This window comes from Neorhizobium sp. PAMB6716 (assembly GCF_058242805.1).
Genome location: NZ_CM177835.1, coordinates 2501 through 115881 on the forward strand (window position 1 = coordinate 2501; position 113381 = coordinate 115881).

101 protein-coding genes, 1 tRNA gene, 2 rRNA genes and 1 pseudogene (1 of these 105 cut by a window edge) are annotated in these 113381 nt (G+C 61.1%); 47 read left to right on the forward strand and 58 right to left on the reverse strand.

Going from position 1 to position 113381, the window contains the following annotated elements; translation table 11 throughout:
- The first annotated feature begins 179 nt into the window (after positions 1-179).
- The 4 genes and pseudogenes from AC4CWH_RS00020 to AC4CWH_RS00035 all read left to right on the forward strand — a co-directional run.
- Positions 180-3062: ribosomal RNA gene (locus tag AC4CWH_RS00020) — 23S ribosomal RNA — on the forward strand.
- Between the two features lie 238 nt (positions 3063-3300).
- Positions 3301-3415: ribosomal RNA gene (rrf, locus tag AC4CWH_RS00025) — 5S ribosomal RNA — on the forward strand.
- Between the two features lie 227 nt (positions 3416-3642).
- Positions 3643-3719, forward strand: a tRNA-Met gene (locus tag AC4CWH_RS00030).
- Between the two features lie 256 nt (positions 3720-3975).
- Positions 3976-4152 (forward strand): annotated as a pseudogene (locus AC4CWH_RS00035) (integrase core domain-containing protein); the annotation flags it as partial.
- 104 nt (positions 4153-4256) lie between these two features.
- Here the strand turns inward: AC4CWH_RS00035 and AC4CWH_RS00040 are convergent.
- The gene (locus AC4CWH_RS00040) at positions 4257-5054 is read right to left on the reverse strand and encodes a GntR family transcriptional regulator (RefSeq protein ID WP_491283583.1); all 798 of its coding nucleotides are present in this window, start codon (positions 5052-5054) and stop codon (positions 4257-4259) included.
- 157 nt (positions 5055-5211) lie between these two features.
- Here AC4CWH_RS00040 and AC4CWH_RS00045 point away from each other — a divergent pair, with 157 nt between their 5' ends.
- From AC4CWH_RS00045 to AC4CWH_RS00105, 13 genes are all read left to right on the forward strand, one after another.
- Complete coding sequence (locus AC4CWH_RS00045; protein WP_491319866.1) at positions 5212-6468, forward strand: ABC transporter substrate-binding protein; 1257 nt, start codon at positions 5212-5214, stop codon at positions 6466-6468.
- A 106-nt stretch (positions 6469-6574) separates the two neighbouring features.
- Positions 6575-7684 (forward strand): ABC transporter ATP-binding protein, encoded by a 1110-nt coding sequence (locus tag AC4CWH_RS00050; RefSeq protein ID WP_491319867.1) that lies wholly within the window; start codon positions 6575-6577, stop codon positions 7682-7684.
- Positions 7681-8571 (forward strand): carbohydrate ABC transporter permease, encoded by an 891-nt coding sequence (locus AC4CWH_RS00055; RefSeq protein ID WP_491319868.1) that lies wholly within the window; start codon positions 7681-7683, stop codon positions 8569-8571. Before AC4CWH_RS00050 ends, AC4CWH_RS00055 begins: the two co-directional genes overlap by 4 nt.
- Before the next feature lie 3 nt (positions 8572-8574).
- Positions 8575-9453 (forward strand): carbohydrate ABC transporter permease, encoded by an 879-nt coding sequence (locus AC4CWH_RS00060; protein ID WP_491319869.1) that lies wholly within the window; start codon positions 8575-8577, stop codon positions 9451-9453.
- Positions 9454-9473: 20 nt separating this feature from the next.
- Positions 9474-9968, forward strand: a complete 495-nt coding sequence (locus tag AC4CWH_RS00065) for a GNAT family N-acetyltransferase (RefSeq protein WP_491319870.1) — start codon at positions 9474-9476, stop codon at positions 9966-9968.
- 554 nt (positions 9969-10522) lie between these two features.
- Entirely contained in the window at positions 10523-11791 is a 1269-nt protein-coding gene (locus AC4CWH_RS00070) for an MHYT domain-containing protein (protein WP_491319871.1), read from the forward strand.
- Between the two features lie 173 nt (positions 11792-11964).
- Positions 11965-12831, forward strand: coding sequence for an FAD binding domain-containing protein (locus AC4CWH_RS00075; protein ID WP_491319872.1), 867 nt, complete (start codon positions 11965-11967; stop codon positions 12829-12831).
- Between the two features lie 10 nt (positions 12832-12841).
- A complete protein-coding gene (locus AC4CWH_RS00080) occupies positions 12842-13342 on the forward strand; it encodes a (2Fe-2S)-binding protein (protein WP_491283591.1) in 501 nt (166 codons plus the stop codon).
- A complete protein-coding gene (locus tag AC4CWH_RS00085) occupies positions 13339-15768 on the forward strand; it encodes an aerobic carbon-monoxide dehydrogenase large subunit (RefSeq protein ID WP_491319873.1) in 2430 nt (809 codons plus the stop codon). The genes AC4CWH_RS00080 and AC4CWH_RS00085 overlap by 4 nt, the downstream gene beginning before the upstream one ends.
- A 14-nt stretch (positions 15769-15782) precedes the next feature.
- Positions 15783-16664, forward strand: coding sequence for an AAA family ATPase (locus AC4CWH_RS00090; RefSeq protein ID WP_491319874.1), 882 nt, complete (start codon positions 15783-15785; stop codon positions 16662-16664).
- 1 nt (position 16665) lies between these two features.
- Entirely contained in the window at positions 16666-17853 is a 1188-nt protein-coding gene (locus AC4CWH_RS00095) for a vWA domain-containing protein (protein WP_491319875.1), read from the forward strand.
- Between the two features lie 2 nt (positions 17854-17855).
- Positions 17856-18674, forward strand: coding sequence for an XdhC family protein (locus AC4CWH_RS00100; protein WP_491319876.1), 819 nt, complete (start codon positions 17856-17858; stop codon positions 18672-18674).
- 13 nt (positions 18675-18687) lie between these two features.
- A complete protein-coding gene (locus AC4CWH_RS00105; RefSeq protein ID WP_491319877.1) occupies positions 18688-19332 on the forward strand; it encodes an SRPBCC family protein in 645 nt (214 codons plus the stop codon).
- A 294-nt stretch (positions 19333-19626) separates the two neighbouring features.
- Here AC4CWH_RS00105 and AC4CWH_RS00110 read toward each other — a convergent pair whose 3' ends face one another.
- The 9 genes from AC4CWH_RS00110 to AC4CWH_RS00150 are packed head-to-tail and all read right to left on the reverse strand — an operon-like array spanning position 19627 to position 30237.
- Positions 19627-20787 carry a M20 family metallopeptidase gene (locus AC4CWH_RS00110; RefSeq protein ID WP_491319878.1) on the reverse strand — a complete coding sequence of 387 codons (1161 nt, stop codon included), beginning with the start codon at positions 20785-20787 and terminating at the stop codon, positions 19627-19629.
- A gap of 7 nt (positions 20788-20794) precedes the next feature.
- Positions 20795-23161, reverse strand: coding sequence for a penicillin acylase family protein (locus AC4CWH_RS00115; protein ID WP_491319879.1), 2367 nt, complete (start codon positions 23159-23161; stop codon positions 20795-20797).
- 11 nt (positions 23162-23172) lie between these two features.
- A complete protein-coding gene (locus AC4CWH_RS00120) occupies positions 23173-24153 on the reverse strand; it encodes an ABC transporter ATP-binding protein (protein WP_491319880.1) in 981 nt (326 codons plus the stop codon).
- Positions 24150-25145, reverse strand: a complete 996-nt coding sequence (locus AC4CWH_RS00125; RefSeq protein WP_491319881.1) for an ABC transporter ATP-binding protein — start codon at positions 25143-25145, stop codon at positions 24150-24152. The genes AC4CWH_RS00120 and AC4CWH_RS00125 overlap by 4 nt, the downstream gene beginning before the upstream one ends.
- Before the next feature lie 11 nt (positions 25146-25156).
- A complete protein-coding gene (locus AC4CWH_RS00130) occupies positions 25157-25945 on the reverse strand; it encodes an SDR family NAD(P)-dependent oxidoreductase (protein ID WP_491319882.1) in 789 nt (262 codons plus the stop codon).
- Between the two features lie 10 nt (positions 25946-25955).
- Entirely contained in the window at positions 25956-26825 is an 870-nt protein-coding gene (locus AC4CWH_RS00135; protein WP_491283602.1) for an ABC transporter permease, read from the reverse strand.
- A gap of 4 nt (positions 26826-26829) precedes the next feature.
- Positions 26830-27750 carry an ABC transporter permease gene (locus AC4CWH_RS00140; RefSeq protein ID WP_491319883.1) on the reverse strand — a complete coding sequence of 307 codons (921 nt, stop codon included), beginning with the start codon at positions 27748-27750 and terminating at the stop codon, positions 26830-26832.
- Between the two features lie 15 nt (positions 27751-27765).
- Complete coding sequence (locus AC4CWH_RS00145) at positions 27766-29259, reverse strand: ABC transporter substrate-binding protein (RefSeq protein WP_491319884.1); 1494 nt, start codon at positions 29257-29259, stop codon at positions 27766-27768.
- 45 nt (positions 29260-29304) lie between these two features.
- Positions 29305-30237 (reverse strand): polysaccharide deacetylase family protein, encoded by a 933-nt coding sequence (locus tag AC4CWH_RS00150; RefSeq protein WP_491319885.1) that lies wholly within the window; start codon positions 30235-30237, stop codon positions 29305-29307.
- 104 nt (positions 30238-30341) lie between these two features.
- On the opposite strand from AC4CWH_RS00150, the gene AC4CWH_RS00155 reads away from it, so the two are divergent.
- On the forward strand, positions 30342-31097 hold the full coding sequence (locus AC4CWH_RS00155) for an IclR family transcriptional regulator (RefSeq protein ID WP_491319886.1): 756 nt from the start codon (positions 30342-30344) through the stop codon (positions 31095-31097).
- Here AC4CWH_RS00155 and AC4CWH_RS00160 read toward each other — a convergent pair.
- The 9 genes from AC4CWH_RS00160 to AC4CWH_RS00200 all read right to left on the reverse strand — a co-directional run bounded on the left by AC4CWH_RS00160 (position 31094) and on the right by AC4CWH_RS00200 (position 40116).
- A complete protein-coding gene (locus tag AC4CWH_RS00160; protein WP_491319887.1) occupies positions 31094-31882 on the reverse strand; it encodes an ABC transporter permease in 789 nt (262 codons plus the stop codon). The genes AC4CWH_RS00155 and AC4CWH_RS00160 overlap by 4 nt on opposite strands.
- Complete coding sequence (locus AC4CWH_RS00165) at positions 31879-32817, reverse strand: ABC transporter ATP-binding protein (protein ID WP_491319888.1); 939 nt, start codon at positions 32815-32817, stop codon at positions 31879-31881. The genes AC4CWH_RS00160 and AC4CWH_RS00165 overlap by 4 nt, the downstream gene beginning before the upstream one ends.
- Entirely contained in the window at positions 32814-33980 is a 1167-nt protein-coding gene (locus AC4CWH_RS00170) for an ABC transporter permease (protein WP_491319889.1), read from the reverse strand. The genes AC4CWH_RS00165 and AC4CWH_RS00170 overlap by 4 nt, the downstream gene beginning before the upstream one ends.
- A gap of 66 nt (positions 33981-34046) precedes the next feature.
- The gene (gene osmF / locus AC4CWH_RS00175; RefSeq protein WP_491321313.1) at positions 34047-34913 is read right to left on the reverse strand and encodes a glycine betaine ABC transporter substrate-binding protein OsmF; all 867 of its coding nucleotides are present in this window, start codon (positions 34911-34913) and stop codon (positions 34047-34049) included.
- Between the two features lie 313 nt (positions 34914-35226).
- Positions 35227-36693, reverse strand: a complete 1467-nt coding sequence (locus AC4CWH_RS00180; RefSeq protein WP_491319890.1) for an aldo/keto reductase — start codon at positions 36691-36693, stop codon at positions 35227-35229.
- A gap of 3 nt (positions 36694-36696) precedes the next feature.
- Positions 36697-37668, reverse strand: coding sequence for a branched-chain amino acid ABC transporter permease (locus AC4CWH_RS00185; protein ID WP_491319891.1), 972 nt, complete (start codon positions 37666-37668; stop codon positions 36697-36699).
- Positions 37665-38576, reverse strand: coding sequence for a branched-chain amino acid ABC transporter permease (locus tag AC4CWH_RS00190; protein ID WP_491319892.1), 912 nt, complete (start codon positions 38574-38576; stop codon positions 37665-37667). Before AC4CWH_RS00190 ends, AC4CWH_RS00185 begins: the two co-directional genes overlap by 4 nt.
- Positions 38573-39316 carry an ABC transporter ATP-binding protein gene (locus AC4CWH_RS00195; protein WP_491319893.1) on the reverse strand — a complete coding sequence of 248 codons (744 nt, stop codon included), beginning with the start codon at positions 39314-39316 and terminating at the stop codon, positions 38573-38575. Before AC4CWH_RS00195 ends, AC4CWH_RS00190 begins: the two co-directional genes overlap by 4 nt.
- A complete protein-coding gene (locus tag AC4CWH_RS00200; RefSeq protein WP_491319894.1) occupies positions 39313-40116 on the reverse strand; it encodes an ABC transporter ATP-binding protein in 804 nt (267 codons plus the stop codon). The genes AC4CWH_RS00195 and AC4CWH_RS00200 overlap by 4 nt, the downstream gene beginning before the upstream one ends.
- A gap of 96 nt (positions 40117-40212) precedes the next feature.
- On the opposite strand from AC4CWH_RS00200, the gene AC4CWH_RS00205 reads away from it, so the two are divergent.
- The 5 genes from AC4CWH_RS00205 (at position 40213) to AC4CWH_RS00225 (ending at position 43937) form a co-directional block, all read left to right on the forward strand.
- Complete coding sequence (locus tag AC4CWH_RS00205) at positions 40213-40926, forward strand: GntR family transcriptional regulator (protein WP_491319895.1); 714 nt, start codon at positions 40213-40215, stop codon at positions 40924-40926.
- Positions 40927-40935: 9 nt separating this feature from the next.
- Positions 40936-41280: a TIGR04076 family protein gene (locus tag AC4CWH_RS00210; protein ID WP_491319896.1), complete on the forward strand. Its 345-nt coding sequence runs from the start codon at positions 40936-40938 to the stop codon at positions 41278-41280.
- 4 nt (positions 41281-41284) lie between these two features.
- Positions 41285-42331 carry an aldo/keto reductase gene (locus tag AC4CWH_RS00215; protein WP_491319897.1) on the forward strand — a complete coding sequence of 349 codons (1047 nt, stop codon included), beginning with the start codon at positions 41285-41287 and terminating at the stop codon, positions 42329-42331.
- Position 42332: 1 nt separating this feature from the next.
- Positions 42333-43598: an ABC transporter substrate-binding protein gene (locus AC4CWH_RS00220; protein WP_491319898.1), complete on the forward strand. Its 1266-nt coding sequence runs from the start codon at positions 42333-42335 to the stop codon at positions 43596-43598.
- Between the two features lie 189 nt (positions 43599-43787).
- Positions 43788-43937: a hypothetical protein gene (locus AC4CWH_RS00225; protein WP_491319899.1), complete on the forward strand. Its 150-nt coding sequence runs from the start codon at positions 43788-43790 to the stop codon at positions 43935-43937.
- A 108-nt stretch (positions 43938-44045) separates the two neighbouring features.
- Here AC4CWH_RS00225 and AC4CWH_RS00230 read toward each other — a convergent pair whose 3' ends face one another.
- The 5 genes from AC4CWH_RS00230 to AC4CWH_RS00250 all read right to left on the reverse strand — a co-directional run bounded on the left by AC4CWH_RS00230 (position 44046) and on the right by AC4CWH_RS00250 (position 48805).
- Positions 44046-44744 (reverse strand): ABC transporter ATP-binding protein, encoded by a 699-nt coding sequence (locus AC4CWH_RS00230; RefSeq protein WP_491319900.1) that lies wholly within the window; start codon positions 44742-44744, stop codon positions 44046-44048.
- Positions 44741-45487 (reverse strand): ABC transporter ATP-binding protein, encoded by a 747-nt coding sequence (locus AC4CWH_RS00235; RefSeq protein ID WP_491283621.1) that lies wholly within the window; start codon positions 45485-45487, stop codon positions 44741-44743. The genes AC4CWH_RS00230 and AC4CWH_RS00235 overlap by 4 nt, the downstream gene beginning before the upstream one ends.
- Entirely contained in the window at positions 45484-46515 is a 1032-nt protein-coding gene (locus tag AC4CWH_RS00240; protein ID WP_491319901.1) for a branched-chain amino acid ABC transporter permease, read from the reverse strand. The genes AC4CWH_RS00235 and AC4CWH_RS00240 overlap by 4 nt, the downstream gene beginning before the upstream one ends.
- Entirely contained in the window at positions 46512-47372 is an 861-nt protein-coding gene (locus AC4CWH_RS00245) for a branched-chain amino acid ABC transporter permease (protein WP_491319902.1), read from the reverse strand. Before AC4CWH_RS00245 ends, AC4CWH_RS00240 begins: the two co-directional genes overlap by 4 nt.
- 263 nt (positions 47373-47635) lie before the next feature.
- Positions 47636-48805 carry an ABC transporter substrate-binding protein gene (locus tag AC4CWH_RS00250; protein WP_491319903.1) on the reverse strand — a complete coding sequence of 390 codons (1170 nt, stop codon included), beginning with the start codon at positions 48803-48805 and terminating at the stop codon, positions 47636-47638.
- Positions 48806-49078: 273 nt separating this feature from the next.
- Between AC4CWH_RS00250 and AC4CWH_RS00255 the strand changes: the two genes are divergently transcribed.
- The gene (locus tag AC4CWH_RS00255) at positions 49079-49465 is read left to right on the forward strand and encodes a diacylglycerol kinase (protein WP_491319904.1); all 387 of its coding nucleotides are present in this window, start codon (positions 49079-49081) and stop codon (positions 49463-49465) included.
- A gap of 94 nt (positions 49466-49559) precedes the next feature.
- On the opposite strand, the gene AC4CWH_RS00260 is transcribed toward AC4CWH_RS00255, so the two are convergent.
- From AC4CWH_RS00260 to AC4CWH_RS00345, 18 genes are all read right to left on the reverse strand, one after another.
- Entirely contained in the window at positions 49560-49961 is a 402-nt protein-coding gene (locus AC4CWH_RS00260; RefSeq protein WP_491319905.1) for a four-helix bundle copper-binding protein, read from the reverse strand.
- 75 nt (positions 49962-50036) lie between these two features.
- Positions 50037-51245 carry an osmoprotectant NAGGN system M42 family peptidase gene (locus AC4CWH_RS00265; RefSeq protein ID WP_491319906.1) on the reverse strand — a complete coding sequence of 403 codons (1209 nt, stop codon included), beginning with the start codon at positions 51243-51245 and terminating at the stop codon, positions 50037-50039.
- A gap of 4 nt (positions 51246-51249) precedes the next feature.
- Positions 51250-53058 carry an N-acetylglutaminylglutamine synthetase gene (gene ngg / locus AC4CWH_RS00270; protein ID WP_491319907.1) on the reverse strand — a complete coding sequence of 603 codons (1809 nt, stop codon included), beginning with the start codon at positions 53056-53058 and terminating at the stop codon, positions 51250-51252.
- A gap of 3 nt (positions 53059-53061) precedes the next feature.
- Complete coding sequence (locus AC4CWH_RS00275) at positions 53062-54837, reverse strand: N-acetylglutaminylglutamine amidotransferase (protein ID WP_491319908.1); 1776 nt, start codon at positions 54835-54837, stop codon at positions 53062-53064.
- 160 nt (positions 54838-54997) lie between these two features.
- Positions 54998-55660, reverse strand: coding sequence for a TetR/AcrR family transcriptional regulator (locus tag AC4CWH_RS00280; protein ID WP_491319909.1), 663 nt, complete (start codon positions 55658-55660; stop codon positions 54998-55000).
- A 226-nt stretch (positions 55661-55886) separates the two neighbouring features.
- Positions 55887-56240 (reverse strand): hypothetical protein, encoded by a 354-nt coding sequence (locus AC4CWH_RS00285; protein ID WP_491319910.1) that lies wholly within the window; start codon positions 56238-56240, stop codon positions 55887-55889.
- Positions 56241-56376: 136 nt separating this feature from the next.
- A complete protein-coding gene (locus AC4CWH_RS00290) occupies positions 56377-58338 on the reverse strand; it encodes a MacB family efflux pump subunit (RefSeq protein ID WP_491319911.1) in 1962 nt (653 codons plus the stop codon).
- A 4-nt stretch (positions 58339-58342) separates the two neighbouring features.
- A complete protein-coding gene (locus AC4CWH_RS00295) occupies positions 58343-59545 on the reverse strand; it encodes an efflux RND transporter periplasmic adaptor subunit (protein ID WP_491319912.1) in 1203 nt (400 codons plus the stop codon).
- A gap of 111 nt (positions 59546-59656) precedes the next feature.
- Positions 59657-60985 carry an L-fuconate dehydratase gene (locus AC4CWH_RS00300; RefSeq protein WP_491319913.1) on the reverse strand — a complete coding sequence of 443 codons (1329 nt, stop codon included), beginning with the start codon at positions 60983-60985 and terminating at the stop codon, positions 59657-59659.
- A gap of 46 nt (positions 60986-61031) precedes the next feature.
- Positions 61032-61877, reverse strand: coding sequence for a fumarylacetoacetate hydrolase family protein (locus AC4CWH_RS00305; protein WP_491319914.1), 846 nt, complete (start codon positions 61875-61877; stop codon positions 61032-61034).
- 26 nt (positions 61878-61903) lie between these two features.
- Positions 61904-62635 (reverse strand): SDR family oxidoreductase, encoded by a 732-nt coding sequence (locus tag AC4CWH_RS00310; RefSeq protein ID WP_491319915.1) that lies wholly within the window; start codon positions 62633-62635, stop codon positions 61904-61906.
- 47 nt (positions 62636-62682) lie between these two features.
- A complete protein-coding gene (locus AC4CWH_RS00315) occupies positions 62683-63813 on the reverse strand; it encodes a mannitol dehydrogenase family protein (protein ID WP_491319916.1) in 1131 nt (376 codons plus the stop codon).
- Entirely contained in the window at positions 63810-64820 is a 1011-nt protein-coding gene (locus AC4CWH_RS00320) for a zinc-binding alcohol dehydrogenase family protein (protein WP_491319917.1), read from the reverse strand. The genes AC4CWH_RS00315 and AC4CWH_RS00320 overlap by 4 nt, the downstream gene beginning before the upstream one ends.
- 4 nt (positions 64821-64824) lie before the next feature.
- Complete coding sequence (locus AC4CWH_RS00325; protein WP_491319918.1) at positions 64825-65643, reverse strand: amidohydrolase family protein; 819 nt, start codon at positions 65641-65643, stop codon at positions 64825-64827.
- A gap of 4 nt (positions 65644-65647) precedes the next feature.
- Positions 65648-66661 (reverse strand): aldo/keto reductase, encoded by a 1014-nt coding sequence (locus AC4CWH_RS00330; RefSeq protein ID WP_491319919.1) that lies wholly within the window; start codon positions 66659-66661, stop codon positions 65648-65650.
- A 70-nt stretch (positions 66662-66731) separates the two neighbouring features.
- Entirely contained in the window at positions 66732-67673 is a 942-nt protein-coding gene (locus AC4CWH_RS00335) for an ABC transporter substrate-binding protein (protein ID WP_491283641.1), read from the reverse strand.
- Between the two features lie 91 nt (positions 67674-67764).
- Positions 67765-68784 (reverse strand): ABC transporter permease, encoded by a 1020-nt coding sequence (locus AC4CWH_RS00340; protein ID WP_491319920.1) that lies wholly within the window; start codon positions 68782-68784, stop codon positions 67765-67767.
- 8 nt (positions 68785-68792) lie between these two features.
- A complete protein-coding gene (locus tag AC4CWH_RS00345) occupies positions 68793-70391 on the reverse strand; it encodes a sugar ABC transporter ATP-binding protein (RefSeq protein WP_491319921.1) in 1599 nt (532 codons plus the stop codon).
- Positions 70392-70610: 219 nt separating this feature from the next.
- Between AC4CWH_RS00345 and AC4CWH_RS00350 the strand changes: the two genes are divergently transcribed.
- The 3 genes from AC4CWH_RS00350 to AC4CWH_RS00360 all read left to right on the forward strand — a co-directional run bounded on the left by AC4CWH_RS00350 (position 70611) and on the right by AC4CWH_RS00360 (position 73384).
- Positions 70611-71306 carry a FadR/GntR family transcriptional regulator gene (locus AC4CWH_RS00350; RefSeq protein ID WP_491321314.1) on the forward strand — a complete coding sequence of 232 codons (696 nt, stop codon included), beginning with the start codon at positions 70611-70613 and terminating at the stop codon, positions 71304-71306.
- Between the two features lie 46 nt (positions 71307-71352).
- Complete coding sequence (locus tag AC4CWH_RS00355; protein WP_491321315.1) at positions 71353-72885, forward strand: UxaA family hydrolase; 1533 nt, start codon at positions 71353-71355, stop codon at positions 72883-72885.
- A gap of 85 nt (positions 72886-72970) precedes the next feature.
- Positions 72971-73384, forward strand: coding sequence for a DUF4112 domain-containing protein (locus AC4CWH_RS00360; RefSeq protein ID WP_491319922.1), 414 nt, complete (start codon positions 72971-72973; stop codon positions 73382-73384).
- Between the two features lie 28 nt (positions 73385-73412).
- On the opposite strand, the gene AC4CWH_RS00365 is transcribed toward AC4CWH_RS00360, so the two are convergent.
- From AC4CWH_RS00365 to AC4CWH_RS00380, 4 genes are all read right to left on the reverse strand, one after another.
- Positions 73413-74426, reverse strand: coding sequence for an acyltransferase family protein (locus AC4CWH_RS00365; protein ID WP_491283644.1), 1014 nt, complete (start codon positions 74424-74426; stop codon positions 73413-73415).
- Positions 74427-74467: 41 nt separating this feature from the next.
- Entirely contained in the window at positions 74468-75739 is a 1272-nt protein-coding gene (locus tag AC4CWH_RS00370; protein ID WP_491319923.1) for an O-antigen ligase family protein, read from the reverse strand.
- Between the two features lie 6 nt (positions 75740-75745).
- On the reverse strand, positions 75746-77011 hold the full coding sequence (locus AC4CWH_RS00375; protein WP_491319924.1) for a polysaccharide biosynthesis/export family protein: 1266 nt from the start codon (positions 77009-77011) through the stop codon (positions 75746-75748).
- Between the two features lie 130 nt (positions 77012-77141).
- Entirely contained in the window at positions 77142-77822 is a 681-nt protein-coding gene (locus AC4CWH_RS00380) for a sugar transferase (RefSeq protein ID WP_491285176.1), read from the reverse strand.
- A gap of 671 nt (positions 77823-78493) precedes the next feature.
- Here AC4CWH_RS00380 and AC4CWH_RS00385 point away from each other — a divergent pair.
- Positions 78494-78781 (forward strand): exopolysaccharide production repressor protein, encoded by a 288-nt coding sequence (locus AC4CWH_RS00385; RefSeq protein WP_491283647.1) that lies wholly within the window; start codon positions 78494-78496, stop codon positions 78779-78781.
- A 98-nt stretch (positions 78782-78879) separates the two neighbouring features.
- Positions 78880-79896, forward strand: coding sequence for a glycosyltransferase family 2 protein (locus AC4CWH_RS00390; RefSeq protein ID WP_491319925.1), 1017 nt, complete (start codon positions 78880-78882; stop codon positions 79894-79896).
- Between the two features lie 54 nt (positions 79897-79950).
- Here the strand turns inward: AC4CWH_RS00390 and AC4CWH_RS00395 are convergent, their stop codons facing one another.
- Together AC4CWH_RS00395 and AC4CWH_RS00400 are read right to left on the reverse strand one after the other, a co-directional pair.
- A complete protein-coding gene (locus AC4CWH_RS00395) occupies positions 79951-80922 on the reverse strand; it encodes a polysaccharide pyruvyl transferase family protein (protein ID WP_491319926.1) in 972 nt (323 codons plus the stop codon).
- Between the two features lie 46 nt (positions 80923-80968).
- The gene (locus AC4CWH_RS00400; protein ID WP_491319927.1) at positions 80969-81934 is read right to left on the reverse strand and encodes a glycosyltransferase family 2 protein; all 966 of its coding nucleotides are present in this window, start codon (positions 81932-81934) and stop codon (positions 80969-80971) included.
- Between the two features lie 682 nt (positions 81935-82616).
- Here AC4CWH_RS00400 and AC4CWH_RS00405 point away from each other — a divergent pair.
- From AC4CWH_RS00405 to AC4CWH_RS00435, 7 genes are all read left to right on the forward strand, one after another.
- The gene (locus tag AC4CWH_RS00405; protein ID WP_491319928.1) at positions 82617-83762 is read left to right on the forward strand and encodes an acyltransferase family protein; all 1146 of its coding nucleotides are present in this window, start codon (positions 82617-82619) and stop codon (positions 83760-83762) included.
- Between the two features lie 3 nt (positions 83763-83765).
- A complete protein-coding gene (gene exoK / locus AC4CWH_RS00410) occupies positions 83766-84554 on the forward strand; it encodes an endo-1,3-1,4-beta-glycanase ExoK (RefSeq protein ID WP_491319929.1) in 789 nt (262 codons plus the stop codon).
- A gap of 65 nt (positions 84555-84619) precedes the next feature.
- Positions 84620-85819 (forward strand): glycosyltransferase, encoded by a 1200-nt coding sequence (locus AC4CWH_RS00415; RefSeq protein ID WP_491319930.1) that lies wholly within the window; start codon positions 84620-84622, stop codon positions 85817-85819.
- 2 nt (positions 85820-85821) lie between these two features.
- Entirely contained in the window at positions 85822-86820 is a 999-nt protein-coding gene (locus tag AC4CWH_RS00420) for a glycosyltransferase family 2 protein (protein ID WP_491319931.1), read from the forward strand.
- Positions 86817-87752 (forward strand): glycosyltransferase family 2 protein, encoded by a 936-nt coding sequence (locus tag AC4CWH_RS00425; protein ID WP_491319932.1) that lies wholly within the window; start codon positions 86817-86819, stop codon positions 87750-87752. The genes AC4CWH_RS00420 and AC4CWH_RS00425 overlap by 4 nt, the downstream gene beginning before the upstream one ends.
- Complete coding sequence (locus tag AC4CWH_RS00430) at positions 87749-88729, forward strand: glycosyltransferase family 2 protein (RefSeq protein ID WP_491319933.1); 981 nt, start codon at positions 87749-87751, stop codon at positions 88727-88729. Before AC4CWH_RS00425 ends, AC4CWH_RS00430 begins: the two co-directional genes overlap by 4 nt.
- A gap of 40 nt (positions 88730-88769) precedes the next feature.
- On the forward strand, positions 88770-91127 hold the full coding sequence (locus AC4CWH_RS00435) for a Wzz/FepE/Etk N-terminal domain-containing protein (protein ID WP_491319934.1): 2358 nt from the start codon (positions 88770-88772) through the stop codon (positions 91125-91127).
- Positions 91128-91142: 15 nt separating this feature from the next.
- On the opposite strand, the gene AC4CWH_RS00440 is transcribed toward AC4CWH_RS00435, so the two are convergent.
- From AC4CWH_RS00440 to cyoA, 6 genes are all read right to left on the reverse strand, one after another.
- Positions 91143-91319, reverse strand: a complete 177-nt coding sequence (locus tag AC4CWH_RS00440; RefSeq protein ID WP_491283658.1) for a hypothetical protein — start codon at positions 91317-91319, stop codon at positions 91143-91145.
- Between the two features lie 133 nt (positions 91320-91452).
- A complete protein-coding gene (locus AC4CWH_RS00445; protein ID WP_491319935.1) occupies positions 91453-92187 on the reverse strand; it encodes an SURF1 family protein in 735 nt (244 codons plus the stop codon).
- Between the two features lie 53 nt (positions 92188-92240).
- The gene (cyoD, locus tag AC4CWH_RS00450; protein WP_491283660.1) at positions 92241-92648 is read right to left on the reverse strand and encodes a cytochrome o ubiquinol oxidase subunit IV; all 408 of its coding nucleotides are present in this window, start codon (positions 92646-92648) and stop codon (positions 92241-92243) included.
- The gene (cyoC, locus tag AC4CWH_RS00455) at positions 92645-93268 is read right to left on the reverse strand and encodes a cytochrome o ubiquinol oxidase subunit III (RefSeq protein ID WP_491283661.1); all 624 of its coding nucleotides are present in this window, start codon (positions 93266-93268) and stop codon (positions 92645-92647) included. Before cyoC ends, cyoD begins: the two co-directional genes overlap by 4 nt.
- Positions 93269-93273: 5 nt before the next feature.
- Positions 93274-95280 carry a cytochrome o ubiquinol oxidase subunit I gene (gene cyoB, locus AC4CWH_RS00460; protein WP_491283662.1) on the reverse strand — a complete coding sequence of 669 codons (2007 nt, stop codon included), beginning with the start codon at positions 95278-95280 and terminating at the stop codon, positions 93274-93276.
- 30 nt (positions 95281-95310) lie between these two features.
- The gene (gene cyoA, locus AC4CWH_RS00465) at positions 95311-96486 is read right to left on the reverse strand and encodes a ubiquinol oxidase subunit II (RefSeq protein WP_491319936.1); all 1176 of its coding nucleotides are present in this window, start codon (positions 96484-96486) and stop codon (positions 95311-95313) included.
- 335 nt (positions 96487-96821) lie between these two features.
- On the opposite strand from cyoA, the gene AC4CWH_RS00470 reads away from it, so the two are divergent.
- Positions 96822-98168: an MFS transporter gene (locus tag AC4CWH_RS00470; protein ID WP_491283664.1), complete on the forward strand. Its 1347-nt coding sequence runs from the start codon at positions 96822-96824 to the stop codon at positions 98166-98168.
- A gap of 159 nt (positions 98169-98327) precedes the next feature.
- Complete coding sequence (locus tag AC4CWH_RS00475) at positions 98328-99080, forward strand: hypothetical protein (protein ID WP_491319937.1); 753 nt, start codon at positions 98328-98330, stop codon at positions 99078-99080.
- An 84-nt stretch (positions 99081-99164) separates the two neighbouring features.
- Here AC4CWH_RS00475 and AC4CWH_RS00480 read toward each other — a convergent pair whose 3' ends face one another.
- Positions 99165-99908, reverse strand: coding sequence for an AAA family ATPase (locus AC4CWH_RS00480; protein ID WP_491319938.1), 744 nt, complete (start codon positions 99906-99908; stop codon positions 99165-99167).
- Positions 99909-100232: 324 nt separating this feature from the next.
- Here AC4CWH_RS00480 and treZ point away from each other — a divergent pair, with 324 nt between their 5' ends.
- On the forward strand, positions 100233-102002 hold the full coding sequence (treZ, locus tag AC4CWH_RS00485; RefSeq protein ID WP_491319939.1) for a malto-oligosyltrehalose trehalohydrolase: 1770 nt from the start codon (positions 100233-100235) through the stop codon (positions 102000-102002).
- A gap of 25 nt (positions 102003-102027) precedes the next feature.
- Positions 102028-103866, forward strand: coding sequence for a 4-alpha-glucanotransferase (malQ, locus tag AC4CWH_RS00490; protein ID WP_491321316.1), 1839 nt, complete (start codon positions 102028-102030; stop codon positions 103864-103866).
- Positions 103867-103975: 109 nt separating this feature from the next.
- Here malQ and cysG read toward each other — a convergent pair whose 3' ends face one another.
- Positions 103976-105481, reverse strand: coding sequence for a siroheme synthase CysG (gene cysG, locus AC4CWH_RS00495; protein WP_491319940.1), 1506 nt, complete (start codon positions 105479-105481; stop codon positions 103976-103978).
- Between the two features lie 111 nt (positions 105482-105592).
- Complete coding sequence (locus tag AC4CWH_RS00500; RefSeq protein ID WP_491321481.1) at positions 105593-105772, reverse strand: hypothetical protein; 180 nt, start codon at positions 105770-105772, stop codon at positions 105593-105595.
- Between AC4CWH_RS00500 and AC4CWH_RS00505 the strand changes: the two genes are divergently transcribed.
- The 5 genes from AC4CWH_RS00505 to AC4CWH_RS00525 all read left to right on the forward strand — a co-directional run bounded on the left by AC4CWH_RS00505 (position 105744) and on the right by AC4CWH_RS00525 (position 110367).
- Positions 105744-106793, forward strand: coding sequence for a LacI family DNA-binding transcriptional regulator (locus AC4CWH_RS00505; RefSeq protein WP_491319941.1), 1050 nt, complete (start codon positions 105744-105746; stop codon positions 106791-106793). The genes AC4CWH_RS00500 and AC4CWH_RS00505 overlap by 29 nt on opposite strands.
- Complete coding sequence (locus AC4CWH_RS00510) at positions 106790-107131, forward strand: hypothetical protein (protein WP_491319942.1); 342 nt, start codon at positions 106790-106792, stop codon at positions 107129-107131. Before AC4CWH_RS00505 ends, AC4CWH_RS00510 begins: the two co-directional genes overlap by 4 nt.
- A complete protein-coding gene (locus AC4CWH_RS00515; protein ID WP_491319943.1) occupies positions 107131-108066 on the forward strand; it encodes a nucleoside hydrolase in 936 nt (311 codons plus the stop codon). Before AC4CWH_RS00510 ends, AC4CWH_RS00515 begins: the two co-directional genes overlap by 1 nt.
- Positions 108063-109844 carry an adenine deaminase gene (locus tag AC4CWH_RS00520; protein ID WP_491319944.1) on the forward strand — a complete coding sequence of 594 codons (1782 nt, stop codon included), beginning with the start codon at positions 108063-108065 and terminating at the stop codon, positions 109842-109844. The genes AC4CWH_RS00515 and AC4CWH_RS00520 overlap by 4 nt, the downstream gene beginning before the upstream one ends.
- A 157-nt stretch (positions 109845-110001) precedes the next feature.
- The gene (locus AC4CWH_RS00525; protein ID WP_491319945.1) at positions 110002-110367 is read left to right on the forward strand and encodes a hypothetical protein; all 366 of its coding nucleotides are present in this window, start codon (positions 110002-110004) and stop codon (positions 110365-110367) included.
- Positions 110368-110382: 15 nt separating this feature from the next.
- Here the strand turns inward: AC4CWH_RS00525 and AC4CWH_RS00530 are convergent, their stop codons facing one another.
- Positions 110383-111114, reverse strand: coding sequence for a response regulator (locus tag AC4CWH_RS00530; protein ID WP_491283675.1), 732 nt, complete (start codon positions 111112-111114; stop codon positions 110383-110385).
- 125 nt (positions 111115-111239) lie between these two features.
- Between AC4CWH_RS00530 and AC4CWH_RS00535 the strand changes: the two genes are divergently transcribed.
- Together AC4CWH_RS00535 and AC4CWH_RS00540 are read left to right on the forward strand one after the other, a co-directional pair.
- Positions 111240-111992 (forward strand): Crp/Fnr family transcriptional regulator, encoded by a 753-nt coding sequence (locus AC4CWH_RS00535; protein ID WP_491319946.1) that lies wholly within the window; start codon positions 111240-111242, stop codon positions 111990-111992.
- A gap of 40 nt (positions 111993-112032) precedes the next feature.
- On the forward strand, positions 112033-113381 hold the 5' portion of the coding sequence (locus AC4CWH_RS00540; protein WP_491319947.1) for a hybrid sensor histidine kinase/response regulator. The gene runs 562 nt beyond the window's last position; the window shows 1349 of its 1911 coding nt (coding positions 1-1349); the start codon lies at positions 112033-112035; its stop codon lies off the right edge, out of view.

Here is a 113381-nt window from a genome sequence, read left to right on the forward strand (position 1 = left end):
GCTCCAATAAAGCAGACTTGTCGAACACGTCGATGGCATCTGAAATAGCCCGGTTGTAAAAGGTAACTGGGTTTGGTGAGGCAGTAGGAATTGGGCAGTAGGCAGTGGGGTTTAGATCCTATTGGCTAATGCCTATTGGCTATTGGCTTTCCATATGGATGAGCATTGGCAATGAGAACGATTAAGTGTCGTAAGGGCATTTGGTGGATGCCTTGGCATGCACAGGCGAAGAAGGACGTGATACGCTGCGAAAAGCCGTGGGGAGCTGCGAATGAGCTTTGATCCATGGATCTCCGAATGGGGCAACCCACCTTAAATGCTTGGGAAATCTGGTGCGCCGATGGCGCACAAGGCAGTAGGAATTAGGCAATAGGCAGTAGGGTTTAGATCCTATTGGCTACTGCCTATTGGCTATTGCCTGCGTCGAAGACGCTCCAGGTTTCCAAGCATTGTGATAAGGTATCTAACTCTGAATACATAGGGGTTAGAAGCGAACGCAGGGAACTGAAACATCTAAGTACCTGCAGGAAAGGACATCAACCGAGACTCCGTAAGTAGTGGCGAGCGAACGCGGACCAGGCCAGTGGCAATGTGAGCTAAAGTGGAACGATCTGGAAAGTTCGGCCGTAGCGGGTGATAGCCCCGTACACGTAAAATACGCATTGTCCTAGAGTAGGGCGGGACACGAGAAATCCTGTCTGAACATGGGGAGACCACTCTCCAAGCCTAAGTACTCGTGCATGACCGATAGCGAACAAGTACCGTGAGGGAAAGGTGAAAAGCACCCCGACAAGGGGAGTGAAATAGAACCTGAAACCGGATGCCTACAAACAGTAGGAGGGCGAAAGCCTGACTGCGTACCTTTTGTATAATGGGTCAACGACTTAGTGTATCTAGCAAGCTTAAGCCGGTAGGTGTAGGCGCAGCGAAAGCGAGTGTTAATAGCGCGTTCAGTTAGATGCATTAGACCCGAAACCGAGTGATCTAGCCATGAGCAGGCTGAAGGTTGGGTAACACCAACTGGAGGGCCGAACCCGCATCTGTTGCAATAGATTGGGATGACTTGTGGCTAGGGGTGAAAGGCCAATCAAACTCGGAAATAGCTGGTTCTCCGCGAAAACTATTTAGGTAGTGCGTCGATCGAATACCCCGGGGGGTAGAGCACTGGATGGGCTATGGGGACTCACCGTCTTACTGATCCTAACCAAACTCCGAATACCCGGGAGTACTAATCGGCAGACACACGGCGGGTGCTAACGTCCGTCGTGAAGAGGGCAACAACCCTGACCTCCAGCTAAGGTCCCCAAGTCATGGCTAAGTGGGAAAGGATGTGAGGATCCCAAAACAACCAGGATGTTGGCTTAGAAGCAGCCATCATTTAAAGAAAGCGTAACAGCTCACTGGTCTAAATAAGGGTCTTTGCGCCGAAAATGTAACGGGGCTAAAGCCATGCACCGAAGCTGAGGATGTGCAGTTTACTGCACGTGGTAGCGGAGCGTTCCGTAAGCCTGCGAAGGAGGACCCGTGAGGGCCTCTGGAGGTATCGGAAGTGCGAATGTTGACATGAGTAACGATAAAGGGGGTGAGAGACCCCCTCGCCGAAAGACCAAGGGTTCCTGCTTAAAGTTAATCTGAGCAGGGTTAGCCGGCCCCTAAGGCGAGGCAGAAATGCGTAGTCGATGGGAACCACGTTAATATTCGTGGGCCTGGTGGTAGTGACGGATTGCGTAACTTGTTCATTCTTATTGGATTGGATGGGCGAGGAAGCGGTTCCAGGAAATAGCTCCATCATTATAGACCGTACCCGAAACCGACACAGGTGGTCAGGTAGAGTATACCAAGGCGCTTGAGAGAACTATGTTGAAGGAACTCGGCAAATTGCACGCGTAACTTCGGAAGAAGCGTGACCCTGCTGTACGCAAGTATGTCAGGGTGGCACAGACCAGGGGGTAGCGACTGTTTATCAAAAACACAGGGCTCTGCGAAGTCGCAAGACGACGTATAGGGTCTGACGCCTGCCCGGTGCTGGAAGGTTAAGAGGAGAGGTGCAAGCTTTGAATCGAAGCCCCAGTAAACGGCGGCCGTAACTATAACGGTCCTAAGGTAGCGAAATTCCTTGTCGGGTAAGTTCCGACCTGCACGAATGGCGTAACGACTTCCCCGCTGTCTCCAACATAGACTCAGTGAAATTGAATTCCCCGTGAAGATGCGGGGTTCCTGCGGTCAGACGGAAAGACCCCGTGCACCTTTACTATAGCTTTACACTGGCATTCGTGTCGGCATGTGTAGGATAGGTGGTAGGCTTTGAAGCGGGGACGCCAGTTCTCGTGGAGCCATCCTTGAAATACCACCCTTATCGTCATGGATGTCTAACCGCGGTCCGTCATCCGGATCCGGGACAGTGTATGGTGGGTAGTTTGACTGGGGCGGTCGCCTCCGAAAGAGTAACGGAGGCGCGCGATGGTGGGCTCAGACCGGTCGGAAATCGGTCGTCGAGTGCAATGGCATAAGCCCGCCTGACTGCGAGACTGACAAGTCGAGCAGAGACGAAAGTCGGTCATAGTGATCCGGTGGTCCCGTGTGGAAGGGCCATCGCTCAACGGATAAAAGGTACGCCGGGGATAACAGGCTGATGACCCCCAAGAGTCCATATCGACGGGGTTGTTTGGCACCTCGATGTCGGCTCATCGCATCCTGGGGCTGGAGCAGGTCCCAAGGGTTTGGCTGTTCGCCAATTAAAGCGGTACGTGAGCTGGGTTCAGAACGTCGTGAGACAGTTCGGTCCCTATCTGCCGTGGGTGTAGGAATATTGACAGGATCTGTCCCTAGTACGAGAGGACCGGGATGGACATATCTCTGGTGGACCTGTTGTCCTGCCAAGGGCATAGCAGGGTAGCTATATATGGAAGGGATAACCGCTGAAGGCATCTAAGCGGGAAACCCACCTGAAAACGAGTATTCCCTATCAGAGCCGTGGAAGACGACCACGTTGATAGGACGGGTGTGGACGTGCAGTAATGCATGAAGCTTACCGTTACTAATAGCTCGATTGGCTTGATCGTTCTCATTGATAATGCTCATCGAAGATGAGCCATCTCTTTCAGTCTTCACGCTGTCGCATCCTTCGGATGCTACGCTGCAGACGGCGCGCCAAACGATTGGCGACGGCCAAAGGCCTGTATGGGTGACCTGCTCATACGGCCGCATGAAAGAAAAAAGACGTGTTCAAAAAAAACTATTGGCTACTGCCTATTGGCTAAGCCCTAGTTACCAGCTTCTCAACACATTGCCCTTAGCTGACCTGGTGGTCATGGCGGGGCGGCTGCACCCGTTCCCATTCCGAACACGGCCGTGAAACGCCCCTGCGCCAATGGTACTTCGTCTCAAGACGCGGGAGAGTAGGTCGCTGCCAGGTCTGCTAAAGGCAATGTTGTCACGGTTTGCACTTGCAAATCCGTCGGGTTTTGCGAAAGCAAATACCCAGGTTTTGCACTCGCAAATACCTCGCGGTTTGAACTTTGCAAATCCGCCAATCTTCTCGTCACAAACACTAACGGCCCAGCCGATAACAAAAGGGTCGCTCAAAGCGGCCTTTTTGCTGTAAGTCTCTAAAGCGTCGCAACTATCAGTGCACGCTCTTGGCGCGGGGTGGAGCAGCCCGGTAGCTCGTCAGGCTCATAACCTGAAGGCCGCAGGTTCAAATCCTGCCCCCGCAACCAAATATTCCACAAATCCCGTAGCACAAGACGCTGCGGGATTTTTGCGTTTCTGGCCTACGTCGTCGGCGGCGCAAGACGTTTTAGGGTAGCAGGTGGTGACCGCGCCCACAGTAGGCAGCAGGTGACAGGGCAAATGCCGGACCTCGCTCCAGCGTGTCGATTGCCACCTTCGACGGAGGGACTCGTGATGTCGCCCCGGAACTACCAGGCGATGACTAGGCGGGTATAATGAGACATCTGCGCGGGCATGTCTCATAAGCCGCAACAGAATGCCTATGTCGAGCGCTACAACCGAACGGTCCGGCATGAATGGCTCGATCAGAGCATCATCGAAAGTATCGAGGAGGCACAGGAGTTCGCCACGCAGTGGCTCTGGACCTACAACAATGAACGCCCCGATATGGGCATCGGTGCCATAACGCCGGCACAGTAACTGAAAATGGCCGCGTGAATTCTACGATCGAGCCCGTTAAAATGGGGGGATTACCATGCAACGGGTCTGCTGCTCCACCCCCCGCGTCGCAACCGAGGCCCTTGTCAATACTGGGTGAAATCACCGGTTTCCGATTGCAGCAGTGTCAGGGGATAGCGCAGAGGATGATGCGCCAGCGCCGTCATGTTGACCGGCCGGTTCCGGTCATCGAAGGCGATCTGATCGACGGTGAGCACGGCGGCAGGGGGCGATAGCTGTAGGAGGCGGGCCTCATTGTCGCTTGCCAGCCGGGCGCTGAGCGTCGTTTGCCCTCGCTTAGGGAAGATCTGATAGCGTTGGCGCAGTTCCTCATAAAGTGAGCGGTTGGCAACACCCCAGTCGAGGTCCAGCAGTCCAGGCACCCGCGCGGCGGGGATCCAGTCCGTCTGGATGACCGCCGGAATGTTGTCGAGCAGTCGCAGGCGCGACAAAACCACCACTTCCGCACCCGGCCCGAGAAACAGGGGGCGACTGACCTCCAGAGGCGCGCGCACAAGGCTGGCTTCGATCAACTGGTGGCCGGGATTTCTGCCATTGGCCAGCGCAATGCTGGTAAAGCTTTTGAGAACCTGCAGCTCAAAGCTTCCACCACGCTCCGTGACATAAAGCCCTTTGCCCGGCTGGCTATGCACCACACCCTGCTGGATCAGTTCGCGGATCGCATGGCGTATGGTGATGCGGCTGACGGCGTAAAGATCCACGAGTTCCCGCTCTGAAGGGAGCTTGCCCCGCAAGGGCAGCCTGCCATCGCTGATTGCCGCCAGCAACGCCTCATAAACCTGCTTGTGCAGCGGGCGTGGATCGCCACGATCAACCGCACCCTGTGTTGAAACCAATACATCGTCAGCCCCACGCGTCTTCAAATCCGGCTTTCCCCCTTGGCCTTACGTCCGCCCAGCATTCTCTCGCGAAAATCCTCCGCATCCTATGTTGACATGACTGGTCATAACCAGTCCTATTATCGCAGGGAACCGGAGAGTTCCGAAGATGTCAGATCTATCACAATCAAGGGAACTATTCATGTTTAAGAAGAGCCTTGCCGCCCTGGCGCTGTCCGCAGCTCTCTGGAGCGGAACCTCGCATGCCGAGACGATTTCCGTGTTCTGCGCGCCGACGGAGTTCGAACTTTGCACAAGCGTCGCCGATGCCTGGAAGGAAAAGACGGGCAACGAAGCAAAGATCAACAAGATGCCCGCCCTTCTGGATGACGCGATCCCGATTTATCAGCAGCTGCTGGCGGCAAAATCGACCGACATCGACGTGCTGTTTCTCGATGTCATCTGGCTCGGCATGTTCAAGAACGGTCTGCTCGACCTGAAGACGACGATCCCGCAAGCCGATCAGGACAAACACTTTGCCTCCACCCTTGCTGCCGCAAAGCTTGACGGACATCTGGTGGCAATGCCGGCCTATATGGACGTCGGGCTGATGTTCTACCGCAAGGATCTTCTGGAGAAATACGGCAAGCCGCAGCCCAAGACATGGGATGAGCTGGCCGCAACGGCCAAGGAAATCCAGGACAAGGAACGTGCTGCCGGCAAAAGCGAGATGTGGGGCTACGCCTGGCAGGCCAAGAGCTACGAAGGCCTGACCTGCGATGCCATCGAACTGATTGCATCGAACGGCGGCGGCACGATCATTTCCGACGACGGCAAGGTGACGATCGACAATCCGAAGGCGGCCGAAGCCATCGAAAAGGCCAAAGGCTGGATCGGGTCGATCAGCCCGGAGGGAACGCTGAACTACGACGAGGAAGCCTCGCGCGCCGTGTTTGAATCCGGCAATGCCGTGTTCCACCGCAACTGGCCCTATGTCTGGGGCACGTCTCACAAGGAAGGCAGCGCTGTCATCGACAAGGTTGGCGTAATGCCGCTGCCGGTCGGCAGTGCCGGCCAGAAATCCAGCGGTTGCCTCGGCCCGATGTATTACGGTGTTTCCAAATATAGCGCCAAGCCGGGCGTTGCCGCTGATTTCGTCAACTTCATCACCGGCCCAGACATGCAGAAGAAGCGCGCCCTGAAGGATGCCGTCAATCCGTCGATCCCGGCGCTCTACAGCGACCCCGAAGTGCTGGCGACCATCCCCTTCCTCAAGGATAACCAGCAGGCCTTTGCCGATAGCGCCGTGCGTCCCTCCGGCTATACCGGCACCAGCTATAACCGCGTGTCGCAGGCCTTCTATCGGACCGTCCACGACATGTTGTCAGGAAACGGCGATGTGAAATCGGGGCTGAAGACCTTGGCAGCGCGTCTGGAAAAACTGAAGGAAAGCCGCTGAACCTGGCTTGAATGCGAGAGGCGGTCTTGAAGGACCGGCTCTCGCCCTCTGTGTCGCCGCCCTGATCATGGCGCGCGCCTTCTGTTTTGACGAGCCCAGGTGAAAAATGGCATCGGTTTCCCTTCACTCCGTGTCGAAAAGTTTCGGCACCCACGCGGTTATTCAAGGTGTCGAACTGCAGATCGACGACGGTGAGTTCGTGGTTTTTGTAGGCCCTTCGGGATGCGGAAAATCGACACTTCTGCGTATCGTGGCGGGCCTTGTCGCGCCCACTGACGGCGTTGTTGCAATCGGCGGAGACGACGTGACCGACGTTCCGGCCTCGCGCCGCGGCGTTGCCTTCGTCTTTCAATCCTATGCGCTCTATCCGCATATGAGCGTTGCCCGCAATATCGGCTTTGCACTGGAAACGCTCGGCATGGCGAAAGAGGCCGTCAGCCAGAAGGTTTTGAGCGTAGCGCGCATGCTGAAGGTCGATCACCTCATGGATCGCCGGCCACGGGAATTGTCCGGCGGCCAGCGGCAGCGTGTCGCCATCGGCAGGGCGCTGGTGCGCCAGCCGGAAATTTTTCTCTTCGACGAGCCGTTGTCCAACCTCGATTCGGACCTGCGCATGGAGATGCGGCTGGAAATTGCAAGGCTTCACAACGACTTGAAGACGACGATGATCTATGTGACGCATGACCAGTCGGAAGCCATGACGCTGGCAGACCGCATCGTCGTGCTCAACCACGGTCGCATTGAGCAGGTCGGAACCCCGCAGCAGCTCTATCACGCGCCGGACAACCGTTTCGTGGCAGGCTTCATCGGCAGTCCGCGCATGAATTTCATGGGCGTATCGTCGCAAGCGAGTGACGGCCGGATTGTTGGCGCCGGTAATCTCTCGCTGGCATTGGCAAGCAGTGATCTTGAAAATCCCATTACCGAAATCGGCATTCGCCCGGAAGGCTTGCGTCTGGTTGCAGAAGGTGATGGCCGGATGGTCTGCGTCCTCGAGCGTGTCGAGGATCTCGGGCATGAGCATTTCGGTTATTGCCGCATCAGCGACGATACCGTCTGGGTGATCCGGTTGCCGGAGGCGCCTTCGCCGGACAGAATCGGGAAACCTGTGGGGCTGGATTTTGCCGATGCGGCCGTTTTTGCCTTTGCAGGCGACGGCCGGCGTATTCCACTCGCCGGCCTGCAGAAATTGGCGGAGGAGGCCCCTCTGCCATGAGCGCCAGACTTGCACGCCGCGACCACAGGGCCGCCTGGCTTTTTCTCCTTCCCGTCATCGCCGTCATCCTGCTGGTTGCCGTCTGGCCGCTCGCCCGCACCTTCTTCTTCTCCTTCACCGACGCCTATCTCGACGAGCCCTCGGTATATTCCATGGTCGGCTTCGATAATTTCATCGAGATCCTGCAGGATCGCAGCTGGTGGATTGCCGTCAAGAATACGCTGATTTTCGCCGCGATTTCGGTTGCAATCGAGACGGTGCTTGGGCTGGCGATCGCGCTGCTGCTCAACTCGGCCATTCCCGGCCGCGGGCTCGCGCGGGCTGCCATTCTGGTGCCCTGGGCCATTCCCGTTGTGGTTGCCACGAAGATGTGGGAATGGATGCTCAACGACCAGTTCGGCGTCATCAACAAGGTGCTCACCGGCCTCGGCCTCGTCGACCACGGCATTGCCTGGACTGCCAGCAGCTCGCTGATCATGGGCGTCGTGATCTTCGTCGATGTCTGGATGACGACACCGTTCATGGTGCTGCTGATCCTTGCCGGGCTGCAGCTGATTTCGCCTGAAATATTTGAAGCCGCCGACGTGGATGGCATCCCGGCGTGGAAACGCTTCTGGTCGATCACGCTGCCCATGCTGCGACCGGCCATCGGGGTTGCCGTGCTGTTTCGGGTTCTCGACGCCCTGCGCATGTTCGATCTGGCCTATGTGCTGGCAGCCAGCAACGAGAACGTCATGACCGTGTCGATCTATGCGCGCGACCGGCTGATCAGTTTTCAGGAACTCGGCGTCGGCTCTGCTGCATCGACCTGGGTCTTCTTGCTTGTCGCTTTCGTTGCAATCATCATCATCGGGGTCTTGCGCCTCGACAAGGCGGCGGGGACCTGATCCATGCAAAACACAATCGCCCAACGAACGCCCCGCAAGCCCGCTTCCTATTACCGGCTGAAACGCCAGGTCGTGCGCGGCCTGCAGATTTTTGCGCTGCTGCTCGTGCTCATCTATACGCTCTTCCCCTATTACTGGGCCTTCGTGTCCTCCACCAAACAAGGCGCCGCACTTTATCGTTCGGCGCTATTGCCGGCGCTTGATTTCACCTATTACCGGCAGCTGATCGACAATCCCATCTTCATGGGCTCGCTGGTCAACTCGGCCTATGTCGCGGTTTCCACCACTTTGCTGTCCCTCATCATCGGCATCTCGGCAGCGTATGCCCTTGGCCGGATCGATTTTCCGCAGCGGCGTGCGATGCTGATGATCGTCCTGATGATCTCGATCTTTCCGCAGGTCGTCGTCCTGTCGGGCCTCTTCGAGCTGATCAACTGGCTGGGCCTCTTCAACCGCCCAAGCGCCCTGATCCTGACCTATCTTCTCTCGACCGTGCCGTTCACCACCTGGATCCTCACCACCTTCATCCGTGAGTTTCCGCGAGAGCTGGAAGAGGCCGCCATCATCGACGGCTGCTCGCATTTCCGAATCCTGATGAAGATCCTGCTGCCCTTGATGGGTCCATCGCTTGCCAGCACCGGCATTCTTGCCTTCATTCTCGCCTGGAACGAATTCCTGTTCGCGTTGACCTTCACGCTCACGGATGAAAATCGCACCGTGCCAGTCGCCATCGGGCTGATTGCCGGCACCAGCCGTTATGAATACCCCTTCGGGCAGATCATGGCGGCCTCCGTTACCGTAACCTTGCCGCTGATTGCCGTGGTACTCGTTTTCCAGCGGCGCATCGTGGCCGGCCTCACGGCCGGTGCGGTCAAAGGCTGATATTTTTAAGGAACAGATCCATGGATATGCTCGTCAAACTGTACGAACTGAAACGCGACGCCGCCCTCGATGCCCGCATGGCAGAACTAGGGGTGGTCATCCGGCGCGTTCTGGTGCCGGAACTGCCGGCATTGACCGCGTGGATAGAGCCGCGGTTCGGGGCGGGATGGGCGGCAGAAGCGACCGTTGCGACCATGCGCCAGCCGACCACCTGCTTTATCGCGATCAAAAACGACGAGCTTCTGGGCTTTGCCTGCCACGAGGCGACCACCAAAGGCTTCTTCGGCCCGACAGGCGTTGATCAGGCAGGTCGCGGACAAGGCATCGGCCACGCGCTTCTCTTGGAAACGCTTCTCGATATGTATGCCCAGGGTTACGCCTATGGCGTGATCGGAGGGGCAGGACCGATGGAATTTTATCGCCGAAGCGTTGGCGCCATTCCGATCGAAGGATCCGTCCCCGGCATCTATCGCGGCATGCTGCCGCTGGCACATCCAACCGAGGTGTCCGGCTAAGCGACAGCACGCGCATATGGCTGCCTGCGTAGCTGCGACCGCGCAGCTGGGCAGAAATGTCGCGGCCTTCTTCCTGCGACACAAATTGCCCCCCCGCAACCAGTTCAGGCATAACTCGCTCTTTACGCTTAACCGATGTCTCCGCTTGAGGTGTTTTAGGAAATCGAGGGGTGGGCGTCTGCTTCTTTGTCGGAAGGCATTGTGTCTTGATCGTTGTGACTGAAATTTTGGATCGCGCTCATTGCGTCGTCCAAGCTTCGGTCAGCGCCCGCAAGGGAGATGTCGATTTTTACCCCTTAAAATCAAACCATCAAGCCTGCCCAATTTACCTATCGAGCGACATCATCGGAAGCGCTGTGGTTGTTTCCGAACCGTATGGATCGTCTCGATCAATCGATCCATCTGGCTCGACAAATCCTCCCGAAAGTCGATACAGTCATACGCGGTCGCTGGGAGGCGCGCCGAAACCAGTACAGCAAAATCTCGCAGTATGAATCCGCACCCGGGATCACGGGAGTGGTGCCTATGCTCTTTTGAAGGTTGTAGAGAACGCCATGACGGAACTACCCACATCGTTCACCTACAGCCCGATCCTCGTTGTCCTTTCGGTGGTGGTTGCAATCCAGGCCGGATATGTCGGCATCAGCCTCGCGCTTCTCATCCCCGGCGCTTTTGCAAACCGGCGCCGCCTGTTGATCTCGGGCTCGGCCATCACGCTCGCGGTCGGCATCTGGAGCATGCATTTCATCGGTATGCTGGCTGTCAGGACCTCCGTCGCCATCGATTACGCCGTTGTGCCCACGCTCCTCTCGTTCCTGATTTGCAGTCTCGTCACCGGCGTCGCGGTTTACCTGGCGAGCCTGCGCTCGCAGCGCATGCTGGTGATCGCCGCCGTGCTCATGGGCGTTGGCATCACCACAATGCATTATGTCGGCATGATTGCCGTGCATTCTGTCCTGCATCTCACCCACGATACCGTCTATGCATTGGCCAGCATCGCAATCGCGATTGCCGCGTCCGGCCTTGCGCTGTGGCTTGCCTTTTCCGCCGAACGGCGGCCACCGCTGTTGCTCTGTGCCCTTGTGCTCGGCTGCGCTGTATCGGGCATGCATTACATGGCGATGGCAGGAACGACATTACATCTGGCCGCAGCCAAGGCCGAAAACATCAAATCCTTGATATCCGGCGACATGCTGGCAGCCGTTGTCAGCGTGGTCGCCTGTACCATCTCCGCTGTCTTCATGCTCGCGCTCATTCCCGGGGAGGCGAAGGGCGCGCATGGCGATACCGCCTGGCGCACCACCGTCCGCCAGGCGCCGGAAACCCCGCAACCTGACACCCCGCAACCGGCCGCGCTCGCACCGCACAGCCCGCAACCGAATACGCTAGACGCCATACAGCCGGCGGCCGACATGGACAGAGCGCCCGCCGATCCCGAATGCTTGGCTACGGGCGAACTCCTTTTGCCGATCGAAAAGAACGGCAAGCGCTTCCACATTGCCGCTGACGACATCGCGTCGGTTCATTCCAACGCGCATTATACCTATATCTTTAATGGTCGTGACGACCTCTTCTGTCCTTTGTCCATCTCCGACATCGCGGCACGTTTGCCTGAAGCGCTGTTTCCCCGCATCCATCGCAGCTATATCGTCAATCTCTCCTTCGTTGTCCGCATCAAGAAGGCTGGCGATTCGGGTGTAGCCGAACTCGACACGCCCGTCAGGCGCACGGTGCCTATCAGCCGGTCAAAGCTTGCAGCCTTTCGCTCCGAACTGGCTGCCTTCAAGACATCCGAAAACGCAGGCTCCTACACCGAAAGTTAGGTCAGCTCTCCTTTCGCATTTCGTGCGCAGCCCAGTGCATTTCGTGCAAATCCGGGCGTTTGGTGTCCTTGCCGTTGTCTGGCAGGAACAATCACTGCCTGCTGTTGCACAGAACGCCTGGGCCTTGAGGATGGCCCCTGTCGTTCGACACGAAGCTTTGGGAGGAGCGACGGATGATACCAGGGACCTTCGATTACCATCGGCCGACAACGGTCGAAAGCGCTGTCGCGCTGCTGCTGCAACTCGGCGAGGATGCGCGGCCGCTTGCCGGCGGTCACAGTCTGATACCGTTGATGAAGACACGGTTGGCAGCGCCCGAGCATCTGGTCGACCTTGCCGCAATCGAGGGACTGCGTCGTATCGAAGTGGTGGGCAATGATGTCATCGTCGGGGCGATGACAACGCAGCATTCGGTCATCACCAGCAGCTTGCTCGCAGACCGCGTCCCAATCCTGCGCGAGACAGCCCTCGTCATCGCCGACCCGCAAATCCGCTACAAGGGCACGATCGGCGGCAATTGTGCCAATGGTGATCCGGGCAATGACATGCCGGCGCTGATGCAGTGTCTCGGAGCCAGCTACCAACTGACCGGCGCCAGTGGCAACCGTGAGGTGCCGGCTCGGGATTTCTATGTGGGTGCCTATGAGACCGCTTTGGAGCCCGGTGAGATCCTCGCCGAGATCCGCATTCCAATCCCACCGGCCGGTCATGGTTACGGTTATGAAAAGCTCAAGCGCAAGGTGGGAGACTACGCAACGGCGGCGGCGGCGGTGGTCATCACCATGGCGGATGGCACCTGCACCAGCGCATCCATCGGCCTGACGAATGTGTCGGAAACGCCGCTCTGGGCATCCGAGGCGGCTGGCATTCTGGTTGGCAGCACGCTCGATGCCGCAACCGTCAATGCGGCAGTTGCCGCGGCCGAGGCGATCACCAACCCAGCGTCCGACATGCGCGGTCCTGCCGAATACCGCACGAAGATGGCCGGCATCATGCTGCGCCGCGCGCTTGAGCGGGCACGCGTCCGCGCCACGGTCTGAGGGGGAAACAATGACAAAGTCACATATCAAGGTCACGATCAATGGCAAGGCTGTCGAGGCTCTCGTCGAGCCGCGCACTCTTCTGATCCATTTCCTGCGCGAGCAGCAAAACCTCACGGGTGCCCATATCGGCTGCGACACCGGCCATTGCGGCGCCTGCACGGTCGACATGGACGACATGTCGGTGAAGAGCTGCATGACTTTCGCAGTCCAGGCCGATGGCGCCAGCATCACCACGATTGAAGGTGTCGCCAATGCCGACGGTACGCTCAGCGCGCTTCAGGAAGGCTTCCGCATGATGCACGGACTGCAGTGCGGATATTGTACGCCCGGCATGATCTTGCGCGCCCATCGCCTGCTGCAGGAAAACGCCAATCCCACCGAAGAGGAAATTCGCTACGGCATTGCCGGCAATCTCTGTCGTTGCACCGGCTATGTGAACATCGTCAAGGCCATCCAGTATGCGGCGGCCAAGATCAATGGAACACCGTTTCAGGAGGCCGCGGAATGAACGAGCAAGTCAAGATTGACATCGATCGCGCCGAGCGGACCGAAAAGCTGCAGGGCATGGGGTGCAAGCGCAAGCGCGTCGAGGACATCCGTTTCACGCAAGGCAAGGGCTCCTATGTCGACGACCTGAAACTGCCGGGCATGTTGTTCGGCGATTTTGTCCGCTCGCCCCATGCGCATGCGCGCATCGTCAGCATCGACACATCGCGCGCCAAAGCCCTGCCGGGGGTGATTGCGGTCCTGACGGCGGCTGATCTGAAACCGCTTGGCCTGCATTACATGCCGACGCTTGCCGGTGACGTCCAGGCAGTTCTGGCCGAGCACAAGGTGCTGTTCCAGAACCAGGAAGTGGCCTTCGTCATTGCCGAGGACCGCTACATCGCGTCTGATGCGACCGAACTCGTGGATGTCGTTTATGAGGCGCTGCCCTGCATCGTCGATCCGTTCAAGGCCATGCTGCCGGATGCGCCGATCCTGCGCGAAGACATAAAGGACAAGATGGTCGGCGCCCATGGGCCTCGCAAACATCCCAACCACATCTTCGAATGGCAGATCGGTGACAAGCAGGCAACCGACGACGTTTTTGCCAATGCCGATGTGACGATCAAGGAAATGCTGGTCGACCACCGCACCCATCCGTCGCCGTTGGAGACGTGCCAGTCGGTTGCCTCGTTCGACAAGGTCAAGGGCGAACTGACGCTCTGGGGCACGTTCCAGGCCCCGCATGTCATCCGCACGGTTGTCTCGCTGATTTCGGGCCTGCCGGAACACAAGATCCATGTGATCGCGCCCGATATCGGCGGCGGATTCGGCAATAAGGTTGGCGCCTATGCCGGTTATGTCTGCTCCGTTGTCGGATCGATCGTTCTGGGCGTGCCGGTCAAATGGGTGGAAGACCGGATGGAGAACCTCTCCACCACATCCTTTGCCCGCGACTATCATATGACCACGGAACTTGCAGCCACAAAGGAGGGCAAGATCCTCGGCATGCGCGTGCATGTGCTGGCCGATCACGGCGCCTTCGATGCCTGCGCCGACCCGTCCAAATGGCCCGCCGGTTTCATGAATATCTGCACGGGCTCTTATGACATCCCGGTCGCGCATCTTGCTGTCGATGGTGTCTACACCAATAAGGCGTCGGGCGGGGTGGCCTATCGCTGTTCGTTCCGGGTGACGGAGGCGGTGTTTGCCATCGAGCGCGCCATCGAAGTTCTGGCACAGAAACTCGGCATGGATGCGGCCGAACTGCGGATCAAGAACTTCATCAAGGCCGAGCAGTTTCCCTATCACTCGGCGCTCGGCTGGGAATATGACAGCGGCGATTATCACACCGCCATGAAGAAGGCGATGGACGCCATCGGCTATACGGCTCTGCGTGCCGAGCAGGCAAAAAAGCGCGAGGCTTTCAAGCGTGGCGAAACACGCGAGATCATGGGCATCGGTATTTCGTTCTTCACCGAAATCGTCGGTGCCGGACCGGCCAAGAATTGCGACATTCTCGGCATTGCAATGTTTGACAGCGCCGAAATCCGCATCCATCCGACCGGCTCCGTCATTGCCCGGATGGGCACCAAAAGCCAGGGGCAGGGGCACGAAACAACCTATGCGCAGATCATCGCCACGGAACTCGGCATTCCCGCCGATGACATCATGATCGAGGAGGGCAATACCGATACCGCACCCTATGGTCTCGGTACCTATGGCTCCCGTTCGACGCCGGTCGCCGGCGCTGCAACTGCTGTCGCCGCCCGCAAGATCAAGGCCAAGGCACAGATGATCGCCGCCCATATGCTGGAAGTGCATGAGGGCGACCTGGAATGGGATATCGACCGCTTCCGCGTCAAGGGCCTGCCGGAGAAGTTCAAGACGATGAAGGAGATCGCCTGGTCGGCCTACAACGCCCCGCCGCCGAACCTCGAGCCGGGTCTGGAGGCGGTCAACTATTATGAGCCACCGAACATGACCTACCCCTTTGGCGCCTATTTCTGCATCATGGATATCGATGTCGATACGGGCGTTGCCAAGACGCGGCGCTTCTACGCGTTGGACGATTGCGGCACGCGCATCAATCCGATGATTATCGAGGGGCAGGTGCATGGAGGGCTGACGGAAGCCTTCGCCTGTGCCATGGGCCAGGAGATCCGTTACGACGAGATGGGCAATGTCATGGGGGCGTCCTTCATGGATTTCTTCCTGCCAACCGCCGTCGAGACGCCGAAGTGGGAAACGGACTTTACGGTGACGCCATCGCCGCACCATCCGATCGGTGCCAAGGGCGTCGGTGAAAGCCCGCATGTCGGCGGCGTGCCGTGTTTCTCGAATGCGGTCAACGACGCCTATGCCTTCCTCGATGCCGGTCATATCCAGATGCCCCACGATGCCTGGCGGCTGTGGAAGGTCGGCGAACGTCTCGGCTTGCACGGATAAGGCTGGATCGGTCGATGGCAGTGAAACTTCCACACGAGAGAATTGCCACGCAGATGGCCGCGGTCGGGTATGTACCCGACCGCGACCTCTCGACTGCGTTATGGCTGATGGACAGCCTGTCACGACCGCTGCTTTTGGAAGGCGAGGCAGGTGTCGGCAAGACGGAGGTTGCGCGCGCCTTGGCGCTCGCACACGAGACCAAGCTGATCCGGCTGCAATGTTATGAAGGGCTGGACCAGAGTTCGGCCCTCTATGAATGGAATTACCAGCGACAGTTGCTGGCCATCAAGGCGCGCGAGGGATCGGATGCCGATGCCGTCGAGGAGCATATATTCTCGCAGAAATATCTGCTGGAAAGGCCGCTTCTGTCCGCCATACGGCAGGCAAAGGCACCGGTTCTCCTGATCGACGAGGTCGATCGGGCTGATGAGGAGTTCGAGGCCTTTCTCTTGGAGCTTCTGTCGGATTTCCAGGTGTCGATACCGGAACTCGGGACGATCACAGCGACGACCATTCCGCGGGTTATCCTGACAAGCAATGGCACCCGTGAATTGTCCGACGCGCTCAGGCGGCGGTGCCTGTATCATTATGTCGATTTTCCCGATGTCGATCGCGAAGCGCGGATCATCCTGTCACGACTGCCTGGCATCGATGCGGCGCTGGCGCTGCAGATCGCCGGCATGGTCGGCCTCATCCGCAAGGAAGATCTGCGCAAGACGCCGGGTGTTGCCGAAACGCTCGATTGGGCAGCAACGCTTGCCGGCCTGGATATCCGGCACCTGCACGATGAGCCCGAAGCGGTACACGACACGCTGATGTGCCTGATCAAGACGGCGGAGGACAAGGCGCGCATGACGCGTCAGGTCACCGAGCGGCTGCTCGGAAAGGTGGCGTGACATGAGCGCGCTGAGAAAGGCCGAGCCTGACCTGGGCGAATTGATGCGCACAAAGCTTGCTGGCTTTGCCGCCACGCTGCGCGACAATGGCTTCATCGTCGGTTTTGCAGAATATCGTGACGCGCTGACGGTGATGAGCGGGGACAGCGCAAGCCGTCCGTCGCGGCTTCGTCCGGCACTCCGATCGCTGTTTTGCAGCCGGCATTCGGACTGGACGAAGTTCGACGAGATTTTCGATGCCTTCTGGCTGAAGCGGGGGATGAAATCGGCCACGCGGATGTCGGGCGCGCCGCAAAAGGCTCCGGACGGGGTGCAGGCTGCGACATCCGCCGCGCGCGGAGAGGGCCTCCAGGACAACGCCGATCATGTGCAGCGCGGTGAGGGGGAAAACGTGGTCGAGGCGGGTGCAAGCCGGCGCGAGGGAGCATCCCGCGCCGAATTCATGGGGAAGACCGATTTCCGGCACCTGACGCATCCGGACGATCTCGCCGAGGCGCATCACTTGGCAGAGCGCCTGGCGCTTTCGATGCGTGCGCGCATCACGCGGCGCATGCGGGCACGGCGCCAAGGCCAGCGGCTCGATCTCAGACGCACGATCCACAAGAGCATTGGAAATGGTGGCACGCCGATGCAGCTGGTGTTCCGAAAGCGCCGGGAAAAGCCGTTGCGCCTGGTCGTGCTCCTCGATGGTTCCGGCTCGATGAGCCTTTATTCGGCGGTGTTCCTGCGCTTCATGCATGGCGTGCTCGACGCATTTCGGGAGGCGGAGGCCTTTCTCTTCCACACACGTCTGGTTCATATTTCGCCGGCGCTCAAGGAACGCGATCCCGAGCGCGCCGTTCAGCGCATGGCGCTGATGGGGCAGGGCACGGGCGGCGGAACCCGCATCGGCGACAGCCTTGCAACCTTCAATAAATGGCATGCGAAACGCTGCATCCATTCGCGAACCTGCGTGATGATCGTGTCGGACGGTTATGACACGGGACCAGCAGAACGACTGGGCGAGGAGATGCGGGCGCTGCGCAGGCGGTGCCGGCGGATTGCATGGCTGAATCCGATGATCGGCTGGCAGGATTATGCCCCGGAGGCGGCAGGCATGAAGGCAGCGCTTCCTTTTATCGATCTCTTCGCCCCGGCGCATAACCTTGAGAGCCTGAAGGCGCTCGAACCCTATCTGGCGAGGATCTGAGCATGCAGGAAGCTTACGACATTCTCGATCTGGTCAGTCAGACCAAGGCGCGTGGGGAGCCCTTTGCGATTGCAACGGTTGTCCGCACCGTCTCCGTCACGGCGGCCAAGGCCGGCGCCAAGGCCGTCGTTTTGGCGGACGGAAGCATGTCGGCCGGCTGGATCGGCGGCGGTTGCGCCCGTGGCGCCGTGCTGAAGGCCGCGCGCGAAGCCATTCGCGACGGTCAGCCTCGGCTGGTGAGCATCCAGCCGGAAGATCTACTCCATGTGCAGCAGGTGAAGCCCGGAGATACCAGAGACGGCGTGTTCTACGCCCGCAACATGTGCCCGAGCCAGGGCACGATGGATGTGTTTGTTGAGCCCGTCTTGCCGCGCCCGCAGCTTACCATTCTGGGCGCCTCTCCGGTAGCCGCGGCGCTTGCCGATATTGCCCGTCGCATGGGCTTCTTTGTTACGGTCTGTGCGCCGCTGGCCGATCATACGGCTTTTGGCATCGCCGACCGGATGGTCGATGGTTTCGACCTGCCGAACGACGGCTCGCCGCATGGCTTTATCGTCATTGCGACCCAGGGGCGTGGCGACGGCGCCGCGCTGAAGGCCGTACTTGACGTACCGACGCGCTACACCGGTTTTGTCGGCTCACGCAAGAAATTTGCTTCTCTGAGACGGGATCTGGAAGCGGCCGGGCTCGATGCCAGGTCGATGGATGACATGCGCTCGCCGGCAGGTCTCGATCTTGGCTCCATCACACCGGATGAAATCGCCTTCTCGATCGTGGCGGAAATGATCGAGATCAGGCGACGTGGCCAAAGAAACTCATAAAGGGAGAACAATCATGGACATGAATGGATCACAACGCATCGAGGCGTCGCGCGAAGCAGTTTACGCGGGTCTTAACGATGTCGACATCTTGCGCCAGTGCATACCCGGTTGCGAGTCGATCGAAAAGACGTCCGAAACCGAGATGGTTGCGAAGGTCACGCTGCGCATCGGTCCGGTCAAGGCAAGCTTTGCCGGAAATGTCACCTTGTCCGATCTCGATCCGCCGAACGGTTATACGATCTCCGGCGAGGGATCGGGCGGCATGGCCGGTTTTGCCAAGGGTGGAGCCAAGGTCACGCTCGAACCGGATGGCGAGGCAACGATCCTCAACTATACGGTCACTGCCGAAATCGGCGGCAAGCTGGCACAGATGGGCAGCAGGCTGATCGACAGCACTGCGAAGAAACTTGCCGGCGATTTTTTTGCGAAATTCGGTGCGGTTGTCGGCAAGCCGCCTGCCATCGAGGAACCTGTCGTCGAGGCATCTGCGGAGGAGCCGGCCAGCAAGGGCTGGATGAGCCGCATCCTCGGCACCAGTCCAACGGCCTTTGTCATCCTCGCCCTGACGCCAGGCCTGTGCTGTATCACCGGCAATCATTCCGCCATGGCGAACGACACGATGATGTTCTCGATCTGTGCGTCTGGCGCTGTGCTGTAACGCGGTTGTTTCGCCGTTCATGGACATCGTTCTGCCGTGTGGCGGTGGAATTTCTGTTTCCATCCGCCTTTTAAGGGACGTCGAGCCGCTGGTGCATGTATTCGGAGCCTCGACGCCCGCCACCTGTCTACATTGCGTTACCCGCCGGAGCGCTGTTGCTTGCGAGAAGGGCAGTTTCTGACCGTGTATCGTCCACGCCCCCGCCTGATTATCGCAGGACAATTGATCGAAACGCGGATGGTTGCGCGACTGACCAAGGCTTCTGGCTGCAACGTCATTCAAGCCCCATCCAGGTCAAGGCGCGGCGCAGTTGCTGTCCAGCAATGATATCAGGTTGGCGAGCAGGGCCGTGCGGGGCGCCAGGCTGCTGACCAGGATATGCTCGTCGTACGTATGGGCTCCGGCACCATCGGCTCCGAGCCCGTCCAGGGTCGGCACGCCGAGCGCGGCGGTAAAATTGCCGTCTGAACCACCGCCTGTCGCCATCCCCTCCAGCATGATGTCGAGTTCGGCTGCAATCCTTGCCGCCTCGTCGAAAAGCCTGGCTCCTGCTTCGCTTTGGGCAAAGGGCGGCCGGTTGAGGTCGCCCGAAATCTCGAAGGTGATGTCGGGATCAACCGGGGTCATCGCCCGGATCTTGTCCATGATCTCGACAGCTATCGCAATATCGGGAAGCCGCAGATCCAGCTGAAGCCGGCATTCGGCCGGAATGGTGTTGCGGCCCGTGCCGCCTTGAATGGTGCCGGTGGTAACCGTGATGCCGCGCGCCGGATCGTTCAGCGCTTCAAGCTCCAGAACCAGGCGGGCTGCCGCGCGGATGGCGGAACGTCCGTCGAGGGGGCGCACGCCGGCATGCGCGGCGCGGCCACGAACCGTGATGTCGAACATGGCAACGCCCTTGCGGGCGGTAACGATCTTGCCGCCATCGCGCGCCGGCTCGACAACCAGTGCATAAGCCGCATTGCGGGCAAATTCCTCGATCATCGGGCGAGAACTTTTCGAGCCCACTTCCTCGTCGGGGACGATCAGCAGGTCGACCGGCAGGGTGTGGCCCCTCTTCGTCGCAAGCTTCATCGCCTGCAACGCCATCAGAACGCCGGCCTTCATGTCGTAGATGCCGGGGCCATACAGCCGGTCGCCGTCCTGGCGAAACGGCAGTTTGCCGCTGATGGTGCCGGTCGCATGCACGGTGTCGATATGCGCAAGGACCAGAATGCTCCGGCCGTTGTAACCCTCCGGCCGCGGTGTGCGCACAGCAAGGATGTCGCCGAAGCCAAGCGTGCCGGTTGTCCGTTCGACCGAAAAGTGTGCGTCGCGGGCCAGAAATTCGACGCGATCGGCCAGACGGTTGACGGCTGCGGCATCACTGCTCGGCGTTTCAATCTCCACCCAGAGGCGAAGTTCTTCAAGGAGCGCTGCGAGATCAATGTCATCCGTCTTGATGGAAAGGGTCATCCAACTATCACTCCTTGTCTGCGGCAGGGAAAAGCCGGATCAGGTGGGTCGTCTCCGCATCCACCCTTTCACGGCTGTAAAGCAACGGCACATAGTCTCCGCGCGACCATGGCTCGGAGAGATCGGCATAGTGCGGCGAGCGCGGATCGCCGGACTGTCCGGGTGTGTTGACGCAGACGCTGTTGTCCCAGGACCCGACGTCCATGACGAGCCGCACCGAGGCCCCGGCATTTACCCCGAAATCGCTCAAGCGATAGGCTGCGTGCATGGGGGTCGAGCGGCTGCCGCCAACGGCGAGCGGCCCGACATTCCATTCGGCTTCGGCCGCAGGCTTCACCCGGCTCGCAGCATGTTCGAAGAGCGCCCGGTGCAGGTCGCCCCAGCGCCATGCGGAGGCGTCAGGACCGAGCCGGGTGGCGCAATCCTCGAAGCCTTTCGCAAGCGTTGAGAGCATCAGCGCATCCCGCTCACCCCTGCTCCAGAGGTGTTGGGGCGTCTGGAGCAGCGTGAGAAGCCGGTCGAAATCCCCGGGAAGCAGAAGCTGGCGCACGGCCTGATCAGGCGCAAAACGGGCGAGGAGGCCGGGCCGCAGGTGCTTCATCCACCAGACCTCGAAGAGTGCTGCCGCAGCACTGCCGGCTTCGAGATGAAAATCCCAGTCATCGAACAGCTGGAGGCTATGGATCTGCATGGTATCGAGTAACGCTGAGGGCGCGATTTCTTTCAAAAGAGTAACGATGACCTCGGCGGGGCGCGAATAGACATCCGTCTGCAGCGCCATGGACGCCGCCAGCGTATGGCTGCGGTCGGCACCGAGCACGGCTTTGATGCGCCTTGCCCGGCTGCCTTCGGCCCATTCATGCCCGATCGAGGGGGCTGCGGCATCCCGATCTCCGGGCAGGTTCATCTCGTTGGCAGAGGCGACGTAACCGGCGGCGGGGTTGACTTGGCGCGGCAGTTCCTCCGGCGCCAGAAAGCCGTCCCACTCATGGCTTCCGTCGCCGGGCACGGGCAGCAGACCCTGCCAGTTATGCCGCACCGGCGTGAAGCCTGCGGTGAACCAGCCGATAGTGCCCTCGACATCGGCACTGACATGATTGACCGACGGCGTGCCCCAATGGCCAAGGCTATTCGCAAAGGCCTGCGTCGAGGCGCTGCGCATATAGGACAGGCTGCCGAGATAGGCGGCCGCCCCCGGCGAATGCCAGACGGTGCGCATCGCAACGGCACGACAGCGGTTTTGATCTTCATGCAGTACCGGCCCGTGACGGGTGAACGAGAGCGTCAGCACCTGCGCGTCATGTCCCTTGACCGCAAAGGCCTGTTCGATCCGCTCGATCTTTTCCCAGCCATTGCCGTGACGATAAAAATCCGGTTCGCCTTCCCGTGTCTCGTAGACGTAGATATCTTCCTGGTCGGCGCCGAAGATCGTCAGGCCGAAAGCGGTGCGGTCGTTGTGGCCAATCGAGACGCCCGGCGCATTCGGTTCGCCAGTTCCGATGACGTTGAGATCAGGCGCTTCCAGGTGAACGAGATAGCGGAGCGAGGGCACCGCATGAGCGCGGTGCGGATCGCTGGCGAGGATCGGCCGGCCGCTTTCGGTGCGCGAGCCATGGACGGCCCAGTTGTTGGACCCTTCCTCGGCGCTACGCTGCACGATCTCACCGAGATCCGTCACCTCCGTCCATGCCCAGACATCGGCAAGGCCGGCGGCGAGCCGAGCCTTTTCAAAGGTGACCGGCGCTGTCGCAAGCTTGAACAGCCGCACCGCTTCCAGCGGCACATCCGCAAAGGACAGCCCGTCCGCCAGCTTCGGCTCCACCGGCGGGTCCAGCTCGAACCGCAGGAGATCCGTTTGCGCATCCGCCATCGCCATCACATTGGCGCGCAGGATTTCTGAGACGCCATTGCGGGTGAGGGCATGTGAACGAATCCGCACCACATCCTCCGGCTGCCAGCGGGCGGGCTGCGTGCCGAACACGGCAAATTCCGGCGGCAAGCGCTCCCGCTCGTGGTTGCAGAGCGCGATATAGGCGTTCACCCCATTGGCAAAGGCGGTGCAGATCGCCTGCGTGTCATCGGCATAGGCGAGCCATTCGGCCGCCATGTCGCCCCGATAGAGAAAGTGCCGCGCGGCATGATCTTGCGCGAGATAGCCCGGGCCGAAATCGGCAGCCAGCAGGCCAAGGCCGCGCTTGCGCCAGAGATCGAGCTGCCACAGCCGGTCGCGCGCCGCGTTGAAGCCCTGCAGGAAAAAGAGATCCGCCTCGTTCGCCGCACGGATATGCGGGATGCCCCAGCGATCGACGCGGATCTCGGCCTCGGCCTGCAGCCCGGCAAGCCGGATGGTTTCCTCGGTGGCGCTATCGGTCATGGCATCTCTCTTCAGGCATGGTGGCAGGCGACGCGGGCGCCATCGGCGCGCGGTGTCAGTTCGGGGCGCACCTGCGAGCAGATTTCTGTCGCGAGCGGACAGCGCGTGTGAAAGGCGCAGCCGGAGGGAATATTCGCCGGGCTCGGCAGTTCGCCCTGCAGGATGAAACGCTGTCTGCTCCGCTGCACCGTCGGATCGGCCTCCGGCACCGCCGACATCAGCGCGCGGGTATAGGGATGTTTGGGATCGGCAAAAAAGGTGTCGCGGTCGGCAATTTCCACAAAGCGGCCGAGATACATCACCACCACCCGGTCGCATATATGGCGCACAACGCTCAAATCGTGAGAGACGAAGAGGTAGGAGACGCCCATGCGCTGCTGCAGCGCCACGAGCAGGTTGAGGATCTGCGCGCGCACCGAAACATCAAGCGCCGAGACCGGCTCGTCGCAGATCAGCAGGTCCGGCTCCAGCGCCAAAGCCCGCGCGATCACCACGCGCTGGCGCTGGCCGCCGGAGAACTGGTGGGGATAGCGGTCGGCATGTTCGGGCCTCAGACCGACCTGCGTCAACAGGTCCGCCACGCGCTCTTTCAGCGCCTTGCCGCGTGCAATGCCGCGAACGATCAGCGGTTCGCCAATGGTGGCGCCGATGGTCGAGCGCGGATCGAGCGACAGGGCCGGATCCTGAAAGATCATCTGCACCTTGCGCCTGATGTCGTTGAGCTTGCGACGGTCGGCGCCGACGACTTCCTCGCCGCTGATCTTGACACTTCCGGACACCGGCGCCTGCAAGCCGACAATGGTGTTGGAGAGCGTCGACTTTCCACAGCCCGATTCCCCGACAAGGGCAACCGTCTCGGCCCTCCTGATCTCGAGGTCAACGCCGTTGACGGCTTTCACCACCGCACCGGACGAGCCGAACAACCCGCCGCGGCCGCCGAAATGAACGGCGACATCCCGCAGTTCCAGAACATTGTGCAGGTTTTCGGTCATGCGGCCCTCCCATGGATCTCGGCCATGCGGTCGATGTGCCAACAGGCGGAGCGGTGACCGCCGCCGCAATCGAACAGCGGCGGCTGTTCTGCTCGGCAGCGTTCGGTTGCCAGCGGACAGCGGTCTGCAAAGCGACAGCCGGCATTAAATTCGTTCGGCGTCGGCACGCGACCCTCGATCGTCGCGAGATCCGCCTTCGGCGCATCGCTGAGTTTCGGGACGCTGGCGAGCAGGAGTGCGGTATAGGGATGCCTTGGCTTTTCGAACAGGGCATGGACCGGCGCGATCTCGGCAATGCGTCCGGCATACATCACCGCCACATCGTCAGCGATATCAGCGACGACGCCCATGTCATGGGTGATGATGACGATGGCCGTGTCGCGGTCCGCCACGAGTTTCTTCATGAGGTCCAGGATCTGGGCCTGGATGGTGACGTCGAGCGCCGTCGTCGGCTCGTCGGCCACCAGCACGCGCGGGCTGCAGATCAGCGCAATCGAGATCATGATGCGCTGGCACATGCCGCCCGACAACTCGAACGGATACTGATGCAGCCGTCGGTCGGGATCGGGAATGCCGACATCTTCAAGCATCTGGCGCGCCTTGGCGTAGGCTTCTGCGCGCGACACCTTGTGATGTGTCCGGTAGGCGGCAGCGATCTGGGCTCCGACCGTCGTCAGTGGATCGAGCGATGCGCTCGGCTCCTGGAAGATGATCGAGATTTCCTTGCCGCGCGCCTTGCGGAACGCACGCTCGGACAGGGCCGTAAGCTCCCGGTCGCCGAGGTGTATGGTTCCGCCGGACCGGCGTGCTGCCGGCGGCAGCAGGCCGAGCAGGGCATAGGACGTGAGTGACTTGCCGCAGCCGGATTCACCGACCAGCGCCATCACCTTTCCCGGTGCCACGGTAAACGATATGCCGTCGACGACATTGGCGCCGCCGATCTCGATGGTCAGGTCTTCAACCGACAGCAGCGGGCGTGGGTCCGTCTCCATACGGTAATCCCTTAACCTGCGGCTGCCGGCGAGGCCGGGTCAGGTCGTTTGTAATTGCCGATGGAATTGCCACCGTCGACACTGAAGACGGCACCGGTGATGAAGGACGCCTGCTCGGAACAGAGATAGGCAATCGCGCCGGGCGCATCTTCCGGGCCGCTGGCGCGCCCGAGCGGAATGTTTTTGAGCATGTTCTTGACGTAGTCGTCGTCGAGAGCCGAGACCTCGCTGCCCGGGGCAAAGCCGGGTTCGACGATATTGACACGGATGCCATGGTGCGCAAGCTCCATGGCAAAACCCTTGGACAGACGCTCCAGCGCCGTCTTCGAGGTGCAATAGGGCACCGAATTCTGGTTCATCTTGCGCGCGGCGCCGGATGAAATATTGATGACCGACCCCTTGCGGCCATCGGCAATCATCAGCTTTGCCATCTCGCGCGTCAGCACGAAGGGTGCCCGCAGATTGACACCGAAGACGCGGTCCCAATCGGCAAATTCCATCTCCAGCAGGCTGAAACGGGTGTAGATACCGGCATTGTTGACAAGAATGTCCGGCGCCTTCCATTCCCGGCGCACCAGATCCACCAGATCGAGCATGGAGGCATCGCTCGTCAGTTCGGTGGCATGCAGGAGCGTGGTTGCCGGATCAAGGTTGAGATCTGCCGCGACCTTTTCCAGCGCCTCCATGCGGATATCGCTGAGGCAGAGCTTTGCACCGCGCTTGGCAAAATAGGCTGCGGTCCAGCCGCCGAAAATGCCGGCAGCGCCCGTGATGACCATTGTCTTGTCGTGGAAGTCCATAAATGTCACCTCAGCGGGAACGGGAGCGCGGGTCGAGCTGGTCGCGCAGCCAGTCACCGAGCACGTTGACGGAAAAGACGAGGAGGAAAAGGCAGGCGCCGGGAACGGCGACGATCCACCAGGCACGTTCGAGATATTGGCGTCCGACGCTCATGATCGAGCCCCAGCTGGCCGATGGCGGCTGTATGCCGAGCCCGAGGAAGGAAAGACCCGATTCCATCAGGATCATCAGACCGAACTCCGCCGTTGCGACGATCAGCAGCGGACCGGCAATATTGGGGAGGATGTGGTGAAGGAGGATGCGCACGGCACCGGCCCCGGCAAGCTCGGACGCCTTGATGAACGGCAGGTTCGACACCTGCAGCGTCTGGGCATAAGCAACGCGGGTGTAGCGCGGCCAGCGGGTCAGGCCAAGAACGAGGACGAGCTTCAGGAAACCAGGACCCAGCACAGCAACCGTGAGGACCGCCAGCAGGATGGCCGGGATCGACATCATGATGTCGACGAGGCGCATGATGATGGTTTCGGTCCAGCCGCGGAACCAGCCGGCCAGCATGCCGAGCGACACGCCGACAAGGGTGGAGACGACCACCGAAAGCACGGCAACACCGAGGGAAATCCTCGCGCCATAAAGGGTGCGCGACAGAAGATCGCGGCCGAGATCATCCGTGCCCATCCAGTAGGTGATGCCGCGATAGGAAAAGCCGGGCGCCTTCAGACGGGCCAAAAGCGCCTGGCTGTTCGGATCGGCTGGCGCGAAAAAGGGCGCAAAGACGGCGAGAAGGATGATCACGCAGAGGAGAATGGAGACGACGATGACCGACAGCGGAACGCGGCGGAGGCGCTGGCGCACGGCATGGGCGCTTGCAATCACGGACATATCCTCACCTCACCAGCCGGATGCGCGGATCAACGACCACATAAACGAGATCGGCCGCCACGCTGGTCAGCACATAAACGAATGAAATCAAGAGCACGATGACCTGGACGACCAGGAAGTCGCGCGACTGGATGGACTGGATGGCAAGCTGCCCGATGCCCGGCCAGGCAAAGACAGTCTCGATGATGACAGCGCCGGCAAGCAGGTTGCCAATCTCCAGTGCGGCGATGGTGATAACCGGAATGGAGGCATTGCGCAGCACGTGGCGAAAGACGATCTGACGAAGAGACAATCCACGAGCGCGCCCGGCCCGGACATAGTCCTTGCCGAGTTCGTCGATGATCGCGATCCGCGTCATGCGCGCAAAGGTCGACATCGAAAGTGCGCCGAGCGCAATCGACGGCATGATCATTGCGGACAGCTCGCCGGCCCCTGATGTCGGCAGCCAGCGCAGCGTGACGCCAAAGATGAAGATCAGCAGAATGGCCGACAGGAAGGTCGGCACGCTCTGGCCGGTGACGACGATGGCGGCAAGGATCCGCGCGATGGCGGTGTCGCGCAGGGTGGCCATGATGATGCCGGCGGGAATGCCGATGCCGATCGCCACCAGCAGGGCGCCGGCGGCAAGCTGGATCGTATAGGGCAGCCGCGAGGCAACGATATCGAGCGCGGGCACCCGCTGGACGACGGAAATACCGAAGTCCAACTGGGTCAGCCCATAGAGATAATCGAGATACTGGATATGGATCGGCCGGTCGAAGCCGAGCTGGTGGCGCAGTTGGGCGATCATTTCGGCAGAGGCATCCTGGGGGACCAGAAGCAGCGTCGGATCCCCCGAGAGATGCATGACAACGAAGACGATCGTGAGCACGCCGAAGATGGCGATAATGGCCTGTATCAACCGCTGGACGGCGTAATTCAACACGATCGCTTCCTTGCCTTACTGCTGCCAGCTCATGTCCATGACGAACATGGCTTCGTTGGCCGTCGGCTTCCACTCCAAGTTCTTGGCTGCCCCATAGAGCGCATAGACCTGGTAGAGGCCAAGACCCGGCACGTCTTCTCGCAGGATCTCGTAGGCTTGCGCATAAAGCGCCTTGCGCTTCTGCTCGTCGAGAATGGTGCGGGCCTCATCAACCAGCGCGTCGTATTTCTCGTTCTTGTATTTTGCCCAGATGCTGCCGCTGCGGAACAGCGGAAAGATGATGCCGTCGGCATCCTGGCAGGCGCAGGACCATGCGCCGAAGGCCATGCCGCCGGCATTGTCGGCACCGCCCTGGCGACGCTTCAGGAAGGTCGCCTGATCGCTCGAGGAAATCGTCACGTTGAGGCCGACCTCGTTCACCATCTGCTGAATGGCTTCGACAAGCGCACGCGGATAGGAGGGCGAGGTCAGGAATTCGACGGTTGCCCCTTCGGCGCCGGCGTCCTTGACCAGTTGAGCTGCCTTTGCCGGATCGTAGGGGTAGCCTTTCACGTCGGCGGTATAACCGAAGATCGGCTCGGCACCGACGACGTCCACCGCTTTGCCGTAGCCCTCGAGAAGGGCATCGACCAGACCCTGCTTGTCGATGGCATAGGCGATGGCCTGACGCACGCGCAGGTCCTTCGTCGGGCCTGCCTCGGCATTGATGTAGAGATAACCAACGCGCTCGGTCTCGCCCGACAGAAGCTTCGTGCCGCTGTCGTTCTCAAGCGAGGATGCCTGATCCGGAGGCACGTCGCGGATGAGGTCGGCCTTGCCGGTTTTCAGGTCGGCGATGCGGGTGGAAACATCGGGCACTGCCCGGAAGACAACCTTCTGGAAGGGCGGCTGGCCGCGCCAGTAGTTGCCGTATGCCTCGAGATTGGTTGCGATGCCCTTTTGCCATTCCACCAGCTTATAGGGTCCGCTGCCGAGCGGCTTCAGGTTGAATTCCTGGTCGCCGACCTTCTCGACATAGGCTTTGGGCACGATCGACAGTTTCACGAGCTGGGCCAGCAAAGCCGGATAGGCCGACTTGGTCGTCACCTTCACCGTGGTGGGATCGACGGCTTCTGCCGTCTTGATCTGATCGAACTGCGACAGCTGCGGGCTCTTCAGCGCCGGATTGATGATGCGGTTGATCGAGAAGACGACATCGTCGGCTGTCAGCTTGGAGCCGTCCTGAAAGGTCACGTCATCGCGGATCTTGAAGGTGAGGGTCGTGTCGTTGTCATAGGTCCAGGCGGTTGCGATCTGCGGCACGATCTTGCCGGACGTATCGCGTGTCAGGAGATTGTCGAAGATGTTGCGATAGACCGTATAGCTGTCGGTGTTCCACTGGAGGTGCGGGTCGAGCGTTGCCGCATCGTTGGGCAGATCGATCGTCAGCGTGTCCTTGGTCTGTGCGACGGCGGTCGACGCCATCAGCATCATGACGGCGGCAGCGATGGAGGCCAGTCCTGTTTTCATGTCGTTCACCCTCTTCCCTATTGATTTTTGGTTGTCGAACCGGTTTCAGCCGGCATGCCCAGCTGCGGCCAGGCCGCACTCCTCAGCACAGTATCGGGCCAGTTCCGCATGCGTACAGAACCAGACATCGCCCTTTGCCTTTGCATGGCGAATAGTTTCCTCAAGAATGAAGATTCGGGAGCGATGGCCGACGTGATGCGGATGAAGCGTCACCTGGAAGAGGCCGCCTTCGTCCCACGCGACGTCCATCTCGCGCCGCAGGATGTCCGCCACCATGGCGGGTCCTCCATAGGGGCGCGCGCCGGTCATTCGGTCCATCGCCACGTAAGGCGCATCGTCGCGGATCCATTCGACGGGGATCTCGACCATGCCTGTCGGCTCGCCGTCTTCCAGAAGCTCGTAAGGCTCGTCGTCGGCCATCAGGGAGGAATCGTAGAGGAGGCCCATCTCGCGAGCGATCGCCAGCGTATAGGGGCTGAAATCCCATGATGCGGTGCGCATGCCGACCGGATGGACGCCGGAAAGCCTTGCCAGCATGTCGGCAGCCCGCAGCGCCAGATCCCGTTCGGTCTCAAAGTCGAGACGCGAGTTGAATTCATGGATCCAGCTGTGCATGCCAAGCTCGTGGCCACCGGCAATGACGGCCTTGACCTCGTCCGCATTGATCATCGCCGAGACGGCCGGCATGAAGAAGGATGCGGGCACGCCATATTTTTCCAAGAGCGCCAGAATGCGCGGCATGCCGCGGCGGGCGCCGTACTGGCCCTGGCTCAACCGGCTGATGGATTCACCGCCGTTTCGCAGTTCGAATGTCTCGTGGTCGCTGTCAAACGAGATCGCGACAGCCATGCGCGCGCCGTTCTTCCAGGTCGCCGGTTTCAGAGACCGTCCGGCTCTCGCCTTGCCGATCTTCTGGCGCCAGATTTCCTCGTGCCACAGCCAGGGCTTCTGCCGATCATGATCTTGCGTGGCGCTCATCGGTCACCTTCATCCTGTGGCGCTTCGCAATCCGCGTTTCGCCTCTGCTTCAAAAGTGTTACAAGCCTAAGAATTAATCAGCAATCTAGGATTTGTTCACGGATATGAACTCCGAGGTCAAAAGTGCCGGGCGTATCCTCGATCTGCTCGAATACCTCTCGCAGCGTCGGGAAGCAGTATCGCTGTCGCAGATCATCCGTGACCTGGGCTTTCCCAAGTCCAGCGCCCATGGCTTGCTCCAGACCCTGACGGCCCGCGGCCATCTCACCCAGGATGAAGCCGGGCGCTATACGCTGATTGAGTCCAGCCACGGTTTTCCCTTTCGCCCGCACGAGGAGCCGCTGGTCGTTACTGCGCGCCCTCACATGGAAAAGCTGCGCGACGAATCGGGAGAAACAGTGCTGCTTTCGACCATGAACGCAAATTGCGATATCCGCAGGCTTGCCAAGTGCGTGAGCCATCATCCACTGCGCTACGACGTTAATTTGGATGCAGCGATCGCGCCCTATTGCACGGCCACCGGACGGCTTCTGCTGGCCCATGCCCGCCCAGACGTTCTGGAAAGTTATATGTCCCGGGTGCAGTTCCTCACCTACACCCGCTATACCGTCACCGACCCGGACGAATTGCGCCGGCTGCTCCTCAAGGTGCGCCGTGACGGCTATGCGCTGAACGATCAGGAATTCGTCACCGGTTCCACCGGCATCGCCGCGCCGGTTTGGAACAGCAAGGGTGAGGTGATTGCCGCGCTCAACCTGGGCACGCTGACATCCCGTTTCCTGGAAAGGCGGGAACTGCTGATCCTGATGGTGCGGGAAGCCGCCTTCCAGCTGAGCCGGGCCATGGATTGGCGGCCCTAGGACGGAGATTTCAGGGATCTCTTGTCGCCCGCCTCGTTTTTTGCCGACACCCCCCGGGAGCGCGCCAACATGTTTTCGATGGCCGTGAGGCCGTGATAGATCAGCACGGCCAGCGCGCCGACGATGAGGCCGCCCTGCAACACGAAGGCAAGGTTGTTGGATTGTAGCCCCGCGATGATCACCTCGCCCAGCGTTTTGGCCGCAACGGTGGAGCCGATGGTTGCTGTGGCAAGGCTGATCACCACCGACAACCGGATGCCCGCGACAATGACCGGCATTGCCAGCGGCAGCTCGACCTTGAACAGGCGCTGCCGCTCCGTCATGCCGGACCCACGTGCTGCTTCCATCACCGACGCGGGGACAGTGGTGAGCCCCGTCAGCGTGTTCTCGAAGATCGGCAGCAGGCCATAAAGAAACAACGCCACCAGCGTCGGTTTTTCGCCAAACCCGAGGATCGGGACGGCCAGCGCCAGCACGGCCACGGGCGGAAACGTCTGGCCGATGTTGACCAGGCTGCGCGACAGCGGCAGGAATTCTGCCCCGAAGGGCCGGGTCACCAGAATGGCGAGCGAAAGGGCAACAACGGTCGCGCCGACTGTTGCGATTGCGACCGTGCGCAGATGCATGATGGTCAATGTCAGCAGGCTGCCCTGATTGTAGATCGCGGGGGCGTTGTCCTGCACGAGCGGCTTCAACAGCGGCTCTAACCATTGGGGTGAGACCAGGAAGGTGACAAGCACCGCCAACAACAGGCCTCGCAGAAGAGAAGGGATCCACGCCCTCATTGCGGTTTCGCTGCGCGCCGGGTGAGCGTTTCCAGCGTCACCTGCCCAAGGATCGTTCCATCGGCATCGATGACCGGCAGGGCGCTGCGGCCGCTCCAGAGCATTTCCGATAGAGCCTCTCGCAGGCTCACTCCTGCTGCGACCGGTTTTCCGCTCGCCAGGCCCGGTTCGACCGCATCTCCTGCCGTCCCGATCGACAAAAGCCGGAACGGCCGTTCACTGGCGCCGATCATGGTCTGGACGAAATCCGTCGCCGGGTTTTTGACCAGTTCGGCGGGGGTGCCGTATTGAACCAGCGCTCCCTTGTCCATGACGGCAATCCGGTCGGCAAGATGGAAGGCCTCGTCCATGTCGTGGGTCACGAGAACAATCGTGGTCTTCGTCACCTTCTGAATGTCGAGCAGATCGGCCTGCGCCTTTGCCCGGATGATCGGATCGAGCGCTCCGAACGGTTCATCCATCAACAGGATGTTTGGCTCCGCCGCCAGCGCCCGCGCCACGCCGACGCGCTGCTGCTGGCCGCCGGAAAGTTCATGCGGTAACCGCTGCGCAAACACAACGGGATCGAGCTGGAAGAGGTTCAGCAGTTCCTCGACCTTGGCATCGATCCGCGGTTTATCCCAGCCGAGCAAAGCCGGCACCGTTGCGATATTCTGCGCCACCGTGCGATGCGGGAAAAGACCGTGACCCTGGATGGCGTAGCCAATGCGACGGCGCAGGACATACCCCGGCATGGCGCGATTGTCTTCACCATCGATCCGGATCACCCCTTCCGACGGTTCGACAAGCCGGTTGATCATCCGCAGGAGCGTCGTCTTGCCGGATCCCGATGTGCCCACGATGACTGTCACCGTGCGGGGCTCGATCGTCATGGTCACAGTGTTGACGACCGTGTTGCCGTCATAACGCTTGGTGATGCCGTCGATTTCGATCATGCGGTCCTGCCTCGATTGTGCGACGGAGCATTCATTTCAATGAGGGCGTCGAGAACGATGGCCGCCGTAAAGGCCAGCACCACGGTCGGTACCGCCCCAAGCAGCACCAGATCCATCGCCGTCTGGCCGATACCCTGAAACACGAAGACACCGAAACCACCGCCGCCGATCAGCGCCGCAATCGTTGCAAGGCCGATATTCTGGACGAGAACGATGCGGATGCCGGTGAGGATGACTGGCAGCGCCAGCGGCAGTTCGATGCGCAACAGCCTCTGTCGGTTCGTCATGCCGGTGCCGCGCGCCGCCTCGTTTGTTTCGCGGGGGACGCCGGCCAACCCCACCACTGTATTGGCAACGATTGGCAGCAGCGAGTAGAGAAACAGCGCAACGAAGGCGGGCGCCGCCCCGATGCCGCGGATGCCGATGGCTGCCGCTCCCGGCACATGGATCGCGATCCAGCCGAGCGGTGCGATGAGGATGCCAAACAGCGCAATCGAGGGGATTGTCTGGATCAGGTTGAGCGTGTTCAGCACACTGTCGCGAAGCGGCGCCACCCGATGACAGAGGACACCAAGCGGAAGCCCGACGACGGCCGAGGCCAGCAGAGACCCGAGCGCCAAGGCCACATGCTGGCGGGCTTCTCTCCAGAACACGTCGGCGCGGCCCGCATATTCCTTGAGGATCGACAGCCCGTCCCACTGTCCCGACATCAGGATCGCCGCCGTACCGGCGAGCGTCAGCAAAAGCAGCACGACCCGCATGATCGGCCGTGGCCCCAGCCGCGTGATCGCGTCGGCTGCGAGCAGCGCATAGGCAAACAGCAGGACCCAGAAGCCGGATGCCGGCGAGACACGGGCATAGGTGTTTTCCGGCGGCGTCAGATGCCATGCCGCCATCCCGATGAAAAGGCTGATCGAAACAAGCGCAACGGCCGACGTCACAAGCCTGATCGATGGCGGCGTCTTCAGGAGAACGATGATGGCGGCAGCAAACATCAGCCCGAGAAGAATGAGGCCGATCCCGCTCGGCAGGGCATCAAGGATCGATTTTGCGACGCCTGGAACGATGCGGTTGGCACGGACTGTCGCAAACGGTGCAACGGCCACGCCATATGCAATCAGGAGCGTGATGACGACGCCCAGCTTATCCAATCGACCCGTCAAACCCGCGTCCCTGACCGTGTTGAAAAGGCCGGCCTCCAACAGGAAACCGGCCGTCTTGCGGAAAGCTTATTTCAAAAAGCCATTCTTTTTCAGAAAGTCTTCGGCAACCGCCTTGGCAGGTTCGCCGCCGACCTGAACGCGGCCGTTGAGGTCCTGCAGCGTCACAAGGTCGAGCTTTTCGAACACGGGCTTCAGCAGCGTCTCGATTTCCGGATGTTCCTTGAGAACAGCTTCGCGGATGATTGGTGCCGGCTGGTAGACCGGCTGCACGGCCTTGTCATCTTCCAGGACGACCAGACCCGACGGCGCGATGCCGCCATCCGTGCCATAGACCATGGCGGCATTGGCGCCGTTGGTCTGGTTTGCCGCAGCGCCGATGGTCGCGGCTGTATCGCCGCCCGACAGCGTGATCAGCTGGTCCGGTTTCAGCGTAAAACCGTAGGTCGTCTGGAAGGCCGGCAAGGCGGCCGCGGAATTGACGAACTCGGAAGAAGCCGCCAGCACGACCGTGCCGCCGCCGGCCACGTATTTTCCGAAATCGCTGAATGTCTTCAGGCCCTTGGCATCGGCTAAATCCTTGCGCACGGCAACCGCCCAGGTGTTGTTGGCCGGCGACGGCGTCAGCCAGACGATCTTGTTGGCGTCGTAGTCAAGCTTTTTTGCCGCCTCGTAACCCTTGGCGGCATCCTTCCAGACGGGATCGTCGGCCTTTTCGAAGAAGAAGGCGGCATTGCCGGTATATTCCGGATAGATGTCGATCTCGCCGGCGGTGATCGCCTTGCGCACCACCGGTGTCGCGCCAAGCTGCACGCGATCCGTCGTCTCGATATTGTTGGCCTTCAGGACCGCCAGGATGATGTTGCCGAGAACGCCGCCCTCCGTGTCGATCTTCGATGAAACGGTGACTTCAGCATTGGCGGCCGCTGCCGACATCAGCGCGGCAAAGGCGCTGGCGATAAAGAGTGTGTTGATGCGCACAGTTGGGTTTTCCCTTCAAAAAGGATGCAAGTTCTCCAAGGCCGGTCGGCGTCCATCGGAGCGTAAGCATCCATATGTGGCGCTGTTCGAAGAAAAATAGCCCAGGGCTAAGACAGAATTTGCATCGCTGGACTTCACGTCCAAAAGTTGAGGGAAAGGCCACATACACTGAGCCCGCAGGTTATGGGCCACGTCGACGCGGGTATCGAGATTATACCCGCGTATTCGACGATTGCTGCACCTGATCAGAAACTGAGGGCAGCCGGTCTCATTCTTCTACAATCGCTTCCACCTCGATTTCCACCTCATAGTCACCGATCAGGTTGCCGGCCTCGATCAGTGTATTGGCCGGAAGAATTTCGCCGAACACGCGGCCATGCGCGCGCGACACCGGCTCCCACTGGGATGCGTCCTTCAGGTAGATCCGGCTGCGCACGACGTCTTCCATCTTCGCTCCGAGTGGATTGAGAGAGGCGGCGATCTTGTCGAGGATGTAGGTCGCCTGGGCGCCGGCATCGCCCGGTGCCACGCAACGGTCGGTGCCATGGGTCGCCGTCGTGCCCGATACAAGAACCCGGTTGCCGATCCGGACTGCACGGCTGTAGCCCGCAATCGGCTCCCAGATGCTTCCGGAGGAGACACGCATGCGGCCCGGTCGACCCGGCATCGGCTCGGCCTGATAGACCGACGGGATGGCGTCGAGATGATGGCTGAGGTCGCCAGACGCGGTGAGGAAAGGGGGCTTGCGGTATTCATCGCCGCAATCGCCGGGGATGGGATTTGTCTGTGCAAAGGCTGCGTCGAGCAAGGCGTGGTCTTCCGCATCGAGAGCAAAACGGAAGACATTCAGGTTGTCGTCGCGATGTTCGCTTTCGCCAAGCCGTGCCCCGATGATGGTGGCGGCCACCGCCTGATGCTCCAGCACCCAGCGGCTTGCGACATTCGACAGCGAGACGCCGTGCTTCTTTGCAATATCGGACGCCGCGCGCAAAATGGCCTGATAGGGTTCCCAGCCGCCGGCGCTATCGATGAAGCGCTTGTATTTCGAGCGGCTCCAGTCGGGAATGGAGGCGGGCTCCGGCTGCCCGAGCCATTTTTCCGAGAGGAAGCCACCGCAGAGCGTGCCATAGGCCAGCAGTTTCACGCCGCTGCGGGCGCAGAGACCCGAAAGGGCTCCGGCCGCACGGCGGTCAATGAGCGAGAAGGAGACCTGATTGCTGGCAATCTCGATGCCGTCGGCGAGCGCCAGCGCCAGATGCGCCGCATCGACATTGGTGAGGCCGAGCGCCCCGATCAGGCCTTCCGTCTTCATCGCCTGCATTTCGTGCAGGGCATCCAGCCAGGCCGGATGTTCAAACGTCCACCAGTGGAACTGGAGAAGATCGATCTTTTCCACGCCGAGGCGCTGGAGGCGGTCTTCGACGCCGCGCCGCACGATATCGCGCGTCATCGGCCCCGGTTCCGGGCACCATTTGGTGAAGGCGCGCGGCTTTGCGTTACCCTCTGGAAAACGCTTCAGAAGGCGTCCGGTGATGATTTCCGCCGATCCGTAATGGTCGGCCATGTCGAAGGTATCGAAACCGGCACGGGCATAGGCCTCCAGCGCATCGGCGCCCTGTTCGGGATCGATGGTCGTGCCATCCTTCTCGATGTCGGCCACCTGCCAGAGGCCGCAGACGAGGCGGCTGATCTCCAGATCGGGCGCGAGAAGGGTGCGTTCGGGACGGGTGTGCATGACTTATTCCTTGGATGGGGCGCGACGCAGCGACTTCAGGTGGGTCAGCGGACTGACCTCGCCGAACAGGCCACGCGGGCGCCAGAGAAGCATGAGGCAGAGGCCGACGCCGATGGCGACGATCTGCAGCGAGGCGGCACGCGCCTGCTGTTCTGCCGGGACGAAGCTGGAGACGGCAGCGGCTGACAGCGCCCAGAGCCCCCAGACGAGGACGGCGCCTGCAATTGCGCCGCGATTGTTGCCGGATCCCCCGACGATCAGCATGGCCCAGACCTGGAAGGTGAGGATCGGCATGTAATTGTCAGGCGCGATGAAGCCGATGAAATGCGCCTGTGCTGCCCCCGCAAGCCCCATGATGGCGCCGCCCAGCGTAAAGGCCTGCAGGCGAAAGCGGATCGGCCGTTTGCCCAGCGCCTGCGCTGCCATCTCATCCTCGCGGATGGCGCGCAGCACGCGCCCCCACGGGCTTTTCGCCAGATGCTCGAGCCCGAGATAAAGGGCAAGCACCACCAGCGCCATGACGCCGCAATTGGCGAGGCTGAACAGAAGCGCATTCTCCTGCAAACCGGCGAACGGCCGCGGAATGAAGCCGATGCCGAAGGCACCGCCGGTGATGGGCTGCAGGTTCAGCATGCACAGCTGCACGGTAACGGCGATGCCGAAGGTGGCGATGGCCAGATAATCCGACCTGAGCCGGATGGTGAGCGCGCCTACCGCCCAGGAGAGAAGGCCGGAGGTGATCGCCGCACCCAGCCAGCCGACGAAGATCGGCAGATCAAAACCGCCAAAACGGTCCGGGCTCGGCGGCGTGGTCAAAAGCGCCGAGGTATAGGCCCCGACCGCGACGAAGGCGGCAATGCCGACATTGAACAGGCCGGTCATCCCCCATTGCACATTGAGGCCAAGGCAGATGATCGCATAGGTCAGCGCCATCGACAGGAAAAAGGCGGCATAGGCAAGGATATCGAGGGTCATGACGCTTTCCCGAACAGGCCGCGCGGACGCACGAGGAGGACGGCGATGAGGATGACGAAGGAGACGGCGGCGCGCCATTCGGCACCGACGGCCTGAACCGCGAGCGCCTCGCAAAGGCCGATGATAAGGCCGGCCAGCATGGCCCCCGGCACGGAGCCGATGCCGCCGAGGATGGCGGCCGCAAACAGCGGCAGCAGCAGGTCATGGCCGATATAGGGGCGGATCTGGATCAAGAGACCACTCATGATGCCGGCGACGCAAGCCAAGGCGGCGCCCAAGAACCAGGTGGTGCGGATCACGCGGCGCACATCGATGCCGGCAATGCTGGCGAGCGCCGGATTTTCGCTGACCGCCCGCATGGCGCGGCCAATATCGGTGCGTGTCATCAGGAGATGCACGGTGCCGACGGAAACCAGCGTGACGCCAAGCATCAGCAATTGATCCGGCGTGGCGCGGAGCCCACCGCCGAGCTTCATGGCGATCTGCAGCGCCTTGGTGAAATAGGCCGGGCGCGAGGTGAAGAGGAATTCGAGCAGGCTGCGCAGAGCCAGCGACGCCCCGAAGCTTGCCATCACCATGATGATGATCGCGCTGCCGCGCCGGCGGAAGCTGGAAAACAGCAGCGCATCGACCGTCAGCGCCAGAAGTCCGGTAAGCCCGATCGCGATCACCGCCGACAGCGGCAGCGCCCAGCCGAAGGAGAAGGGGGCAATCGGTTTGGTCAGTCCGGTAGACAGAGTGCCGAGCGCACCGGCGACGGCAAGCGCCAGATAGGCGCCCCAGGACAGAAGTTCGCCATGGGCGAAATTGGAAAAGCGCAGGATCGAATAGGTGAGGGTGACGCCGACAGCGCCAAGACCGATGATCGCGCCGGCAATCAGGCCGTCCATGATGAATTGCGGGTTCATGCGGGCGCCTTCTGATGATCGTTCGCGGTGCCGAGATAGATCTTTCCGACCAGCGGGTCGCTTGCCAGGTCCTGTGGCAGGCCTTCATGGGCAATGCGCCCCTCGGCAAGGATGACGGCGCGGCTGGCAATGGCAAGCGCCGCTTTTACGTTCTGCTCCACCAGCAGCACCGTCACGCCGCTTGCATTGATCGCCTTCAGCATCTCAAAAACCTCGCTGACGATTTTGGGCGAAAGGCCGGCCGAGGGTTCGTCGAGGATGATGACGGGCGGATCAAGCGCTAGCGCGCGGGCGACAGCCAGCATCTGCCGCTGCCCGCCGGAGAGCGCGCCGGCAAGACGCGAGGGCCGGGCGGCCAGATCCGGGAAACGGGCAAACAGCGCCTCAATGGCTGCAGCGCGCTTTGCCTTCGCCAGATGCGCTACGGCGATCTGCAGGTTTTCCAGAATGGTCATGGTCGCAAAGACGTTTTCCGTCTGCGGCACGAAGGCAAGACCCTCCGCCACCTTGCGGTGAGGCGCGACATGGGTGATGTCGCGCCCGTTCAGCAGCATCGTGCCGGCATGGATTGGCACCAGCCCGGCGATTGCCTTGACGAAGGTGGACTTACCGGCCCCGTTCGGGCCGAGCAGCACGACGAGTTCGCCGCTTGCCACCGAAAAATCGATGCCATGGACAATGGGAAGGTCGGCTTCGTAACCGGCGACCAGTCCGCTTGTCGAAAGGATGGAGCCTGTCATGCACCGCCTCCGAGATAGGCTTCGATCACGGTCGGGTTGGAGGTCACTTCCGAAGGCGTGCCTTCTGCCAGAAGCTTGCCAAGCGCCATGGCGACCACGCGCGTGCAGAGCCGCGAGACCATGTCCATGTTGTGTTCGATCAACAGGATCGACTTGCCCTGGTTGTTCAGCGTGATGACGCGCTCGATGATGACTTCCAGCAGCGCCGGGTTAACGCCCGCAGCCGGCTCATCGAGCAGGATCACATCCGGATCGGCCATCAACACGCGCGCAAGTTCCAGAAGCTTGCGCTGCCCGCCGGACAGAACCCGCGCCGGCTGATGTTCGAGATGGGAGAGGGTGACGAAGTCGAGAAGCCCGCGCGCTTTTTCGATCAGGGCCTTTTCCTGGGCACGCACGGCAGCCGGCTTCAGGAAGTTCGCCAGCAGGCCTTCGCCTTCCTGTCGCTGTCCGCCAACCAGCAGGTTTTCCAGCACGCTCATTTCGGCAAAGGGTTTCGGGATCTGAAAGGTACGGGCGAGCCCATGGCCGATGCGCCTGTCCGGCGTCTCCCGCGATACCTCGCGGCCGGAAATCCACAATTCGCCTGATGTCGGCTGCAGGCTTCCGGCAATCAGACTGAACATCGTGGTTTTACCGGCGCCATTCGGGCCGATGAGCCCCACCATTTCCTGACGCGCCACCGTCAGCGACATTCCATCCACCGCCGTCATGCCGAAAAAACGCTTCGTCAGCCCTCTGGCCTCGATAACAGGCGGAGGCTGGGCAGGACTGTCGGAAGCTACACGTGTGATCGTCATGAAAATTGGTCTTGATTTGATGTGTGATGTTTGATCAAACTTTAAGCCTATCCGAAAATCAACCGGAAAATTAAACGGCTGATACATGAGGCAAGGATGTCGGACTTACAGATGAACAGCGTCGAGGCGCTGACGCCGGTGGGGCGGGAAACCGTGCAGGACCGTGTCTATGGCCAGCTGCGCCAGACCTTGATCAATGGCGGCTTTGCCGCCGGTGATCCGCTGCGGATCGTGGATCTTGCCGAACGGCTGCAGACCAGCACGATGCCGGTTCGCGAAGCGCTCGGGCGGCTTGTCTCCGAACAGGCGCTGGAGGCAATGGCGAACCGCACGGTGCGCGTGCCGCTGATCACCCGCCAGCGGCTCGATGATCTGGAGCGCGCCCGCGTTCTGATCGAGGGGCGGCTGGTGCAGATGGCGCTGGAGAACCTCAGCGCCGAGGACATCGCGTTCCTGAAGCAGGTCAACCACGACTGCGACCACGCCTTCGAGGAGCATGGGCAGGACATCGGTCCCGTCACCTCGCAGTTCAACCAGCGTTTCCATTTCCACATTTACCGCGCCGCCGGCTCCCATGTGCTGATCCCGATCGTTGAAAGCCTCTGGCTGCAATCGGGGCCTGTGGTGCGTGCCGCTGCCCAGATCCACGACGAACAGGGCGGCCTTGCCGCCACCGACCATCACTGGGCGATGATCGAGGCAATCGAGACGGGTGATGCGGACGCTGCCATTGAGGCGCTTGCCAACGATATCGGCCGCTCCTTCGATCTGGTCCGCGCCCGCATCGATGCCGGCGAACAGGCCGCGTGAGGAGAGCCAATGAGCAAGGATGACGGCTTTGACCTTTTTGACCTGCACGTGGAGGTCGTCGTGCCTGAAGATGGGCCGGTCTATTGTGGTGCAAGACCCGGCGATTATTTCGAGCTGAAGGGCGAGATGCTGCATCTGCCGCCGGGGCAGGGCATTTCGATCTATTCGCTCGCCTCCGTCCTGCCGCTGCTGGCCGCCAAGCAGCGCCCTTCCCATCCGCATGACTGGATGACGACGGATGCCGACATTGCCTGCCCCGATCCGAACTGCGCAACGCGGCTGCGCATTCGCCGCACGGGGCTCCGCCGTTTCAGCCATGCCGAAACCACTGCCGTTCCCTTAGAAGAAGACTGATCCCATGCAACGCATTACGCTCGCCCCTGGTTATGAAATTTCCCGCGTCATCCGCGGCGGCTGGCAGCTTGCCGGCGGGCACGGTGCTGTTGATCCCGCCGGTGCCGTGGAGGACATGGTCGCCTTTGCCGATGCTGGCATCACCACCTTCGACTGTGCCGACATCTATACCGGCGTGGAAGACCTGATCGGCCAGTTCCGCCTGCGCTATTTTGACCTGCGCGGGCAGGAGGCATTAAGCCGCATCCGCGTGCACACCAAGTTCGTGCCTGACCTCACGGTGCTGCCAACGATCAGCAAATCATATGTGGAAAGCGTTATCGACACCTCGCTGAAGCGGCTCAACCTCGAACGGCTTGATCTCGTACAGTTCCACTGGTGGGCCTATGACATCGATGGCTGGCTGGAAACGGCCGGTTGGCTGAAAGAACTTCAGCAGGCCGGCAAGATCGACAAGGTGAGCGGCACCAATTTCGACAGCGACCATATCGCGGCGATGATTGCCGCCGGCATTCCGCTCGCCTCCCTGCAGCTGCAATATTCGCTTCTCGATCGCCGGCCGGAAAAGCGCATGGTGTCGCTGGCGGCAGAGAACAGCTTTGCGCTGTTCTGCTACGGCACGGTGGCAGGCGGCTTCCTCAGCGACAAGTGGCTGGGTCTTGCGGAGCCCGCGCATCCGCTCGAAAACCGCTCGCTCACCAAATACAAGCTGATCATCGATGATATCGGCGGATGGGACCTTTTCCAGGCTTTGCTTGCCACATTGCGGCGCATCGCTGACCGGCATCAAACAGATATCGCGACCGTTGCAAGTGCTGCCATGCTGCGGCGTCCCGGTGTGGCCGCTGTTATCGTCGGCGCGCGCAACCGCGATCATCTGATATCGAACCTCGCCATATCCGACATTGCACTGTCGGCCGAGGATCTCTCCGACATCGAGGCTGTCATGGCCGAGGCGAAGGAACTGGAGGGTGACGTCTATACGCTCGAGCGCGACCGCAACGGACGTCACGGCAGCATCATGAAGTACAATCTCAACAAAGGGGAATGAGATGAAAAAACTGGTTCTTGCATCCACCATGCTGGCAGGGCTTGCCGTATCCGCCCTTCCGGCCTTTTCCGCCGATTGTGACATCACGGTCGGCGTCGTCATGGAACTCACCGGTCCTGCCGGCGAATACGGCAAGGCGGGCGCCAAATCCCTCGAAATGGCGTTCAAGGATTTCAACGATGCCGGCGGCGTCGGCGGCTGCAAGCTTGTCATGGATACCCGCGACAGCCAGAGCCAGGGCACGGTTGCTGTCGATCAGGCCACCCAGCTCGTCAACATCAAGAAGGTGCCTGTCATCATCGGTGGCATCATTTCGTCGGTTTCGATCCCTATCCTCACCTCCGTGACGGCGCCCGCCGGCGTCGTTCAGGTGTCGCCCGCCTCGTCCTCGCCGACACTGACGGTACTCGGTCGCGACGGCAAGACGAACGGTGTCTTCTTCCGCACCATCACGTCGGATGCACTGCAGGGTACGGCATCTGCGAAATACGCGCTTGATCAGGGCCTGAAGAAGATCGCCATCATCCACGTCAACAATGATTTTGGCGTCAACATGGTGAAGGAATTTACGGCTGCCTATGCCAAGCTCGGCGGAACGATCACCTCCACGACGCCCTATAACGAAAAGCAGGCGAGTTATTCGTCAGAAGCAAGTGCTGCGATGAAGGACGAGCCGGATGCGCTCTACCTCGTCAGCACGCCGGTGGATGGTGCAACGATTGCCCGCGCCTGGCTCTCCGGTGGCGGGGCCGCCAAGTTCCTGCTGAATGACGGCATGAACTCCAAGGACTTCATCGAAAGCGTCGGCGCACAATATCTGAACGATGCCTATGGCACCTCGTCCGGCACCAGCCCGACGGCGTCCACGGAGTATTTCAACGCCAATTACGAAAAATTCTCCGGCGGCATCTCGCCGGGTGCGCCTGCCGCCGACCGTTCCTATGATGCGGGGGCTATCGTAGCGCTTGCCATCGCCAAGGCCGGCAAGGCGGACAAGGCCGCCATCAAGACCGCCATTTCCGAAGTGGTCGCCGAAGGCGGCACCCCGATCCATGCCGGCAAGGCGGAATTCGAAAAGGCGCTGAAGCTGATCAAGGACGGCAAGCCGATCAAATATGAAGGCGTCATCGGTCCCGTCTCCTTCGACAAGTACGGCGACATCACCGGCCCCTTCCGCCTCTGGAAGATCAAGGATGGCGAAGTCACCACGATCGGCCAGATGGAAGCGGATGATGTGTCGAAGCTGAAGGCCTCGCTTGCCCCGTAAAAGGTCCTGAGCGGTGCCAAACCACTGAAGTGGAATCCCAGCCGAAGGTCTGGAGTGCCCCGTTCATCCGGGCGCTCCCGATCTGATGCGAGCGCGGAAGCCGCTGCGTCAACGGTGCCTGCCTTGCAGCGCAGCCCTTGCTGCTGCACAGCAGAAGATCCTGAGCGCCCGGAAAAAGAGCGCCTTCGGTTGACTGATTGTAGGAACGCAGGGCGCGCTTCGGTCGGCGCGGATGTGTTTGCCGGCGAAGCCGCAACGCTGCGTCTCTATTATGACGGTGCTTTCGGTTCGACGACCACGTCGCAGATCTTCGGCAGCAAGTTGAGCATCAAGTTCTAGGCTGACGATTGCAGTTGGACATTTCGGCACGGCGTTCTTCAGCGCCGTGCCTTTTTTATGCGCGGCATCAGGCAGATCCGGTCGTGGTGGGGGCTGAATGGCTGCGGCTCAGATCGCCAGCAGTGCGTCCATCTGGTGAGGATTGTCCAAGAGGTCTCCCGAGGCTGCGGCAAGGGCGATGCTGCCGCGGTTGAGGACGATGGCCTCGTCCGTCAGCGGCAGGATCTTGCGGGCCTTCTGTTCCACGATGATCGCTGCCAGGCCTTCTTCGGTGACGATACGGCGCAGCGCTGCCAGAAGTTCGTCCACGATGATCGGGGCCAGCCCTTCCAGGGGTTCATCGAGAAGCAGGAGTTTGGGGTTGAGCATCAGGGCGCGGCCCACGGCCAGCATCTGCTGTTCACCGCCGGAAAGCTGGTTGCCAAGGTTTCGGCGGCGCTCCTTCAAGCGTGGAAACATGGCATAGATGGTGGAAAGGTCCCAGCGGCCGGCGCGGGCGGAGGCGGTGAGGTTTTCCTCCACCGTCAGCGACCGGAAGATGTTGCGTTCCTGCGGCACCCAGCCGATGCCGAGCGCGGCGCGCTGTTCCGGGCGAAGCCGCGTGATGTCTTCGCCGTTGAGGTGAATGCGGCCGGCGTGATGAGTGGTCACCCCGACAATGCTGTTGATCAGCGTCGTCTTGCCCGCACCGTTGCGCCCGAGCAGGGCCAGCGATTGCCCTTCGCCAAGCGAAAGGTCGATGCGGTTCAGCACCTGCGCCTCGTCATAACCGCAAACCAACTGTTCGATGCGCAGCAAGTGGGTCATGCGGCATCTCCGAGATAGATGGCCTTCACGTCGGGATTGCGCGAAATGTCGGCGACGCTGCCTTCGGCAAACAGCCGGCCGGCTGCCAGAACCGAAATGCGGTCGGCAAAGGAAAACACCAGGTCCATGTCATGCTCGATCAGCACCACCGTCACATCCGTCGGCAGGTCTCGCACAATCGTCAGCACCTCGTGGCGATCCTCCTCCGGCACGCCGGCGGCCGGTTCGTCGAGGAGAAGCACCTTCGGCTTCAGCGCGATGGCAAGGGCGATTTCGAGCAGGCGTTGCTTGCCATAGGGAAGACCGCGCGTCGGCAGGCACATCACGTCGGCAAGGCGGAAGCGCTCAAGGATATCGGCAGCTTCTGCGGCCGCTTGCCTGTCAGAGGCGAGAGGTCGCCAGAAGCGGGTGCCGTGTCCCAGCCGTTCACTCACCGCCAACGCCATCGATTCCAGTGGCGTCAGGTCGTCAAACAGCTGGTTGATCTGGAAGGTGCGGGCCATACCCTTTTTCACCCGGGCAAAGGGTGTTGCATCGGTGATGTCTTCGCCGCCGATCAGGATGCGCCCGCTGCTGGGGGTGAGCGCGCCTGTGAGGAGATTGATGATCGTGGTCTTGCCGGCGCCGTTCGGGCCGATCAGCGCATGGCGGGCACCGGGGGCGACGGACAGCGAAACATCATTGGTGACGACAAGGCCGCCGAAGCGCTTGACCAATGCGCGGGTTTCGAGAGCGGGTGTCATGCCTCCTCCTTTTGATGCTGTGCGGGACTGGAGGGAGGGCGGCCGGTTCGCGCCCGGAGCCCGGCCAGAAGCCGGGCAGGGCTGATGCGATCACGCCCGACAAGCACAAGCGTCACCAGGATCAGCCCGATCCAGAACATCCAGTATTGCGGGGTGACGACCGACAGCCAGGCGCGCAGCACGGTGAAGATCACCGCCCCGATCACGCCCCCATAGAGATAACCGACGCCACCCAGCACGAGAACGAGCAGCACGTCTGCCGAGCGGTGAAAGGCCAGCACATCGGGCGAAACAAAGCTGGTTGTCTGGGTCAGAAGCGCGCCGGAAAAGCCGGCATAGAGTGCAGACAAAGTATAGATGGCAACAATCCGGCGATTGGGCGAAATGCCCAGCATCGCCGCCCGCCGGCTGTTGCGCTTGATCGCCTTCAACGACAGGCCAAAGGGCGAATTGACGATGCGGCGCGCGACGAACATCGCGGCAAACAGCACCCCCAGGCAGTAGAGATAGCCGGTGCGCCCGAAGAGATCGAATTCGAACAGGCCAACGATGGGATCGATCACGATGCCGCTCAACCCGTCGGCACCGCCTGTCAGCCAGGCGGCCTGGTTTGCCGCTTCCGCCAGAAGCATGCTGACGCCGAACGTCGTCATCAGCTTGGTGAGATCGCTGCCACGCAAGACGAGAAAGCTGGTGGCAAGACCGGCAAGGCCGGCAATCGCGCCGGACAGGATCAGCCCCGTGACCGGTTCTGCGACAGCATGCAGGCTGATAAGCCCGGCGGCATAGGCGCCGATCCCAAAGAAGGCGGCGTGACCCAGCGACAGGATGCCGGCATAACCGACGATCAGATCGAGTGACAGGGCAAAAAGCGCCAGGATGGCGATTTCGCTCAGCAGCAATTGCTGCGAGGGAAATGCAAAGGCTGCCCCAAGTGCCGTTATCCAGAAGGCAAATTCAAGTGGTTTCCAGCGGGCCTTGCGGTGAAGGAAGGCGCTGGCGAGCGCCTGTCGGGGCAGTCGGCTCATCGTCCTCCCTCCCTGGAAAACAGCCCGTTGGGGCGCAGGATCAGGAAGGTGATCATCACCGCATAGATGATGAAGGCCCCAAGCGACGGCAGGTAATATTTACCCGCCACATCGGCAATACCCAGCAGCAGGGCAGCCAGAAACGGCCCGGTAATGGAGGATGTGCCACCGATCGTCACTACGATCATGAAATAGATGAGGTATTTCAGCGGAAAATTCGGATCGAGCCCCAGCAGTTCCACCCCGAGCGCACCGCCGAGGCCGGCGAGACCAGACCCGAGTGCAAAGGTCAGAATGAAGATCAGCGAGACATTGATGCCAAGTCCGCGCGCCACCCGTCCATCGTCAACGGCGGCCCGCAGCTGGCTGCCGATACGGGTTCTGGCAAGCGTCGTTTGAAGCGCGATGGTGAGCGCCGCACAGAGGACGATGATGAACAGCCGGTAGCGGCCGATATCGACGCCCATCAGGCTGAACCGGCCCGACAGGGCGCTTGGCAGCGAAATCAGCTGCTGCTGGCCGCCCATGACATAATCCACGCCCGCCACCGCCATGAAGACGAGGCCGATGGAAAACAGCACCTGATCGAGATGCGAGGCGTTGTAGAGACGGCGATAGAGGGTGACCTCCAGCAATGCGCCCAGCGCGCCGGAGAGGAGAAATGCCGCCGGCAGGCACCAGTAGAAGGAAATGCCATAGCGGTTCATCAGCACCACGGTCACGTAACCGCCGGCCATGGCAAAGGCGCCGTGGGCAAGGTTGACGAAGTTCATCAGGCCAAGCGTCACGGCCAGCCCGCAGGCAAGAACGAAGAGCAGCATGCCATAGGCAATGCCATCGAACAGGATTGTCAGCATCGTTCCTCCCGGAGATGGCGGGACATGATAAGACGCGGATCAGGCGCAGGGTGTGTCTGCTGCCGGAACGCTGAGGCCCCGGCACGCGCTTTGATGGCTGCATCAGCGCTCCGGATGCCGGCGACTATCGCTGCATCCAGCGTCTGGCTGGCGAAGGAGGGCGGAGAAGCTGCCGAAGAGCCGTCCCGTTCCGCGCCACCAGGGATCTGATGCGGCAGATGGATGCGCCGAAAGGTTTTAGCCTTGCCGGCGCATCCTGCCCATCAGGGCGTGTTCGGATCCCGCACCTTCGGGAAGGTGGCGAACTCGACGTTGTAAAGCTCGCCATCCACCTTCTTGACCTCTCGCATGTAGATATCCTGCACGATGTCGCGGGTTTTCGCGTCGATGGTGATCGGCCCGCGCGGGCTCGTCCAGGCCATGCCCTTCATGGCGTCGACCAGCTTGGTGCCGTCGGTATCGCCATTGGTTTTTTTGAGCGCTGCATAGGCAAGCGCCATGGCGTCATAGCCGCCGACAGACATGAAGTTCGGCCGCATGTTCTTGTTGGCCTTGCGCACTTCGGCAACGAACGCCTTGTTTTCCGGGCTGTCGTGGTTTGCGGAATAGAAATGGCCGGTGATGACGCCAAGTGCCGCATCGCCCATGCCGTTCAGCAGGTCATCGTCGGTCACGTCACCGGTTGCGATCAGCTTGATACCGGCATCGCGCAGGCCGCGTTCGACGAACTGTTTCATGAAGATGGAGCCGACGCCTGACGGAACGAACACGAAGACGGCATCCGGCTTGGTATCGCGCACGCGCTGCAGGAAGGGGGCGAAATCCGGGTTCTGCAGGGGCACGCGCACCGCTTCCAGAATCTCGCCGCCGTCCTTCTTGAACTGGTCGGTAAAGCCCTTTTCAATGTCGATGCCCGGGCCATAATCGGAGACGAGTGTGACGACGCGCTTCAGCCCGTTCTTGGCCGCCCAGGTGGCAACCGGCACGGCCGATTGCGGGCCGGCCATGCTGGTGCGCACGAAATACTCGGATTTTTGGGTGATGATCGAGGTGGTGGCCGAGGTGATGATGGCGGGAACCTTGGCTTGGCTCAGCACCGGCGCAACCGATAGCGCCAGCGGTGTCAGGCCAAAGCCCATCAGCATCGAGGCGCCGTCCTTGACCACCAGTTCCTGTGCGATGCGCCGGGTCTGGTCGGCGGTGCCGGCGTCGTCGCGCAGCACCACTTCCACCTTCTTGCCCGCCACCGTGTCGCCATTCAGCGCCATATAGGCCTTGACGCCGGCTTCCACCTGACGCCCGGTCGAGGCGAAGGGGCCCGTCATCGGCAATACGAGGCCGATCTTGACGGTTTCTGCGGCTTGGGCATGCGAAAACAACAGGCTGCACAGGGCAGCGCCTGTCATGAAAAGGCGTCTCGATACGGATGCCATGTATACTCCTCCCAGAGTTCAAATCCCGCGACAGGCCCACTCCCATGAACCCGATAAATGCTATGCGCATGTTTTCGCTGCGGCATTCAAGTCTCCTCCTCGAGCCGCAGGAGGCAATGTATACACCAAATCGGCGAAGGACAAGCGGCACCTTGCGGCAAGCAAGGCAGAGACGCAAGCGCTGCGGGCTGATCGCGCGGTGCTTTGGAGCTTTGCCTTTGCGTGATGCATGCAGCCTTGTTATGTGCAGGAAATTGTGTGGGGAGCGCAAACATGTCCGAACCTCTTCGGCATCAAAGACAACGGGGCCTTGGCCATGTTCTGGCGGCTGCGCGTTATTCGCTGGGCGGTGCGCGTCGCCTGTTTGGCGAAACGGCGTTTCGGCATGAATGCGCGGTATTTCTGGCCATCAGCTGTGTCTATGCGCTGATCGGCGTTGCGTTCAGCACCTATCTCGCGGCACTTGTGCTGTTCCTGGTTCTGGTTGCGGTGGAGGCGCTGAACACGGCCATCGAAGAAATCGTTGACCGCGTCTCGCCCGAGTTTTCGCTGGCCGCTCGCCATGCAAAGGATCTCGGCTCGTTTGCCGTTTTCTGCCTGCTTCTGGCCAACGGCATCCTGTTCCTGCACACGCTTTACAACGCCGCCTTACCGGGCTGAGCAAGCCAGCCTTGGCCACCATACCTGTGTTGAGGAAAGAAGATCCGGCGGGCAGCGCCTGGGTGGCTCGTGCCCACCGAAAGGGGCCTGCTGCTCAGTGAACGTTGGGCATGGCCTCGCGGCAGGCTTTTTCGCAGCGCTCGCAGGCCTTAGCGCAGATGCGGCAATGCTCGTGCATCTCGGCATGGGTGCTGCATTCCTCTGCGCACACGCGGCAGGCTTCGGCGCAGGCCTGGATTACGGCGCGCATCACTTCAATATTCGAACCGGTGCGGCGCGAGGCGATGGCGCCTGTTGCCGCGCAGATGTCGGCACAATCGAGATTGCGGCGAATGCACTGGATCAGCATGTCATGCTGTTTTTCGCCAAGGCAGGCATCGGCGCAGCTTGTACACGTCTGGGCGCAGTCGTAGCACGCTTCGATGCAGCGCAGAAGCGCGTCCTGCGGATTGCCGGCAACGTGGGGATGGCTGGCTATCATCTCGCGAACCTGCATGGATTTTCTCCTTATGGTCTTTGTTCGGGGTTAATGCTCTTCCAACCAAACGTGCCAGCCATGGTTCCACGGTGATCAGGTCCGTTCAGGCTTTCCAGTCAAATGTGCTCCAATCGGCCGCTGGTGTTCCGGCGCGCGTCCACCTTCGGTGGCAAGCTGCACCACCTGTTCCGCCTCTTCCGTCGGTTGGGTGGTAAACCCCTTGGGGCTGGAAATTTCCTCGGCGTCGCGGTCGATATTGACGGGGCTGACGGCGAAGGCCGAGACCAGCTTTGCAACGCTTGTGAGCGCATGGGTGTGGATGCGTTCATAACCATGCGAGGCATCCACGCCGAAGGTGGCAAGTGCGGTGCGGATATCGTGGCCTGCTTCCAGCGCGGAGGCTGAATCTGAGCGGTAATGACGAAAGACATCCTTCTGATAGGGAATGTCGTTTTCGATGCAGAGATCCACCAGTTTTCGCGTCAGGTGATAATCGAAAGGCCCGGTCTGGTCGGCCATGGCAATGGTCACGCCGAATTCCGAGGAATTCTGCCCCGGTGCCGTGGTGCCGTTGTCGATGGTCAGCATCGAGGCGATTTCGGCCGTCAGTACGGATGAGGCCCCGACGCCGACTTCCTCGGCAATGGTGAACAGCCAGTGCGTATCGACGGGCGTTGAGGCCCCCGTCCGCTCCAGCGCCTCGATGGCGGCAAGGGCAATGGCCACGCCCGCCTTGTCGTCCAGATGGCGGGAATTGATGAAGCCGTTGTCGAGAAATTCGGTGCCGGTATCGATGGCCACCGTATCGCCGACATCGATTCCGAGCCCGCGTGTCTGCGCGGCGGACGCGGTGATGGCATCGATGCGCAGTTCCACATGTGCCCAGCCCACAGGCGCGGTATCCACCTCGTCGTTGAACGTGTGGCCGGACGCCTTCAGCGGCAGGATCGTGCCGCGAAAGGTGCCGTGATAGCTGTAGATTGTCACCCGCGCGCCCTCGGCAAAACGGGCAGACCAATGGCCGATGGGCACCAGTTCCAGGCGGCCATTGTCCTTGATCGCCTTCACCTGCGCGCCGAGTGTGTCGACATGGGAAACGATGGCGCGTGCACCCTTGCGCCGGCTGCCCTGGCGCACGGCACGGATCGCCCCGCGCCGCGTCAGTTCCGGCGTGAGACCCAGCCGTTCCAGCTCCTGCGAGCAGTATCGCACCACTTGGTCGGTGTATCCCGTGGGGCTGTCGATCGACAGCAGCGCCTTCAGCTGGCCAAGTAGGTAATCCTCGTCGATATCGATGGTCATGCGGTCACATTTTCCCCAGGGCGTTGCGGGCGGCGCGGTGGCCCGAAAGCGGGAAGAGCAGATCGAGAAAACGAGCAGCCGTCGGTTGCGGCTCGTGGTTGGCAAGGCCCGGTCGCTCATTCGCTTCGATGAACACGTAATCCGGCTCGGTTGGCGCCTTCACCATGAAATCAATGCCGACAACGGGAATATCGATGGCGCGGGCGGCCTTGATGGCGGCGTCCACCAGGCGTGGATGCACGATGGAGGTCACGTCATGAATGGAGCCGCCGGTGTGAAGGTTTGCCGCCTTGCGCACCACCACGTCGCGACCCTCTTCCAGCACGTCATCAAGGGTGAGGTCTGACATCTGCAGGCAACGTTCGGTTTCGCCATCGATCGGAATGGTGCTTTCGCCGCCGGTCGCGGCGGCCCTTCGCCGGGACAGGGTTTCGATCAACTGGCGCACGGTCTGGCGTCCATCGCCGATCACATGCGGCGGGCGGCGGATGGCAGCGGCCACCAGCTTGAAATCGATGACCACGAGGCGCAAGTCTTCACCCTCGAAGCAGGCCTCGATCAGCACGCGGTCGCAGACTTCACGGGCAACGCCGATGGCGGATTTGATGTCCTCGATCGTGTCGAGACCGACCGCGACACCACGGCCCTGTTCGCCGCGTGCGGGTTTCACCACCACCCGGCCATGCTTTGTCAGAAAACCGGCAAGAGCCTCCTCATTGCCATCGGCGGTCATCTGTTCCGGCACCACAAGGCCGGCCCGTTCCACCACGCGCCGCGTCACCGCCTTGTCGTCGCAGATCGACATGGCAACGCCTGATGTCATTTCAGACAGGCTTTCGCGGCAGTGGACGGAGCGCCCGCCATTCGAGAGCCGGAAGAAGCCGCCTTCCGCATCGGTGATTTCCACATGCACGCCGCGCCGGCGCGCTTCATCCACGATCAGCCGCGCATAGGGGTTCAGCGCGTCGTAAGCCTCAAGCGGGCGGGCATAAAGCCGCTCATTGATGGAGTTCTTGCGCTTGACGGAAAAGGCGGGGATGCGGCGGAAGCCAAGCTTTTCGTAAAGCGCAATGGCCTGTTCGTTGTCGTGGAGCACCGAAAGGTCCATGAAGCCCGCGCCGCGTGCCTTGAAATGTTCAGCCAACCGGCGCACCAGCGTCTCGCCAATACCGGCATGGCGGGCCTGCGGATCAACCGCCAGGCACCAGAGCGAAGAACCCTGTTCGGGATCGGCAAAGGCGCGCGTATGGTCGATGCCGGTGACGGTGCCGATCACCTCGCCGGTCGTCTCGTCTTCGGCGACCAGATAGGTGATTGCCCGGTTGTCGCGGTTCGACCAGAAGAAATCCGGGCGCACCTCCACCATTCCGCGGGCGGAATAGATGCGGTTGACGGCTCGCGCATCCGCTTCCGAAGAGAGACGGCGCACGAAAAAGCCGCGCGGCTGCCGGCGTCCCGAGCGGTAGGTCGCAAGGTCGAGGCGAAACGTGTGCGACGGGTCGAGAAAGATCTCCTGCGGCGCTTGCGCCAACAGCACATGCGGATCATGCACATAGATGGCGATATCGCGGTGTTCCGGCGCTTCTTCGCGCAATGCGGAGACGAGTTCGCCGGCGTCATCGAAGGTTTGCGCGAAAATCAGTCGGCCCCAGCCGCAATCGAGAACGGCGGATGCATCGGCAGACGCCTCATCCGGATGTCCCACGCGGCCGGTGCGATGCAGGGATTCGACGCGCTTGCGTTTCAGGCGGTGCGCGACGGCCTTGTCGCTGCGCACCCTTTGCAGGCGCTCTCCCGTCTTGTTGTTCGCCATGCCTCAGATCCCCTGCGCCTGCAGCCACATTTCCAAGAGTCCCGCCTGCCAAAGCTCCGAGCCCTGCAGCGGCGTGATGTGTTCTGACGGCTTGTCGAACAGTTTTTGCAGATAGCTGTCCTGAAAAATGCCGCGCTCTCTTGCGGCCTGCGAGGTCAGCGCATCGCGCACCATGTCGAGATAGGGTCCATCGACATATTTGAGCTGTGGCACCGGGAAATAACCCTTCTTGCGGTCGATCACCTCATGTGGCACCACAAGGCGGGCGGCATCCTTCAGTACGCCCTTGCCGCCGTCGTTCAGCTTGAACTCCGGCGGGATTTTTGCCGCAAGCTCCACCAGTTCATGGTCGAGGAAGGGAACGCGCGCCTCAAGGCCCCAGGCCATGGTCATGTTGTCGACGCGCTTCACCGGATCGTCCACCAGCATCACCTGGCTGTCGAGGCGAAGGGCGGCATCGACGGGCGTGTCGGCATCGCCTTGCAGGAGATGGCGTGCCACCAGTTCGCGGCTGACATCGCTTGCCGACATCCACTCGGGGTTCACTTGCGTCTTCATCACGTCATGGCTGCGGTCAAAGAACACGCGGGCATAATCGTTGACGACATCGGTGGATGACCCGAGCGGCGGATACCAGTGATAACCGCCAAACACCTCGTCGGCGCCCTGGCCGGACTGCACGACGCGGATATGCTTGGAAACCTCCTTGGCCAAGAGATAGAAGCCGACATTGTCATAGGAGACCATCGGCTCCGACATCGAGGAGATGACGCCGGGAAGCGCATCCATCAACTGCGCCGAGGGCACGAAGATCTTGTGATGGTCGGTGCTGAAATGTTTGGCGATGAGATCCGAATAGACGAACTCGTCGCCCTTTTCGCCATTGGCTTCTTCAAAACCGACGGAGAAGGTCATGAGGTCGTTCTGACCCTGCTCGGCCAGAAGCCCGGTGATGATGCTGGAATCGACGCCGCCGGAGAGCAGCACACCAACGGGCACATCCGCCACCGTGCGGCGCTTGACGGCAAGCCTGAGCGCATCGAGCACCATGTCGCGCCAGTCGTTGCGCGAAAGGCCGGCCATGGCGGGGTCGCGCGTGTGCGGCGGGTTCCAGTAGCGCGTGTCCGTTTCGCGCCCGTCTGCCTCGATCACGCGGATGGTCGCAGGCGGCAGTTTCTTGACACCGTTGATGATGGTGCGCGGCGGCGGAACGACGGCGTGGAAACTCATGTAGTGATGCAGCGCGTCGCGGTCGATCGAGGTGTCGATTTCTCCACCCTGGACAAGGGCCGGCAGGGATGAGGCGAAACGCACGGCCTTGCCGACCTTTGCAAGGTAAAGCGGCTTGATGCCAAAACGGTCACGCGCCATCACCACGCGGTTGGTGTCGCGCTCATGGATGACGAAGGCGAACATGCCGTGGAAGCGGGAGACGCAGTCCGTGCCCCACGCGTGCCAGGCCTTCAGGATGACTTCGGTATCGCCATGGGAAAAGAAGCGGTAGCCCTTGGCTTCCAGCTCGGTGCGCAGTTCCGGGTAATTGTAGATGCAGCCGTTGAAGGCGATCGTCAGACCCAGTTCGCCATCCACCATCGGCTGGCGGGCCTTCTGGGAGAGGTCGATGATCGAAAGCCGCCTATGGGAAAGCGCTGTCGATCCGTGGATGACCATTCCGGAGCCATCCGGCCCGCGGGGCGCGATGGCCTCCATCATCCGGGCCTGAACCAGGGGGGAAGGCTGTGCGCCGTCGAACCGTATTTCTCCGCAAATCCCACACACTGTGCTGGTTTAATCCTTTCCGATCTTTCCGCGATCCGGCCCCGGGATGGGGCAAAAAACGGCATAATCCGCCCGTTGTTGCGTGCGTATGCCGTGGGCCAAACGAAAAAGTTCCAGAAAGGTTGCGATTTTTCTGCAGAAATTGGGAGGCGGCGGGAATTCAGTCGGGGCGTGTTCCGCGCACGAAAAGTGCGATTGCCTGCTCCATATGGCGTTTGCGCGCGGCAAGATCCGGCCAACCGCGCGGGCCTGGCCCAACGCCGCCAAACAACATGTCCATGAGGATGCGGGCACCGGACAGCGAATCGCTCAGCACCAGTTTTCCGGCTGCCATCTGTTTTTCAAGCCAGTCCGCCAGCTGTCTGCGTGACGTTTCCGGCCCCTCGCGAAACAGCACTTCAGCAAGGTCTGGCACCTGATGCGACTGGCGTATGACGATGTGGATGAAGGCTTCGCGCTCTCGTTCGGTGTCTTCGTCAATGTCGATCATGAAGATGCGGCCGATCGCCTCGGCCAAGGGCAGGTCCTCGTTGTCGGGCCGGGGCAGTCTCAGCATCATCTGCCTGTGCGAGGCGACGACGGCGACGAACAGGTCAACCTTGCTGGGAAACAGGCGGTACAGCGTCTGCTTGGAAATGCGGCAGCGGCTTGCCACGATATCTGTCGTGGTCCCGGCAAGGCCGAGTTCCGTGAAGGTGCGACGCGCTGTATCGATGATCATCTGCCGGCGGTCATTGTCGCTGAGGCTCTTCGGCCGACCGCGTCCCCGCTTGGTCGTCACGTCATCAGGCGTTCTGCCCTGCTCGCTGCTGCTGTCGTCCATCCGCGTCCTGAACTCGTTGCGATCAACCTATGCCATGCATGGCGCACTTTTGTTCTGGAGGCATAGCGCACTTCCCGCTGGAAAACATCACCCGGCAGGGGCTAAGCGGTTTGCCGATGGCTCCAGCGGAATGTCGCATAACCTGGATCGCAGCTTTACCGGCATCCGGCGCGACCCGCAGTATGGCAGTTGAGCCTGACGGGCAGCACGTTGCAGGCCAGTGTGATCAGAGATAGGCCTCGCGTTCACCAAACTCCGTCTTGTCGTCGAAATTGGTGGTGCCGATCCGGTCGCTTTCGCCCGAAAGCTGGGCGGGCTCTTCCGTTTCCTTAGGAGCTGTTGCGGATGACGTATCCTCACTGGCCTTGGCAGCCTTTGCCTGCTCGATCTGCTTTTCAAGCGCGGCAATGGCGTCCTGCAACTCTTCCTTTTCCGCCTCGTCGTCCGTCTCGGCAAGCTTTGCCTGCTTTGCGGCAAGCTGTGCTTCGAGCGTGGCGACATCGACGGTGCTGGATGTCGAGGAACTGGTGCTGGTGGAGGAAAGAAGTGTCGAGGCAGTACTGGAGATGGAATCGACCATGATCGAAAATCCTGTAAAGGGCCATGCCCGGCCCATGCCGGACAAATACAGGGTTAAACGCCTTGAATTAACGGTAACCTAAATTGCCGTACTGATTAGTACTAATGCGCCATCGCTAATTTTTGCCGTGCAGGCCTCACGAAAGGGCAGCCACCGGGTCCAGCCGCGAGGCATTGCGCGCCGGCAGGAAGCCGAAGACGATGCCGATGAGGCAGGAGCAGACGAAGGCGAGGATCATGGGCGTGGCGGAAAAAATGAGGCTGATGCCCGCGCCGGACAGGTTTGTCGCAAGGCCGACCGAGAGCGCCAGCGTGATGCCGAGAACGCCGCCGATGAGGCAGACGAGCACGGCCTCGATGAGGAATTGCTGCAGGATATCCTGCCGCCGTGCCCCCACCGCCATACGCACCCCGATCTCGCCAACCCGTTCCGAGACGGAGACCAGCATGATGTTCATCACGCCGATGCCGCCGACGACGAGCGAAATGACGGCAATCGCCGAGACGAGAAGCGTCATGGTCTGCGTCGTGCTGGTGATCGTCTTGCGGATGTCGTCGGTGTTGAGGATGAAGAAATCCTTGGTGCCGTGGCGACGGGTTAGGAAGTCTGTGACGGCCTGTTCGGCGGCTGCCATGTCGGCATTATCGGCGACGCGAACGGTGATGCTGCGAAGCGACGTGCTACCCAGAAACCGCGTCTGCACGCTGGTATAGGGCAGGTAGATCGACAGGTTGTCGCTGGAACCGAACCCGCCCTGCTGAGAGGAGATGACACCGACGACGCGCACCGGCACCGTACCGGCCAGAATGATCTGGCCGACGGGTTCCACGCCATTTGTGCTAAACAGGGCCTTGGCGGTGTTGTCGTCGATCACGGCATCCTGCGAGAGACCGTCCACGCTGTCCTCCTCGAAGAAGCGGCCGGAAATGAGCGTCGATCCCTTGACGGTGAAATACTGGCTGCCGACGCCATTGATCAGTGCATTGGCAACCGTCGCACCGAACCTTGCGGTGGTGCTGGTGGAAACGGTCGGCGTCACGGCACCCACATAGGTCAATTGTGCCAGGCTTTCCGCATCCGACACGACGAGCGTCTTCACGCGTCCGGAGCGGGTATCGCCAAACCCCTTGCCGGGAAAAACTTCGAGCGTGTTGGTGCCAAGGCTGCTGATATTGGCAAGGATCTGCTGCTGGCTGCCGGTGCCGAGCGCCACCACCAGCATGACCGAGGCGATGCCGATGATGATGCCGAGCATGGTGAGAAAGCTGCGCAGCCGGTGCGATTGCAACGCCTTCAGTGCCATCACGAAGGCTTCGCGAAAACGGTCCACGGCCACCGTCAGGCCGCTGGCGACCTTCCGCGGGGAACTTTCCTCTATCGCGGGTGATGGCTGCGTGGGTTGCGTCTGCCGGTCTGCAATAATCCGGCCGTCGGAGATTTCGATGATGCGTTTGGCGCGGGCTGCAACGCTCGGGTCATGGGTGACGATGATGATCGTTTTGCCGTCGCGGTTCAGGTCTTCGAGAATGCGCAGCACGTCCTCGCCGCTCTTGCTGTCGAGAGCGCCGGTCGGCTCATCGGCAAGGATCACCTCGGCATCGTTCATCAGCGCGCGGGCAATGGAGACGCGCTGCTGCTGGCCGCCGGACAATTGCCCCGGCCGGTGATGGGTGCGGTCCCCCATGCCGAGCCGCCCGAGAATGGAAGCCGCGCGCTCGCGCCGGTCGCTGCGCGAGCGTCCCGCATAGATTGCCGGAATTTCCACATTGCCGAGAGCAGACAGTTCGGCGAGCAGGTGATAACGCTGGAAGATAAAGCCGAAATGCTCGCGCCGGAGCGCCGACAACTCGTCGCTGTCGAGCGATGACGTGTCTTTGCCGGAGACGCGGTAGGTGCCTGAAGTCGGGCTGTCGAGCAGGCCGAGAAGGTTCATCAGCGTCGACTTGCCCGAGCCGGAGGCGCCGATGATGGCAACCATTTCGCCGCGCTCGATGGTGAGGTCGACATCCTTCAAAACCGTGATCGTGCCTTCGCCGGCGGGATACTCGCGGCGCAGCTTTTCGATGACGATGAGGGGGGCATGGTCGGTCTTGGTCATCACGTCAGAAGCCCATCGGGCCACCGCGGCGGCTGTCGGATTTCGAACCCGTACTCGCCTCGCTGATCACCACTTTGGCGCCTTCTTCAAGGCCGCTTTTGACCTCGACATTGATCTTATTGTTGAGCCCGGTTTCCACAGCGCGCTCAGCAACCGTGCCGTCGGCCGCCATCACGCGCACAGCGGTCTTGCCATCGGCAAGGGACTTGCCAAGGGCAGCCGAGGGGATGGTCAGCACATCCTTTGCGGCGCCGAGCACGATGTTGACCTCGGCCGACATATAGGTACGAAAGCGTCCGTCTTCGTTCGGCACATCGAACACGCCGATATAATAGATGGCCGAGGAGGAGGATGACGACGAGGTCGAGCTGCTGGTGGTGGAACTGGAGACGCTGCTGTCGCTGGTGATCGATTCCGGCGCCGGCTCTATCGAGGCCAGAGTGGCGTCATAGCTCTGCGTACGCTCGCCAATGAGGTTGAAACGCACGGCCTGTCCCGGTTTCACCTTGGTAATATCGGCTTCGGAGATTTCCGCGCGCACCGTCATGGTGGAGAGATCGCCGAGGATCACGATCGTCGGGATGGACTGCGTGGCGTTGACCGTGCGGCCTTCCTGGTTGACGATGGCCAGCACCGTGCCATCCATCGGCGCGGTGATGCGGGTATAGCCCAGTTCGGCCTTGGCCGTTTCCACGGCGATTTCCGCCGAGATGATCTGGGCATCGAGAGCGGCGATCTGCGCCTTTGTGGTGTTGACGTTGGTTTCCGCCGTCTGCAGATCCGCTTCCGAACCCGCCTGCTTGCTATAGATGGCCTGCTGGCGGGCGAGCGTCTTCTGGTAACCTTCGAGCGTGGCTTCCTTTTCCTGCTTCTGTGCCTTCATGTTGGACAGCGAGGCTTCGGATGTGCGCAGGTCGTTGTTCTGTGTGGTGGAATCGATCTCGGCGATCAGCTCGCCCTTGCGCACCGTATCGCCAAGCTTGAACTTGATCGAAGTGATGCGCCCCGACGCCTGCGAGCCGACGGCGACCAGCCGCACCGGCTTCAGCGTGCCCGTGGCCAGCACCGTTTCCTCCACATTGCCCCGTCGGACCGGGGCCGTCAGAAACGTGCTGGTGGCGGGCTTTTCGGAAAACCGCATCCAGCCGTAAGCGGCCGCTGCCGCGACGGCGATGGCAAGAAGGATGTGGCTGCGCTTGATGGCCATGTCGGGATATGCCGATCTTCTATATTATGGGAACTCTACGGTTCCGATAATCCTATCGGTAGGCCCGGGTCAATGGCTGGCATATTAAACCTTGGTAATCCAGCCCTTGTCTCAGGCTGCATCCACCGCCTTCACCGGGCGCGATTGGCCGGTGCTTCCCTTGACAGGTGCAAAGGCAAAGGCTTCCAGCGTTTCCGCCCGCATTTCAATGGAAAATCCGGGCAGCACAGGTGGCATATAGGCTGCATCCCTGATCACGCAAGGGTCAAGGAAATGCTCGTGCAGATGATCCACATATTCAATCACACGGCCGTCCTTGGTGCCGGATACCGCGACATAATCGATCATCGACAGATGCTGGACATATTCGCAAAGCCCGACGCCGCCGGCATGCGGCCAGACGGGCAGGCCGAATTTTGCCGCAACCAGCAGCACGGACAGCACCTCGTTCAGCCCGCCCATGCGGCAGCTGTCGATCTGCACCACGTCGATGGCGCCCTCGGCGATGAACTGCTTGAACATGATGCGGTTCTGGCACATCTCGCCGGTTGCGACCTTCACCGGGCCAATCGCCTGACGGATCTTGCGATGGCCGGCGACATCATCAGGGCTTGTCGGCTCCTCGATGAAGAAGGGATTGCAGAAGGAGAGCTTTTTGACCCAGTCGATGGCCTGGTCCACTTCCCAGACCTGATTGGCATCGATCATCAGGTAACGATCCGGGCCGATGACCTCGCGGGCGATGGTGAGGCGGCGGATATCGTCTTCGAGGTCACGGCCGACCTTCATCTTCACATGGTTGAAGCCGGCATCGATGGCTTCCTGGCAGAGACGGCGCAGCTTTTCGTCGTCATAACCGAGCCATCCAGCCGATGTCGTGTAGCAGGCATATCCCTCCTTCTCGAGGATGGCGATGCGTTCGGCCTTGCCGGCCTCGGCCTTCTTCAGGATGGCAACGGCTTCGTCGCGGGTCAGCACGTCGGTCAGGTAACGGTAATCGACGATATCAGCGATCTCTTCCGCCGACATGTCGGCCACCAGACGCCAGACCGGCTTTTGGGCTTCCTTGGCCAACAGATCCCAGAAGGCGTTGACGACAGCGCCGGTTGCCAGATGCATGGCACCCTTTTCCGGGCCGATCCAGCGCAACTGGCTGTCGCTCGTCAGATGCCGCCAAAATTTGCCCGGATGCGCCTTCACCACCGCAAGGTCGGTGCCGACGACGAGATGGCGCATGGCATCGATTGCCATGCAGCAGATGTCGTTGCCGCGCCCGATGGTGAAGGTGAGGCCGTGCCCGGCAAGGCCGGGCACGTCGGTTTCCAGAATGACATAGGCTGCCGAATAATCCGGGTCCGGGTTCATCGCATCCGAGCCGTCAAGGCTCTGGGATGTCGGGAACCGTAGATCGATGATCCGCATGTCGGTGATGATGGCCATGTTCGTTTCTCCGGCAGGTCTGTCAGACGAAGGTCAGGGGGATCAGTCAGGCGTCGGCGCGAAAGGTCTGCTTCTGCGTGCCAAGCCCTTCGATGCCGAGTTCCACCACGTCGCCGGCTTTGAGGAATCGCGGCGGCTTCAGGCCAAGGCCAACGCCGGGAGGCGTACCGGTGGAGATGACATCGCCGGGATGCAGCGACATGAACTGGCTCAGATAGGAGACGAGGAAGGCAACGCCGTAGACCATGGTCTGGGTGGAGCCGTTCTGCATGGTCTCGCCGTTCACCGTCAGCCACATCTTGAGGTTCTGCGGATCGGCGATCTCATCCGTCGTCACCAGCCAGGGGCCGATGGGGCCAAACGTGTCGCAGGATTTGCCCTTGGTCCACTGGCCGGAACGCTCGGTCTGGAAGGCGCGTTCGGAGACGTCGTGGGAGACGCAGTAACCGGCGACATAATCCATCGCATCGGCTTCCGAGACATATTTCGCCGTCTTGCCGATGACAACACCAAGCTCGACTTCCCAGTCGGTCTTTTCAGAGCCGCGCGGGATCAGCACGTCGTCATTCGGGCCGACGATGGCAGAGGTTGCCTTCATGAAGATGACCGGCTCCGGCGGAACGGTCGCACCGGTTTCGGCGGCATGGTCGGAATAGTTGAGGCCGATGCAGATGAACTTGCCGGTGCCGGCAACGCAGGCGCCGAGGCGTTCATTGGCGGAGACTTCCGGCAGCGAGGCAACGTCGAGCGCGGCAAGCTTGGCAAGGTTATCCGGGTTGAGTGCAGCGCCAGAGAGGTCGCTGACATGAGCGGAAATATCGCGGATCGTGCCGTTGGCGTCAAGGAGGGCCGGGCGTTCTGCGCCGGCAGCGCCGTAACGAAGCAGTTTCATGGGGTATTCCTTCCTGAAGTCTGATGTCAGATGGTCCAGCCGCCATCGATGGCGATGGCCTGGCCGGATGTATAGGTTGCGCCGGCAAGATAGACGGCAAGGTCTGCGATTTCTTCCGGAGCGCCCAGGCGCCCGATCGGCTGGCGGGCGATGAAGGCAGCACGTGCGGCCTCGTAATCGCCCTGCGCGCGCAGGCGGTCCTGCAGCGACGGGCTTTCCACAGTGCCGGGGCAGATGGCGTTGCAGCGAATGTTATGCCCGACATAATCGGCCGCCACCGCCTTGGTGAGCCCGATGACGGCAGCCTTCGTCACACCATAGGCGAAGCGGTTCGGCACACCCTTGATGGAGGAGGCGACGGAGGCCATGTTGATGATGGCGCCGTCACGGCGCTCCATCATGCCCGGCAACACGGCGCGGATGGTGCGGATCATTGCCTTGACGTTCAAATCGATGGCGAAATCCAGATCGCTGTCCTTCATCTCCAGCACCGAGCCGCCATGCACGACGCCGGCGCAGTTGAAGAGAATATCGACCTGACCGATGCCGGCGATGCAGGCCTTGACGGCTGCCTCATCCAGAACATCGAGTTTCTGCGCGTGCAGGTTGGCCAGCGCCGGCAGTTCGGAAAGCGCCTTGTCATTGATATCGGTTGCGTGGACGACAGCGCCCGCCTCAGCAAAGGCCAGCGCACTTGCCCGCCCAATGCCCTGGCCGGCGGCGGTGATCAGCACCGTCTTGCCCTCAAGGTTAGCCATTTCCGTTCCTTTCCTTAGCGCTCATTCTGTGTTCCTCGGCGACCGGCTCAATCGTCGCTCGCCAGCGCAGCCTTGAGTTTCGGCTGGGCAATTGCAAGGCCAAGATCGGCCGCGCGCGTCACCATCGGCAAAAACCTGCGACGTTTCTTTTCCGCGTGGTTGGCGGCGATATCTGAAAGCTTATGTTTCAGGAACGGGTTGAGAAACCGGTCGCGCACGGTGTCGAGATAGGCGCGTGCTTCCTCGCCCCTGCCGTCCGCCTCAAACACCGGCAGAACTTCCTGCGTCCAGACCGTTTCCAACGCGTTGCGCATCGCCGGATCGTCCATCGCTTCGCGCACGGTCTCGTCGGCGCGGCGCCCATCCTTCAGCCAGCACTCGGCAAGCACCGAATGGCCAAGGTTGAGGAGATGCAGTTTCAGCATCTCGAACCGGTCGAGATCCTCCGTCAGCGTGATGGCCGGATGCCGGCAGGGTAGAATCAGGCCCTCCTGCTGTTCGATGGCCCAGAGCGCATAAGGCTCGGCCACGGCACCAACAGGTGCAATCGGTTCGGCAACGATCCGGTCGACCAGGCTATTGGCAAAGTGGCAGGTCTCGTTCAGCCAGAGGCGGAATTCGGCCGGCAGTTCCCATTCCAGGGCCAATTGCTCGATCAGCGTGCGCAGCCGTGAGCCGTTCTGCGGCACGAGTTCGCACGGATAGAGCGACAGCGGCGCGTCCGGGTTTTGTTCGAAACGATGTGCCAGCAGCACGGCAAGCTTGGCCGGGAAACTTTTCGGCAGCCGTTCGAGATCGGTTAGAAGCGCCGTGTCGTCGGAAGGGTCGAGGTCATAACCGCGATCGCCGGTGTTGGAGATGATCACCGGAACATGGACAGCCAGCGCGCGGATCCGCTCCCAGTCGGTTGCGGCCGTCAGCGCTTCGGCAATGGCAGTGCCGACGCGCTCCTCGTCGATAATCTCTCCGTTTACCTGTCCGCGAATGCGCACCGGATAGCGGGGAGTATGTCCAAGCGCCGTAATGCGCGCTGCACTTTCCGGGCTCGACGTGGTCTGCACCACGGCAATCGGGCCCAATGCCTCGTGCGTCTCCATGGCTTCGGAGACGAAGAGGTCGGCATGGGCGAGCAGAAAACGGCTGGTGCCGAACTGCAGGATGGCAGGTTGCGGCTTCACGCGACCTCCACCATGGCCTTGACCACGCCGGCTGCCGGATCGGTGAGACCGGCAAACTGTTCCGGCACCTGCGACAGCGACATGCGGTGGGTGATCAGCGCATCCGGCACATGGCCGGCGCGCATCGCCGCCATCACATGGTGGAAATCGGCAGCGGTGGCATTGCGGCTGCCGAGAAGCGTCGTTTCGCGCTTGTGGAATTCCGGATCGGAAAAGCTGATGCTGGAGGCGACGATCGACACCAGCACATAGGTGCCGGCATGCGCGACAAAGCCGAAACCACGCTCGATGGCTTTCGAATTGCCTGTCGCATCAAACACCGTCTCGAAGAAATTGCCGTCGGTGATCTTGGACAGCTGATCCACGTCGCCTTCGCCCAGCATGACGGTGGATGTGATACCGAGATGTTTTTCGGCAAAGTCCAGCCGGTCGCGCCGGCTGTCGATCAGGGTGACATCCGCACCCTCCATTTTGGCAAAGACGGCAACCGCAAGACCGATCGGGCCGGCGCCTGCAATCAGCACTTTTTCGCCGACGCGGGTTTTCGCCCGCGCAACGGCGTGGGCGCCGATGGCCAAAAACTCCACCATGGCCGCCTGATCGAGCGAAAGCCCGTCTGCCTTCAGCAGGAATTCGGCCGCAAGGCAGAGATATTCCGTCATGCCGCCATCGCGGTGAACGCCGAGCACGCCGATGTTGCGGCAGCAATTGGTGCGGCTCTTCAGGCACGCATCGCAGTGTCCGCAGGATATGTAGGGGATGATGGCAACCGTATCGCCAGCGGAAAGAGCGCTGCCCTCCGGTGCTTCCTCCACCGTTGCCGCCAGCTCATGTCCCATCACGCGTGGATAAGAAAGATAGGGCTGGTTGCCGGTAAAAATATGCAGGTCGGTGCCGCAAACGCCGACGCGGCGGATTTTCACCAGCGCTTCACCCTTGGCAGGAACGGGTTTTTCCCGTTCGATGGCGCTCAATTGGCCGGGAGTGTCACAGATAATCGTCAGCATGTGCTTACCTATTCAGCCGGTAGAAATCGATGGCGTTGCCGCCGAAGACGGCGGTGTGGTGATTTTTTGAAACCATGTCCCGGCATTGATCGAACCAGCTTTTGTAGTCGCCGGCAAGGCGCACCACCGGCCAGTCACTGCCCCAGATCACGCCATCGGCGCCGAACAGATCAAGGATCGTTTCGCCATAGGGGCGCACGGCCTGCGGCCTCTGGTCTCCCGCTTCGGTGAGAAGCCCTGACAGCTTGCACGACACATTGGGCAGGGTGGCAAGATCAGCCATCGCCGCGCGCCATTCGACAAAGCGTCCCTCGGCGATCTCCGGCTTGGCGCCGTGGTCGATAACGATGCGCAGATCCGGGTGGCGCGCGGCAAAGGTGAGGAGATGCGGCAGATGCCGCGGCAGCACCAGCGCATCGAAAGCAAGATCATACGCTTCCATGGCGATGACCGCCGGATCGAGGGCCGGATCGGCGATCCAGTCGTCTTCGGCAATATCCTGTAACATCGGGCGCAGGCTCTTCAGCTTGTCATGTTCGGCAAGCCTTGCAATCGCCTCCGGCGCGTCGGGCGCTTTCAGATCCGTCCAGCCGACAACGCCGAGAATGAAGTCATGGCGGTCGGCGAGATCGAGCATGAACGCAGTATCGGCCGCATTTTCCATTGTCTGGACGAGAACCGTGCCGTCGATGCCGGCGTCTGCCAGCAACGGCTTCAGATCATCAGGCGCAAAGTCGCGGTAGATGGCCTCAAGTTCGGCCGGCGGCCATTGGCCCTTGCGGTCGCTCAACTGCCAGAAATGCTGGTGGGCATCGACGCGCATTCGTTTAAGCCCCTTCGCCGGGCACCGGTGCGCCTTCGGCAATCAGGCCGCGCTCCTTGAGCTTTGACCAGAAGGCCGCGGGGATCTCTTCCTCGAACCAGGCTGCATTGGCGGTCAGCTGGTCGTGGTTGCGCGCGCCTGAAACAATGGTAAGGGCGGCCGGATGCGCCAGCGGAAACTGTAGCGCCGCCGCCTGCAGGGTCACGCCTTCGGCAGCACAGGCCTCATGCAGCGCATCAACGCGGGCCAGCATCTCGGCGGGAGCGTCGGCATAGTTGAACTTGCGGTTGCCGGCGAGGATGCCGGAGTTGAAGGCGCCGGCGATCACGATCCCGACGCCCTTTTCGGCGCAGGTGTTCATGAAATCGAGGCTCTGCTGCTCCAGCAGCGTGTAACGGCCGGCGAGCATGCAGATATCGATCTCGGCGACCTCCATGGCATCACGGACGATTTCCCACTCGTTGACGCCAAGCCCGATGGCTCTGGTCGAGCCTTCCTCGCGCAGCTTTGCAAGCGCGCGAAAACCGCCGCCATCGGTCAGCTGGCTCCAGTAGTGCAGGTGTTTGTCGCCATGGGTCACGCTGCCGATGTCGTGGATGTAGAGAATGTCGGGCGCAAGCACGCCAAGCCGCTGCTGGCTTGCCTCAAAAGAGCGCATCACGCCGTCATAGCTGTAATCATAGACCGGGCGGAAGGGCAGGGGCTGCACATAGCCGTCTTCTTCGGCGCCCACCGTCGGGTCGGGCGTCATGACGCGGCCGACCTTGGTGCTGACCACATACTGGTCTCGGGCAAAATCGGTAAGCATCGTGCCCAGCCGCCGCTCCGAGCGGGTAAAACCATAAAAGGGCGCGGTATCGAAATAGCGGATGCCGGCATCCCAGGCAGCCTTGAAGGCGCCAGCGGATTCCTCATAGGGCGTCACGCGGTAAAGATTGCCCATCTGGGCGCAGCCAAGGCCCATGCCGGTCAAGGAAACGCCCGTGCGGGCGTGCGTGCGCTGATCGGTAACCTTCATGAAACATCCTGCCTTTTGCGTGGGAGAACGGACGCGCCAAGGCAGCGCGTCCGGTTTTTGCGAAAGTCGTTCAGTAAAGAACGTTCTTGGCTTCCGGCTTGTCGATATTGTCCTTGGTGACAACGACGACACCGGTATCGACGAACTTCTCAACCTTTTCCTTCTTCATCAGCTTGGACACGGTTTTTACGCCGAGTTCGCCCATCTGGAACGAGCCCTGCACGGCAATCGCCGAGAGCGTGCCGTCCTTGACGAATTCCTGCAGGTCCTGGTTTCCATCAAAACCAACGGCGACGACCTTGCCGGCCTTGCCGGCCTGCTTGATGGCGCGGCCCATGCCGATGGCGGTCGGCTCATTGGCGCCGAACATGCCCTTCAGGTCCGCATTGGCGGCCAGCACGTCGGTCGTCTGGTTAAGCGCGGTTGCCATCTGCGACTGCGAATAATACGGGCCGACGATCTGCAGCTTGGAATTGGCCTTGATGTAATCGGTAAAGCCGCCGACGCGACCGATTTCCGAACCGGCACCGGCCACATAGGACATGACGGCGATCTTGCCTTCCTTGCCGACCTTGTCGATCAGCGCCTGGGCGGCAAGCTCGCCGGCCTTGCGGTTATCGGTGGCGAGGAACGACTGGTAATATTGCTCGGCACCCTTGGCCAGCATCGAGTCGACGATGACGACCGGAATGCGGGCTTCCCAAGCCTTCTTGACGGCAGGCACCAATGCGTCCGGATCGGACGGGGCAAGCACGATGCCGGCCACGCCGCGGTTGACGGCATTTTCCACCATGTTGACCTGGTCGGCGATGGCCGATTCCGAGGCTGGGCCCTGGAAGGTCATGGTATTGCCGGAACCAACCTCCTTCATGGCGGCATCGGCCCCCTTCTGGACGTTCTGCCAGAAGGTCGAGTTGACCGTTTTCACGATAACGGCGATCTCGGCGGCCTGCACGGATGCGGCCGAAAGCATGATCACCGATGTCAGCAATGCTGTTGCAAGCTTTTTCATTTCCATCCTCCTGAAGTGAAGCGGCCGCCATGGCCTCCTCCCGAGAGCTCCCACTCTCATGTTTCTTGCGGATAAGGGTCCGCGCCCTCTCTCATCGGCGGTTGCGCAACTGGTCGATCCAGACGGTGACCAGAATGACGAGGCCGATGATGATCTGCTGTGTGAAGGCGGAAACGCCGTTCATGTTGAGGCCGTTGCGCAGGATGCCGATGACGAAGGCGCCGATGGCCGTACCGGAAATCGTGCCGACGCCGCCGATCAGCGAGGTGCCGCCGATAACGGCGCTCGCAATCGCATCCAGTTCGTACATCACGCCTTCGTTCGGCTGGGCCGTGACGAGGCGCGACATCAGCACGCAGCCGGTAAGGCCAGCCAGCGTGCCTGAGAGCACATAGGTGAAATTGGTGACGCGGGTCACATTAACGCCGGAAAGGCGCGCTGCATCCACATTCGATCCGACCGCATAGATATGTCGTCCAAGCACCGAGCGGTTCAGCATGAAGGACACGGCAAGCGCGATAACGATCATCAGGATGACCGGATAGGGAATGCCCGGGAAGACCACGTTCGGAAAGCCGTCATCGCCGATGGTGACAATGCGAAACAGCGAGCCGTTGCCCAGTTCGCCAAAGCTTTCGCCAAGGCCGGAGACGGCGCGCGCGCCGGTGATCTGCAGCGCAACGCCGCGGGCAATCAGCATCATGCCAAGCGTTGCGATGAACGGCGGCAACTTCATGCGGGTCACGAGAATGCCGTTGATCAGGCCGCAGAGCGAGCCGGTGAGGATGCCGATCAGCATGCCGATGGGCACGGGCATGCCCAGTTCCTTCACCGCAAGTGCTGCCACCACGCCGGCAAGCGCCAGCACGGAGCCGACCGAAAGATCGATACCACCGGTGATGATGACGCAGGTTGCCCCGATACCGAGCAGCGCAATCGAGGTGACCTGAAGCGCGATCGTCATGCCGTTGTTGACGGTGAAGAAGGCGTTGCTGGTGCTGGAAAACACGGCGATCAGCACGAAGAGGCTGCCAAGGGCTGCAAACTTCTGGATCACATCCTTTTGCCGGTCGCTGAGGCGGCGGCTTTTGGGTTCGCTCGGTGTGCTCATCATTGTCCTCAATTCGCCGCGCGGGCTTTGGGGCTGTGCCCATAGCCGGAGGCGTAACGCATGATTTCTTCCTGGCTGGTCTTTGCCGTCTCCAGGATGCCGGTGATGGTGCCGTTATGGAAAACCGCGACGCGGTCGGTCATGCCCAGAATTTCCGGCAGTTCCGAACTGATCAGGATGACGCCGATGCCATCGCGGGCGAGTTCATCCATGATCTTGTAGATCGCGTATTTCGCCCCGACATCGATGCCGCGCGTCGGCTCGTCGAAGAAGAGGATGCGCGACTTGCGAAAGAGCCACTTGCCGATGATGATCTTCTGCTGGTTGCCGCCCGACAGAAGTCGCACCGGCTGGCGGATCGACGGCGTCTTGATGCTGAGGAGATCGACATATTCGTTTGCCACTTCGGCATGGCGGCGAAAATCGATGAGGCCGAAGCGGTTTGACACCTCTTCCATATTGGCAAGCGTCATATTGGCATCGACCGTCATCTTGACGGCAAGCCCCTGCGCCTTGCGGTCTTCCGAGAGATAGGCAAGACCGCTTGCAATCGCGTCGCGCGGCGAGCGGATCGAAAGCACCTTGCCATCCATCGTCACCGTGCCACTATCCAGCGGATCAGCACCGAAGATGGCGCGTGCCACTTCCGTGCGCCCGGCACCCATCAGGCCGGCAAAGCCCAGAATTTCGCCGCGACGCAGCGTGAAGCTGACATTGCGGAAGACGCCGGCGCGGTTGAGGTTTTCGGCAGAGAAGATCACTTCTTCGGTGGGTGTCGAAGTGCGCTCAGGAAACTTTTCCTCGAGCGAACGGCCGACCATCTTGGCCACGATATCGTCGACGGTGGTGTCGGCAAAATCATTTGTTGCGACATACTGGCCGTCGCGCAGCACGGTCACGCGGTCGACAATCTCGGCCATTTCATCCAGACGGTGCGAGATATAGACGATGCCGACGCCGGAGGATTTGAGGTCGTGGATGACCTTGAACAGCAGCCGCGTTTCCTGCTCGGTCAGCGAGGATGTCGGCTCGTCCATGATCAGCACTTCTGCGTTCAGCGACAGTGCCTTGGCGATTTCCACCATCTGGCACTGGGCAACCGACAGTTCGCGCACCAGACGATCCGGCGAGATCGAAACGCCCAGCCTGTCGAGACAGGCCTGCGCATCCGCCTTCAGCTTCTTGCGGTCAACCAGGAAACCCCGGCGGGGCTCGCGAGCGAGATAGATGTTTTCCGCCACCGTCATGTGCGGCACCAGGTTCAGTTCCTGGTGGATGATGGCGATGCCGATGTTTTCCGCTTCGAGCGGCGAGGAGAAGCTGCGCTCGACGCCCTTGTAGATGATGCGGCCGGAGGTGGGCGTGTAAACGCCGCTGATGATTTTCATCAGCGTCGATTTGCCCGCACCGTTCTCGCCACAGACCGCGTGGACCTCGCCTCGTTGTAAGTCAAAGCTTACATCAGCAAGGGCAACCACGCTTGGAAAATGCTTGGAAATGTTCTGGAGGCTCAGCAGCGGCGCACCGTCTTCACCACGCGCATGGCTTGCAGAGGTCGAGCCTGCGCGGGGCGTCGCGTTGACGGAATGGGTCTCTGCGCTGTGCATCTAAGTCCTCCTCGCGCATCATGCGCCGTCGATCCAGCTCCACCCGTCGACTGCGGCCTATTGGTAAGTGGCCTTGCCAAACTGGTCAAGCCAATTTCTGAGTAAGGGCATTATTGTCGTGATTGTTGAATATAAGATATTGATATAGATAGATAAAATATTGGTCTTGCCAGTTTTTGACCAATTGCCTATGGTAAGGCCAATCAGAAGTGAGTGATGATGAACGGGTTCAGGACGACCGAGCGCAGGCTCTATCAGCAGGTGGCAGACCAGATCCGCGGGCTCATCCAGGCGGGCCAGTTCAAGCTTGGTCAGCGCCTGCCATCGGAGCGCGAACTTGCCCTGCAGCTGGGTGTGTCGCGTCCGTCCCTGCGCGAGGCTCTGATCGCGCTGGAGATCGATGGCACGGTCGAGATCCGCATGGGGTCGGGCATTTATCTCGTTGCGACAACTGAGCGCCGGCCATCTACATCGGCGTCGATGGGCGAAAGCCCGGTGGAGCTTATGCAGGCCCGCGCGGCCGTGGAAGGTGCGGTGATCGTGCTTGCTTCGGCCCGCATGACGGCGGAAAGCCTGAAGAACCTTCGCCAGATCCTCGATGGTATGGCATCCGAAATTTCGGCTGGCCGCAAGCCGGTCGAGCATGACCGGCAGTTTCACCTGGCTATTGCGGCGCAATCGGGCAACGATGTTCTGGCGCGTCTCGTCGGTGAACTGTTCGATGACCGCCACAGCCCGCTTTCGACGCAATTGCGCGAACATTTCGAGACGCCGGACACCTGGAGCCTGGCGCTCTGCGAACACGAACTGATCTACACGGCGCTGGAGGGGCGCGATTCATTGCTGGCACAGGCGATGATGCATGCCCATCTGGAGGAATCGAAGCGCCGTTGGCTGGACAGCGAACCGCGTTGACCGCGATGATTTTCCCAAGATGACCCTCCAGGGAGGAGGAGACATGATGACAGACACCGTTTCACCCGTGATTTTGCTCAACGCCGCAGACGATGTGGTGGTCACCCGTCGCTCGTTGCAGCCGGGCACGGCCTCCGGCTTCAATGGCATTACCGCCGGCCAGCTGATCGGACGCGGCCACAAGATGGCGATCCGGGCCATCGCCACGGGCCATGAGGTGCGCAAATACGGCCAGATCATCGGCCTTGCCACGCAGGATATTGCGCCGGGAGATCATGTCCATCTGCATAACCTTGCCATGCTCCCCTCTGAGCACGAACACCAGTTCAGCGTCGATATCGAGGAAAAGGGCATGCTGCCGCTGTCGGAGCGGCGCACCTTCATGGGTTATGACCGCGGCATCGGCGGTGCCGGCACGCGCAATTTCATCGGCATCATCTCCTCCGTCAACTGTTCGGCCACCGTCTCGCGCTACATCGCCGACTATTTCAATCGCATGGGCGGCCTCGACGGTTTTGACAATATCGATGGTGTGGTGGCGCTGACGCATGGCACGGGCTGTGCGCTCAACAATAAGTCGGAAGGTTATCGCCTGCTCATCCGCACCATCCAGGGTTATGCCCGCCATCCCAATTTCGGCGGTATCCTGATGATCGGGCTTGGCTGCGAAACCAACCAGATTGGCCCCATCCTCGAACACTACAAGATGGAGGAGGGTGACCGGCTGCGCACCATGACGATCCAGCAGCATGGCGGCACGCGCAAAACCATCGATGCGGCGATCGAGATCATCAAGGACATGCTGCCGGTGGTGGATGCAGCACGCCGCACGCCGCAGCCGCTGTCTAAGCTGAAGCTTGCGCTGGAATGCGGCGGCTCCGACGGTTACTCCGGCATTTCCGCCAATCCGGCGCTGGGTTACGCTTCAGACCTTCTCGTGCGCCATGGCGGCACCACGGTCCTTGCGGAAACACCTGAGATCTACGGCGCCGAGCATCTTTTGACCCGTCGTGCCGTAACTCCGGCCGTTGCCGAAAAGCTTCTGCAGCGCATCGACTGGTGGCGCGATTACACCGCCCGCAATGGCGACGAACTGAACAACAATCCCTCGCATGGCAACAAGCTCGGCGGTCTCACCACCATTCTGGAAAAGTCGCTGGGTGCCGTTGCCAAGGGCGGCTCCATGCCGCTGAAGGCCGTTTATGAATTTGCCGAGGCAGTGACCGAGCCGGGCTTTGTCTTCATGGATACGCCAGGCTACGATCCGGTGGCGGTGACGGGCCAGGTCGCGGGTGGCTGCAATGTGATCTGTTTCACCACGGGGCGCGGGTCCGTGTCCGGATTCAAGCCATCCCCCTGCATCAAGATCGCCACCAATACCGACATGTACGAGCACATGCGCGAAGACATGGACCTGAACTGCGGTGGCATCGTCACCGGTGACGAGACCATCGAGCAGTCCGGCGAGCGCATTTTCGAGCATGTCATAGCGGTCGCCTCCGGCCAGAAGACACTGAGCGAGATCTATGATTACGGCGACAACGAATTCGTGCCGTGGCAGGTCGGCGCTGTGACCTGACAATTATACGAGACCGCCCGCGGGTTCGTGGAACCGGCGGGCCGCAGTCCCGTTAGCGCCTCATCGTTAGGCTGGGATTGCGACAATGGCGGATGCAGACACATTATATGGCGCGGCACGGCGCAGAACCGTTCTGGATCCCGACGCCATGCGCCGCCTCGTGCGCATGGCAAAGCTTTCCCGGCTGATGGATACGGCACTGCGCGTGCCCGGCACCAATATCCGCTTCGGGGCGGATTCCGTCATGGGTCTTCTGCCGGTGGCGGGCGATGCAGCAGGGGCCGTCATTGGCCTTGTCATCGTCAACGAAGCGCGCCGTCTTGGCCTGCCGGCCTCCAAGCAGATGCAGATGCTTGCCAATATCGGCACCGATGCCGTCTTCGGCAGCCTGCCGCTGGTTGGCGACCTCTTCGACGTCTATTTCAAGCCGCACCGGCGCAATGTCCAGATGATCCTCGATCATTTCGGCCTGACGCATGAGGATCTTGCCCGTCATTGACGGGTGCTGCACGTGCAGTTTCTAGGGATCAGTCGGCGGTGACGCGGCGGCCTGGCAGGCGAAACACGATGCGGCGGTGCTTGATGAAAACGTTGAGCGGCCGTTCGATGACCTCATAACAGGCAATGCCGACCAGCGTGCCGATGACCGCGCCGCCCCAGACCACGAGCCATGTCGGAAGCCCCGCGGACATGCCAAGCTTCAGCACCACCGAGACGGCAAACGTGTGCCAGAGATAGATCGAATAGGAAGCGTCGCCGAGATAGGCAAGGCGGGGCAGTTGCGGCAGCATGTCGGCCTTTTCGAGCGCCAGAACACCGAGCACGAGGCAGATCGCAAGCGGCGCGCAGATGAAGGTGTTGAACTCGGCCCGCAGCAGATAGATTGCCGTGAAGGAAAAGATCGCGACCGCAATCAGCATCAGCCCGGTATCGGCGCGCGGCACGCGGCCGGACAGCCAAAGCCTGCCGATCACGGCGCCGGCCAGAAATTCCAGAATGAGCGGCCGCGTGTAGAAGAAAGCCGCCGTGCCGGGCGTCGTCACTGCAAAACCGATGACAGCCAGTGCGCCAAAAATGGCGGCGAGGGCGGCAAGGCGTCGGCCGGGCGCCAGCATCAGCGAGACGGCAAAGGCCAGGTAGAAAAACATCTCGTAATTCAGCGTCCAGCCCTGCACCAGAACCGGCCACAGCGCACCGCCATTGGGCGAGGCAACCGGCAGGAAAAGGTAGGAGCCGATCAGATGCGGCGCATCGAGAATGAGGTTCGGGAAGAGGCCGGCCAGCGCGCCAAACACCATGACTGTGGTTGCAAGCCAGTAACTTGGCGCGATGCGCAACAGGCGGTCCTTGAGGAAGGCGCCCGGCGTCTGGTGCCGGTTCTGGCTGATGACGATCATGATGAAGCCGCTGACGACAAAGAAGACATCGACGCCGGCAGCACCGATCGCAAAATTCTCGTCGGACCGTTCCGCGGCGTGGAAAAGGACGACCGCGAGCGCTGCAATCGCCCTCAGATATTGAATGCCGTAGAGCGTCTTCATGGCCTTTTCCCCTGCGGTCGGTCGGTCGTCTCTTGTCTGCGTCATGCAAGATGCGCCCGCCGCTCAGGCAGCACGAATGCCCGCTCGAAAGGAAGAGGCGCCGCAAGGGGCCGAAGCGTCAGCCGCCCGACGGCGAAATAAAACAGGAAGGAGCCGACATGATAGGGATGCATGACGTCGATCTCCACGAAGGAGCGCACCAGCAGCAGCGCCAGCAGGCCAAACAGCACCAGGGCGTCGGGGTTGCGGTTGTCATGCAGCAGCCGCTTCAGATGGCCGAAAAAGCCGGCCAGAAGCGTCAGCGACAAAAGTGCCGTGCCGACAATGCCGGTTTCCACCATGGTCTCGATATAGGTGTTGTGGAAATGGAAGCCGCTGCGCGAGCCGATGTAGAACTCTTCCCACAGGCGTTCGGCTTCCGGAAAACCCTGCACCCAGTAGCCCTGGTATCCGAGGCCAATGACGGGAGACTGGCGGGCCGCCTCGATGCCCTGCTGCCACAGATAGGTGCGCCCGGTCAGCGTTGAATCCTTGCCGAAAATGCCGAGCACCGCATCCATGGCACCCATGGTGAGTGCCGCATTGACGCCGATCACGGCCAAAATGATGCCGCTGGCAAAGACAATCTTGCGGGTGGTGGGTGCCAGCAGCGCAAGCACCTGCAAACCGCAGCAGGCGGCGATGATGACAAGCGTGGTCAGAACGGATGTGGCCGATTGCGACGCAAGCAGGCAATAGGCCGACAGCAGCGCGGTTGCGAGGCAGGCGATCAGCCATAGCCGGCGAAAACCCATCAGCATGATGCCGGCATAGGCGAAATAAAGGCCGAGCGAGGCATAAAACCCCAGCTGGTTTTTCGAGGCAAAGGCGCCGACGAAGCTGTAGGTGCCATCGAGCGGATCGAAATGGTAGACGCCGAACAGCATGGAATAGGCGAGCACCACGGCGCAGCCGGCAATCACGCCGCGCACCAATGTCGCCACACTCAGCGTGCGCATGGCAATGAGCGCGCAGATGATATGGGTGAGATACTGGATTGCCGTGCGCAGCGAAACGCCCGGCGCCGGTGACCAGAACACCGACAGGAAGCAGAAGCCGGAAAAGGCAAAAATCCAGAACGAACGCGCCGGGTTTCCCAGCACGCGCTTGTAGTCGAGCATCACCAGCGGCAGCCAGACGGCGTAATAGCCAAGGATCGACACCTGGCCGAACCGGCTCGAATAAGCAAAGACGAACAGGGACAGCATCACTGCCGCCGTGCCGTAAGGCGCGTTCTCGTCCGGTTCTATCAGGTTGGCCTTGGCTATCTTCATCGCGCGTTACTGCATCAGCAGTTCGGAGGTAACCTTGATCACGTCACCGGGTTGCAGCTTCATCGTTTCGTCGGCGGCAATTTCCTTCGGGCCGGCGCCCTCATCGCGCACGATCGAATAGCGGATGTTGGCGGCCGTCCCGTGCGGATCGAACTTCAACGCTTCGGCAGACTGCGCCAGCGCTTCCGCGACCAGCTGCTGGTTGGTGCCGATCTGCAGGTTCAGCTTTTCCATTTCAGCTTCGGTGTCCTGCATGTCCTTGGCGCGTTGCGCTTCCCAGTCATTGCGCAGGTTGATCTCGTCCTGGTCGGCCTGGCTGATCTGCTGCTTGGCCCGCAGCGAATTGGTGTCGATGTCGAGAAGGGTCGACTGCACCTCGGCGGCGCGCTCCTCGCTGGAGAGCATGCGGGAACTGAGCGCCAGTCCCTGATCGCTGAGGCGGCTGATCTTTTCGCGGTCCTTTTCTGCAATGTCCAGCTGGCGGGTCTGGGTCTCGGTCTTGCGCTGCAGGGATTCCACTTCGCTCTGCAACAAGGCCTTCAGGTCTGCCAGCGCCTTCAGCTGCAACTCGTACCGGTCGCGGCGCTGTTTCATCAGCGCCGTTTCGCTGCGGATCAACTCTGCAGCGTTCTGAACCTTTTCCAGTTCCGCCGGCATCTTGATCTCGTCGGCGCCGGACATTTCGGCTTCCAGCCGGGCATGGCGGGCCATCAGCCGCGCCCGCTGGCTGTCGTAGACGGCAAGATCGCCCTTGGCATTGATGAAATCGCGGGCAAAGCGCTGGCCACTGTCGGAGCGGCGCAGGCCCCCGCCAAGGCTGATCGCCTTCAGCACGGTGAGGTTTGGCGAGAACGGATATTCGCCCGGCGTCTGCACGTCTCCGGACAGGAAAACCGGGCGGAACTCGGCCACTTCCACCGATGCGGAGGGCAGGTTGCGCAGGGCAAACTGCTGTTGCAACTTGGCGCCGATTTCGGTCGCCACCTCGGCCGGCGTGCGCCCTGCGGCATCCAGGTTTCCGATGAAGGGCAAGGACAGGGCGCCCGAAGCGCCGATGCTGTAATCGCCGCTCAGCGCATCCCAGCTTTTGACGATACCTTCGGCAGGCTGCCATTCGGCAACGCGGATGCGCAGCTTGTCCATCACGCCAAGCTTGTAGGCCTCTTCGTCTGCCATGGCCCCGCCGGCCATCATCACCGTCATGCCGGCCATGAGGCAGGCGATGAGGCGTCGGGAACCGGTTTTCTGCGTCACGCGTGGTTTCACCAGCATTGAATATCCCTGGTTGATGGCGGACAAAAGACGCCGAATAAAATTCGACGTCGCCCGCCGTTCATTGGAACAGAGGAGGATACGGACCGCGTGGTTTGAACCAGACGCGGCCGGACTGTACCGGATGAGATCAGTAACTTCCGCGCGACATGCAGACGGCGGGGATGGTCTTCAGGATGATCGACATGTCGCGCATCAACGACCAGTTCTGGACATAGTGCGTATCGAAGGCGATACGGCTTTCATAAGAAACGTCATTGCGGCCGCTGATCTGCCAGAGACCGGTAAGGCCCGGGCGTGTGCGCAGATAAAAGACGGCAAAATTGTCGTAGAGCGTCAGTTCTTCATCAACGACCGGGCGCGGTCCAACGATGCTCATCTCGCCACGGATAACGTTGAACAGCTGCGGCAGTTCATCAAGGCTGAGCTTGCGCAGGACCGTGCCGACCGCCGTGACGCGCGGATCATCCTTCAGCTTGCGGGTTGCCCGCCATTCGGCGGCCGCTTCAGGGTTGTTGTGCAGGTATTTGCGCAGCACCTCGTCGCCGTTCATCACCATGGTGCGGAACTTCAGGCATTTGAAGCTGCGGCCATTGTGACCGACGCGTGTGTGGCCATAAAAAACCCGGCCGCCATCGGTGAACTTGACGAGCGCCATGATCATCAGGAAGAGCGGGCTGAACACCACCAGGGCAACCATTGCCGTGGTGAGGTCGAAAGCGCGTTTGGCGACGCCGCCTGTGGGAAAGGCGAAGTGCATGTCGTCAGGTGCGGTAAGCGGCGAAATTGCCGATCGTGTCGCGGACTTCATAGAGAGAACTCCATTGGTGGTGCGAGTGGTCGGTGCCATTGCGGCGCATCATGTGCCGTCGGATGAGACAATAATTGTGTGTTTGGAATTTGTTTCCAGTTATTTTTTTATGGCGGGCGCCGCAGGCTGTGCCATTTTGGGGTAATGCATGTCCCAAAGCGGGGCGATGCTTGGCCGATGCCGAATGAAAATTCCCCTCAATTCAAAGATCTACTGTCCTGTTTCGGGCGCCTGTAGTCTTTCCGGCTCCGCGGGAGCGGGCTATCTCAGCAGATCAGGTGAGCGACTTGGATGCCTCTGGGGGATGTTTCCTTGTCACTTCCGATTCAGCCTACGGAATAACTGTCAGGCACTCATTTTTGTGCAGCGCAATGTTTATGTTGCATCGCAATGAGGCATTCTCCGACCTGCGTTTCTGTGTAACAAATTTTGATCGGAAAAGGCGTCTCAACCGATTGAAACGAGCCTGCAGGCGCCGCTGGATGGTTTAATGCGGCAGGAATCGGGCATAAGCTCGCAAGGGCGCTCCACGAAGTCATTACCAAATATTCATGGAAGACGCCCACAGACATGTGATAACGCTTGGTCCCTGTTTTGCTATAAGTCGGACCGGACAAGCAGAAATGGTGACGCGGTTACGACGCGAAACCAAGTGCCGGGAGGTTGGTATCATGTATGGACCACGTGTCATTGCCAGCATGTCGATCGTGCTGGTCGTGTTTGCCGTTGCCACCTACTTCCTGCAGGGCTCTGCTGTTGCGACCTTGTGGCAAACAATTCTTTGCGCTATCCTTCTCCAGGCCGGTTACTTCGTGTGCATCCTGTTTCTGGTCTCGCGCGAACGCGCGGCGCGTGTGCGCAAGGCGGCGGAAAGCGGCAATGTCGCGCACAGTGGTGAAAATGGACTGTCCGGCGACATGGGCACTGCGGCCCCGCACTTGAAGGTCAGCGATCGGTAGGTTCAGGTCTCAGCCGCCGCAATTTTGCTGCAGGTGCTTCCATATCCTGGCAAATATCCTAGTTTCGTATCGAGCGATCGATCGCAACGGAGACTGCCATGACCATCAACCTCACCGACAAGGTCTGCGTCATCATCGCGGCCAAGGATGCCGCCGATACGATCGGCAAGGCGATTGCGTCTGCGCTGCGGGAGCCGGCGGTCGGCGAAGTGGTCGTGGTCGATGACGGCTCTTCGGACGGAACCGGAGAGGCAGCCCGTTCGGCCGATGATGGAAGCGGGCGGCTCGTCATTGCCCGTTTCGAGAAAAATCGCGGGCCCTCGGCCGCGCGCAACCACGCCATCGATATCTCCACCTCTCCGCTGATCAGTATTCTGGATGCGGATGATTTCTTCTTTCCCGGACGTTTTGCCGCCATGCAGGCGGAGACAGACTGGGACCTGATCGCCGACAATATCGGCTTCATCCACCACGATCCCTCGCTTTCCATCGAACCCGAGCGGTTCCAGGCGCGCACGCGACAATTGTCGCTGATCGATTTCGTCGAGGGCAATATTTCCAAACGCGGCGTCAAACGCGGCGAGATCGGCTTTTTGAAACCGGTGATCCGCCGCGAATTCATGCGCTCTCACAGCCTGCGTTATAACGAGGATCTGCGGCTTGGCGAGGATTACGATCTTTACCTGCGCGCCCTTGCCCATGGTGCCCGCTACAAGGTGATCGATCATTGCGGTTATGGAGCGGTGGTACGGGCAAACTCCTTGAGCGGCGCGCACCGCACAGACGACCTGCGCCGGCTCTACGAGGCCGAGCGGACGGTTCGCCTGAAGCCCGGTCTGTTGAAGCCTGAGGAAGCACGGGTCGTGCGCCGCCACGAGCGCCACATCAAGGCGCGTTATGATCTGCGCCACATCCTCGATCTGAAGGCGCGCGAGGGCAAGGCCTCGGCCATCCGCCATCTGCTGACGCATCCGTCTTCAGCGCCGGCCGTGATTTCAGGCGTGCTCGCCGACAAGCTCGAGGCCCGTGCCGGCAAGGGCCGGCAAAGCCAGCCGCCGGTGCCCCCAGGCAAGCTGCGTTACCTGCTGCCGGGCGTGCCCGTCGCCCAGCGCTAAGCTGCCCGGCGGCTTTCCCCAAGGATGCGCCGCCGGTGCTGGTTCATCGAACGTCTAAGCCGACAGGTAGTCGCGCCGGACGCCATCGAGGACTTGGCGAAAACGCGCCTTGCGTTCCTCCAGCCGCCCATCCGGCGAAAGCTGCGGTTCAGCCCGGCTTGCCTGCCAGAGCGCAAGCGTCGAAGGCGCGGCCAGCATCTGCTTGGCAGCCGTGCGCAGCATGGTTTTAGCGCCTTGTGGCGCAGCTGTTGCCGGCGGCTCCAGCGTTGCGGTCTCAGCCGCAGCCCGCATAGCCGTTGTCTCCTCGGAATGGCCGCCGGCCGGGAATTTCAGCCCCCAGAAGCGGGATTGCTTCTGCACCGCTTCGGCACGGGTGGAGACCGGCACGTAACGCGGCGCATAGGTAGCGCCAACCGTGTTTGCCCAATCTGTCCACTTGAAGCTGTTGATGGAACGCGAGGTGCTGACGGCAATCCACGGCACACGAAACGCATCGGCAAGGATCGCGCCATGCATGGATTCGGCCACGATCAGTTCCGACTGCGCGATTTTGGCGATCACGTCCTTGGCTTCGCCGCGCGGGTCGAGATAGGTCAGGCCCGCCGGCTCGCAGACATTCTGCCAGATGCCGAATTCCGCCGATTCCCAATGCGGGATGAAGGTTTTTTTGAACTTTTTCGGCAGGTTCTGAAACTCCGGCATGTCGGTGACCATGACGGCGGGATCGATAATGCCCATGTCTTCGGAAAGGCCGAGCTTTGCCGCCGTCAGCGGCCCGCGCACACAGCGCACGTCCCATTCGGCGGGGTTGGAGATGTCCGGCGGCGTGCCATAACCATAACCGCTGCCGATCACCAGCTTGCGGATCCCTGTCGGCAGAAGGACGGGGTTCAGCACGGTTCCGACGCCCACCAGCAACGTGTCCGGATGGGTGTCGCGCAGGCCGGGCAGCAGGAAATCCCACAGCCAGAGGTTCAGGTCATCACCGAAATTGCCGTGATGGGATTCCCAGAAGTAAGGCTTCATGTTGCGGTCCTCGGGGTCCGTTCGGGTGAAAGGGGAAGGCGGGCCATCAGCGCGCGCCTTTCAGTTTTCCGGTGCCAAGCTCCAGCACCGTCTTCAGCAGTGCCGGATCGCGCCATGCCCAGCGGGCCAGCGTCGAAAGATCCGGCACCTTGCGCTGGCGCATCAGCCCCGCCTGGCTCCAGAGAGCCTGACGGCGCGCGGTGTTCTTGTAAGAGGCGATGGAGGCGACATCACTGGGGCGCCTTGAAAAGCGCTGCTCCAGCCGGTCGAGCGCCACCCAGGTGTTGAACTGCTGGCGCAGGAACTGCGGCGACTGGTTGTCGATGCTGTGGAAGATGTTGATGCCGCGCCCGCGTCCCGCACCTGCATCGTCGCAAAGCACCGGACGTTTTGCGGCCAGAATGCAGTCGCAGAAGAACAGCACATCCTCGGCCGCCAGCCGCAGCACCGGATCGAACCGCACGGTCTCGAAAATGGGACGGCCGATGATCATGCAGGAGAGATGCAGAAAACTCCAGTTCTTCAGCATGGTGCTGGCGAGATCCGGTACTTCCAGCACCAGCGGCTTTTCCATCACCGGGTGCGCACCGGCTTCTTCCTGAAGTTTCGACATGCCGAAATGGTAATAAAAATCCTCGTCCGCCTGCATCGAGGCCCAGTAACAATCGGCGCCAAGGCCAGTGAGGGCCTTATGGGCATTTTCCAGATGGGTCGGCAGCCAGATGTCGTCGGAATCGAGGAAGGCGGCAAACTGTGTCGAGGCCGGGATGTTGTCGAGCCCGGTGTTGCGCGCGCCGCCCGGTCCGCCGTTCGGCTGTTTGATCAGCGTGATCCGCTCTCGCTCCAGAGGGCTCAAGCTTTCCAACTCCTGTTCGCCGGGATAGGGGGATTCATCATCGACCACGATGATATCGAAATCCGTATACGTCTGCGCAAAAATGGACCGCAGGGCGCGCATCAGGACGCCTGCTTCTTTCTGGTAGAACGGAATGATCACCGTGAACGTCGCCATGATTTGCCCTGCTTTCAAAAGACATGAGACAGCCCGGCTTGTGCCAGGAAGCTCCGGTTAAGCGGCGCCGCATGCGCGCTTTTCTGCCGCAACAGCCGGCAGAAGAAGACACCCGCATGATGCATCGAGCCTCTCGCGTGCCTCATCCCCGCGCCAGAAAGCCTATTCTTTCAGGCTGAAATTTGTCCGTTTTTTGCACTGCGGCAAGGGGTGCGGGAGAAGACAGCAAAGTTCGGCATTTTCAGTCCAGCCAATGTGTTTCATTTTCATTCATGCGTGTCAATTTCGGACGAGATCCGGCCACGAAAACGCTGATGCCGCGATCACGTAGCATTTTTGCCACATTTATGCCGTAATTTGCGGTGGTCTTTGAGACTTACAACGGTAATCTGTCACGAGATCGGTTTTATAACGATGCTTGTGTCGAGAAATGGAACAGGAGGAATGGTCTCAGTCCACGCCGGATTACCCTTGGATTTCAGGCTTTTTGCCGGCGCGCAGGCGTAATTTTTTAAAGGTCAACGCAGTTCACCGCCATCAGGAGGGCATTCCCGTCTTGAGTTTTTGCTGCACTGCCACATTTTCCCCGAAACTGGGCAGCATGCTTTGGTTTCGAGGGCCGACGTCTGCTCTGGTTGAAATTCGGTTGCGGGGGAGGCGCAACCCAAGAGGGGTCAACGATATGCCTGTCGATCAGAACATATCCTCCCGCATCAACCTGATGCGCATTCTCCTGATCAGCGGCATCGTGTTTGTTCACGTGCCGTATGATGCCGATGCCAGCCCGTTCGTTGAGCCGAACGGCGTCTTCGACTGGTTTCGGGTTTTCCTGGGTGAGAGCCTGTTTCGCATCGGCGTGCCGTGTCTCAGCGCCATTTCAGGTTATCTCCTGTTTCACAAGGGACTGGAAACGTTTGATTATCGCCGCACGCTGGCATCAAAGGCCCGCACCGTTCTGGTGCCCTTCCTGCTGTGGAATTTCGCAGTCCTTGCCTTCGTGCTGCTCATTCAGCGTTTCGGCATGGGCATCGGTTATTTTCCCGATCTTCAGGCGTCTTCCGCCCTGGACTGGATGGACCACGCATTGGCATTGAACGATTTTCCGATCAACCTGCCCTTGTATTTCCTGCGCGACCTGATGGTGTGTATCCTCCTGTCGCCGGTCCTTGTTTTTCTGGTCCGGCGCGCCCCGGCGATCACGCTCGGCGTGCTGTTTGTGATTGCCGTCTTTCCGGCTCTCACCTCCGGCATCGTGCTGAAGCAGTCGATTCTCTTCAGTTTTACCCTGGGGATATTTTTCGCGCTCTATCGCGTCGATCTGAAATATCTCGACCCTTACGCGCTGCCCATTGCAGCGCTGGTGCTGGTGCTTGCAGCACTCCTGGCGCTCGGTCTTTTCAACACCGGGCCGGACTATCCGGAAACGCTCAACATCCTGCGCAATGCGCTTGCAATGTTAGGCGCCATCGGCGTTTGGCTGCTGTCTGCCCCCCTTATCCGCACGCGTGCCGGCCAGCGCATGGCCAATTCCGGCAGCCTCAGTTTCTGGACATTCTGCGCCCATTATCCGCTTCTGGTGCTGTTGTGGATGGTGTGGAACCGTCATGCCGACGCTGAGCTTTATCCGATTTTTTACATAACCTCCGTCCTCGTCACCTTTGCCGCACTTATCATCAGCAACCGTCTGGCTCTTCAGTTCGTGCCGGGCCTGTATGGGGTTTTGACCGGCAGCAGAGGCCGTCGCAAGCCCCCGTCTGGTCCGGCGTCGCGCAGGGAAGGCGAGACGCTTGGGAGCCGCAATGCTGCGGCCACGCAACAACAGAGGTAGAGAATGACCCATTTTGTAGACATGTTTCGCAAGACCGTTGTGACTGCCATGGTCCTATGTGCGCCCATTGCTGCACCGGCCGCCATGGCACAGACGACCGGAGCCTCATTCGTCGAAAACTTCGACAAGCTCGATACGTCCTTCTGGTACATATCGGATGGCTGGAACAATGGCGCCCACCAGAACTGCACGTGGTCGAAGGATGCGATCACGGTGGCAAACGGCCAGCTCGTGCTCGATTTCCGCCAGAAGCAGACTGCCGACCGCGCCTACACCTGCGGCGAGATCCAGACGCGCCAGCGTTATGGTTATGGCACCTACGAAATCCGCATGAAGGCGGCCACCGGTTCCGGCCTCAACTCGGCCTTCTTCAGTTATATCGGCCCGACCGACAAGCAGCCGCATGACGAGATCGATTTCGAAGTGCTCGGCAAGAACACCAACCAGGTGCAGGTCAACCAGTATATTTCGGCCAAGGGCGATAACGAGAAGCTGATTGCGGTGCCGGGCGGTGCCGACAAGGCCTTCAACAACTATGCCTTCATCTGGGAAAAGAACCGGCTGCGCTATTTCCTCAACGGTAAGCTGGTTCACGAGGTCACCGATGCCGCGAAGATCCCCACGCATCCTCAGAAGATCTTTGCCAGCCTCTGGGGCTCCGACACCTTCAAGGACTGGATGGGCACCTTTGCCTATAACGGCCCGGTTTCGATGCAGGTGGACCGGATCGCTTTCACCGCGCCCGGCGAAAAATGCAAGTTCGAGGGCTCCGTCCTCTGCACACTGAACTGAGCCGCTTCTTCGGCTTTGCCACCATGGTTTAACGCCTTCCTTCGGGGCGACTGGAGTTGGACGACGTGACGTTGAACGTTCTTTATCTCGCCCACGATCTGTCCGATCCGGCGATCCGCAGACGGGTTATCATGCTGAAGGCCGGCGGCGCGGAAGTGACCGTTGCCGGCTTTCTGCGCGATGAAAACCGGCTGGCGGACGAGCCGGGCATTCGTCTTGTCGTGCTGGGGGAAACGGCGGATGGCCGTCTTGGTCAGCGCATGGGCGCCGTCCTCAAGGCGCGGTTTTCACTGTCGCGCCTGCTTGCCGGCATCGAGAGGCCGGATGTCATTCTGGCCCGTAATCTTGAGACCCTGGCGCTTGCCGGTGCCGCCTCCGGCCTCTTTGGCGCGAACGTTCCCGTTGTTTACGAGTGCCTCGATATTCACCGCCTGCTGCTCGACCGGGGTGCGAAGGGCATGGCGCTGCGCGCGGCCGAAGGTGTTTTCGGCCGCTCCGCGCGTCTGCTGATCACCAGTTCTCCGGCCTTCGTCGATCATTATTTCAAGCCGCTGTCGCGCCTCGACCTGCCGGTCATGCTCTTGGAAAACAAGGTGCTCGAACTTGTAACCCCGTCAAATCCTGAACCACCGCAGATGCGCCCGCCGGCACCCGGCGCGCCGTGGCGCATCGGCTGGTTCGGCGCCATCCGCTGCCAAAAATCCTTCGCTATCCTCAGCCGGTTTGCGCAGCTGATGAAGGGCAATGTCGAAATCGTCATTCGCGGCCGCGTTTCGCCCAAAGAGTTTCCGGATTTCGAGGCGATGGTGGCCGCGGCCCCGCATGTGTCTTTCCATGGCACCTATCGCAACCCGGAGGAACTGGCGGCGATCTACAACGAGGTGCAGTTCGTCTGGGCCGTGGATTTCTTCGAGGAAGGGCTGAATTCCGAATGGCTTTTGCCGAACCGGCTTTATGAGGGCGCGCTGCATGGCGCCGTGCCGATTGCGCTCTCTTCGACCGAAACGGGTCGGTTCCTTGCCCGGCGCGGACTTGGCCTGCTGCTGCAAAAGGCTGACACGGACACGCTCGAGCAGAAGTTTTTCGGGATGACGGTCGACACCTATCGCAGCCTGTTTGAAAAGCTTGCCGCCACCGACCGCAACCAATGGATCACCGGCCCTTCCGATTGCGAGGCACTGGTGCGCCAGCTTGCCTTCCTGTCCAGCAAGGCCGCGTCAGCGGTGGGCGTCGGCATGCCGTTACCCCTGCGATCGGAGGGTTGATCATGACATTGCCGATCCTGCCCGAGATGAAAGCGCTTGTCGTCATTCCCTGCCTCAACGAGGCCGCCCATATCGAACCGCTGCTGCGCCAGTTGAACACCGGGCGTGGCAATCACGACATGCTGATCGTCGTGGCAGACGGCGGCAGCACCGATGGCACACGCGCCATCGTATCCGGCCTTATCGAGGAGATCGATGATCTCGTGCTTTTGACCAACCCGCGCCGCATCCAGAGTGTTGCCATCAATCTGGCGGTTGCCGAATACGGCGATGGACGCGATTACCTGATCCGCATCGATGCCCATGGCGATTACCCCGCCGATTATTGCGCCGCCCTGTTGCAGGAGGCCGCTGATACCGGGGCCGATTCCATCGTCGTCGGCATGAAGACGGTGGGTTTTGGTACCTTCCAGAAGGCAACGGCGGTGGCGCAGAATTCCAAGCTCGGCAATGGCGGCTCCAAGCACCGCGCCGGCAGCGCCGGCCACTGGATCGATCACGGCCACCACGCGCTGATGCGCATCGAGGCGTTTCGCACCGTCGGCGGTTACGACGAGAGCTTCACCCATAACGAGGATGCGGAACTGGATTTTCGCCTGCGCAAGGCAGGTTTTCGCATCTGGATGACCGGGCGCACCTTCATGACCTATTATCCGCGCTCGCGCCCCTTGGCGCTGTTCCGGCAATATCTCGGTTATGGCCGGGGCCGGGCGCGCAATCTTCTAAAACATCGCTCGGTGCCGAAACTGCGCCAGGCGCTGCCGCTTGCCGTCATGCCGGTTGCGGTCTTTGCGCTGTTTTCCGTCTTCCACTGGCTGGCGGCCGTGCCGCTTCTGGCCTGGGCAGGCGTCTGCCTCGCCTATGGCGCCGGGATTACACTGTCCAGACGCGATCCCCTTGGACTGCTGGCTGCCGTGTCTGCCATGATCATGCACCTCGCCTGGTCCACCGGCTTCTGGCTGGAACTTTTACGCCTCCGACCGCGAAGGGCTGCCGCATGAGAGACGACCGCGATCAATCCCTCGTTTATGTCGATATCGGCATCTGCACGTTCCGTCGCCCGGAACTGGAGGCGACATTGCTGTCGCTGTTCCTGCTCGTGGTGCCCGCCGGCACCCGCGTGCGGCTGATCATTGCCGATAACGATGAAACGCCGAGTGCTTCGGCGTTGGTGGAGAGCCTGCGCCGCCGTTCGCCGTTCGATATGCTCTATGTCCACTGCCCGAAGTCCAATATTTCCATTGCCCGCAATGCCTGCCTTGCGGCGGCCGAGGGCGATTATCTCGCCTTCATCGACGATGACGAGACGGCAACGCCGGAATGGCTTGCCGATCTTCTCTCCACGGCAACGGCCACGTCGGCCGATGCCGTTCTGGGTCCGGTCCGGGCGATTTATGACGATGGTGCGCCGGCCTGGATGAAGAGCGGCGATTTCCACTCCACCCTGCCGGTCTGGGTCGGGCCGTCGATCCGCACCGGTTATACCTGCAACGTGCTGCTCGACATGCGCTCGCCGCGCATCAGGGGGCGGCGGTTTGCGCTGGCACTTGGCCAGAGCGGCGGCGAGGACACACATTTCTTCACCGAAGTCACTGATGCCGGCGGCATCATCGCCTACGCCGAAAAGGCTGTGCTTTACGAACCGGTGCCGCCCAAGCGCGCGCAGCTGGGCTGGCTGATGAAACGGCGCTTCCGCTCGGGCCAGACGCATGGCCGCATTCTTGGCGCAAAAACCTCGCTCGTCGGGCGCGTGGCGCAGGCCGGCCTTGCCGGTCTGAAGGCCGGTTTCTGTGGTGCCGCCGCCTTGGCATCACTGTTTTCACCCATCGCGCGCAACCGTTATGCGCTGCGTGCCATGCTGCATCTGGGCGCCATCAGCGGCATTTTTGGCATGCGCGAAATCCGCCAGTACGGATCGATGGAGGCTGCATGAACATCGATGCCCAGCCGCAGGACAGCTTCCCGGATGTCAGCTTCGTCATCGCCGCCTATAACGCGCGTGAAACGATCGGGCGTGCAATCGACAGTGCGCTTGCCCAGGTCGGCGTCTCCGTCGAGGTGATCGTCATCGATGACTGCTCGAGCGATGGCACGGCCGAACTGGTGCGCTATTATGGCGATCCGCGGGTCAAACTGATCGAGATGGTCAGTAACGGCGGCCCGAGTGTTGCCCGCAACACGGGCTTTGCGGCAGCGACCGGTCGCTGGATCGCCGTGCTCGATTCCGACGACGAGGTGAAGAAGAACCGCTCGGCCGCGATGATTGCCTGCGCAAGCCGCCTGGAAGCCGATATCGTGGTCGACAATCTCGACGTGGTAAAGCCGGGGGAACCTGTGGTGACCATGTTCCCGGAGCGCGAACTGCAGCACCGGCCTTCGCTGACGCTTGCCGAATTCATCGATTCCAACGTTATCTTCAAGTCCACCTTTAACTTCGGTTACATGAAACCGATGTTTTCGCGGGCGTTTTTGACGGCACATGGCCTGCGTTTCGATGAGAGCCTGCGCATCGGCGAGGATTACCTTTTGCTGGCGTCGGCCCTTGCAAGCGGCGGCCGCTGCGCCGTGGAGCCGAGCGTCGGTTATATCTATCACATCCGCGAGGGCTCGATCTCACGCGTGCTGGAGCCGCGGCATGTCAGCGCGATGATAGATGCCGACAGGGGCTTTGTCGAAACCTTTCCGCTCGATGCCAAGGCGCGGCGGGCGCAGGCGCGTCGCAGCCGCAGCCTTGTCGAAGCGGGTGCCTTTCTTTCGCTGGTATGGGAGATCAAGCGTCGCTCGCTGGCCGGCTGCCTGAAGGTTGCCATTGCCCATCCCGGCGCGTTGCGCCACCTGAAAATGCCGATTGCCGCGCGCCTGCGCCGCGTCATCGGTTCCGCCATACGTCCTGCCAAGGCGTCATCCTGATTATCTCCCTCGCGTCGAGGGACGCCAAAGGATCTTTCTGATGGACCATATCAACCTTCGTTCGAAGACGTTTCCGGGCGCAAACCGGGATCAGGACTCGTTCATCGATCTGGACCGGCTGTTTTCCGCGCTGATGCGGCGGATCCGGCTGATTGGCCTCTGCGTTATTGCCGCCATGGTGCTGGCCGGGCTTTATCTCCTGATGACGCCGCCGGCCTATACCGCCATGACGCAGATCCTGATCGACGAGAACCTGTCGCGGTATGCCGAAAACGAGACCGACATCCAGTCGGCCCAGCAGATCGACAACCGCATGTCGAGCGCGGTGGAAATCCTGAAGTCCAAGGCGCTGGCGCTTCGGGTTGCCGATGATCTGAAGCTTGCCGACAATGCGCTCTTCCTCGATCCACCGGAATCGCCTGTCGGGCTTCTGAAGGGTAGCATCAAGAGCATTGTCGGGCTGTTGAAACCATCCGATCCGCCGGTTTCGGAAGAGGCGGCCCGCAACGGGCGCCGCGAAAAGGCATCCGCCATCCTGCAGCAATCGCTTGACGTCAACCGGGTCGGGCGCAGTTCGGTGATTGCCATTGCCGTACAGTCGCCGCAGCCGCTTTTGTCGGCGCAGCTCGCCAAAGCCTATGCCACCGCCTACCTCACTGAACAGCTAAGCGCCAATTTCAACGCCACGGAACGCGCTTCGGATTGGCTGCAGGAGCGCCTGACGGACCTTAACCAGCGCTCGCAGCAGGCGGCGATGGCGGTTGAGGAATACAAGATCAAGAACGGCCTCATTTCACCGCGCGGCGAACTTCTGTCGGCCCAGCAGCTGTCGGACCTTACCAGCCAGCTGATTGTCGCGCAGGCCGATACGGCAACCGCTTCGGCCCGCTTCAACCAGTACAAGGCGATTGTCGATCAGGGGGCGGAGGCCGCCGTCAACAACGCCATCGTCTCCTCCACGGATGGTGGCAATTCTGTCATCCAGGATCTGCGCAAGCGCTACCAGTCAGCCTCGGAGCGTGAGCGCACGGTAGAAGAACAGTTCGGCGCCGATCACCCGCAGGCCAAGCTTCTGGCGACCCAGAAGGCCGACATCGCCCAGCAGATCTTTCGCGAATTGCAACAGATGACGTCGGGCTTCCGTAACGATTACGAAGTGGCAAGCTCGCGTGAAAAATCGCTGCGCGACAGCATCGATCGTCTCGCCGGCAGCAATTCGCAGGCCAATGTTTCTGTCGTGCAACTTCGCGAGCTGGAACAGAAGGCGGCGTCGCTGAAGACGATGTACCAGACCTATCTCGACCGCTTTGAACAGGCGACGCAGCAGCAGTCCTTCCCCATCGCCAAGGCCCGCGTCATTTCCGAGCCCGGCGTGCCAACCGCGCCCTCCAGCCCGAAGAAGACCATGACGATGGCGCTTTCCATCGTGCTCGGCCTCTTCGTCGGCGGTGGCCTTGCAACCGTGCTGGAACTGAAGGAACGCTCGTTCCGCCTCGGGCACGATGTGCGCAGCCGGCTGGGTCTGCGGTTCCTCGGGTATATCCCGCTGCTGCGCTCGAAAAGGGCGAGGGAGCGGGAGGCGCAGAAAGCAGAGGCCCGCAAGTCCAAGGGACCGGCTCCCGAACCGGAGAACGATCAGGCAGCCCTTGAGGATGCGGCACGTTTCGCCAAAAAGCTCACCCGCGTTGCCGTCGATCATCCGCGCTCTGCCTTTGCCGAAACGCTGCGCAATGCCAAGCTTGCTTGCGATGTGGCACTTCCCAACCGCGAATGCCGGGTCATTGCCGTCGTCTCGGCGCTGTCGGGAGAGGGCAAGTCCACGGTGGCGGCCAATCTGGCGACAATGCTCGGCGCGATGAACAAGCGCACCCTGCTTCTGGATGCCGACCCGACCGCCGGCGGATCGAGCATCGTTCTCGAGACCGAACCGGAAAACGGCCTCTTGGAAGTGCTGCGCGGCGATGCACCCTGGACGAGCGCGATCACCATCGATTCCAAGGCAAATCTCGCCGTGCTGCCGATTGCCTCAAAAAACAAAGCCCTGCCGCACACCAGCGAATTGCTGGCATCGCCGGAAATGGGGAGGTTGATGGAAACAGTCAGCAGCCGCTTCGAATATATCGTTGTCGATCTTGCACCGCTGGTGCCGACCATCGATGCCAAGGCCTTTTCGCCCTACGTCGATGCCTATCTCTTTGTCGTGGAATGGGGTGAAACGCCGGTAAAGCTGGTCGACAGCATTCTGGAAGCCGAACCCGGCATTGCGGGCAAGACGGTCGGCGTCATTTTGAACAAGACCGACATGGACGAACTGGCAAAATATTCCGATGCCGGCGCGCCGGAGCGTTTTCGCGCCCGCGGCATGGCCTATCATCCGGATGAACCCGTCGCACTCTGATCGTAGCCGGCGCCGTCACTGGCTTCCGGTGATGGCGCCGTAGAACACGATGAACAGGTAGAGACTGAAGGCCCCCACCGCAAAGATGATGAAAAACGTCACGAGGCCGCTGCCTGCGCGGCGCTTTCGGCGCTGCGTGCTCGCACTGTCTTCCGGTTGCGCGATCGGATCATTTTCTGGAGCTTTGGTCATCAACTACCGCCTTTCTGTCGATAGATAACCGGCAGCGGCAGGCGTAGTTCCGTCAACGGTTATGGATTGCGAACGTCTGTGGCCGCGGCCCGAAGGTTTTGGCACCGCACGTCATGCCGGACGCGCCGCGGCTTCAGCCCTCATGCCGGCGCTGGCGGAGAAGGTAGACGATGGCGCCGACCGACATGGCGGCAAGCGTATACCAGGTGAAGGCGTAGACCAGATGGCTGTTGCGGAAGGACACGACGGTGAGGCCACCGATCGGCAGGCCGCCCGGATTTTCGGTCGCATCCGCATCGATGAAATAGGGGGCAACCGTCTGAAGGCCTTTGGCCGTCGCAATGGCTGCCACGTCGCGGGAATACCAGCGATCCGCACCGGGATCGTTGGCGCGCAGGAAACCGCCGCCGGGCTCGGGCAGCCGCAGGAGCCCGGTCACATCCGTTTCGCCGGAAATCTCGCCCGCCTGCCGGGCTGAGGCATCAAGCCTGTCCATGGGCACGAAGCCGCGATTGACAAGCACCGTGCCGCGGTCGGCCGTGACGAGTGGCGTCATCACCCAAAAGCCAGGCCCTCGTTCGGTGACGGCCTGTACCAGCGCTTCCTTTTCGTGAAGGAAAGTGCCGCTGACGGTGACGCGGCGATATTCGTCGGCTGCCTGGTTGATCTGCGGCCATTGGTCGGGCAGGGGGGCGGGCACTGCATTTGCATGAATGCGGGCGTCGACGCGGGCGATCAGGTCGAGCTTCCAGAACAGCCGCTGCACCTGCCAGGTACCGAGCGCGAGGAAGACAAGAACAAGGCCCGCCATCACAAGGGCGAAGGCGGTGTAACGCTTGCCGGAGTGGGGACGGGCCTCGGGTTCCATTTTCATATCCTTCAGCGAGGCGGCCTTAGCGTCCAGGCCACCTTGCATGCCGGTTACGGCATGTTCTTCATCATCTCCGGGTTCATCGGCATCATGTTGGTGTTCAGATGATGCATGACCCAGAGCGAACCCGAAAGCGCGATGACGACGACAACGATGGTGAAGATCAGCGCCAGCATCGTCCAGCCGCCTTCCGACTTCGAATTCATGTGCAGGAAGTAGACCATGTGGACGACGACCTGCACGGCAGCAAATGCCATGACGATGGCAGCCGTCGCGGCCTTGCTGTCGAGCACATCGGCCATCACAAGCCAGAAGGGGATGGCGGTCAGAATAACCGCCAGCACAAACCCTGTCATGTAGCTCTTGAAGCTGCCATGGGCGGCTTCGTGGCCGTGGCTATGGCCGTGATGCGTGTTGTGCGCGCTTTCCTGCGCCGGTGCATGTGGGTGCGAACTCATCCGATCACTCCGATCAGGTAAACGAGGGAGAAAACGCCGATCCAGATCACGTCAAGGAAATGCCAGAACATCGAAAGGCACATCAGGCGGCGACGGTTAGGCTCGATCAGGCCGTGTTTTGCCACCTGCGCCATCAGCGTCACCAGCCAGATGCAGCCGAAGGTAACGTGCAGGCCATGAGTGCCGACCAGCGTGAAGAAGGCCGACAGGAAGGCCGAACGCTGCGGGCCGGCGCCTTCGTGGATCAGATGGCTGAACTCATAGAGTTCGATCCCGAGGAAGGCAAGGCCGAACAGGCCGGTGATGGCAAGCCAGATCAGCGTGCCGCTCTTGTCGCCCTTTTCCATCCGCAGCATGGCAAAGCCATAGGTGATGGAGGAAAAGAGCAGCATGGCGGTGTTGATCGCCACCAGCTGCAGGTCAAACAGGTCGGCAGGGGCGGGGCCGGCCGCATAATTGCGGCCGAGCACGGCATAGGTGGCGAAGAGGACTGCAAACATCAGGCAGTCGCTCATCAGGTAGATCCAGAAGCCCAGCATTGTGCTGTTTTCCGGATGGTGGTCTTCCGTCAGGTAGAACTGCGGATTCTCTGCCGAAACGGCGGCTTGGTTTTCACTCATGACAATCACGCCTGTTCCGCGAGCTGTTTGGTCCGGGCATTTTCCGTTTCGACAACGGTCTCTGCCGGGATGTAGTAATCGCGCTTGTAGTTGAAGGTATGGGCGATCGAGACGATCACGATACCGGCGAAGGACAGGACAGCCAGCCACCACATGTACCAGATCATGCCGACGGCAAAGGTAACGCTCAAGGCCGACAGGATGACGCCGGTGCCGGTGCCGCGCGGCATGTGGATCGGCTTAAAACCTTCCAGCGGACGCACGTAACCGCGACGCTTCATGTCGTACCAGCTGTCATGGTCATGGACGACAGGGGTGAAGGCATAGTTGTATTCCGGCGGCGGCGACGACGTCGACCATTCGAGCGTGCGGGCATTCCACGGATCGCCGGTCAGGTCGCGCAGTTCCTCGCGCTTCAGGTAGCTGACGACGAGCTGGATGAGGAAGGACGCGATGCCGAGGGCGATAAGGACGGCGCCGAAGGCAGCAATCACGAACCAGATCTGCAGCGAGGGGTCCTCGAAGTGGTTGACGCGGCGGGTCACGCCCATCAGGCCGAGCACGTAGAGCGGCATGAAGGCGAAGTAGAAGCCGACGAGCCAGAACCAGAAGGACATCTTGCCCCAGAACGGATCGAGCTTGTAACCGAAGGCCTTCGGGAACCAGAAGTTCACGCCGGCGAGCAGGCCGAACACCACGCCGCCGATAATGACGTTGTGGAAGTGGGCAATCAGGAACAGCGAGTTGTGCAGCACGAAGTCTGCCGGCGGTACGGCAAGCATCACGCCGGTCATGCCGCCGATGACGAAGGTGACCATGAAGCCGATCGTCCACAGCATCGGCACTTCATAGCGGATGCGGCCGCGATACATCGTAAACAGCCAGTTGAAGATCTTCGCCCCTGTCGGGATGGAGATGATCATCGTGGTGATGCCGAAGAAGGCGTTGACGCTGGCGCCGGAGCCCATCGTGAAGAAGTGGTGCAGCCAGACGAGATAGGACAGGATGGTGATAACGACCGTCGCGTAGACCATCGAGGCATAACCGAACAGGCGCTTGCCGGAGAAGGTCGAGACGATTTCCGAAAAGATGCCGAAGGCCGGCAGGATGAGGATGTAAACCTCCGGGTGGCCCCAGATCCAGATGAGGTTGACATACATCATCGGGTTGCCGCCGAGGTCGTTGGTGAAGAAGTTCGTGCCGGCGTAGCGGTCGAGCGTCAACAGGACGAGGGTGGCGGTCAGGATCGGGAAGGAGGCAACGATCAGCACGTTGGTGCAGAGCGAAGTCCAGGTGAAGATCGGCATCTTCATCATGGTCATGCCCGGCGCGCGCATCTTGACGATGGTGGCGATGAGGTTGATGCCCGAGAGCGTCGTGCCGACACCGGCCACCTGAAGGCCCCAGATGTAATAGTCCACGCCGACGCCTGGCGAATAATCGGCACCTGACAGCGGCGGATAGGCAAGCCATCCCGTACGGGCGAATTCACCGACGAACAGCGACAGCATGATGATGACCGCGCCCGCCGTCGTCATCCAGAACGAAAAATTGTTGAGGAAGGGGAAGGACACGTCGCGAGCGCCGATCTGCAACGGCACGACGAAGTTCATGACACCCGTCACGATCGGCATGGCGAAGAAGAAGATCATGATCACGCCATGGGCGGTGAAGATCTGGTCGTAATGGCTCGGCGGCAGATAGCCTTCATTGGCACCGAAGGCCATGGCCTGCTGCGTGCGCATCATCAAGGCGTCGGCAAAGCCGCGTAGCAGCATGACCAGCGAGAGGATGACATACATGATGCCGATCTTCTTGTGGTCGACGCTGGTGAACCATTCATTCCACAGATATCCCCAGAGGCGGAAATAGCTGATGGCGGCGACGACGGCGATGCCGCCGAGGATCACACCGATGAAGGTGACGAGAAGGATGGGTTCGTGCGTGAAAGCCAGCGAATCCCATGACAACCGCCCGAAAATGAATTCCAACAGGTTACTGTTCGTGAACATGGCAGTTTCCGATACGTCTCAAGCCGGCGATTACGGCTTCGTGTTTGTGTTCAGCTGGTCGGGAGCCACGCCCTGGCCGTCATGGCCTTCGTGGCCGGACATGCCGGGCATGGAAGCGTCGCCGCCGGTTCCGGACTGCGGTGCCGAACCGTTTTCGTTGACGCCCGTTGCGCTTTCGGGGCTTTTTGCGCCGTGACCGGTGGCCGGATAGGTCGCGCCGGGGCCAGCTTCATCGGCCCAGCGGGTATCGTATTGCAGGCGCTCGCGGTTCTCATGGCTATCGGTGCCGGCGCCGCCCATCATGTCGATATGCATCATTTCGTCCTGGCACATCTGGCCGGGACGGACGCAAAGGTTGAGGATGGCCTCATAAAGACCGTTCTCCACCTGGCCGTAGTAGGTGACCGGCGTGCGGGCGCTCGGACGCTCCAGCTTCAGGTAGGTATCGCGGTTGAGGGGAGACCCCTGGCTCTTCACCTGCGAGACCCATTGGTCAAAGCCCTCGTTGCTCACGCCATGAAACTTGAAGCGCATGCCCGAAAAGCCGTCGCCGCTATAGTTGGCGGAGAAGCCATCATAGATGCCTTCCTTGTTCATCACCGCGTGCAGCTTGGTCTGCATGCCGGGCATCGCATAGATCTGGCCGGCAAGGGCGGGGATGTAGAAGGAGTTCATCACGGTGGAACCGGTGATCTTGAACTCGATCGGCCTGTCGATCGGCGCTGCGATCTCGTTGACCGTGGCAATGCCCTGTTCCGGGTAGAGGAACAGCCATTTCCAGTCGAGCGCCACCACTTCGATGGTGATCGGCTTGGTTTCGGGCGTGACCGGACGGGCCGCATCGATGCGATCAAGCGGGCGATAGGGGTCGAGCCTGTGGGTGCTGATCCAGGTGACGGCACCAAGCGCGATGATGATCGCAAGCGGTGCAGCCCAGATGATCACTTCCAGACGTGTGGAGTGATGCCATTCGGGGTCATACTGGGCGCTGGTGTTCGAGCGTCTGTAATGCCAGGCAAAATACAGCGTCAGGCAGATCACCGGAATGATGATCAGCAACATCAGCACCACCGAAATGATGATGAGGTCACGCTGTTGCATGGCGATGTCGCCGGATGGCGACATGACGACGAGATCGCAACCCGAGAGCGCGAGGGGAAGAGCGAGGGCACTAAGCCGGCGAATGAGCTTCATCAATCGTGGCATCTTTCACTTCGAAATTTGCGTTTTGTCACTCTGCGACTAAAGCATGAGAGCAAGGCTCCCTATGAGGTCTTTCGTCGCAGTGCAAAACATTTTCATGCACCGCAACAAGAAACCCGGGAATTGCCCCGGCGATGATACCGGGCCGTGTGAGAAAAGCGTTACACGACCTCGGCATTGGCCAGGTACGGTAAACAATCTGCAACAATATACGGCACTTCAGCCGTTTGGAGCAAATTCTTTGCCATCGGAACGGTACCGGGCTTGATAACAGGCAAATATGCATCATCCTATCTTTTGGGGAGGCGACCATTCGCCGCAAAGGAGGAGACCGCATCATGAGCATTACAAGTAACCCCACATCATCAGAGTTCGAGCGCGACGCCCGTCGCATGCACGATGACAAGCCGTTGTCTCCCGGCAGCATCGCCATTGGCGTGGTCATTGGCCGCATGTCTGAATTCTTCGATTTCTTTGTCTACGGCATTGCCTCGGTTCTGGTTTTCCCGCGGCTCGTTTTTAGCTTCGCCGGCGATCCGGTGACGGCAACGCTGATGTCGTTTGCCGTTTTCTCGCTGGCTTTCCTGGCGCGTCCGGTCGGGTCGCTGTTCTTCATGTGGATCGACCGCACCTATGGGCGTGGTTCCAAGCTCACCATCGCGCTGTTTCTGCTCGGCGGTTCGACGGCTTCGCTCGCCTTCCTGCCGAGCTACGAGTCGATCGGCGTCTGGTCCGTCGGGTTGCTGGCGCTGTTTCGTCTCGGCCAGGGTTTTGCTCTCGGCGGCGCCTGGGACGGCATGGCCTCGCTTCTGGCGCTGAATGCCCCCAAGCAACATCGCGGCTGGTATGCGATGATCCCGCAGCTCGGTGCGCCGATCGGTTTTGCGCTGGCAAGCGCGCTGTTCGGTTATTTTGCCGTCAGCCTCACAGACCAGGATTTCCTCACCTGGGGCTGGCGTTATCCGTTCTTCGTGGCCTTTGCCATCAACGTCGTGGCCCTTTTTGCCCGCCTGCGCATCGTGGCCAGCCGTGAATTCGGCGAACTGTTCGAAACGCTGGAGCTGCAACCGCGCCCGGTGTTCGAAACCATCCGGGTTCATGGCCGTGACATCCTGCTCGGGGCCTTCGTGCCGCTCGCAAGCTTTGCCATGTTCCACCTCGTCACCATCTTCCCGCTGAGCTGGGTCACGCTTTATGGCGGGCAGTCGGCCGGGTCGTTCCTGTTCGTGCAGATCTTCGGTGCGATCGTCGGCATCGGTGCCATCGTTATATCGGGCCTTGCTGCCGACCGCATTGGCCGGCGCAAGCAGCTGATGATCGGGGCCGCCATCATTGCCGTGTTCAGTTTCTCGGCGCCCTTCCTTCTGGATGCAGGCGGCAAGGGGCAGGATGCCTTCATCATCATCGGTTTCGGCATTCTCGGCCTGTCCTTCGGCCAGGCATCGGGTGCCGTCTCCTCGCGTTTTGCCCTGCAGTATCGTTACACCGGCTCGGCGCTGACGTCGGATCTGTCCTGGTTGGTCGGTGCTGGCTTTGCACCTCTGGTCGCGCTCGGTCTTGCCAGCAATTTCGGCATCATCTTCATCGGCGGCTACCTGATTTCAGGCGCGATCTGTACGCTTGCGGCCCTCAGCCTCAGCCGGATTCTTGATTCCTCCGAGCATCAGGCGCCGGCCAACCGCTGACCCGAACCTTTCGGCCGCCGCTCCTCTGCGGAAAGGTTGGCCCATCACGAGAAACCCCGGTCTGCTTGAAAAGGCGGCCGGGGTTTTGTTTTGCCGGCGCGGCGGTTGCTGCCGGCTTGAAGACATGCAAGGCATGCACATCATCGGGAGATCAACGACATGACAGACATCAACGACGCCACCGGAACGAAAGACCTCGCCAACCTTCTCGCGAATGCCATGCGGGATGGCCAGACAATCGGAACCGAAGACCTTGCCGCCCCGGATGTGGCCGGCGCCTATGCCATTCAGGCCGACATCCTGAACCGGCTTGGGGTGGCCGTGCCCGAGGGCTACAAGTTTTCGCTGCGCGATGGCGGGCTCTATGGCGCGCCGCTGATCTTTGTCCGCACGGACCCGAGTGCGCCGTTCTGCACCGGCATCAAGGTGGAAATCGAACTGGCGCTGACACTTGCCAGCGACCTGCCGCCGCGCACAGAACCCTACTCGAGGCAGGATGTGGTGGACGCCATCGAAAGCGTTGCGATCGGCGTCGAACTGGTGCGCAGCCGTTATACACAAGGTCCCGGCAGTTCCCTGCCGCTGCTGTTGTCGGACATGATGAGCAATGCCGGTTATATCGTTGGCCCGGCGCTTGATCGCTCCCTGCTTGCCGAAGGGGCAGACCTTGGCACGCTGCGGCTGATCAATGGCGACACGGTTCTGTTCGAGGACGCGGTGAGGCATCCCGATGGTGATCCGCTGGCAGCCTTCATTGCTGCCGCCAATGGCGGTTTGCCGATGGGCGGCTTTTTGAAAAAGGGCCATGTGGTGACGACAGGCACGCTCTGCGGCGCCCCCCTGATCCCGGCAGCCTCCGCCTTTACCGCAAGCCTTGGCGGCCAGGAACTGACGGTGCAACTGACTGCCTGATGGAAACGGCGACGGCAGAAGGCGCCTGCAGGTGTGCGGGCGCCTTCTGCCGTTGATCGGGCGGTGGATCTGGCCGACAGGGTGTCAGGCCGCCTTGCGCTGGCGGGGCGCCGTGGTCTTGGGTGCCTTTGCGACCTTCGGCTTGGCAGTTTTTGGCTTTGCGACGGCAAGCGGCACGAGGCTGATGATTTCCTCGGCAAACTGGCGGGCGTTTTCACGCGCCTTGTCGAGATTGCTGACCCGCTCGGGTTCCATCGTATGCAGTGTGCCGCCGGTGACGAACATGTCGCGATAGGCGGCGCGTTCGATGAGGGCGGTTTCCAGCACATGCACCTGCTTTTCGGCCAGCAGCGCCTTCACCGCCGTCAGCGCACGGGTGGTGATGATGGAATTGATGCGTGTCAGCACCACGGAATGGGGAATGCGGATCTCGCACTGGATCGCCAGTTCCTGGAGGATGTTGAGAACCTGCGCGCCGCCCACGGCATCCATGGCGCAACCTTGTACCGGGATCATCACGCGATCTGACAGGCCAATCGCCTTGGCCAGCAGCGGCGAGACGCCACCGGCGACATCGATGATGACATAGTCCATCTTCTTCGACAGCGCCTTCACGTCGCGTTCGATGGTCTCCTCGGAGATATCGGAGACGACGGTGAATTTGGCCGGCGTGTCCGCCAAACCGTGCCAGCGGGTGATCCACTGTTGCGGATCGGTATCGAGAATGGCGACGCGGTGCCCGCGTTCGGCAAGTTCTGCGGCAAGAATGAGAGCGACCGTGGTCTTGCCGGCGCCTCCCTTGGTATTTGCAAATGTGATCGTAGCCATGGCTAACCTCAAGGTGGAAAAATGGGCCTCATTCTGCTGCGAGGGCGCGCTCTTCTGGCTTTTTCTGGGTGATGGACGTTCGCAGAGATGATGTGTCACATTCGCTGATAAAGCTTGCGTCACGCTGTCCTGCAGTGCCCGGAACCCCGCATTTGCGGGCTTTTTCAGAATTTTTTGCGTTGCACGCTGCGTCGTCCGTTTTCAATGCCCCTGACGGCTTTGTTTCGCGCCATCCTGGCAGATGTCGGCCACCGTGACGGGGCGGGAAACCTTTCGGGCGCCCGCGAGTTGAACAGGCAATCCCTCCCGCAGAAGGCTTTATCCGTGTCTGAATTCCTGTTCGGCCCTGTTCTTTCCCCGTCGCAAACCCGGTTTCGCTTCTGGTCTCCCAATCATGAAATCATCCGGCTGAAGATCGGTGAGCAGATGCTGGACATGGAGCCCGCAGGTGACGGCTGGCATGAACGCTCGGTCGAAGGTGCAGGTGCCGGCACGAAATATGCCTTTGTCCTGCCCGATGGTCTCGCCGTTCCAGATCCCGCATCGCGCCATCAGGCAGACGATGTCCATGGCGCAAGCGAGGTGATCGATCTCGAAACCTATGCCTGGCGCCATCCAGACTGGCGCGGCCGGCCCATCGAGGAACTGGTCATCTATGAGATGCATATCGGGGCATTTACCCCTGAAGGCACGTTCCTTTCCGCGATGAAGCGGCTGGATCATCTGGCCGATCTGGGTGTGACTGCCTTGCAGATCATGCCGATCAGCGATTTTCCGGGCACCTATGGCTGGGGTTACGACGGCGTGCTGCCCTATGCGCCCGAAAGCAGCTATGGCCGGCCGGAAGACCTGATGGCGCTGATCGATGCCGCCCATGAGCGCGGCATCTGCGTGCTGCTCGATGTCGTCTACAACCATTTCGGGCCTGACGGGAATTACCTGCCGGCCTATGCGCCGATCTTTACCGAACATCACAAGACCCCGTGGGGCAGCGGCATCAATTACGATGGCGAGGCATCCCGTGCGGTGCGCGAATTCGTCATCGAAAACGCCATCTACTGGGTGCGCAATTTCCGGTTCGATGGCCTGCGCCTCGATGCCGTCCATGCCATCAAGGACGATACGCGCGAACACCTGCTGCATGAACTGGCGCGCCGGGTGCGTGCCGAAGCAGGTGATCGCCATGTACATCTGGTCGTCGAGAACGAGGATAACAACAGCGACCTGCTGCGCCGCAACGCGCAAGGGCGGCCGGTGCATTTTTCCGCCCAGTGGAACGACGATATCCACCACGTGCTGCATATCGCGGCAACCGGCGAAGACTTTGGTTATTATCAGGATTATGCCGGTGATCCGGCAAAGATTGGCCGGGCGCTTGCCGAAGGCTTCGTTTTCCAGGGCGAACACATGGCCTATCGCGGCGAAGCGCGTGGCATGCCAAGCCGCCACCTGCCGCCCACCGCCTTCATCTCGTTCATCCAGAACCACGACCAGATCGGCAATCGCGCGCTGGGTGATCGTATGATCGTCTCGCAGCCCAAGGAGGCCATGAAGGCGGTGGCCGCCGTCTATCTGCTTTCCCCGCAACTGCCCATGCTGTTCATGGGCGAGGAATGGGGCGCGCGCGAACCCTTTCCCTTCTTCTGCGATTTTGATGAGGAATTGAACGAGAAGGTGCGCAAGGGCCGGCGTGAGGAAATGTCGCGCCTGCCGGGTTTCGACGCAGACGACCTGCCGGACCCGACGGCGCGCAAAACCTTCGAAAGCGCCAAGCTGGACTGGACAAAACTGTCAGAGCCGGACGCCGAGGAGATGCTGGGGTTTTACCGCACGCTGATCGGGCTGAGGCGCCAGCATGTCGTGCCGCTGCTCGGCGCTTCCGCCGGCGCTGCCGCCCGTTTTGAGCTGGAGAGCGATGGCCTGCTGGTTGAATGGGTCTTCGGGGGCAAGCGCCTGCAATTGCAGGCAAACCTCACGGCGCGATCCTGCCGCGTTCCGCTGCCGGCGTCCGGCGAGGTGATCTATCGTTTCGGCCATATCGATGCGGGTGAGGCAGCACCCTGGTCGCTGGTGTGGAGCTTGGCTGATGGCTAACAAGACCTCCGTTGCAAAATTCGATATCAGGGCGTCGCCGCTCGACACGCTGGCGCGCCAGCACGGCATCGAATTCACGCGGCCCGATCCCGATGGCAGCGAAGTCGCGATCTCCACCGAGACGAAGCGCAAGATCCTGTCCGCCCTCAACGTGACGGTGGAAGGCGAGACGCTCGCATCGCAGCAGCCCGTCTGCTTCCTGCCGGAAGTGTTGTCACGGGACCGCGTCTGGGGGCTGACATTGCAACTCTACGAAATGCGGTCGAAGCGCAACTGGGGGATCGGAGATTTTGCCGATCTGCGCGCCGTCTGCGGCCTTGCCGGGCGTCTCGGTGCCGATTTCATCGGGCTCAACCCTCTGCATGCGCCCTTCATGGCAGAGCCCGCCCGCTGCAGCCCTTATGAACCCTCCAGCCGCCAATGGCTGAACCCGCTTTATATCGCGGTTGATCAGGTGCCCGGCTTTGAGCCGCGCCGCGACCTCGACAAGGCGTTGCAAAAACTGCGGCAGTCAAAACTTGTCTGTTATCCCGAGGTGGCAGCGGTCAAGCTGCGTGAACTGCGGCTTTTGTGGCAGGCATGGCGGCAGGCGAATAGCATAACCGGCTCCTACACCGTCTCGGCATTTGAAAGCTTTCGGGAAAAATCCGGCGAGAGCCTGCGCCTCCACGCCCTGTTTGAGGTGATCTCGGCAGACATGGTGTCGCGTGGCCTGTCTGCGGGCTGGCGCGATTGGCCAGAGGAGATGCAGGCGCCGGATAATCCGGCCGTGACGAGCTTTGCCCAGTCGCGGCTGGACGAGGTGGAGTTTCAAATGTGGCTGCAATGGGTCGCGCATGTGCAGCTCTCCGATGTGGTGGGGGCCGCCGAACAGGCAGGCCTGCGCATCGGGCTTTATCTCGATCTTGCGGTTGGCGAAGCGCTGGATGGTTCGGCCACCTGGAGCGAACCGGAGATTTACGTCTCTTCGGCAAGCATTGGCGGTCCGCCGGATCCGTGGGCGGTTGATGGGCAGGACTGGCGTCTTGCTGCCTTCCTGCCGTCAAAAATTGCTTCAGGCGATCCGTCCCCCTACCGGCGGATGGTGGATGCGGCAATGCGTTATGCCGGTGCCGTCAGGATCGACCATGCCGCCGCGCTGGCGCGGCTGTTTCTTGTGCCCTTCGATGGCACGCCCGCCGAGGGGGCCTATGTCGCATATCCGAAAGACGATCTGCTGGAGGTGCTGGCTGATGCCTCGCATGATCATCATTGCCTGCTGATCGGCGAGGATCTTGGCAATCTTCCAGAAGGGCTGCGTGAGGATCTGACCCGCTCGGCGCTTCTCTCCTACCGCATCTTTTCCTATGAGCGGAATGAGCAGGGTTTTGTTGCCGCCGAAGATTATCCGACCCTGTCGCTTGCCTGCGTTTCCACCCATGACCACCAGACGCTGGGCGGCTGGTGGTCCGGTGCCGATATCAAGGCCCGCGCCGACCATGGCCTTGTGCCGCAGAAAACGGCAAAGCTCGATCTCAAGGCCCGCGTCACGGAAAAAGCCGATCTCGTGCGCGCGCTGGAAGCCGAGGGGCTTGCCGCTCCGGAAGCCGGCAATCGCACGCTGAAGGATGCGGACCTCGAACTGCTGGTGCTCTCGTTGCATCGGTTTCTCGCCCGCACGCCCGCCATGCTTCTTGCCGTGCGGCTGGCGGACCTGACCCGGGAAAAGCAGCCGACCAACATTCCCGGCACCAGCGAAAGCCACCCCAACTGGCGCCCGAAACTGTCGGTCGAGGTGGACGATCTCGAGGATGTCGACCTTCTCCTTTCGGTCACCGCGGCTCTCCGCGAAGAGCGGCCGAGGACGAAGACTGGAGGCCGCTAGAGCAATTCCAGCAAAAGTGCGAAGCGGTTTTGCGTTCGGAATTGCGCGAAAACAAAGAGATAGAGCATTAAAGGCAACTTTGTTTTCACCGGCAATGCTCTAACGTCTGTCAGATGGCTTGCTGAACCGGCGCTTCGGTGTCAGTCGGAGCAAGCGTGGCAAAGGCCTTCGCCTTGATAAAGGCATCGCCGATGCCGATCAGAACCGGATTTTCGTAGCCAATCTCAGCCATGGCGGAGGGCATGTCGACGAGCTTGCCGACCCAGCGCCGTTCTTCCTCACGCGCAATGGCGCTGACGATGACGGCGGGTGTTTCCTTGGCCATGCCGTTCTCGCACAGTTTCGCGGTAATGGCGGATGCCGTGCGCCCACCCATGTAAAAGACGGTGGTGACCGTGGGGTCGGCAAGTTTTGACCAGTCGAGATCGGAGGGCAGTTCGCCCTTGCGCGAGTGGCCGGTCACGAAACGCACCGATTGGGCGTGGTCGCGATGGGTGAGCGACACACCGAGCCGGGCGGCCATGGCCGTGGCGGAGGTAACGCCGGGAACGATTTCGACGGGAATGCCTTCCTTTTCGAGGCTCTCGATCTCCTCGCCGGCGCGACCGAAAATCATCGGGTCGCCGGATTTGAGCCGCACCACGCGCTTGCCGCTCTTGGCAAGGGCAATCATCGTTGCGTTGATATCTTCCTGCTTGCAGCTTTCCCGGCCGCCGCGCTTGCCCACCAGCATGCGTTTTGCCTCGCGCCGCGCCAGTTCCAGCACATCTGCGGACACCAGGTCGTCGAAGAGAATAACGTCGGCCGCCTGCAGCGCGCGCACGGCCTTCAGCGTCAGCAGTTCCGCATCGCCGGGGCCGGCGCCGACAAGCGTAACGCGGCCAACCGGCTGTTCACCGTTGCCATGGGTAATGCGCCCGGCATCGGCCACCAGCGTGGCAGCGGTTGTTTCGCTCGGGGCCTCACGAAACACCCGGTCGACAAACCCTTCCCAGAAGCTGCGCCGTTCCGTGCCGGGCTTTAGCTTTTCGTTGATCGCCTCGCGAATGTTCTGGGCAATTTCGGCCCAGGCTTTTAGCGCCGGCGGCAGAAGCGTTTCGATGCGACGGCGGATGGCCTGCGCCAGAATGGGGGCGGCGCCATCGGTGGAAATGGCAATCACCACCGGGGACCGGTTGACGATGGAGCCGAACTGGAACTGACAGAAGGCGGGCTTGTCGATAACGTTGACGGGCACGCCGGCGGCCTTGGCGGCACAATAAAACGCCTTCGCCTCCTCGTCCGTCTCGCAATCACCGAGCGCCATTGCCGCATTTTCGAAGATATTGATGTGCCAGGGATGGTCGTGAAGCACCATGCGCGGCACATCGCGTGCCGCTTGCTCGGCAATCATGCCTGAAAATGTATCGGAAAGGTCATGTCGAGGACAGAAAACATGCACTGTGGCACCGCAGGCAACCAGCAGTTCGGCTTTCCAGGCCGCGCCATCGGAGCCGCCTGCCAGCACAACGCGCTTGTCGGCAAGGTTGAAGAACACCGGCAGCTTCGCCAAGGGCTCCATGCGGGCCGGCGTCGAGCGGCGACTGTCGTTCTTCAGCGGCTGCAGGGCTTGCATCACCGTACTCCCGGTATCGTGGTTCATCCTGCCGATAATCTGCGGCAGATATCTGATCAACTATGCATGTTTCGTGCCACTTACACGGGTTCTCGCGCAAGGAATAATCCTTCAAAAAACCGGGCGGGCGTGGAAAATGCCGATTGTTCTTCGCGCTCTCAGGGCTTCGGCCTTCAATTTGGCGTTGAAGCGCCAGAATTTCCTCGACAGGGGCAGGCGTTCGCAGTAATCGCTTAAACGATTAATCATTGGCAGTTTCCCGATGCGCAGCGAAAAACCGAAATTGGCCATGATTGCTGAAACGCTGAGCGTTTCCGTCGCCACCGTGTCCAATGCGCTCTCCGGCAAGGGACGGGTGTCACCGGAACTTGCAGACCGCATCCGTGAGACGGCGCGGGATCTCTCCTATGTGCCAAGCATGGCGGGCAGGGCGCTGCGCACCGGCAGAAGCGGCGTTCTCGGGCTTGTCCTGCCCGATATCGCCAATCCGCTGTTTCCGCAGATCGCGCAGGCCATCGAACAGGCCGCTTCCACCGCCGGCTACGGGGTGCTGATCGGCGATTCACGCGGCCATACCGGCGTGCAGACCGAAGCAATCGACCGGCTGATCGACCGCGGGGTTGATGGCATGGTGGTGATCCCGCGCCGTGGCACGCGCATTTCCGATATCGGCTGCCCCGTCGCCGTCATCGATACGCCCTCGACCCCCGGCAATACCGTCTCATCCGATCATTGGGATGGCGGGCGCCAGATGGGCGCGCATCTGTGCGGGCTTGGTCATCGCAAGGTGCTGATCCTTGCCGGAAGCCCCCAGTCCACGGTGCAGAACGATCGGGTCGGCGGGTTAAAGAGTGGCCTTGGACCGGATGCCAAGGTTGAGGTGGTCTGGCTCGAAAAGCTGGCGCCGCCCGATGTGCCGGGCCGTCCGCTCGGTCTTGCCGCCTGCGTTGGCCAGGGGTTCACAGCTTTTGCGGCGTTGTCGGATCTGACGGCCGTTCGCGCGCTGACCGAATTGCAGGGTGCCGGCATTGCCGTGCCGGACCAGGCAAGCGTTGCCGGGTTTGACGATCTCATCTGGTCCTCGGTGGTGACGCCATCGCTGACCACGCTGCGTATGGACATGGCCGAGATCGCGCGGCTTGCCGTCGCAGCGCTCACAGCCGTCATAGAAGGACTGCCGCGCGGACGCGTGGCGGCCTCCGGCACGGTCACGGCCGAACGGCCGAGCGTGCCGATGATGCTGGTGGTTCGCCAATCGACCGGCCCCTGCCGCAGCCTGTTGCCCGACATGGCGGAAGGGGCGGGGCAATGACGATGGCCGTTTCGTTCAGGGCGGGCCTGCCCACCCATCGCAACATTCGTAATCCTGGCCTTGCAAAGCTGTGCGCCAGCCCCATTTCCGCCTTGCTTCAGGCGTTTGGTGAACGGGATGGACAGACGCTGATAACAGGCGTTCGCCCGGAAGCCCCAGACATGAAATTAGAGATGACCGGCCATGTTCCGATAGCGGCGGAACAGGTCCGTCAGCCGCGCGTGATGTGCCTGGTCTCAGGTCCTTTCCAGGTCGTTGCGCGCGGCGAATTTTCAAAGCCGATCCTTTCCAGCCACAGCTGCGCCTCTTCCGGCCGCGCCCTTTTCAGGAGGGCGTGATGGGCGTCTGGGTCGATACCGACATGGGTTTTGACGATATCGCCGCCATTCTGGTGGCAAACCATGGCCGTGAACCGGTCGATGGGGTGTCGCTGGTTTTCGGCAATGCCGGACTGGGGCAGGTCGAGCGCAATGCCTGCGGCGCAAGCATGGCCTTTGACTGGTCCTTTCCGCTCTTTCGGGGGCGTTCTGCTCCCGTGCTCGGCCGTCTGGAGACGGCAGAAAGCATCCTCGGCGATCACGGAATGCCAAGTGCGGGCAAGCGCCTGCCCGAGGTTTCTGTGGTCCTGCACGCCGAGGATGCCTTTTCGGCACTATGCCATTGGCTTCAGAACAAGGACGATGACGCAACGCCGCGCCGCATCCTGGCGCTCGGGCCGCTCACCAATCTGGCAGCGCTTGCTCTTGCCCGGCCGGATCTGGCCGCCCGGATCGATGACATCGTCTGGATGGGCGGCGGCGTCACCACGGGCAATCACACGGCATCGGCGGAATTTAATGCCTTTGCCGATCCCGAAGCGCTGGCCATCGTGCTCTCGCATGGCCTGCCGCTGCGCATGGTCGATCTCGATCTCTGCCGCAAGGTTCTGGCAGGTCCTGCCGATGTCGTGCCGGTGCGGGAGGCGGGCGGGCGGAATGCCAGCCTGATTGCCGATCTTCTGGCCGGTTTCATCGACATCGCCATCCAGCGCGGCCGCCCGGCCATGTCGCTTTATGATGCGGTGGCTGCCGTCGCCTTTATCCGTGACGATCTCGTCACCTGGCGCCGCGCAAGGCTCGATGTGGAGCTTTGCGGCACCCATACACGCGGCCGCACCGTGGTCGAGACCCGCGACGGACGCGCTCCGTTCAACGCCGTTTATGCCGTCGACATCGATGCGGCCGCCGCGCGAAAACTCATACTCGACATTCTTAAAAGTGAAGCATCCCGATGACCCGTCCCTTCGAACTCTTCGATCTCAACCTGCCGGAACTGCGCCGCCGCGCCGTGCAGGCCGCGCGTGGAGACGTGCCGTTCGATGTTCTCGTGAAGGGTGGAACGCTGGTGGATGTGGTGACGGGCGAACTTCGCGCCGCAGATATCGGCATTGTCGGGCCGATGATTGCAAGCGTTCATGCGCCGGGCAGCCGCACCGATGCCGCAACCCTCATCAATGCCGCCGGCGCCTTCCTGTCGCCGGGTCTCATCGATACGCATATGCACATCGAAAGCTCGATGGTGACGCCCGCCGGTTATGCGCAGGCCGTGGTGCCGCGCGGCGTAACGACCGTGGTCTGGGATCCGCATGAGTTCGGCAATGTGCTGGGTCTGGCCGGCGTTAACTGGGCAGCCGACGCGGTGATCGACCTGCCGCTGCGGGTCATCCTGCTCGCCCCGTCCTCGGTTCCCTCGGCGCCGGGTCTTGAGCTTGCCGGGGCTGATTTCGGGCCGGATGTGCTGCAGAGCCTGCTGGCGCGACCGGATATCGCCGGCATTGCGGAAATGATGAACATGCGCGGCATTATCGAAGGCGATCAGCGCATGGAGGGTATTATTCAGGCGGGGCTGGAGACCGGCAAGTTGATCTGCGGCCATGCCCGCAGCCTCTCCGGCCCCGCTCTGCAGGCCTTCATCACCGCCGGCGTCACCTCGGATCATGAGCTGGTATCCGGTGCCGATCTCCTCGAAAAGCTGCGCGCCGGCCTCACCATCGAGCTTCGCGGCAGCCATGATCACCTGCTGCCGGAATTCGTCGAGGCGCTGAATACGCTCGGCCACCTGCCGCAAACCGTAACGCTCTGCACCGACGATGTGTTTCCCGACGATCTCCACTCAGCCGGCGGTCTGGATGATGTGGTGCGCCGTCTTGTGCGTTACGGCATGAAGCCGCAATGGGCGCTGCAGGCGGCAACCATCAACGGCGCGCGCCGGCTTGGCCGGCCGGATCTCGGGTTGATCGCGCCCGGCCGTCGCGCCGATCTGGTGCTGTTTGAGGATCTGGACAGTTTCGAGGCCCGCCGCGTGCTGGTCTCCGGACGCGAAGTCGCCGCCGGTGGCGCGCTGCTGTCGCCGCCTTCTGCCACCGAAACGGTGACGCTTGGCGATACGATGAAGCTGTCAGCCCTGACTGCCGATGATTTTCGTATTCCGGCCACGGGCTCTTCCGCCCGCATCGCCACCATCGATCGGCCCCGCTTCACGCAATGGGGCGAAACATCCGCCGAGATTGCTGAGGGCCATGTGGTGGTGCCTGAGGATACGACGCTGATTGCCGTCATCCATCGTCATGGCCTTGCACCCGCCACACCGCGCATCGGTTTCCTCACCGGCTGGGGCAACTGGCGCGGCGCCTTTGCCACCACCGTCTCGCATGACAGCCACAATCTGACGGTGTTCGGCAAGGACCCGGAGGATATGGCCGCCGCTGCCAATGCGGTGATTGCCGCACGCGGCGGGCTGGCCGTTGCGGCAGGCGGCGTGGTGAAGGCGGTGCTGCCGCTGCCGCTTGCGGGCCTTGTGGCCGACGGCAGCGTTACGGAAATTGCGACAGGCTTTGCAGCCATCAAGGCAGAGATGGACCGTATCGTCGACTGGCAGCCGCCTTATCTGGTGTTCAAGGCCTGTTTTGGCGCAACGCTTGCCTGTAATGCCGGCCCCCACCAGACCGATCTCGGCATCGCCGATGTCACAACCGGAACACTTCTGGAAAGCCCCATCCTCGAAACGGCCTGACCTCATCGGACCGTTTTGGTGCGCGCAAAAGGCTCGCAGTTGATTTTGCTCAATGCGCGCGGGTCTTCGGCACGCCAGATTTTCCCATTGCAAATTGCCTGCCGATGGCAGCGCATCTGCAGGCGCAGGAAGGGGTTGCCCCTCGAAGGGAAGGTTCATGGTTTCCGGTTACCGGGTTGCCGATATCACGACATCACAAGTGGACCGCGCCTTTGCGCTGGTGCATGCCGCCGATGCGCACGCCGAACTTTCCACCTGGCGGCGCACCTGCGAGGACGTGATTGCCGCACAGCGGGAGGGCCGAGCTTTCGATCGCCTGATGGTGTGCGAAAATGCCAATGGATACCTGAAAGGCCTTTGCCTTGTGCATCGCCGTGACACGCCGGACGAGCACCTGCTCGACGTGCCTCTTTATGTGGTGATGGCGGTCGTGGACGAGGAGGGCGTTCGCCAGACCCTCTCAGAACACCTGCAGAAACTGGCCATTGAGACCGGCTGCCAGTTGATGCCGATCCCGGAATGAGCGCTTGCGCGGCCTTCAGGACGTGCTGGTTTCTGCCGTGAAAATGTAACCGACGCCGCGCACCGAACGGATCAGCACCGGATGTGTCGGGTTGGTCTCGATCTTCTTGCGCAGGCGCGCAATCTGCGCATCGATGGCACGGTCGAACGCTTCCATCTGGCGCCCGCGGGTCTGGTCCATCAGCATGTCGCGCGTCAACACCCGGCCGGCATTGCGGATCATCACCGTCAGCATGTCGAATTCGCCGGTGGTCAGATCCACTTCCTCGTCATTGGGGTTGAGCAGCCGGCGCCGGCTGATCTCCAGGCGCCAGCCGTCGAAGGCAAACACCTGTCCGATCTCGACCTGCGGCGCTTCCACCGGCCGGCGACGGCGCAGGATGCTGCGTACCCGCGCCAGCACTTCGCGCAGGTGAAAGGGTTTTGGAATGTAATCGTCGGCGCCCACTTCCAGGCCGATGATGCGGTCCACTACATCGTCGCGCCCGGTCAGCATGACGATCGGCACGTCTGACGTTGCGCGCACTTCGCGGGCCAGCGCCAGGCCATCTTCGCTATTGGGCAGCACCAGATCGAGCAGGATGAGGTCGATTGTGTAATCGGCGAGCGCCTTGCGCATCGAAACGCCGTCAGAAGCGCCGGTGACGAGAAAGCCTTCATCCTCGAAATAACGGGTCACCATCTGGCGGATACGCGGATCATCATCGACGATGAGGATACGCTCGGCCCGCCGCTCGAGTTTCGTCATGCTTTGCTCGACTGCTTTAAACGCTGTTACAGACTGTTACACATTTCAACCCACCGTAACATGCCCGGCATCCTTCTGTCACCGCTCCCCGCCATAGTTTGGCCATCAGGACAGAGGGACGCACAATGCTTTCGACGGGCTCAAACGCACATTCCAATTTCGCCGCCGTAGCGATGATGAAACCGCAGCTGGAGACGCTTGACGAACTGTTTGCCGCCGTACCGCGTGAGACGCTGGATGTCGGCGCCGGCCTGTTCTGGGAAGGGGATCGTGCCCAGCACATCTTCGAGGTGTCTGAAGGTGTCCTGAGGATTTTCAAGATCATAGGCGATGGGCGTCGTGTCATTACCGGCTTTCTTTATGCCGGTGACATGGTGGGGCTGACATTGCGTGATGTCTATCTCTACAGCGCCGAAGCGGTCACGCCGGTCAAGGTTCGTCGTCTCACCAAGAAGGCTTTTCAGGATGCCGTCGAGTATTCTCCGGAACTTCGCCCGCGGCTTTTTGCCCTGATGTGCGACGAAATGGCAGCCGCCCAGGACCAGATGGTGCTTCTGTCGCGCAAGAGCGCCGAGGAGCGGGTGTGCAGTTTTCTGATGCTGACGGTCCGGCGCATGCAGGGCGACCGGCAGCTTGGCCGCACGGTACAGTTGCCGATGAGCCGGCAGGACATGGCCGACTATCTTGGCCTCACCATCGAGACCGTCTCGCGCACCATCACCAAGCTGATTGCACGCGGTGTGATCGTCCCCAATGGCCGCCACGCGTTCGATATCGCCAAGCCCGCAAAACTGCTTGCGCTGTGCGGCGATGGCGATAGTTATGAGGAAATCGGCGAGCGTGGCGCAAAGACCAGGCAGGCCGTCTGGCCGCATTGAACGTGGCCCCGTGCAATCGCTTTGACTGTTAGGGTTTTCTATGGGTGAGAAGGTCAATGCCGGGCAGACATTCGATGTATCGAGCCTGTTGTCGCTTCTTGGTCCGATCAATGTCATCGCGCATGATGCCGAAGGGCTGATCTCCCATTGGAGTGCCGGCAGTTCCGGCCTGTTCGGCTGGAGCGCCGAGGAGGTGGAGGGGCTCGACATACTGGCGCTGTTGCAGCCTTCACCCCCGATTGTACTGGCCGATATTGTCGCCGTTATCCGCGCCGAGGGTGCCTTCAAGGGCAATCTGGAATATCGCCATAAGGACGGCCATACGATTTCGGTTCTCAGCCGCTGGGTGATGGCGGATGTGGCCGATGGCAAAGGCCCGCTGGTCGTCCAGATCAACGAGGATTTTCGCGCCGCAGCCACTATCCAGGAAAATCTTGCGGTGCGCGAGGCGCATTTCCGTTCGATCCTGCAGACCGTGCCGGAAGCCATGGTCGTCATTGACGAGGCCGGCATCATCACCTCGTTTTCCTCCACGGCGGAAGACCTGTTCGGTTATGACGCAGAGGAGGTGGAGGGACGCAATGTGTCTACCCTCATGCCATCGCCCGACAGGGATGGCCATGATGGTTACATCCGCCATTACATGACCACCGGCCAGCGCCGCATCATCGGCATCGGGCGTGTGGTCAAAGGGCTGCGCAAGGACGGCTCGACATTTCCGATGGAGCTTGCCGTTGGTGAGGCGGTATCCAATGGCAAGCGCATCTTTACCGGCTTCATACGCGACTTGACCAGCCGCCATCGCATCGAGGAAGAACTGCGCCAGGCGCAGAAGATGGAAGCCATCGGCCAGCTGACCGGCGGGCTTGCGCATGACTTCAACAATCTCCTGACGATCATCAGCGGCAATCTGGAAATGCTGGAGATGAAGCTGCAGGATCCGAAGGCGCTGACGCTTTTGAAGGAAGCGCAAGGCGCAACCGATGACGGCGCCAAGCTGACGGGGCAGCTGCTGGCCTTCGGCCGGCGCCAGCCGCTCAACCCCCGCATGACGGATCTCGGCCAGATGGTGTCGAGCTTTTCAGAGCTTATCCGCCGCACCATCGGCGACCGCATCGAGTTGCGCACGACCATTCGCGGGGGGGGCAACGAGGCGCTGGTCGACGGGTCGCAGTTGCAGAATGCGCTGCTCAACCTCACGCTCAACGCCCGCGATGCCATGCCAAGGGGCGGTCAGCTCACCATCGAGGTCAGCCGCGTCCATCTCGACATGGATTATGCGCAGATGTATCCGCAGGTCCGCGCCGGCGATTATATTCTGGTTGCCGTCACCGATACGGGAACCGGCATGACCGATGAGGTGAAGCAGCGCGCTTTTGAGCCGTTTTT

What these genes read in the sequence shown, in the direction of transcription:
- AC4CWH_RS00045 (WP_491319866.1), top strand. Translation starts at nt 5,212, where the DNA reads ATGTTTAAGAAGAGCCTTGCCGCCCTGGCGCTGTCCGCAGCTCTCTGG.
- AC4CWH_RS00050 (WP_491319867.1), top strand. Translation starts at nt 6,575, where the DNA reads ATGGCATCGGTTTCCCTTCACTCCGTGTCGAAAAGTTTCGGCACCCAC.
- AC4CWH_RS00055 (WP_491319868.1), top strand. Translation starts at nt 7,681, where the DNA reads ATGAGCGCCAGACTTGCACGCCGCGACCACAGGGCCGCCTGGCTTTTT.
- AC4CWH_RS00060 (WP_491319869.1), top strand. Translation starts at nt 8,575, where the DNA reads ATGCAAAACACAATCGCCCAACGAACGCCCCGCAAGCCCGCTTCCTAT.
- AC4CWH_RS00065 (WP_491319870.1), top strand. Translation starts at nt 9,474, where the DNA reads ATGGATATGCTCGTCAAACTGTACGAACTGAAACGCGACGCCGCCCTC.
- AC4CWH_RS00070 (WP_491319871.1), top strand. Translation starts at nt 10,523, where the DNA reads ATGACGGAACTACCCACATCGTTCACCTACAGCCCGATCCTCGTTGTC.
- AC4CWH_RS00075 (WP_491319872.1), top strand. Translation starts at nt 11,965, where the DNA reads ATGATACCAGGGACCTTCGATTACCATCGGCCGACAACGGTCGAAAGC.
- AC4CWH_RS00080 (WP_491283591.1), top strand. Translation starts at nt 12,842, where the DNA reads ATGACAAAGTCACATATCAAGGTCACGATCAATGGCAAGGCTGTCGAG.
- AC4CWH_RS00085 (WP_491319873.1), top strand. Translation starts at nt 13,339, where the DNA reads ATGAACGAGCAAGTCAAGATTGACATCGATCGCGCCGAGCGGACCGAA.
- AC4CWH_RS00090 (WP_491319874.1), top strand. Translation starts at nt 15,783, where the DNA reads ATGGCAGTGAAACTTCCACACGAGAGAATTGCCACGCAGATGGCCGCG.
- AC4CWH_RS00095 (WP_491319875.1), top strand. Translation starts at nt 16,666, where the DNA reads ATGAGCGCGCTGAGAAAGGCCGAGCCTGACCTGGGCGAATTGATGCGC.
- AC4CWH_RS00100 (WP_491319876.1), top strand. Translation starts at nt 17,856, where the DNA reads ATGCAGGAAGCTTACGACATTCTCGATCTGGTCAGTCAGACCAAGGCG.
- AC4CWH_RS00105 (WP_491319877.1), top strand. Translation starts at nt 18,688, where the DNA reads ATGGACATGAATGGATCACAACGCATCGAGGCGTCGCGCGAAGCAGTT.
- AC4CWH_RS00110 (WP_491319878.1), bottom strand. Translation starts at nt 20,787, where the DNA reads ATGACCCTTTCCATCAAGACGGATGACATTGATCTCGCAGCGCTCCTT.
- AC4CWH_RS00115 (WP_491319879.1), bottom strand. Translation starts at nt 23,161, where the DNA reads ATGACCGATAGCGCCACCGAGGAAACCATCCGGCTTGCCGGGCTGCAG.
- AC4CWH_RS00120 (WP_491319880.1), bottom strand. Translation starts at nt 24,153, where the DNA reads ATGACCGAAAACCTGCACAATGTTCTGGAACTGCGGGATGTCGCCGTT.
- AC4CWH_RS00125 (WP_491319881.1), bottom strand. Translation starts at nt 25,145, where the DNA reads ATGGAGACGGACCCACGCCCGCTGCTGTCGGTTGAAGACCTGACCATC.
- AC4CWH_RS00130 (WP_491319882.1), bottom strand. Translation starts at nt 25,945, where the DNA reads ATGGACTTCCACGACAAGACAATGGTCATCACGGGCGCTGCCGGCATT.
- AC4CWH_RS00135 (WP_491283602.1), bottom strand. Translation starts at nt 26,825, where the DNA reads ATGTCCGTGATTGCAAGCGCCCATGCCGTGCGCCAGCGCCTCCGCCGC.
- AC4CWH_RS00145 (WP_491319884.1), bottom strand. Translation starts at nt 29,259, where the DNA reads ATGAAAACAGGACTGGCCTCCATCGCTGCCGCCGTCATGATGCTGATG.
- AC4CWH_RS00150 (WP_491319885.1), bottom strand. Translation starts at nt 30,237, where the DNA reads ATGAGCGCCACGCAAGATCATGATCGGCAGAAGCCCTGGCTGTGGCAC.
- AC4CWH_RS00155 (WP_491319886.1), top strand. Translation starts at nt 30,342, where the DNA reads ATGAACTCCGAGGTCAAAAGTGCCGGGCGTATCCTCGATCTGCTCGAA.
- AC4CWH_RS00160 (WP_491319887.1), bottom strand. Translation starts at nt 31,882, where the DNA reads ATGAGGGCGTGGATCCCTTCTCTTCTGCGAGGCCTGTTGTTGGCGGTG.
- AC4CWH_RS00165 (WP_491319888.1), bottom strand. Translation starts at nt 32,817, where the DNA reads ATGATCGAAATCGACGGCATCACCAAGCGTTATGACGGCAACACGGTC.
- osmF (WP_491321313.1), bottom strand. Translation starts at nt 34,913, where the DNA reads ATGTCGGCAGCGGCCGCCAATGCTGAAGTCACCGTTTCATCGAAGATC.
- AC4CWH_RS00180 (WP_491319890.1), bottom strand. Translation starts at nt 36,693, where the DNA reads ATGCACACCCGTCCCGAACGCACCCTTCTCGCGCCCGATCTGGAGATC.
- AC4CWH_RS00185 (WP_491319891.1), bottom strand. Translation starts at nt 37,668, where the DNA reads ATGACCCTCGATATCCTTGCCTATGCCGCCTTTTTCCTGTCGATGGCG.
- AC4CWH_RS00190 (WP_491319892.1), bottom strand. Translation starts at nt 38,576, where the DNA reads ATGAACCCGCAATTCATCATGGACGGCCTGATTGCCGGCGCGATCATC.
- AC4CWH_RS00195 (WP_491319893.1), bottom strand. Translation starts at nt 39,316, where the DNA reads ATGACAGGCTCCATCCTTTCGACAAGCGGACTGGTCGCCGGTTACGAA.
- AC4CWH_RS00200 (WP_491319894.1), bottom strand. Translation starts at nt 40,116, where the DNA reads ATGACGATCACACGTGTAGCTTCCGACAGTCCTGCCCAGCCTCCGCCT.
- AC4CWH_RS00205 (WP_491319895.1), top strand. Translation starts at nt 40,213, where the DNA reads ATGTCGGACTTACAGATGAACAGCGTCGAGGCGCTGACGCCGGTGGGG.
- AC4CWH_RS00210 (WP_491319896.1), top strand. Translation starts at nt 40,936, where the DNA reads ATGAGCAAGGATGACGGCTTTGACCTTTTTGACCTGCACGTGGAGGTC.
- AC4CWH_RS00215 (WP_491319897.1), top strand. Translation starts at nt 41,285, where the DNA reads ATGCAACGCATTACGCTCGCCCCTGGTTATGAAATTTCCCGCGTCATC.
- AC4CWH_RS00220 (WP_491319898.1), top strand. Translation starts at nt 42,333, where the DNA reads ATGAAAAAACTGGTTCTTGCATCCACCATGCTGGCAGGGCTTGCCGTA.
- AC4CWH_RS00230 (WP_491319900.1), bottom strand. Translation starts at nt 44,744, where the DNA reads ATGACCCACTTGCTGCGCATCGAACAGTTGGTTTGCGGTTATGACGAG.
- AC4CWH_RS00235 (WP_491283621.1), bottom strand. Translation starts at nt 45,487, where the DNA reads ATGACACCCGCTCTCGAAACCCGCGCATTGGTCAAGCGCTTCGGCGGC.
- AC4CWH_RS00240 (WP_491319901.1), bottom strand. Translation starts at nt 46,515, where the DNA reads ATGAGCCGACTGCCCCGACAGGCGCTCGCCAGCGCCTTCCTTCACCGC.
- AC4CWH_RS00245 (WP_491319902.1), bottom strand. Translation starts at nt 47,372, where the DNA reads ATGCTGACAATCCTGTTCGATGGCATTGCCTATGGCATGCTGCTCTTC.
- AC4CWH_RS00250 (WP_491319903.1), bottom strand. Translation starts at nt 48,805, where the DNA reads ATGGCATCCGTATCGAGACGCCTTTTCATGACAGGCGCTGCCCTGTGC.
- AC4CWH_RS00255 (WP_491319904.1), top strand. Translation starts at nt 49,079, where the DNA reads ATGTCCGAACCTCTTCGGCATCAAAGACAACGGGGCCTTGGCCATGTT.
- AC4CWH_RS00260 (WP_491319905.1), bottom strand. Translation starts at nt 49,961, where the DNA reads ATGCAGGTTCGCGAGATGATAGCCAGCCATCCCCACGTTGCCGGCAAT.
- AC4CWH_RS00265 (WP_491319906.1), bottom strand. Translation starts at nt 51,245, where the DNA reads ATGACCATCGATATCGACGAGGATTACCTACTTGGCCAGCTGAAGGCG.
- ngg (WP_491319907.1), bottom strand. Translation starts at nt 53,058, where the DNA reads ATGGCGAACAACAAGACGGGAGAGCGCCTGCAAAGGGTGCGCAGCGAC.
- AC4CWH_RS00280 (WP_491319909.1), bottom strand. Translation starts at nt 55,660, where the DNA reads ATGGACGACAGCAGCAGCGAGCAGGGCAGAACGCCTGATGACGTGACG.
- AC4CWH_RS00285 (WP_491319910.1), bottom strand. Translation starts at nt 56,240, where the DNA reads ATGGTCGATTCCATCTCCAGTACTGCCTCGACACTTCTTTCCTCCACC.
- AC4CWH_RS00290 (WP_491319911.1), bottom strand. Translation starts at nt 58,338, where the DNA reads ATGACCAAGACCGACCATGCCCCCCTCATCGTCATCGAAAAGCTGCGC.
- AC4CWH_RS00295 (WP_491319912.1), bottom strand. Translation starts at nt 59,545, where the DNA reads ATGGCCATCAAGCGCAGCCACATCCTTCTTGCCATCGCCGTCGCGGCA.
- AC4CWH_RS00300 (WP_491319913.1), bottom strand. Translation starts at nt 60,985, where the DNA reads ATGGCCATCATCACCGACATGCGGATCATCGATCTACGGTTCCCGACA.
- AC4CWH_RS00305 (WP_491319914.1), bottom strand. Translation starts at nt 61,877, where the DNA reads ATGAAACTGCTTCGTTACGGCGCTGCCGGCGCAGAACGCCCGGCCCTC.
- AC4CWH_RS00310 (WP_491319915.1), bottom strand. Translation starts at nt 62,635, where the DNA reads ATGGCTAACCTTGAGGGCAAGACGGTGCTGATCACCGCCGCCGGCCAG.
- AC4CWH_RS00320 (WP_491319917.1), bottom strand. Translation starts at nt 64,820, where the DNA reads ATGCTGACGATTATCTGTGACACTCCCGGCCAATTGAGCGCCATCGAA.
- AC4CWH_RS00325 (WP_491319918.1), bottom strand. Translation starts at nt 65,643, where the DNA reads ATGCGCGTCGATGCCCACCAGCATTTCTGGCAGTTGAGCGACCGCAAG.
- AC4CWH_RS00330 (WP_491319919.1), bottom strand. Translation starts at nt 66,661, where the DNA reads ATGAAGGTTACCGATCAGCGCACGCACGCCCGCACGGGCGTTTCCTTG.
- AC4CWH_RS00335 (WP_491283641.1), bottom strand. Translation starts at nt 67,673, where the DNA reads ATGAAAAAGCTTGCAACAGCATTGCTGACATCGGTGATCATGCTTTCG.
- AC4CWH_RS00340 (WP_491319920.1), bottom strand. Translation starts at nt 68,784, where the DNA reads ATGAGCACACCGAGCGAACCCAAAAGCCGCCGCCTCAGCGACCGGCAA.
- AC4CWH_RS00345 (WP_491319921.1), bottom strand. Translation starts at nt 70,391, where the DNA reads ATGCACAGCGCAGAGACCCATTCCGTCAACGCGACGCCCCGCGCAGGC.
- AC4CWH_RS00350 (WP_491321314.1), top strand. Translation starts at nt 70,611, where the DNA reads ATGAACGGGTTCAGGACGACCGAGCGCAGGCTCTATCAGCAGGTGGCA.
- AC4CWH_RS00355 (WP_491321315.1), top strand. Translation starts at nt 71,353, where the DNA reads ATGACAGACACCGTTTCACCCGTGATTTTGCTCAACGCCGCAGACGAT.
- AC4CWH_RS00360 (WP_491319922.1), top strand. Translation starts at nt 72,971, where the DNA reads ATGGCGGATGCAGACACATTATATGGCGCGGCACGGCGCAGAACCGTT.
- AC4CWH_RS00365 (WP_491283644.1), bottom strand. Translation starts at nt 74,426, where the DNA reads ATGAAGACGCTCTACGGCATTCAATATCTGAGGGCGATTGCAGCGCTC.
- AC4CWH_RS00370 (WP_491319923.1), bottom strand. Translation starts at nt 75,739, where the DNA reads ATGAAGATAGCCAAGGCCAACCTGATAGAACCGGACGAGAACGCGCCT.
- AC4CWH_RS00375 (WP_491319924.1), bottom strand. Translation starts at nt 77,011, where the DNA reads ATGCTGGTGAAACCACGCGTGACGCAGAAAACCGGTTCCCGACGCCTC.
- AC4CWH_RS00380 (WP_491285176.1), bottom strand. Translation starts at nt 77,822, where the DNA reads ATGAAGTCCGCGACACGATCGGCAATTTCGCCGCTTACCGCACCTGAC.
- AC4CWH_RS00385 (WP_491283647.1), top strand. Translation starts at nt 78,494, where the DNA reads ATGTATGGACCACGTGTCATTGCCAGCATGTCGATCGTGCTGGTCGTG.
- AC4CWH_RS00390 (WP_491319925.1), top strand. Translation starts at nt 78,880, where the DNA reads ATGACCATCAACCTCACCGACAAGGTCTGCGTCATCATCGCGGCCAAG.
- AC4CWH_RS00395 (WP_491319926.1), bottom strand. Translation starts at nt 80,922, where the DNA reads ATGAAGCCTTACTTCTGGGAATCCCATCACGGCAATTTCGGTGATGAC.
- AC4CWH_RS00400 (WP_491319927.1), bottom strand. Translation starts at nt 81,934, where the DNA reads ATGGCGACGTTCACGGTGATCATTCCGTTCTACCAGAAAGAAGCAGGC.
- AC4CWH_RS00405 (WP_491319928.1), top strand. Translation starts at nt 82,617, where the DNA reads ATGCCTGTCGATCAGAACATATCCTCCCGCATCAACCTGATGCGCATT.
- exoK (WP_491319929.1), top strand. Translation starts at nt 83,766, where the DNA reads ATGACCCATTTTGTAGACATGTTTCGCAAGACCGTTGTGACTGCCATG.
- AC4CWH_RS00420 (WP_491319931.1), top strand. Translation starts at nt 85,822, where the DNA reads ATGACATTGCCGATCCTGCCCGAGATGAAAGCGCTTGTCGTCATTCCC.
- AC4CWH_RS00425 (WP_491319932.1), top strand. Translation starts at nt 86,817, where the DNA reads ATGAGAGACGACCGCGATCAATCCCTCGTTTATGTCGATATCGGCATC.
- AC4CWH_RS00430 (WP_491319933.1), top strand. Translation starts at nt 87,749, where the DNA reads ATGAACATCGATGCCCAGCCGCAGGACAGCTTCCCGGATGTCAGCTTC.
- AC4CWH_RS00435 (WP_491319934.1), top strand. Translation starts at nt 88,770, where the DNA reads ATGGACCATATCAACCTTCGTTCGAAGACGTTTCCGGGCGCAAACCGG.
- AC4CWH_RS00440 (WP_491283658.1), bottom strand. Translation starts at nt 91,319, where the DNA reads ATGACCAAAGCTCCAGAAAATGATCCGATCGCGCAACCGGAAGACAGT.
- AC4CWH_RS00445 (WP_491319935.1), bottom strand. Translation starts at nt 92,187, where the DNA reads ATGGAACCCGAGGCCCGTCCCCACTCCGGCAAGCGTTACACCGCCTTC.
- cyoD (WP_491283660.1), bottom strand. Translation starts at nt 92,648, where the DNA reads ATGAGTTCGCACCCACATGCACCGGCGCAGGAAAGCGCGCACAACACG.
- cyoC (WP_491283661.1), bottom strand. Translation starts at nt 93,268, where the DNA reads ATGAGTGAAAACCAAGCCGCCGTTTCGGCAGAGAATCCGCAGTTCTAC.
- cyoB (WP_491283662.1), bottom strand. Translation starts at nt 95,280, where the DNA reads ATGTTCACGAACAGTAACCTGTTGGAATTCATTTTCGGGCGGTTGTCA.
- cyoA (WP_491319936.1), bottom strand. Translation starts at nt 96,486, where the DNA reads ATGCCACGATTGATGAAGCTCATTCGCCGGCTTAGTGCCCTCGCTCTT.
- AC4CWH_RS00470 (WP_491283664.1), top strand. Translation starts at nt 96,822, where the DNA reads ATGAGCATTACAAGTAACCCCACATCATCAGAGTTCGAGCGCGACGCC.
- AC4CWH_RS00475 (WP_491319937.1), top strand. Translation starts at nt 98,328, where the DNA reads ATGACAGACATCAACGACGCCACCGGAACGAAAGACCTCGCCAACCTT.
- AC4CWH_RS00480 (WP_491319938.1), bottom strand. Translation starts at nt 99,908, where the DNA reads ATGGCTACGATCACATTTGCAAATACCAAGGGAGGCGCCGGCAAGACC.
- cysG (WP_491319940.1), bottom strand. Translation starts at nt 105,481, where the DNA reads ATGCAAGCCCTGCAGCCGCTGAAGAACGACAGTCGCCGCTCGACGCCG.
- AC4CWH_RS00505 (WP_491319941.1), top strand. Translation starts at nt 105,744, where the DNA reads ATGCGCAGCGAAAAACCGAAATTGGCCATGATTGCTGAAACGCTGAGC.
- AC4CWH_RS00500 (WP_491321481.1), bottom strand. Translation starts at nt 105,772, where the DNA reads ATGGCCAATTTCGGTTTTTCGCTGCGCATCGGGAAACTGCCAATGATT.
- AC4CWH_RS00510 (WP_491319942.1), top strand. Translation starts at nt 106,790, where the DNA reads ATGACGATGGCCGTTTCGTTCAGGGCGGGCCTGCCCACCCATCGCAAC.
- AC4CWH_RS00515 (WP_491319943.1), top strand. Translation starts at nt 107,131, where the DNA reads ATGGGCGTCTGGGTCGATACCGACATGGGTTTTGACGATATCGCCGCC.
- AC4CWH_RS00520 (WP_491319944.1), top strand. Translation starts at nt 108,063, where the DNA reads ATGACCCGTCCCTTCGAACTCTTCGATCTCAACCTGCCGGAACTGCGC.
- AC4CWH_RS00525 (WP_491319945.1), top strand. Translation starts at nt 110,002, where the DNA reads ATGGTTTCCGGTTACCGGGTTGCCGATATCACGACATCACAAGTGGAC.
- AC4CWH_RS00530 (WP_491283675.1), bottom strand. Translation starts at nt 111,114, where the DNA reads ATGACGAAACTCGAGCGGCGGGCCGAGCGTATCCTCATCGTCGATGAT.
- AC4CWH_RS00535 (WP_491319946.1), top strand. Translation starts at nt 111,240, where the DNA reads ATGCTTTCGACGGGCTCAAACGCACATTCCAATTTCGCCGCCGTAGCG.